We start from the raw sequence: 113,787 nt of genomic DNA, 5'->3' as shown, positions 1-113,787 counted from the left end.
AGGTGCCGGTCATGTACGACATCTCCGGTTGGAGCCATCGCCTGCTGTGGGGCGCGTCGGTCGACATCGTCAAACACGGCAGGCTCGACGTCCGGGCGCACGACGTCACCGCCGCGTCGCCCACCGGCGGCATCGACGCCGCGCCCGGCCGGGATCTCGCGCTGAAGCTCGTCGACGGCAAGGACGTCAGTGCCGTCAACGACCTGCTGAACCGCGGCCTCGCGCTGGGACGTACGCAAGACGGCACGATCGTCGTCCCGGCATCGGCGCGACCGGCCGCCACCGAGGTGGCGGACCGCTACGGCGTCCGGTTCACCGAGGCTCGCGGCACGGCGACCCCGTTGAGCCGTAAGACGATCGCGGGTGCCGTCGGCCCGGACGAGCTGAAAGCGTTGCGGGACATGGGCTTCGATGTGCGGCCGGTGTCAGCGGCGGTACTCAACGCCGGTTTCGACTGGTCCAAGGTGGACCTGCTGTTCGTCTCGTCAGGACTGCGATACACCGACCTCACGCCGGCCGCGAAAGACGCACTCAAGGCCTTCTTGGCCCGCGGCGGCGTGGTCACCCGCGGCGCCACGGGCGCGCGTTTCAACACTGACGTGGGACTGCTCGAAGCGCGTCCGGTGGCGGGCTGGGAGGACGGCAACGGCGTCGTTTCGGTCGTCAACGGAACCGGCCCGGTGGGTGCCGGCGCGCTGCCGGACTCGTTCGTCTACGGGCCGTTCTGGTTCGCCGATCTCGGCTCCTCGGTCAGTGTCGAGCAGCGCTACGCGAGCGGAAGTCCGCTGGTCGCGGGGCACTGGCGGACCAGGGACGACGGGACGGGCGGACCACTGCAGGCAGCGGGCCAGGCCGCCGTCGTCTCCGGCACTTCGGGGCTCGGCGGACGGGTGGTGCTGTTCGGCACCGAGCCGCTGTTCCGCGATCACCCGAAGGGCTTGTACTCGCAGGTGGCCAAGGCGGTTTACTGGGCGGCAGGCTGACCAAGACGGTCTACGCTTTCTGGCCATGTCCCCCGTTTCCCGTGGCCGGAAGCCGAAGAAGGCCAAGAAGAACAAGAAGCAGGCGACAAAGCCGAAGGTGCCGTTGACCGCCGAACCGGAGCCCTTGCCGGACTGGTTCGAGGAAGCGATCGAGAACATTCTCGGCGGCGTCGACGGACTGATGGCCTGCCGCACCGCTCGCGACCTCGAGCAGACCACGGCCGAACTGCTCGGGGCCGAGCTGAAGCGCGCCATCGACGACGCCAACAGCGGCCTCTACTTCGACCTGTTCTTCGCCGCTCTGGTCGCCGAGGTGTCCGCCTCGGCGAAGGCCGGGCCGACGGAGGCGCTGTGGCGGCTGCTGCACGGCCTGCTCGCGATCGCGGCTCCCGGCGTGGTGCCGACGCTGCGGTCCACGATCGCCCGTATCGAGTCCGAGAGCGAGAGTCTGTCGGACTGGCCGCGGTCCCTCGCGAACATCAAGGCGACCGGCGAGGTCTGGGAGATGCGTGACGTCTACGGCACCCGCCTCGCGGTGATCGCGGCGTACACCTATCCCGGCGTATACCTGTTCGACGTCGACATGTCAGGGATCCCCGTCCTGACCGACGGGCGCGTCTACGACGACCTCGAGCAAGCCACCGAAGCGTGGCGGAAGAAGCTCGGCGACGAAGCGGGCGACGCGGAGCCGAAGGCGGTGACCGACACCGAACGGCTCACCGGCCTGGTCAGCTGCGACTTCGAAATCATCGGCTTCGAGTCACGCGACGCGCTCGACAACTGGCATCGCGCGCAACGCCGGTTCGAGGATCTCGAAACGGCACTGAAGAAGCGGAACCTGCCGCTCCCGCCGTACCAATCGCTCTTCGACGACCCCGACCCGGCCGAAATGGCCGGTCTGTTCATCGAGTGGCACAGCGAGCGCTACGGCGGCGAACCCGATCCCGAGGCCGTGGAAGACCTGGCGGGCGAATGGATGGAGGGTTTGGTGCCGGACACCCGGTTCGACGTTTCCCCCGGCCGGGTCGGCTACTACCTGGACGTGATCGGCGACTGGCGGGACCCGGTGGCGATGGCTCTGCTGCGGAAGTGGGCGTGCTGGCTGGCCGAGCGGGCCGGGTTGCCGTCTCCGCTGGTGGAACGGGTGGTCGCCAAGGCGACGAAGTAACGTGGGGGTATGCCGATCCAGGTGCTGCTCATCGACGACCACGAGGTGGTGAGGCGCGGCCTGCGTGACCTCCTCTCCGACGAGCCCGACATCGAGGTCGTCGCCGAGGCGAGCGGGGTCGACGAGGCCCTGGCCGTGGCGATGCACGTCGAGCCGGACGTCGCGGTGGTCGACGTGCGGCTCGGGGACGGCGACGGCATCGCGCTCTGCCGTGAACTGCGCTCGAAGGCGAATCCGCCGCAGTGCCTGATGCTGACCGCGTTCGACGACGAGGAGGCCATGGTCGGCGCGATCATGGCGGGCGCCGCCGGGTACCTGCTGAAACAGGTCCGCGGTCAGGACGTCGTCAACGCGGTCCGCGAGGTCGCGGCGGGCCGGTCGCTGCTCGATCCGCTGTCGACGGCGCGGGTGCTGGACAAGCTGCGGCATCCGCCCGAGGACGAACTCGGCTCCCTCACCGAACGCGAGCGCGAGGTGCTGGACCTGATCGGGCAGGGCATGTCCAACCGCGAGATCGCGGAACGCCTGTTCCTCGCCGAGAAGACGGTGAAGAACTACGTGACGTCCGTCCTCGCGAAGCTGGGCATGCAGCGGCGCACCCAGGCCGCGGCGTGGATCGCACGCCGCGACCGCTAGTGCCTCAAGGGTGCACGGTGTCGCGCTGGTCCGGGATGATCGTGCCGTCGTCGCGCAGCACCGGGCCGTGCGTGCCGTCGGCGTTCTCGTACGCCGTCGTCGAGCACGGGTAGGCGCGGTTCAGCGCGGGGAAGGGCTCGATGAACATCGGGTTCACCGCCCACTTCCCGTCCGCGTTGTCGTAAGCGCGGCACATCAGCTCGTCCTTGTTTCGGTTGAGCGTCACGCGGACTCCGGTGGCGTCGCGCAGCATCGTGACGTCGGTGGTCGCGTCACCGCCCGCGAGCGCCTGCCGCTTGGCCGCCGGTGCCGCTTCCATCGCCTTCGCGCCGCGGATCCCGAGGATCCGCTCGTTGATGTAGCAGCGCTTGCCGTCGATGTAGGTCATGATCTCGTCGGCGCCGTCGGCGTGCCCGCCGCAGCCTTCGAGGTGCCCGTTGATCCGGCCGTTCGTGGTCTGCGAGTAGATCCCCAGCGTGCGGCTCGGCGGGATGCCGATCGCCGAACCCCAGACGTCCGCGAACTCCTTCGGTGAGGCCGAAACGACCCACGTCGAGAAGCCGGCCTTGTTCAGCGTCGTGACCAGGTCCTTGATCTCCGGGTAGTACCGGATCCACGCGACCTGGGTGCTCGAACCGACCTTCTGGGTCGCTCCGACCGGCGCCAGCAGCGCCGCCGCCCTGGCCTGACGGGCGATCGCGCGGACCTCGTCGGGCCGGTAGCCCGCGTTGATCTGCGCGACCCAGGCGTAGGCCGCCTCCATGTAGCGCCGGTTGTTCCCGGCGAAGACCTCTTCGCCGGTGCTCGTCTTCGCGTTCTTCCGCACCGAAAGAAGCTCGTCGGCGCAGGCGACGTTCTTGCTGGTCGGCAGTGGTTTACCGGCCGGGGTCGCGGTGCCGCACGCCTTGCCGAGCGCGGCCGCCCCGGCGGCGGTCATGAACCGGCTGGTCGTGCGCCAGTCCTTGTTCCTCGGCTGCAGGACCTTGTCGTGCCGGATCATCCAGAAGACGGTCTGGTCGGAGATGTCGTTCTTGATGACCGTGTTGTCCCAGTCGAACACCGCCACCGGCCGCTCGCCGTGCGTCCCGCCGCAGCGGCCGCGTTCGTCGATGACCTTCTGGATCTTCGCCGCGTTGTCGCCGTACCAGTGGTCGGCGAGCCGCAGCTGCGGACAACGCGACTCGGTCGAGGCGGCGGCCGCGCCCGGCAAGGCCACCGGAACGACCGCCACGGCGGCGGCAAGGGCCACGGCTCGCAGGAACCTCGGCATGTCATCTCCCCACGTCTTCGTCGGCTTTCCGGGGAGATCCTGTCATTTCCCGGCGAGAGTCACGACCTGCCGGTTGTGAAAGTAGTCGTCCTCACGAAGCACCGTGACGCTGCCGGGCGCACCGCGGAAGTCGACGTACCCGGCCGACTCGAGCGGCATCCGGATCCACGCGGCGATGACGAAGGTGAGCGCGCCGCCGTGCGTCACGATGATCTGGTGCTCGCGGGGGCTCTCCAGGATCGAGTCCATCGCCGCGTAGACCCGCGCGGCCATCGCACCCTTGGTTTCCGCGCCGGGGATCCCCTCGTCGTGCCCCAGCCGTTCGCCGGTCGCCGGTGGCGGGACGAACCGGCGGTCCAGCCACTCTTGCGGTCTGCCCCCGGCCTCCCCGTACGACTTCTCGCGCAGCCGCCGGTCCAGGACCGGTGTCACGCCGAGCCGCTCGCCGATCAGTTCCGCCGTCCGCGCGGTGCGGCGCAGGTCGGAGGCGTAGATCTCCACGTCTTCCGGCACCTTCGCGCGCAGCGACTCCGCGATGGCGACGGCCGCGCGTTCGCCGCCGGGGGTGAGTTCGGCGTCGAACCAGCCGCCGACCAGGCGATCGACGTGGTGGGTGGATTCCGGATGGGTGACGACGTGAACCGTGCGCATCCCCCGAATCTAAGCGCGGGTCAGTTTCGCGTAGGCGACGACGTTGTCGAGGTAGTTGCCGGTCGAGGAGTCGAAGTCCCCGCCGCAGGTGATCAGGCGCAGTTCCGGTCCGGTCGTGTCGCCGTAGACCTTCTCCGTGGGGAAGGACGCCTTCGGGTGCCGCTCGACGGCGTACACGGTGAACACCGCGTCAACCCCGTCCTGGCGATGCACGACGGCTTCGTCGCCGATCTTCAGCTCCTTGAGCCGGACGAAGATTCCGGGGACCTTCTTGTAGTCGACGTGTCCGGCGAGCACGGCGGGCCCGAGCTCGCCGGGTGCCGGACCGCCGGTGAACCAGCCGGTGGTGATCGCGTCGGACGGCACCTGCAGGCTGCCGTCCCCGGTCAGGCCGAGGTCGACGATCTCGCCGGTGCGGACCCCGATCGCCGGGATCTCGAGCGTCACCGGTTTCGAGGGTCCGAGCGGAGGGGCCGCGGTCGCCGTAGGGGCCGTCACGGACACCGTGGACGGCGCCGCCGGAGACGTGATCTGGCCCGGCTGTGGAACGGCGCAAGCGGTCAGTACGGCCGCGAGCGCCACCCCGATGAGCGTGCCGATGACCAGTGGAAACGGCCATCGGCGCCAGGAAGCCTTCGTCATCGGTCGGCACGCCGCCGGAGAACGAGGGACGCGCCCGCCGCCGTCGCGGTCAGCAGGGCCGCTCCGGTCAGCGCGACCGCGCCGATCTCCAGGAGACCACCGTTGGGTTCGGCGGTCTCCCCGCCGCCGGTCGCGACACCGCCGACGGGCTTGACCTTCACCTGCCCGGATTTCTTGGGCTCGCCGAAGCGGGATTCGCAGGCGTACCCGTCGTGGTCGCCGTCGAGCTTGTGCGGGTCACGCGGGTTCTTCTTGAGCTCGGCCTGTGCCGCGGCCTGCGAGGGGAAATCGGCGCAGTCCTTGTCGTCGAATTGCGCGGGTTTCGTTTCCGTGACGACCGGTGGGAGACCGGGCTTGATCGTTTTGGTCGGCGCCGTTCCGCGCTTCGGCAGCGTTTCGCACGCGATTCCGTCGTCGTCGTCATCCAGATTGTGCGGATCAGACCGGTCTTGGTCGAGCACTGCCTGTGCGTCTTCCTGGTACTTGAAGTCACGCTTGCAATTCAGGTCGGCGACCGCGGGTGCCTCGGCCAGCGCGAACGCGACGGAAGCGGGGCCGAACAAGGAGAACCCGGCCAGGATCACAGCCGTGCCGAGGGCGCGACGAACCGAGGACATGAGGAGTCCTTTCACTGGGAATTCGCGCTCCGAGCGCGTTCGATGCCCTTACAATCGCGCACCGGCGCCGGTCGTTACGGATTAATCGGAATACGCGAATCGTCGCTCTATCGGGCGGCGAAGGCCGTTAATTTCACACGGTTTGATCGAGCGGAACGTCGAAAGCGACCAAAGTCCCCAAACTCGGCGAAGAATTGATCGAGAAGCGCCCACCGGACGTCGTCGCGCGTTCGTCGAGATGACGGAGACCGCGTTTGGCGACCCCCTGCGGAACCCCGGATCCGTTGTCCCGCACGCGAAGTTTGACGCCTTCCGCATCACGGCTGAGCGTCACGCGGGTCTCGCTCGCCCCGGAATGCCTGACCACATTGGACAGTGCTTCGCGAAGGGCGGCGCGGATGTGGTCCGCCTGTTCGGCGGGGATGTCGGCCAGTTCTCCCGACAGTTCGAGGGTCGGCGGGTATCCGAGGAGTTCGCCCGCGATGCGGACCTCGCCGCGCGCGGACTCGGCGAGGTCGGTGGCGGTGACCGTCTCGTTCGCGGGCTCCGGACTGCGCAGCGCGCGCACGGTGCCGCGGATCTCTTCGATGGTCTGATCGAGCTGGTCGATCGCTTCGGACAGCCGCACGCCGTCGGCCTGCGCGAACCGCTTCCGCATGTTCTTGCGGACGCGGTCGAGTTGCATACCCGCGCCGTAGAGACGCTGCACGATGACGTCGTGCAGTTCGCGCGCGATGCGTTCGCGCTCTTGGTAAAGCGTCACGCGGTGCCGGGCGTTGGCCCCTTCCGCCAGCGCGAGCACCACGCCCGCCTGCGCCGCGAAGGCGGTGAGCACCTCGACGGTGCTGGCGGAGAACGGGGCCCCACCATGGCGGCGGTACACGGTGAGCGCGCCGAGGACGCGTCCGCCCGCGCCGAACGCCGACGCCGCGAACGGGCCGAAGTCCTGCAGTTCCGGTGGCACGAACGGCGCCGTGCGGGGATCGACGGTGAAGTCCTCGCTGACGACCGGTTCACCGCCGCGGGCGACCTGTCCGGCGGCGGAATCGGCGGCGAACGCCAGCCCCCGAAGGCCTTTCGTACTGGCTCCGTGCACCGCCTCGACGACGACCTGGCCGTCGTCCGCGCGCACCATGACGAGACCGAGGTCGGCCTCGGCCAGTTCGACGGCGCGGGCGACCACGGTCTCCAGCACGTCACCCGGATCGTCGCCGGACAGGGCGGTGCCGGTGATCTCGGTGGCGGCGGACAAGGCGCGCGCGGCAAGCGTGGGATCCATGAGCGCTATCGACATTAGTCCGCTCCGGCCAGTACGCGCGTTGTGACGCGGCCCTCTCGTACCTCCAGGATCACGTCGGCGCCGTCCGCCTCGGCGGCGTTGTGCGTGACGTGGACGACGGTCTTCCCGGCGAGCGCCTCGCCGAGCCGTTCGCGGACGGTGCGGGCGGTCGGTTCGTCGAGGTGCGCGGTGGGCTCGTCGAGGAGGACGAGATCGGCTCGCGCGGCGCCGAGCATGGCGCGCGCGAGCGCGAGCCGCTGCGCCTGCCCGCCCGACAGCCCGGCGCCCGCGCTGTCCAGCATCGTGGTGAGCTCGACGTCTTCGAGAACGGCTTGGTACAAGGCTTTTCGCAGGTCGGCCTCGGACGCCGTCGGCTTGGCCAGGCGCAGGTTCTCGGCGACGGTGGTCGAGACGAGCATCGGTTCTTGCGGCGCCCAGGCGACGTTCTCGGGAGCGTCGACGTCACCCTTGCCCGGCTCGAGGAAACCGAGCAGGGCCGCCACGAGCGTCGACTTCCCGGCGCCGCTCGGGCCGATGACGGCGACGTGCGTACCGGGCTCGATGTCCAGGTCGACACCGGTGAGAACCGGGTGCGCCGTACCGGGCCAGCCGAGGTCCGCGTTCCGGATCCGCACCCCGCCGGTGCCGGAAGAGGGTTTCACGTCTCGAGATTCCCTCTCACCGCACGCGGCGAGGCGCAGACGGGCCTGGCGAAGGGTGTCCCAGTGCTGCGCGGCCTGCGGAAGAAGGGAGAGCACCTCCGCCAGCGCGAGCGGCACCAGGGCGACCACCGGGGCGAGAACCGGGTTCAGCGCGCCGGCGGCGACGGCGCTCACGGCGAACCCGGTGCTCACGACGGTGGCGGCACCCGTCGCCAGGATGATCAGGGCGTCGGCCGCGCCGGCGCCGAAAGCCTGTCGCCGCGCTTCGGCGGTCAGCTCGGCGTCGATCTTGGCGATTCGGCGACGTCGCTCTTTGTCGACCCCGTACGCGATCAGCTCGGCGGCGGCTTCGAACAGGCTCAGCACCTGCGCCGACACCGAACGCCGTCCAGCGGCCAGCGCGCTGGTCGCGCGCCGTTCCGCCCGGAGCGCGAGCAGCGGCGCGAACGCGCTCACCACGACGGCCGCGGCCAGCGCGAGCCCGGCTTCGGGCAGGACGGCGGCCTGGACCGCGACGGCGCCCGCGGCCACCAGCGCGACCACGACCAGCGGCGTGAGCACCCGGGGAAGCAGATCGCGCACGGTGTCGGTGTCGCCGACCAGCCGCCGCTGCTCCTCACCGGCCCGGAGCGCGCGTGCCGGTCCGAGCCGCACCAGCGACTCCCACAGCCGGACCCGCAGGCTCCCGGCGATCCGGAACGCGGCGTCGTGCGTGACCAGCCGCTCGAGATACCGCAGCCCGGCGCGGCCGAGACCGAACGTCCGCACTCCGACGATCATCACCGTCAAGGTCAGGATCGGCGGCTGTTGCGACGCCTTGGCGATGAGCCAGCCCGAGAGCGCGGTCAGCGCGACCCCGGCGAGCAAAGCGGCGGCGCCGAGCAGGGCTCCACCGAAGAACCTGGGTCGCAGCAGGGCGCGCCACGGCACCGGCCTTGTCGTTCGCGCTTCTTCGGTGGTCCCGATGTCGACCCTGGGCACTGTCGACATATCGATGGCCGCCGTGCGTTCGTGTGCGGCGATGATCGCGGCGGCGCCGTTGTCGACGGCCTTGGCGACGGCGGCCATGACGAGTCCGGCGTTGACCTCGTCGAGGTGGGCGGTGGGCTCGTCGAGCAGGAGCAGCCACGCGCCCGACCGGATCCGCACCAGCGCCCGCGCCACCGCGACCCGCTGGCGTTGTCCTTGCGACAGCTTCGAAACCGGCCGCTCGGCCAGGCCGTCGAGCCCGAGCTCGCCGAGGATGCCGTCGTCGCCGACCTCGTCGCGGACCGTGCCCCCGCCGAACACCGGCGACTGCGGCACCCAGGCGACGTTCTCGCGCCAGCGTGCGAGGTCGGCGTCGGCGAGGTCGGTGCCACCGACGGTGATCGACCCGTCGTGGGCCTGCACGAAGCCGAGCAGCACGGCCAGCGTCGTCGATTTACCGCCGCCGCTGGGCGCGCGCAACCAGGTCAGTTCGCCTGGACGGACGGAGAACGTCTCACCGTCGGGCGCGAAGCCGCCGCGCCTCGCGACGCGCAGTCCGCCGACCTGGATCTCGCCCTTGGCCGGTGTCTCGGATCCGCGGAGCGGCAAGGGTTCCGCGAGGACGTCCGCGACCCGGCGAACGGCCTCGACGCCGTCTTCGCTGGCGTGGAACGCGGCGCCGACCGCGCGCAACGGCTGGTAGCACTCCGGCACGAGGATCAGCACGCCGAGTCCGATGGCCAGCGGCAGTTCGCCGGAGACCAGCCGGACACCGATGACGACCGCGACCAGCGCGACCGACAGGGTCGCGATGAGTTCCAGCGCGAACGCCGACGCGAACGCGACTTTCAGGGTCTTGAGCGTCGTGCGGCGATGACGTTCGGAGATCTTCCGGACCGTCTCGGCCTGCGCCTCGGCGCGGCGGAACGCGCTGAGGATCGGCAGCGCGCGGACGAGTTCCAGCAGATGTCCCGACAACCGCTGTTCGGCGTCGGCGGCCTCGGCGACGCGCTCGGCGGTGTGCTTGCCGATCAGGATGGCGAACAGCGGCACCAGCGGCACGGTGATCACGACGAGCGCGGCCGAGGGCCAGTCGGCGACCAGGATCGCGGCGCCCGCGGCGAGTGGCACGATCGCGGCCGTCACCAGCGCCGGGAGGTACTGGGTGAAGTAGGCGTCGAGCGCGTCGAGCCCCTTGGTGGTCAACGATGTCAGCTCACCGTGACCGCGACGTGCGATCCATTCCGGGCCGAGTTTCAGCGCGTGGTCGAGGGCCTTGGCGCGCAATTCTTCCTTCGCGCGTGCCGCCGCGCGGGCGGAGACCGCCCGCACCGCCCAGCCGGTCAACGCGCGCCCTGCGACGAGCGCGAGCAGCACGGCCAGCTGGGCGGTGCGGTCCCCCGGTGTTCCGCGGACGACCGCGGAGAGGACGTCGGCCAGCAGGAACGCCTGTCCCACCAGCAATACCGCGTTGACGAAGGCGAGGATCCCGCTGAGGATCAACGCCCGGCGCGCCGCCTTCGAAAGCGGAGCGAGCGCGCCGAGCGGACCCTTCCCCGGTCGCGCTGGGTCCATTGTGGACTCCTTGGCGGAAAGGGTGTCGCGGCCGGGAAGTTCGGTCATGGTGCGTGCACCGGTGGGATGTGCCGGGTGCCGATGCGCTTGCGGAACACCCAGTACGTCCAGCCCTGGTAGATCAGGACGGCGGGGGCGCCGAACAGCGCGACCCACGTCATCACCGTCAGGGTGTACGGGCTCGATGCCTCACCGGCGATCGTCAACGTGTTCGCCGGGTCCACAGTGGACGGAAGAACGTTCGGGTAGAGCGCGACGAAGATCGCGACGGCGGAAGCCGCGATGACCCCGCCGAGCGCGGCGAACGCCTGCCCTTCCCGGCCCGCGCGGATGCGGAACCAGGCGAGGACCGCGGCGACGACGGCGATGCCGATCAGGAGCAGCGTCCACAGGTCACCCGAGCGCAGCTGCACGACGATGAGGAACGCGAGCAACGGCAGGAGAGCGACCGGGAGCAGGCGCGTGGCCAGGTTCCGCGCCCGGTGGCGAAGGTCGCCTTCGGTTTTGAGCGCGAGGAACGCGGCGCCGTGGACCAGCGAGAACCCGACGACCGCGACCGCGCCGAGCAGCGTTTCGAGGCCGATGGCGGCGAACGGTCCGCCGACCCGGTTGCCGTCGGCGTCGAGCGGGAGGCCGAGGACGGTGGTCGCGAGGAGCAGGCCGACGCCGAACGGCGGGATCCACGAGCCGATCCCGATGACGCGGTCCCAGTTGCGGCGCCAGCGGTCGGAGTCGACCTTGCCGCGATATTCGAACGCGACGCCGCGGCCGATGAGGGCGAGCAGGACGACCAGGAGCGGAAGGTACGCGGCCGAGAACAGCGACGCGTACCAACCGGGGAACGCGGCGAACATCGCGCCGCCCGCGACGATCAGCCAGACCTCGTTGCCGTCCCAGACCGGGCCGATCGTGTTGACCATGACGCGGCGCTCGGTGTTGTCCTTCGCGAGGACGGGCATGAGCATGCCGACGCCGAAGTCGAAGCCCTCGAGGAAGAGGTAGCCGAGCCAGAACAGGGCGATGACGCAGAACCAGATCGTTTCGAGGGTCATCGAGTGCTCCCTTTCCTGAGCTGGCTGAGCTTCCGGAGCTGAAGGACGCTTTGCCCGCGTGTGACGGAGTGAAGGGTTCCCTCAGCCGTCCCGGCCCGCTGCTGGGACGCCTGCTCGGGCACGTGCCCTGTCACGTGCCCCGGTGACGCCGCGCGGCATGTCGCGAAAGCCACTTTCGGGACATCCAACGTCGCGAAAGTGGCTTTCGCGACACCGTCTACCACGCCGGCCCGCCCGAACCGACCCCTCAGACCCCGGTCGCCCTGAGTTATCCACAACCGCTCAAGTTGTCCACAGATTGGCTGTGGGTAACCCGCCTGAGCGATACCCCCGATACGCTGGGTGCGGGGCCGTCCCCCGGGAAGGGCGGGGGGCTGGGCAGGTGAGGTTACGGGGCGATCAGTAGGCGAAGGCGAGGGCGTCGTCATCGCTGTCACCGCCTTTGGAGTTGTCGTTCTTGCTGGTCGGGGCCGGTTTCTTGGGTGGCATGACGGCGTCGACGCCGCCGCGTACGTACTTGCGCATCAGGAAGACCTCGACAACGCCGAGTACCGCGTAGACGGTCGTCAGGGCGATCAGGGACGTCCACACTTCGCCTGTGGACAACTTCGAGACCGCTTGCGCGGTGAACATCCACACTCCGTCGACACCGGTCGGATTCGGCACCACCACGAACGGCTGACGCCCCATCTCGGTGAAGATCCAGCCGGCGCTGTTGCCGATGAACGGGGTCGCGATCCCGCCGAGCACGAGCCACGGGAACCATCGCTGCCCGGGGATCCGCCCGCGCCGGGTCAGCCACAGCGCGAGCAACCCGATCCCGGCCGACATCGCGCCGAAACCGATCATCGCGCGGAAACCCCAGTAGGTCACGGGCAGGTTGGGCACGTAGTCGATCGGCTTGCCCGCGAGCGAACCGAGCTGCGGGTCGTCCGGGTAGTTCGTGCCGTACTTCGCCTGGTACTCGGTCACCAGGTTCTCCACGCCCTTGACCTCGGTCGAGAAGTCGTTGTGCGCCAAGAAGGAAAGTAGCGCCGGCACGTTGAACGTCTTGACGTCCTCACAGTTCGAGCCGCTCACGTCGCCGATCGCGATGATCGAGAAGCTCGCCGGTTTCTCCGTATGGCACAACGCTTCCGCCGACGCCATCTTCATCGGCTGCTGCTCGAACATCAGCTTGCCCTGCATGTCACCGGTGATCGCCAGCACCGCGAACGCCACCACACCGGTCCAGCCGCCGAGGCGCAACGACGAACGCCACACGGCGCGGTGCTCGTCGTCCCCCGAACGCTTGCGCCACAACTGCCAGCCCGCGACACCGACCAGGAACGCCGCGGCCACCGAGAAAGCGCCCGCGAGCGTGTGCGGGATCGCGGCCAGCGCGGTGTTGTTCGTCAGCACCGCCCAGATCGAGTTCATCGTCGGCTTCCCGTCGACGAATTCGACCCCGACCGGATGCTGCATCCACGAGTTCGCCGCCAGGATGAAGTAGGCGGACGCCACGGTCGCCAGCGAGTACGCCCAAGCGCACGCCAGGTGGACCTTCTTCGGCAGCTTGTCCCAGCCGAAGATCCACAGCCCGAGGAAGGTCGACTCGACGAAGAACGCGACGAGCCCTTCCATCGCCAGCGGCGCGCCGAACACGTCGCCGACGAACCGCGAGTACGCGCTCCAGTTCATCCCGAACTGGAACTCCTGCACGATCCCGGTGACCACACCCATCGCGAAGTTGACCAGCAGGAGTTTCCCCCAGAACTTGGTCATCTTCAGGTACCGCTGGTCACCCGTCCGTACCCAGGCCGTCTGCATCCCGGCGACCAGTACCGAAAGCCCGATGGTCAGCGGGACCATCAGGAAGTGATAGACGGTGGTTATGCCGAACTGCCACCTAGCGAGATCGAGAACCTCCACGCCTCAAGCCTGCTCAACGCGAAGGGGCCCCGCCAGTTCAAGTGGTCCTGATCTCGCCGGGACGTAGGTCCCGCGCGTGGCTCAGCCGAGGCCCGCGAGGGCGAGCCGCGCCTCGTCGGCGATCGGCCGCCGCACGCCCGAATCCCCCAGTGTCAGCACGTGGTCCAGCGCAAACGCGTACGCGGTGTCGAAAGCGTCCTCGACGGCGACGGCGACATCGGGCTGGACGCCGACGCCTTCCCAGTTGGTCCCCGTGACCGGGTTCACCGACCGTCCACCCGGGACGGTGATGTCCAGGTGGGTGTCCACTTTGTACTGCTGGCGCGGATTCGCCCCGCCACCGGTGACCGCGCCGACCGTTTTCGCCCGATCGAGTTGTTGGAGCGAGTAGCTCAGGTCCTCGGCACCCGAGAACGTCGTCGGGCCCGTCAGCACCCACACCGGCTTGTCCGCGCCGAACTTCCGCCCCGGCACGTACGGCAGCGTCCAGAACTGGTTGGTCACGTCGCCGTCGCGCAGATAAATACTGTTGAAATGCACGGGCTCGTCGACAAGGTAGCTGATCAGCAGCGCGACGGCTGCCGGACTTCCGCCCCGGTTCTCCCGGACGTCGATGAGCAGCGCGTCGGTGGTCGCGAGCAGCGTCATCGCCGCAGCCAGTGCCTCGCCCGCGATGTCCGGCCCGTAGAACAGCTTCGTCTCCAGGTAGCCGACGTTCCCCGCCAGCCGCCGCGCCGACGCGATGCCGTGACAGTTCAGTTCCGCCTCGCGCCGGAACTCCTCGGGATCGAAGGACTGGCCGTCCACCTCGGGCAGCGGGTCGATGTGATGCCGTAGCCGCAGGTGCTTGTCCCCGTTGACCGACTGCAGGTCCTCGGTGACAGCCACGGAGAACGCCTGATCGTCGAGCCCCGCGTACGCGCCGTCGCTCAGCCTCGCCCGCAGGAACACCGTCAGCTTCTCGGCGACGTCGGGGAACACGTAGTGGTCCCTCAGCCGCCTGCACACGTCGTCGATCCGCGCTCTCTCGTCCATGGTGCCGGACGCTACCAGCGCGCCGGAAAAAAGAATTCGGTTCACCGAAATCTCCTTTCCGCCCCGCCAAGAAATACAATTCGCCCGCGCAGGCCGCGCGATTCGGAAAAGCGATCAGCTTGCCCTTTCCCGAACCTCCCCTTTATCGTTGCAGTGAAAGGGGTGGAAATCATCATGTCTAGCTCGATGCTGGCGCTGATCAGCGCGTTCGGCCTGGTACTGGCCGTGGAGCTGCCGGACAAGACACTCGTCGCCACCTTGGTTCTCACCACTCGTTTTCGCGCGTGGCCGGTATTCGCCGGTGTCACCGCCGCATTCGCCGTGCAATGTGCGATCGCCGCCACATTCGGCAGTGTGCTCACTTTGCTGCCGGAGACGCTGGTGACCGCGATCGTCGCCGCGATGTTCGGTATCGGTGCGTACATGCTCCTTCGCGAAGGGTTCAAGCCCGGCAAGGACGGCGGCGAGGACGCGTCACGTTCCGGGCCGAGCCCCGCGACCTTCTTCCGCTCCGCGCTGACGTCGTTCGGCGTGCTGTTCGCGGCCGAGTGGGGCGACGCCTCCCAGCTCGCGACAGCCAGCCTCACGGCCCGCTTCGGCAACCCGTTCGCTGTCGCGCTCGGCTCCTTCGTCGCGCTGGTCGCCGTCGCCGGGCTCGCCGTCTTCATCGGCGCGAAGGTCCGGAGCCGCATCCGTCCCAAGCTCATCCAGCGTGTGGCGGGCTTCGTCTTCGCCGGGTTCTCGCTGTTCGCGCTGGCCCAGCTGGCCTTCTGAGGCCCACGGCTTTTTCACAGGTTCGCCGGGTAACCTTTCGGAAACGAAAAGGTGAACACCCGCCCCGACGTGCCTGGAGAAACCGGTCGTGACCTCGCCGAAGATCATCGCGGCCCGTGCCGTCTCCCCCGTGCACGGCAGGCTCGCGATCTTCGGCATGGCCGTCGCCGTGGCCATCTCGATCGATCTTCACCTGCGGCTGTCCAGTCAGGTCAGCCCGATCTGGCAGACGCTGTCGGAGTACGTCTACGGCTACCTCTCACCCGGTTCGACGGCGGCGCCGCTGTTCGGCGCGATGTGCCTGGCGCTGGGGTTCGGTTCGCTCGCCCTGCTCGGCGGTATCGCGAAGGCGCACCGCAGCGGCTACGAGTCCGTCCTGGTCCTGCTCGGCGTGTGGTGCGCCGGCCTGTTCGTCCTCGCGCTCGTCCCCGTCGACCCCGAGGGCCAGGCCCGTTCACTGGCCGGTCAGATTCACAACTACGCCGCGCTGACGGCCTTCCTCGCGCTCCCCGCCGCCGCCTGGGTGCTGACCCGCCCCGGCCGGGCGCGCTGCCCGTGGGAGCCGCGCCGCACGACGATCCGGCGGCTTTCGGTGGCCAGCTTCGCCGCCGTGGTGATCGTGCTCGGCGGATTCGTCTGGACGATGCTCACCGGGCCGTCGCATCAGGAGGTCACGCTCGGCTTGTTCGAGCGGCTGCTGTTCGCTGTCGACCTCACGCTGCTGGCGACCATGGTGCGCCCGCTGCTCAGCCACCGCTGACGAGCTACTCGGGCTGCTTCAGCACCTCGGCGAGGCGCTGAGCGGCCCCCACGACCGCGGGCCCCACCACGGAGGCGTCCAGCGGCTCGAGCGACACGACGCCGAGGCTGGCCTTCAAACCCGGCACCCCGCGCACGGGCGCGGCCACCCCGGACGCGCCGGCCTCCAGTTCACCGGACGACGTCACCCAGCCTTCGCCACCGGGGCGCAGCGTCATCGCCTTGCCCGCCGCGCCGGCGGACAGCGGATGACGCGTGCCGACGCGGTAGGCGACGTGGAAGCTCGTCCACGTCGGCTCGACAACCGCGACGGCCTGTGCCTGATCCCCCTGCGCGACCGACAGATGCGCCGTCGCGCCGACCTTCTCCGCCAGCTCGCGCAGGACCGGCCTGGCCGCCTCCCGCAGCTGCGGGAGGACCTGCCCGGCGAGCCGGAGCAGGCCGACACCCAGCCGCACCTTGTTGCCGTCGCGCCACACCAGGCCGCGTTCGGACAGCGGGACGAGCAGCCGGTAGACGGCGGCCCGGCTCGCGCCGATGGCGACGGCGAGCTCGGAGATCGTCGCCGCCTCGCCACCGGCGTCCGCTACCGCTTGCAGCAGCGCGAGCCCTCTGTCCAGGGTCAGCGACCCTTCGCGAGTCACAGCAACCCGAGTTCCCCGAGGTCGGCGACCGGCTCGTCGAACGAGGCCGCCGCGTACGAGGCGAAAAGTCCGCGAACGGCCTTCGCGGCCGGCTCCGACATCCCCTTGGCCTCGTCGGCCAGCGCGGCGCTGTCGGTCGACTCCAGCGCGGCGCGTACGTCGCCGCCCGAGAGGCACCGTGCCGAAGCGACGATGAGGTTCAGGAAACCGTGGTGGGTGAAGCCGCTCGTCTCGTCCGTGTGGCGGACGGCGCGGTGCAGGCTGTTCGTCGCCTTGAACGAGGCCCCTGTCGCGCCGCTGACCACCGCGAGGAAGTCGGCGACCTCGTCGACGCTGGGGAAGTTCTCGCCCGCCTTGCCGCCGCAGCGGATCTTCGGCCAGCTGCCGTGCTCGATCACCTTCCGCACGCCGTCCAGCCAGCCGACGCCGCGCCGCGGCTCGACCACGCGGATGACGTCCTCGGGCACGAACTCGGAGACGCGCTCCAGCCAGACCTCGTCGACGTCCGACGGCGCCGGCATCTCCACCATCCGCAGCGCGAGGATCTCGCTGCGCGATTCGACGATCGAGATCGCCTTCGGAACGCCGCCGAGGCCGGTGTCGATGATCAGCGACAGCGGCAGCGGTTCCTTGGGTTTGATCTTGATGAGTTCGGTGATGAGCTCGGGCAGCCTCGACGCCTGGCACAGGAACACACCGAGGACGCCGGAGTGCTCACCGGACCTCGACGCGAAGTGCGCACGCAGCGCTTCGGGCATGGACGCCTCACCGGGCGGGAACAACGCCGAGTCGTCGACGAGCCGCGCGAACAGGGGAGGGATTCCTCGGGGGCCGGGTGGCGTGAGTTCCACAGCGCTTGACACGACTGACACGCTAGTAGCGTACGACATCAGGACAAAATCGTTCGCACAACGGACACGTTCCGGGGAGATTCCGATGCCTTACTACCGGCAGGTAGGCGAGATCCCGCACAAGCGCCACACGGCGTTCCGCAAGCCCGACGGTGGCCTGTACGCCGAGGAACTGATGGGTGTCGAGGGCTTCTCGGCGGACTCCGCGTTGCTCTATCACCGCGGGCTGCCCACCGCGATCGTCGACGCCGTCGCGGTCGAGGACGAACGCGGCCCGATCACCCCGAACCACCCGCTCAAGCCTCGCGCCTTCAAGACCCAGGACCTCAAGTTCGGCGACGCCGACGCGGTCACCGACCGGCGGCGGCTGTTCGGCAACGCCGACGTCACCATCGGTTTCGTCCACGCGACGCGGCCTTCGCCGCTGTACCGCAACGCGGCGGGCGACGAGCTCTTCTACGTCCAGGGCGGCAGCGCGACCGTCGAGACGATCTACGGCTCCCTGGAGATCGGCGACGGCGACTACCTGGTCATCCCGACCTCGTGCACCTATCGCGTGCTCCCGCACGACGACGGAGTCAAGCTGCTGACCCTCGAGGCGCGCGGCCACATCGGTCCGCCGAAGCGGTACCTGTCGGCGAAGGGCCAGTTCCTGGAGCACTCGCCGTACTGCGAACGCGACATCCGCGGCCCGTCCGAGCCGCTGGTCGCCGACGGCACCGACGTCGAGGTCCTCGTGCGGCACCGCGCCGGCCTGACGCGCTACACCTACGCGACCCACCCGTTCGACGTCGTCGGCTGGGACGGCTGCCTGTACCCGTGGGTGTTCAACATCGACGACTTCGAGCCGATCACCGGCCGCGTGCACCAGCCGCCGCCCGTGCACCAGACGTTCGAGGGCCCGAACTTCGTGGTCTGCTCGTTCTGCCCGCGCAAGGTCGACTACCACCCCGAGTCGATCCCGGTGCCGTACAACCACGCGAACGTCGACTCCGACGAGCTGATGTTCTACGTCCGAGGGAACTACGAGGCGCGCAAGGGCTCCGGGATCGAGGTCGGCTCGCTCTCGCTGCACCCGTCCGGCTTCACGCACGGGCCGCAGCCCGGGGCGGCGGAGGCGTCGATCGGCGCGCAGTTCTTCGACGAGACCGCGGTCATGGTGGACACCTTCGCGCCGCTGGATCTCGGCGAGGCGGCCGACGCGTCGGAAGACGACCGTTACGCGTGGACCTGGTCGGGCCGGGGGCCCGGCGCCTGATTCCCACCCCTCGCGGCCGTGGCGGGATAAGTACCGCCACGGCCGCAACGGTTCGGCAACACCAGACCTGCCAAGGCGAAACCTCCGGATAATCGGTGTTCCCACCGCTGGAGGTCTTCATGGTCGTGAATCCCCGGCAGTCCCGTGGCGGCCGCAAGGTCCTGGCGTTCGCGGCCGCGGCGGTGGTCGCCATCGGGTTGATCATCGGGCTGCGCGCGATCACGAGCGACTCCGGCGAAGAGGCCGTGGAAGCGAAGTGCACGACAGGTGACGCGGTCAAGTTGCAGGTGTCCTCGTCGCCGGAGAAGGCGGGCGTGGTCACCGAGATCGCCAAGGGCTACAGCGGCCGTACGGTCGCCGGGCGCTGTGTCGACGTGATGGTGCAGTCGAAGTCCTCCGGTACCGCGATGCAGGCGCTCGCGCGCGGCTGGAACGAGGCGGTGGACGGGCCGCGGCCGGACGTCTGGACGCCCGCCGCGTCCGGCTGGGTGAACCTGCTGCGCCAGAACCTCACGGGCACCGATCACCCCGCGCTGGTGCCCGAGGGCGACCCGGAATCGGTCGCGAACGCGCCGCTGGTCCTCGCCATGCCGAAGCCGATGGCCGAAGCGCTCGGCTGGCCCGGCAAGGGCATCGGCTGGAAGGACCTCGCCGCGCTCGCCACGGATCCGCAGGGCTGGGCGAAGTACGGCCATCCGGAATGGGGGAAGTTCCGGCTCGGCAAGACGAATCCGAACATCTCGACGTCGGGCCTCAACGCCACGATCGGCGCCTACTACGCGGCGACGGGCACGTCTTCGGACCTCACCGCGAACGCGCTCGCGAAACCGGAGGCGCGGACGTTCGTGCAGAACGTCGAGCAGGCCATCGTCCACTACGGCGACAACACCCTGACGTTCCTGACGAACCTGCAGAAGGCCGACGACCGCGGTGCCGCGTTGTCGTACATCTCGGCGGTGACGGTCGAGGAGAACTCGCTCGTCGGCTACAACCAGGGCAATCCGACCAACGACCCGGCGAAACGCGGCCAGCACGCGCCGCCGAAGGTGCCGCTCGTCGGGATCTACCCGAGCGACGGCACGCTCAACTCCGATCACCCGTTCACCGTGCTGAACTGGACCGACGACATCCACAAGCAGGTCGCGGCGGACTTCCTCACGCATCTGCGGGGTGCCGAGGCGCAGCAGAAGTTCAGCGACATCGGCTTCCGCACGTTCGACGGGAAGCCCGGTTCGCAGACCACGTCGGAGAACGGCGCCCAGCCCGACGCGAAGCTCAACCTGATCCGCCCGCCGAGCCCGCCGGTGCTGACCGAGGTGCTCAAGTCGTGGAAGGACCTGCGGAAGAAGGCGAACGTGCTGCTGGTCGTCGACGTCTCCGGTTCGATGGGCGACGGTGTCAGCGGGACCGGGAAGAACAAGATGGATCTCGCGAAACAGGCGGCCGTGGCGTCGTTGCCGCAGTTCAGCGACGCGGACCAGGTCGGGCTGTGGATGTTCTCGACGAAACTCGACGGCGACAAGGACTTCCGGGAACTCCGGCCGGTGTCGCCGATCGGCGGTGAGCCGGGCAGGCAGGAGCTGGCGTCGCGGCTGAACGGGCTGACGCCGCAGAACGGAACCGGGCTCTACGACTCGTCGCTCGCGGCCTACGAGTTCATGAAGCAGCGGCTGGATCCGAACGCGATCAACGCCGTCGTCGTGCTCACCGACGGCCGGAACGAGGATCCGGGCGGGATCGACCTGCCCAACCTCGTCGGACAGCTGCGGACCGAGGGCGGCGGCGAGGCGGTGCGGATGTTCACCATCGCCTACGGCTCCGACGCGGACCTGAACGTGCTCAAGGAGATCGCCGAGACCACACAGGGCGTGGGGTACGACTCGTCCAAACCGGACTCGATCGACCAGGTCTTCACCGCCGTGATCTCGAATTTCTGAGATCCTCGGATATGCGCTTCGTCCGTGAGCTAGCCGAACCGTGGGGACTGCTCCTCGCGGCGACGTCGGCGGGGGCGGCCTGGGCGGTGCAGCTGCCAGTGGTCGCCGCGATCGGTGTCGGCGTGACCGTGCTCGCCGCCCGCGCCGGGGTCGCCGCCGCCACCCGGGCGAAACCCGCGCCCGAGCCCGAGGAGCGGGCGCTTCCCGACGTCGAGCCGGGTTCGCCCGAAGCGGATTGGCTGCGGCGCGCGGAGGCCGCGGCCGACGGATTCGAGTCGATTTCCGGCTCGCTCGACACCGGCCCGCTCGCCGAGCGGGTGGCCGACATGGAACCGGTCGTGCGGGAAACCGTCGACACCCTCCGTCGGCTGGCAGGCCGTGCCTCCGCCACCGGAAAGGCACTGGCGCGGGTCGATCTGGGCGCGGTGTCCGCGGAGAAGGCCCGGCTGCGGAAAGATCTGAAGACCGCCGACGACGACATCCGCGGCGACCTGCTGCAGTCGATCGAGGCCTTGCAGGCACAGGAGGACGTGCACGCGCGGCTTTCGAGCGCGCAGCGGAAACTGCTGGCACAGCTGCGATCCGGTGCGCTCGGCCTCGACGGGCTGGTCGCCAGGGCGGCCGAGTTGTCGGCCGCCACCGGCGACGCGCTGGTCGACACCACCACGATCGGCGAGCTGAGCGAACAGTTGGAAGGGATCCGGCGCGGCGTCGTGGAGACCGAGGAAGCGACGCGGCGCTCGCTCAGTTGAACTTGACGCGGCCGAGGACGGCGTGCCCGGGGACACCGGCGAACGTTGCCGTTCCGCGGAAGGGTTCACCGATGATCCACAACCGTTGCGTGGCCAAGATGTTCGCCACCAGCGACGGGTCCACTTTGGACAGGTGGACGTCGCTCCACCAGCCGTTCGACCACTGCACCCGGCAAGCGAGCGTCGCCAGACCCGAGGCTCCGATGAGCGGTGGACCGTGGGGGACGGCGACCATCTCGGTCCACTTCCCTCGCGACAACGGCTTCACGATGTCCTTGGCCGCTTCGATCCCCAAGACGAAAAAGACCATCGCGAAGATCGACAGGACGATGACTCCCGCCATTTCGTCGATGATTCCTTCGGCGATCGCGTAGATCTGGATCGCCACGAGCAGGACGAGAGTGATCTCGACAGCCGCGAACAGGGAGCAGATCCCGCGGACCACCCGCCGCCGGTGCGCGATCAGGACCACGTCCTCCTCGGGCGGAACCCTCCGCTGTTCGACAGCGTCCAGCCTCGCCGCGCCGTCGGGCGGAGCCGTCACCGTCCTCACCCGGCGCGGCCAGAGCACCCCGGGCTGTTGGAGGAATCGGCGGCCCTTCTCGTCGGGACCGAGGAGCCAGACCCGTCGCTGCGCCCTGAGCTGAAGGAGGGCGGGCTTCGGCAGCCGTGCCTCGGCCCACGCGACTTCGGTGCCGGGCAGTTTGAAGTACGCCTTCGCCCCGACGGCGAACAAACCTTCCGGTGGCAAGGACAGCTCGCGGAAAGACTCTTTTCGCGCCAGTTCGGCGAGGGCTTTCCAGGGGATCGACCACGGTAGGCGCCAAGCCAGCACGCCCGTCACGAGGAGCAGGAGGCCACGAACCCCACGCATGGTTCCCAGCAGCCTGCCGAAGACCGGCATCTCGACCGCCGGCCGATCGCGAAGCGGTTCGAGAACGCGAACACGCGAAATTTCCGAATCGTGCATGACTCCCCCAAGTCCTGGTTGCCGGTTGATCGCCAGGGCGCGAGGGTTCGTTACCGGCCGAACTTGACCGGACCGAAAACCGCGTGACCGGGCACTCCGGCCTTCGCGGTCTTCCCGGCCACCGGCACACCGAGCACCCACAGCCGTCCGGTCGCGGCGATGCCGGCGGCCAGCGACGGGTCCGACCCTCCGGCCCGGACGGTGACCTGACGGCCGTCGGGCAGCACCGTCCGCCCCTGCACGGTGACCATGCCGAAGAGGTTGACCGACGCCGGTCCGGACACGACGGCCAGTTCGGTCCACCGCGGTTCGGGTTCCGGACGGGCCACCACGAGCGCCGTGATGGCGAGCCCGATCGTCGAGAGGAAGCCGAGGGCAGCCAAGACCTGCGCGTTCGGCACGAGGATGCTGCCGCGGTCCGGGAGGTCGAGGGCGACCCAGACCGAAAGGGCGGCCACCACCAGGGTGATCCCGGCACTGAGCAGGTAGTACGACGCGAGCAGCCGTCGTTGCAGGGTGAGCATCCGGCGCGGCGTGACCGGCTCGGCGCGCAGCGGCAGCGAACCTTTCACGGGAGCGTCCCGGATCGCACCGCTTCGGATGCCGAGCAGGCCGGGAAGCAGGAAGAACGGGCCGAGCACCCACAACCGTCGCTGTGCCGCGAGTTGCGCTCGGAGCGGGGCGGGCAGCCGGACGACGAGCCATCGGTCGTCGAGCGGGACGCTCACCCGGGATCCGGCGACCACAGCGCCGTCCAAGCCGCTCACCAGGCGGAACGGCTTGTGGGTGAGCTTCCGCATCCGCAAGGATCCGGCGAACACGAGGTAGCCGCAGTAGAACGAGACCGGTGCCATGAGGACGAGCAGGAAGACGGGGACGGCGACGCCGTACCGCCCTGACACCGCCAGGACGACGCCCAGTACGACGAGGGCCCCGGCAGCGAAGAACGCCGTCCCGAGTGTCGCGGTGAGGCGGTCGAGCAGGGGGATCAGGGCCGGCATGTTCATCGCCGGAATCCCTTCGGGTGGTTCGAGTGCGCGGATTCTGCGGTCTTCCACCTGGTCAACGTATACGGGTGGGCGGAGACGTGATCGAACCTACTTCCGCTCGACGCGTAAATCAGGTTAGGCTCACCTAACTTAGGAGGTGAGCCGTGACCACACCGACGTCCATTCGCCGCCCGCCGGCGCCGAACCCCGCGGAACGCGCGAAGACGATCGCCACCCGCAACGGGCCGGCGACGCTGATGCCGACCGCCGAGCAGCGTGACCAGCCAGGACAGTACGGCCGCGTCATCCCCGAGCTGCACCACGTGCACACGAGCGGCAGCGTCAGCATCCTGCTGCCGGACGAGCACCACCTGGTGAAACGCTCGCACGAAGCGCAGCGCGGCGAACTCGCGGTGATGGTCGAGCTGACCGATCAGGCGCCCGTCGACCTGCGCGAACCCATCCGCGGGTTGCTGTGGATCACGGGCTGGCTCCGCCCGCTCTCCGAGGTCTCGGCCCGCGCCCGCGCGGTCTCCATCGCCGAAACCCGGCCGGACGAGCGGCTGCTGGACGTCGGGCACGGCCTGACCCTGCTGAGGCTGACCCCGGCGTCGCTGGTGCTCGCGGACGCCGAGGGCACGCACTCGCTGCGGCCGCACATGTTCAGCGCCGCGCCGCCGGACCCGTTCCACGACTACGAAGCCGCGTGGCTGCGGCATCTGGAGACCGACCACGCCGACGTCGTCCAGCAGCTCGCCAAACACGTGCCCGCCGAACTGCGCGGCGGCTGGATCCGGCCGCTCGGGCTGGACCGGTACGGCCTGCGGCTGCGGGTCGAGGCCGACTCCGGCGACCACGACGTCCGGCTCGCGTTCTCACGTCCGGTCGAAGGGCCGCCGCAGCTCGCCGGTGAGATCCGCAGGCTGGTCGGCTGCCCGTTCTTTTCGCAGGGCTAGGGCGTGTTTCATGAGCCTGTTCGATGGGCTTCGTGATCCAGGTGGTTCCTGGCGGTGCGGCGGGATCGCCCTTGTACCGGGTTGTACTCGGGCGCATCCCGCCGTGCCGCCAGGGACCACCTGGGCGCGAAGACCGCGAACTTGGCTTATGAAACGCGCCCTAGGCGAGTTCCGCCGGGAAACCGCCCTTGGCGATCGGGCCCCACGAGTCGATGGTGACGCGGATGATGCTCTTGCCCTGCTTCACCATCGCTTCGCGGTACTCGTCCCAGTCGGGGTGCTCACCCGAGATCGCCCGGAAGTAGTCGACCAGCGGCTCGACCGAGTCGGGGAGGTCGAGCACCTCGGCGGTGCCGTTCAGCTGCACCCACTGGCCGTTCCACTCGTCGGAAAGGACACAGGCGGACACCTTCGGCTCGCGCCGGACGTTGACGACCTTCGCGCGCTTCGGATACGTGGAGATGACCAGACGGCCTTCGCCGTCGACGCCGCAGGTCACGGGCGAGAGCTGCGGGCCGCCGTCGGCCTTGGCGGTCATCAGGATGGCCCGATGGCGGGTGGACAGGAAGTCGACGAGCGCGGCACGGTCGACGGTTTCGTTGGTCGCGATGCTCCTTGGCATGATCCGACGGTAGCTCGCCGACGATCACCCCGGCAGGGGCTGAAGGGAACCATGCCCGCGTGCGACGTGGTGAAAGCTCCCTTCACCGCGTGACATGAGGTGAAAGCGTCCTTCAGCCACAAGGTAGCGTGCGGCCGATGAGCTGGCTGCGTCCCGAACGCCCGGCGCTGCCGGAATTCGTGGAAGACCCGGCGCGCCGCCGCGCGATCGTCATCGAACTGGTCGTCGTCTTCGGAATCACCCTTGGCCTGTCCGGGCTGCGGAGCCTGCTGTCCCTTGTGGACTCGCTGTTGCAGCCCGTCCCGCTGGCGCAGCAACAGGCCCAGCTCAACGTCCCCCAGGCGACGCTGAGCCTGGTCGATCTGCTCAAGCAGGTCCTCAGCGCGGGCCAGCTGGTCGGCTGGGGCGCGCTCGGGCTGTACCTGCTGTGGCGTGGCGGGATGAAGCTCGCGCAGATCGGGCTGGACCGCCGTCGCCCCGGCCGCGACGTCCTCCACGGTCTCCTGCTCGCCGCGGTGATCGGGATTCCGGGGCTGGGACTGTATTTCCTCTCCTACAGCCTCGGGTTCAGCCTGTCGGTGCAACCGTCCACTTTGGGCGAAACGTGGTGGCGCCCGATCACGCTGACGTTGTCGGCGTTCGGGAACGCGTTCGCCGAAGAGGTGCTCGTCGTCGCGTATCTGCTGACCCGGTTGCGGCAACTCGGACTGCGCGAGAACACGTCGCTCGTCGCCTCGTCGGTGCTTCGCGGTTCCTATCACCTGTATCAGGGATTCGGCGGTTTCGTCGGCAACGTGGTGATGGGCCTGGTGTTCGGCAGGCTGTGGCAGAAGACGAACCGGCTGTGGCCGCTGATCGCCGCGCACACCGCGCTCGACTTCGTCTCTTTCGTCGGATACGCGCTGCTCAAGGGGCGAGTTTCCTGGCTCCCCTAGCTAGTGTGAACCTGTGATTGACGAGACGACTCCACCCCGAGTTGACAGCGAAGTCGGCCCCCTGCGCGCGGTACTGCTGCACCGGCCCGGCAACGAGCTCAAAAGGCTCACGCCTCGCAACAACGACCAGCTCCTGTTCGATTCCATCCCCTGGGTGGACCGCGCGCAGGAGGAGCACGACGCGTTCGCCGAGGTGCTGCGCGGCCGCGGTGTCGAGGTGCTGCTGCTGGCCGACGCGCTGCGCACGGCGCTGTCCGACACCCGCGCCCACGCGGCGGGCGTGCACGCGGCCGTCGACGAGCGGCGACTCGGGCTCGACCTGGCCGATTCGCTCCGCTCCCACCTGTCGAGCGTCTCCCCCGAGGTGCTGGCCGAGGTCCTGATGGCCGGGATGACGTTCGAGGAACTGCCCGCCGCCGAAGGTGTGTCGCTGGTCCGGCTGATGAACCACCCGAACGACTTCGCCGTCGATCCGCTGCCGAACCTGCTGTTCACGCGTGACTCGTCGGCGTGGATCGGGAACCGGGTCGCGGTCTCCTCGCTCACCATGCCCGCCCGTGTCCGCGAGACGGCGGTGCTGGACCTGATCTACGCCTACCACCCGTGGTTCCGTCACGCGGCCCGCGCGTACGGCGCGCATTCGGCGCCGATCGAAGGCGGCGACGTCATGCTGCTTTCGCCGGGCGTGTTGGCGATCGGCGTCGGCGAGCGGACCACCGCGGCGGGCGCGGAGTCACTGGCGCGGTCGGTGTTCGCCGACGGGATCGCGCACACCGTGCTCGCCGTCCCGATCCAGCAGACCCGCGCGACCATGCATCTGGACACCGTCTGCACGATGGTCGCCGCCGACGCCGTCGTCATGTACCCGCTTTCGGCCGATTCACTGACCGCGTTCACCATGCGGCCCACCGACGACGGTTCCGTGAAGGTGGAAGGTCCGGCCCCATTCCTCACCGCGGCCGCCGAGGCAATGGGAATCGACCGGCTCCGCGTCATCGACACCGGACTCGACCCGGTCACCGCGGAACGCGAGCAATGGGACGACGGGAACAACACACTCGCGCTCGCCCCGGGCGTCGTCGTCGGGTATGAACGCAATGTGGAAACCAACGCCCGCTTGGAAGAGGCCGGTATCGAGGTGCTGGCCATCACCGGCTCCGAGCTGGGCTCCGGCCGCGGCGGGCCGCGCTGCATGTCGTGCCCGATCCACCGCGAAAGCATCTGAAAAGAAATTAAGTAAGCCTTCCCTAATCGATTGCAATTGATTAGGGAAGGCTTACTTAATTGAGGTGGGCCTAGTATTGGGAATGGTAACCTAATAGGGGGTAGATCACCAGGTAAAAGTGGAAATCGAATAGGTGTATGACGTATTGTCGAACACATGGCCCTCATCAAGAAGCAACCGCGCTCGAAGTTCTACGAACTGCTGCAGGCGCAGATCCACAACGAGTTCAACGCCTCCCAGCAGTACATCGCGCTGGCGGTCTGGTTCGACGCCGAGGACCTGCCGCAGCTCGCGAAGCACTTCTACAAGCAGTCCGTCGAAGAGCGGAACCACGCGATGGCGCTGGTCCAGTACATGCTGGACACCGACCACCACGTGGAGATCCCCGGCACCGGCGACGTGCGCAACACCTTCTCCGACGTCACCGAGCTCATCGAGCTCGCGCTGCAGCAGGAAAAGGACGTCGCGACCGACATCCAGCAGCTGGCCAAGGCCGCCCGCGCCGAAGAGGACTACATCGGCGAGCAGTTCACGCAGTGGTTCCTCAAGGAGCAGGTCGAAGAGATCTCCCAGATGTCCACGCTGCTCAACATCGTCAAACGCGCCAACGGCAACCTGTTCGAGGTGGAGAACCACCTGCACCGCGAGTCCGTCGGGGACGGCGGCGCCGACTCGGGGATGCCCCCGGTCGCGGGCGGCGCGCTCTGACGCACTGACTGCTCTCCCACCACAGGGAAAACCCGGGCTCTCCCCCTTGGAGCAGCCCGGGTTTTCTTCTGCGCGCGAACGGCCTCAGCTGAACTGGCAGTCCTGGTTGAGGCTGGTCAGCAGGATGCTGACGGCCGACCCGTCGTTGGCGACGAAGATCCGGTACGCGCTCACCGCGCCGGCGGGCGCGATATAGGCGCTGCCGTCCTTCGTGCTGCCCGGATACGCGGCGAGGATGTCCGCCTCGGTCGAGCCGACCCCGATCCCCTCCGGCGTGTGCACCGTGCCCGCCGGGTTGATGACGGTGATCCCCTGGGCCTCGGTCAGCGAAACCGACGTCGGCCCCGGGACGGCGGAGCCCTCCGCGTAGCCGTAGGTGCAACCGCCCCGGACCTCTTTCGCCCGCAGCGGCCCGGCGGTGGCCTCGGCTTCGGACTCGCTCATCCCGAGCCGGAGCTTGCCGAAGCCGGCGGAGGTCAGCAGCGCGCCGGTGGTCACCTTGCCCTGGGCGGGCGGCTTCGTGGCCGCGGTGCTCTTCGGCGGCTTGACGGTCCCGTCAGCGGCCGAAGACGGCGGCGGCACGGACGCCTGGCTCGACGGTGCGACCGGCGGGGACACCGGCGGCGCCGAGGTCCCCGGCCCCGGCGGCACCGGGCTGGTCGCCGTCTGGCCCATGCTGAGCTGATCGGCGGAGATGACCGCGCCGTTGTCCTTGGTGTGGATCGAGAAGACCGCGAGCCCGCTGCCGACCATGACGATCGCGGCGGCCATCCCGCTCGTCGTCTGGATCAGCTGGCGTCGGCGACGGCGGCGACGGGCGCCCGCGACGATCGTGTCGGGATTCAGCGTGGACTGAACGCCGAGCCGATCGTCTGAGAACAGGTCACGCAGCTTCTGCTGCACGTCTTCTTCGGACATGGTCATCCCGCTTCCCTCCCTTCGACCTTGGGCTCGAACAACGCGAGCTTCGTGCGCAGCGACGTGATCGCCTTGCTCGCCTGGCTCTTGACGGTGCCCTGGCTGATGCCGAGCGAATCCGCGATCTCCGCTTCGGACAGCCCCTCGTAGTAACGCAGGACCATCACCGCGCGTTGCCTCGGCGGCAGCGCTCGTAACGCTTGCCACAGTGGCTCGTGCTCGAACGGGTCGGCCGGACTGTACGGCTGCGTGTCCGGCAGGTCGGCGACCAGGCTCTCCCGTTTGGTCCGGCGCCAGCGGCTGACGTGCGCGTTGGCCATCGAACGGCGGATGTAGGCCATCGGGTCGCCGGTCTTGTGCTGGACGTAGGACCAGCGGGCGCCGATCTTCTCCAGCACGGTCTGGACGAGGTCGGCGGCGTCGTGCGGGTTCCCGGTGAGCGCGTGACCGTACCTGAGCAGACCCGGCAGGCTGGCTTGCACGAAGTCGCCGAAGTCGGTGAGCTCGGCAGGCACGTCTCTCCCTCGGCTCTCGCCGGACCCCCAGACATCCGTCCCCGAGATGACCGTCGCGGCAGCGGTCACCGTATCGCCTCCTCCCGGGGTCACTCGGCCAGGTATCTCTGGCTCACCTCTCCCGAAACGCATGACCGCCCCCACAGGTTGTCTTCAACCGCGAACCAATTCGAGAGACGCCCGTCCGGGTGAGGCGTTGCGCTCGTCAACGTCTCGACAAGGACTCGGGAATTCTGAACGAACCGTCCCCTCGAACAGGGAATTCGTGAACGGCCACCACGGCGTTACGGGGTATCGGACCGTACACATGGGGGAACTGGACACCGGCCGGATGCGGCGGGTCGCCGTCCTCCCAGACGACGGGCGCGCCGACGAGCGCCGGGTCGATCTCCAGCAGCACCAGATCGGTGCGGCCGGGGAACACGGCGTTGGCCGGGATATGCGCCGTTCCCGGGTCCGAGCAGTGGATGAAGCCGTCGGAATCGAGCGACGCCGCGGTGTAGACGCCGCCTTCGGGCACCGCCGCCCACTCGTCCTCGGTGCAGATATGAAGGATCACGCGACCATCCTCGCGCATTCAGTCCTCTGGATGCGGTGGTCGCACGCGCGACCACCGCATCCGGAGGACGAAACGCGAGGAGGTCAGCGGATGGTGAGCTGGCGGCCGATCAGGCCGTCGCGCGAGCGGCGCTCGGTGGCGTTGAGCGGCTCGGTGTCGAGGGACTTCAGCGCGGCGTCGAGCCGGACGCCGAGCTGGTCCTTCGCGTCGGCCCACTCGCGGGCGTGGGCCTCGGGGTCGAGGTCCCACACCGGGACGAGCAACCCGTGCGCGCGGAACGAACCGGCGTAGCGGGAGCCCTCGCCGAGGCCGAGCTCACCGGCCGCGGACAGTCGCGCAAGCGCTTGCAGCAGCAGGTTCTCCGGCTCCGGGCGGACCCAGCGCAGGTGCGCCTTCTCACCGGCGAGCACCCAGTACGCACCCGCTCCGAGGCGTTCGGTCGGCATGATCGCCGCGTTCGCGCGCTCGAGGGACAGCGCGACGTCGCCGCTCGCGTCGGCGTCCTCGGGCAGCCACCAGGCGAAGTCGTTGTAGAGCGTGGCGTCGAGTTCGACGCTCGTTTCGAGCAGGTCCTGCAGGCGGGCCTTCTCGTCGGCGGTGGGCGGCGTCGTGGTGTCCGGTACGGACAGGACGTCACCCTCCTTGGCTTCCAGCACCCACTGGAGCGCCCGGCCGAGGTCGCGGCTGATGTCCGAGGACCGGGTCTGCACCTGCATCCCGACATAGCGCTCGCCGTCGGACCGGACGAACGCGGCCGCCGCCATCGGCAGCACCGTGCCGAGGGTGACCTTCTCGCCGGAGCCCGCCAGCGTGAGCGCCGCCGTCGCCGAGGGGACGAACTCGCGCAGCGCGATCAGTTCGGTCTCCGCCGCGAGTCCCTCGAAGGGCTGGCCGACGAAGACGTCGCGCACCTTCGGCTTACGGTCCGAAGTCGTCTTGGGACCCTTCTTGCGCGAACCCTTGCCCACGTCAGCCTCCTCAAGCTCGGTTCGGAACGCTATCGCGGGAAGGGCGAGGGGCTCGTAAGCCCCCCGCCCTTCCCGCGCGCGATCAGGACCGCGAGGCCGGGCGACGGCGCATCAGGACCACGCCACCGGCGCCGGCCGCACCCGCTCCGGCCAGCCCCGCGATCAGCCAACCGGCCGACGCGGGCTCGTCGACGGGGCCACCGCCGGTCTGCGGCGCGCCTGCGGGAACCTTCGAGACCTGCTTCGGCGCCTCCTTCTTGACGGGCTCCTTCTTCGCCGCCGGGACGACCTTCACCGTCGCCGAAGGCTCGACGGTGTCGCACAGCAGCTCGAAGAGGTAGTCACCGGGCTTGATGCCGGGCAGCGCCTTGTAAGTCACCTTCACGTCGGTGCCGCCGTCACGCTTGACCGACTTGTCCGAGAGCTTCTTGAACCCCTCGGGAGCGATGAGGGAGAAGGCGTGCGGCGTGACGCAGCGGCCCTGCGCGGTGACGGTGCCCCCGGCCTCGACGGTCTTCGGCGAGACCCAGAACTTGGTGCCCTTCGGCTTCTCTACCGGCGCTTCGGCGGCGAAAGCGGTCGCGGGCAGCAACGCGAGAGCGGCGGCGGTGAGCCCGGCGAAAAAGGCATGACGAATACGCATGGAAATACCCCAGTTCCGATGAATCGATCGATTTCCGGGCCAGACGGCCACGGATTCCCCTTGCCGTCCCGCACTCGCGCGTTCCGACACCCCTAGAGACGCCGGGCCACGACCGAGGTTCAGCGGGGTTGGTAACGAAAGCGTCGCGAGGAAGAACCCCGCCGTCACCGAGATCAACCGGATCGGCCGGTTTCAGCGGCCATTCGGGTATCACGCAAACAGGACTGAAAACGGTTGTCATCATCCGGACGATCGAATCGCGGGTGATCAGCCTGCCGTTTCCCCTGCACCGCACCGAATACTCGATGACGGCGCCATCCGGCGTCGAAGTGCGGAGAAGGGATCCACAGATGAGCACCTCCAAGCGCCGGGCCGCGCTGGCCGCGTTGCCCGTGGCACTCGGGCTGATGCTGGCCGGGCCCGCCGTGGGCACGGCCTCGGCCGCGCCACAGACCGCCTCGGCCGACCAGGCCCGCCACTGCCTGCTGCTGTGCGTCGGCCATCACCACCACCATCACCATCACCACGGGCTGGGCCTGCACCTGGGGCTCTGGCTGCATCTGTGACCCCGGCGCCGCGCCGGGACGGCTCCCCGGCGCGGCGCGGCTACAGTCGGGACGTGTTCGACCTCGCCGATCCGGCTTTCCTCGCGAATCCGTATCCGTACTTCGCCGACCTCCGCGAGCGCGGCGAAGTCCACCGGCACGACGGCCTCGGCATCGCCGTGACGGTGTCGCACGCGGCGTCGGCCGCCGTCCTGCGGCATCGCGGGCTCGGCCGGATCTGGCAGGACGCGCTGCCGGTGGAGCGGTTCGCGTCGTTCAACCTGCTGCACCGCAACTCGCTGCTGGAGAACGAGCCGCCCGCCCACACCCGGCTCCGGCGGGTGATCGCGGGCGCTTTCGGCCGCGGGCACGTCCAGCGGCTGCGGCCGATGGTCGGCGAACTCGCGGACCGCATGGTCGGCGACCTCGCCGCCGAGATCGCCGAAACCGGCTCGGCCGATCTGCTGGCGCATCTCGCGCAGCCGCTGCCGGTCGCGGTCATCGCGGAACTCCTGGGCGTCCCGGTCGAGGACGGGCCGCGCATGGTGACCCTCTCGAACCACATCGTGAAGATGTACGAGTACGGGTTAGCCGAAGAGAAGCGCGACGCCGCCGAAACCGCGGCCGCGGAGTTCGTCGAGTACCTGCGTGGCGTCGCGAAGCAGCGCGCGGCCTCCCCTGGCGATGACATCGTCAGCGATCTCCTGCGCAGCGAACTCACCGAGGACGAATTGGTCGCGACAGCGGTCCTGCTCCTGATGGCCGGGCACGAGGCGACGGTGAACGTCATCGGGAACGGCGTCAACGCGCTGTTGACCCATCGCGACCAGTGGGAGCGGCTGGTGGCCTCCCCTGATCTCCTGGACCCGTGCGTCGAGGAGCTGATCCGCTTCGACTCGCCGCTCCAGCTCTTCGAACGGACGGCGACCGCCGACGTCGAGATCGCCGGGTTCCGGGTGGCCGAGGGCGAGAAGATCGGCGCGCTCCTCGGCGCCGCCGCACGGGATCCGAAGGTGTTCGACCGGCCCGACACCCTCGACATCGGCCGCACGCCGAACGCGCACCTCGGCTTCGGCATGGGGATCCACTACTGCGTCGGCGCCCCGCTCGCGCGGGTGGAGATCGCGGCCGCGCTGACCGCGCTGACCACAAAGCTGCCGGGACTGAAGCTCGCGGAGACTCCGGAGCAGCGGCCGGAGTTCGTGATCCGCGGCCTGCGGTCGCTCTCGGTCACCACGGGCTAGTCACCGGTGACCCAGTTCACCTGCCGCAGATCAGTGGGCTGTCTCGGGATACAGCGTGAAATGGGAAACGTGCACCGGCTTGATGTGCTCGAAATGCCGACGGTCCACCGTCGCGACCTCGACCGTTTTCAGCCTTTCCGCCGTGGCCACGACGGACGCGTCCGCCAAGCCGAGCGGCCAATCCGAGTACTGCCGCATCAGGACGGCCATCCGCCGGAAATCATCGTCCATCGGGTGATAGATGGCGAACTGCGGTGAACGCATGAGCCCTTCGATGAACGCCGCTTCGGCTTCACCGCCGCGATACTTCTCGATGTAGTGGCATACCTCGGTCAACACGAGCGACGGCACCAGCAGATCACGCGTGGCCGCGGTCTCGAGCCACGCGACCACCGTCTGATGATGATCGTCTTTCCGGCTGACGATGGCTATGAGTGGGCCAGCGTCTACCACTATCGGACGCGCCATCGGCTTTCGCTCGACTCAGGCGACATCCTGGCCGCGCACGACGGCCTTCACGCGCTCGGACGCGTCAGCGGGAAGATCGAACATCCCCAAGAACGACGGCGGCGAGTACGGCTTCGATGCCTCGTCCTCGACCGGCTCAGGCCTGCGGATTCCATGACCGGCGAGCCTCGGTTTCGTCCCAGGTGTGAAACGCCCTGTGACAGGCTTCCTGGCGGACGGCTTGTCCAGACCGAGCACGGCAGACCTGGCCCTGCCGGTCTCCTCGGCGGGCGGGTCACACTCCCGCTGCTCGCTGTTCATACCGCCATGTTACAGATCGATCCGCTTTCGACGGAGTGCGCGCGTCCATATTCAACAGTTGGTGGAAAGGTGCGTCAGCGCACGGAAGAGGCGGGGCGTTCCCGGCGTTCCGGGTCCGGAGCGCCGTCCACCTTCAGCACGCGAAGCAGGCGAAGCCGCTTCTCCTCCACAGGAGCGAGCAGGCCGGACATGCGCTTCACGAGCAGCGCCGTCACGATCGCGAGCCCGGCGGCGGCCAGGTCGGTCAGCGCGACCAGCACGACCCCGTCTGCCAGTGCCTGGACGCCGTCACGGAACCGCCAGACGATGACGAGCACGAGCAGCAGCCAGTTGAGGATCCAGACGCCCCACCAGGTCAGCACGAGCCGCGACGGCTTGGGCCGCGTTTCGCGCGTCCGGCGCAGGACGGCGTGTTCGAGTTCGGCGACGATCGGCAGCGCGAGGATCAGGTTCGCCACCGGCGCCAGCACGAACGCCAGCACCTGCCACTGCCGCCTCGGCGGCACCTCGCCGGAGGCGTCCGCGGCGGCGTGCCTGGCCACGAGCAGCCACCAGACGGTGAGCCCCGACGGCAGCAGCGAGAGGATCGTCGTGAGCAGGCCGGCGGTGATCACGAAGGAGTCGGAGACCGAGACGACGGACGTCGACAACGCCGAATCGCGGCTCTGCACGAGCAGGACGTAGCGCCAGATCTCCGCGGCCGAGGCGGTGAGCGCGAGGGCGGCGAAGGTCCACAGCACCGGCAGGACGCTGCGCGTGATCACCCGCAGCCGCTCCCCGGCGGTGACCTCGCCGGACGCCGTCCCGGGAACCGCTGTCGGACGGCGCCAGACCAGATTCGGGAAGCCCCACCGCGGCGGGACCGGGTAGGACGGCGGACCGGAGTAGCGCTCGGCCACGGGTTTGCGCCGTTGCGGCCAGGCGCCGGGAGGCGGCGAGGCGACCCAGCGGACGCGATGGTGACGCGCCGGCTGAGGCCGCGGCTGCTGCATCGGCGCGGGACGCACCGGCGGCACCGGTGTCCTCGGCGGGTAGTGGCCAGGCTGCACGGTTACAGCACTTCGGGTTCGACGCCGGGATGGTCGCCGACCATCGGGCGCCCTTCCTGCTTCCAGGAACCCATCCCACCGGCGACGTTCACCGCGTCCCAGCCGCTCGCGTTGAGCCACGCGGCGGCGCGGGCGGACCGGCCGCCGCTGCGGCAGATCACGTAGACCGGCTGATCGTCGGGCAGATCGTCGAGTTCGCCGACCCGCGCGGGCAGTTCGCCCATCGGGATGTGCTTGGCGCCCGGGGCGTGCCCGGCGGCCCACTCGTCGTCCTCGCGGACGTCGAGCAGCGCGACACCGTCCTTGGGCAGATCACGGACGGCGACGGTCGGGATGTCAGCAGGGCTCACCACCCTGCCATCCTCGCATCCCGTCCCGTTGCGCGCGCGTGAAGAACGCCTCAGTGCTGGGTCGCCTTCTCGGCACCGGCGCCGGTGAGCGAGCGGACCTCCATTTCGGCGTACTTCTTCCGGTTGTGTTCCTTGGACAGCACGGTGCCGAGCCAGCCGAGGAAGAACGCGACCGGGATCGAGACGATGCCGGGGTTGTCGAGCGGGAACCAGTGGAAGTCGACGCCTTGGATCATCGAGGCGCTCTTCCCGGTCTTGGCGTCGACGGGCTTACCCGAGACCGCCGGTGAGAAGACGATCAAGATGACGCACACGATCAGCCCGCCGTAGATGCTCCACAACGCGCCCTGGGTGTTGAACCGCTTCCAGAACAGCGAGTACAGGATCGTCGGCAGATTCGCCGACGCCGCCACCGCGAACGCCAGCGCCACCAGGAACGCCACGTTCTGGTTCTTCGCGAGGATCCCGCCGACGATCGCGACGGCCCCGATCACCAGCGCGGTGATCCGCGCGACGCGGACCTCGCTGTCGGGATCGGTCTTCCCCTTCTTGAGCACGTTGGCGTAGACGTCGTGCGCGAACGACGCCGAGGCCGTGATCGTCAGCCCCGCGACCACCGCGAGGATCGTCGCGAACGCCACCGCCGCGATGAACCCGAGCAGCACGGGGCCGCCCAGTTGGAGCGCCAGCAGCGGTGCCGCCGAGTTCGTCGTCCCCGGCGCCTTCGCGATCACGTCCGGGCCGACCAGCGCGCCCGCGCCGTAGCCGAGCACCAGCGTGAACAGGTAGAAGACGCCGATCAGCGCGATCGCCCAGACCACCGAACGGCGCGCGTCCTTGGCCGTCGGCACCGTGTAGAAGCGCATCAGCACGTGCGGCAGGCCCGCGGTACCGAGGACCAGCGCGATGCCGAGCGACAGGAAGTCCAGTTTGGTCGTGCCGGTCTTGCCGTACTGCTTGCCGGGCCCGAGCAGCGCTTCCCCGGTCTGGCCGCCCCTGTCGACGGCGGCCTGGAACAGGTTGGAGAGGTTGAAGCCGTACTTCCCGAGCACCCACACCGTCATCGCGAACGCACCGGCGATCAGCAGGACGGCCTTGATGATCTGGACCCAGGTGGTGCCCTTCATCCCGCCGATCAGCACGTACAGGATCATGATCACGCCGACGACGGCGATCACCAGGTCCTGCCCGACGTTCCCCTCGATGCCGAGCAGCAGGTTCACCAGGCCGCCCGCCCCGGCCATCTGCGCGAGCAGGTAGAAGAACGAGACGGCGAGCGTGGAGATCGCGGCCGCCGCGCGGACCGGGCGCTGCTTCATCCGGAAAGCGAGCACGTCGCCCATGGTGAACTTGCCGGTGTTGCGCAGCAGTTCCGCGACCAGCAGCAACGCCACCAGCCACGCGACGAGGAACCCGATCGAGTAGAGGAAGCCGTCGTAACCGTTGATCGCGATGGCACCGGCGATACCCAGGAACGACGCCGCGGAAAGATAGTCACCCGAGATCGCGATGCCGTTCTGAGGACCGGTGAACGCGCGTCCGGCGGCGTAGTAGTCGGACGCGGTCTTCGTATTCCGGCTCGCCCGGAAAACGATCACCAGTGTGATCGCCACGAAAACCGCGAAAATGGTGATGTTGAGCGTCGGACTGCTGCCCTGTACGCCCGCTGCCAGCGTTTTCACCGTTCGGTCCCCTCGACCTCGTGCCGGATCTTGTCGGCGAGCGGATCGAGTTTCCGGTTGGCGTATCGGACATAAAGGCCGGTGATCACGAAGGTGGACACGAACTGCAGCAGGCCGAAGACCAGGCCGACGGTGATGTTGCCGAAGAGCTTGGTGCCCATGAACCCGGTCGCGTAGTCGGCGAGGAGCACGTAGAGCAGATACCAGAGAAGGAACAGGGCCGAGACCGGGAAAACGAATACCCGGAGCCGTCGCCGCAGCTCGGTGAATTCCGGACTCGCCTGCACCTTTTCCCAGTCGGATTCCGGATCGGACCCGAGGTCTTGATCGGTATCACTCACTTCGGACCTCCCACCTGCCGCAACCATGAGGTGATTTCGATGTCACGAAAGATCATGCCCCTCATAGGGCAAGAGAGGGGCAATCCATTTGAGTGAACGGTACGACTCTGTGTAGAGCGTTGCGACTCGAAAGAGTGACTTTACTTCCGGTGACGGCCCTTGCCGGTGGTCCGCGTCTTCTCTTCGGCCTGCCCGAACCGGGCGACCGCGCGATCGCGCATGAACCCGAGCGGATCGGGTGCGTGCAGTCGCAGCATCACGCCGTGGACGTCGTCCGGCCGCCCGTACCCGGTCGCACGGCTCACCACGTAGGTGGTCAGGAACGCCGCGGGCACGGTGATCAGCGCGGGCTGGTTCGAGAACCAGGGCGCCCAGCCGCCGGTGTACTTGCTGACGATGTTGACCACCAGCGCCGTCAGCACCAGACCGCCGCCGACGAGCATCCCGGCCAGCGCGCCGGGCCAGCTGAGCTTCCGCCACCAGACCCCGAGCAGCAGCAGCGGACTGAACGTGGACGCGGCCAGCGCGAACGACATCCCGACCGAAAGCGAGAGGTCCTCCGACGGCAGCAGGACCGCCAACGCGAACGGGATCAGCGCCACGATCCCCGTCGCCACCCGGAAATCGCGGACACGGCCGGGCAGGACGTCGGTGGACACCACCCCGGCGACACTCACCAGCAGCCCCGACGAACTCGACAGGAACGCCGCGAAGGCACCGGCCGCGGTCACCGCGCCCAGGATCTGCCCCCAGAGCCCGGGGAGGACCGCGGACGGCAGCAGCAGGACGGCGGCGTCGGTCTTCCCGGTCACCAGCAGTTCCGGGACGTACATCCGCGAAAGCGCGCCCAGCAGCGTCGGGAACAGGTAGAACAGCCCGAGCAGCAGCAGGACGTGCACCGTCGTGCGGCGCGCGGCCTTGCCGTCGGGGTTGGTGTAGAAGCGGACCAGGACGTGCGGGAGGCCCATGGTGCCGAGGAAGGTCGCGAGGATCAGCGAATAGACCTGCAGCAGATCGGTGAGACTGCCCGAACCCGGCCGGAGCCAGTCGCCGTTGGACGTGGGCGCGTCGCTGACCACCGGGACCGGCGTGCCCGCGGTGAACTTGAGCGTCGTGCCCTTGGCGACCTTGTGCCCGGCCTCCGGCGTCCACACCGCGAAACCGTTGGCGCGCGCGCCTTCCACCTGGCCGTACGCCTCGAGCACGGTCACCGAGGCGACCTTGAGCGTGACGTCGGCCTGCACCGAGACCGTGGTGTTCGCGGTGAACGTCGGCGGGGCGGGCTGCCCCAGCGGTCGCGCGCTGCCCGGTCCGCCGGAGCCGAGGAACACGATGCACAGGATGAACGTCGGCACCGCGATGGCGAACAGTTTCAGCCAGTACTGGAAGGCCTGGACGACGGTGATCGCACGCATCCCGCCCGCGATCACGTTGAACCCGACGACGAAGGTCACCAGGATCGCGCCCGCCCAGGCGGGTACGGGCAGGATCGTCGCCAGCGTCAAGCCCGCGCCCTGCAGCTGCGGGACCATGTAAAGGATCCCGATGAACACCACGAACGCCGTCGAAACCCGGCGCAGCATCGTCGAACCCAGCCGCATCTCGACGAAGTCCGGCAGCGTGTACGCGCCGGACCGCCGCAGCGGCGCGGCGACGAACAGCATCAGCGCGAGATAGCCCGCGGTGAAGCCGATCGGGAACCACAGCGCGTCGGCGCCGTCCTTGAGCACGATGCCCGCCACGCCCATGAACGAGGCGGCGGAGAGGTACTCACCGGAGATCGCGGCGGCGTTGCGGCGGGAGCGGACGGTGCGCCGGGCGACGAGGAAGTCGTGCGTGCTGACGGCCGACCTCGAGGAGCGGTGCCCCAAGTAGAAGGTCAGGACCGCGACCAGCACTATGCCGGCCATGGCCCACGGATTCAGCAGCTGCACAGCAGGGATCCTCGCATGTGCAGCTCCGCAATCAGTTCTCGATCATGTCAACGAAGTCGCGTTCATGACGTTCGGCGAGCCGGTTGTACCAGAGCCCGATGCCGAACAGGAACGGAAAAGGGGCGACGCCCAGGATCAGCCAGGGCAAGGGGATACCCAAGACGATCACCCGTCCGAATGACGGGATCAGGTAGAAGAGCACCGGAAGTGAACACAGAGTGACCATCACCAGCAGCGCCAGCAGGGAGGCCGTCCGCAGCTGGATCTTCACCAGATCCCGGACCAGGAGTTTTCCCCAGCTGGTCTGTTCTTCGAGTTCGACCCTGGCCCGCAGGGTGCTGGTGGCCTGCCGCGGATCGGCGAGGATCACCCGCTGCCGCTTGGGTTTCGCGTGGTGTTCGGGCTTCGCCTGCTCGTGCTTCGGGCCCGATGGCGCGCCCGGCACGGGCTCGACGGCGGCACCCTCGGGCGCCGGTTTCTTGGGCCTGCCCTTGCCGAGCGTCGGGTCCGGTTCGCGAACACCGTTGACCCGGCGATAGAAATCGTCGGTCACGTCGACCGGTTGGCGCCGACCAGCCGGTCCTTGAGCGCGCGCGTGTGGCGGCGGCTCACCGGCAGCACCTTCTCCTCGTTGCCGATGACGACCTGGTAGCCGCCCTGGCCCATGCGCAGCTCGGTGATCAGCGGCAAGGAGACCAGGAACGACCGGTGGATGCGGACGAAGCCCGCCTTCTCCCAGCGTTCTTCGAGCTGCGCGAGCGGGATGCGCACCAGGTGGCTGCCGTCGTTGGTGAACAACCGGGCGTAGTCACCCTGCGCCTCGACCCAGCGCACCGAAGACCGCGGGATCAGTTTCGTGGTGCCCGCGAGCTCGACGGGGATGACCTCGTCGTCGTTCTGGACGAGCCCCGAACCCTCGGGTCCGCCTCGCGGAGGCGCGGCGTTCGCGGCGAGTTTTTCGATCACGCGGACGATCGCGCGGTCGAGACGATCCTGTTGGTACGGCTTGAGCACGTAGTCGAGCGCGCCGAGGTCGAAGGCGTTGACAGCCTCTTCGGCGTGCCCCGTCACGAACACCAGCGCGGGTGACGGGCGCAGCGCGGCGAACACGCGGGACATCTCCATCCCGGACAGACCGGGCATGTCGATGTCGGCGAACACCGCGTCGACGATCGGCAGGCCTCGCGCCTTGCGATCGCCGAGCCTCGGGTCGTCGGTGGACAGCAGGCGCAGCGCCTCCGAAGCGTCGATCGCCGGGAAGACCAGGGCGACGTGCGGGCTGTTCCGGAGACAGTGAACGAGTTCGTCTAGCCCTTTGGGCTCATCGTCCACCGCCAGGACAATGAGCTTCCGGGTGTCATCGTGAGCACTCACAGTGAGACGCATCCTGCCCATTGCAGGGTTCCTTGTCCAGCCCGCTTCACGAAAGTCGAACGAAAGGACGGCACCGGCACCCCCGCGCCCGGGGTGGCCGGTGCCGTCATCTTTTCCGGTGACACGAACCGCCTCGCCGTGTCACACCCTTCCCTTCACGGAGTGAAGGTGAACCAGTTGACGCTCACGAAATCAGCGGGCTGTCCGCTGGTGAAGGTCAGGTAGACGTCGTGCTTCCCGGTGATCCCGCTGAGGTTCGCCGGTACGGTCCGCCAGTTCTGCCAGCCGCCGGTGTTCGCGACGGCGAAGCTGCCCACCGGTGCGTTGGACCGGCTGTCGAGCCGCACTTCGACGAGACCGCTCACCCCGCCCGCCGCGCCGGACGCGACCCGCGCCTGGAACTGCCTGCCGGTCTGCGTCCCGAAGTCGATGCCCGGGTACAGCGCCCAGTCACCGTTGCCCGCGGGCCCGATGTTCTGGCCACCGCCCGAATCGGACGTCGCCTGTTTGGCGATCCCGGCGGCCTGGCCGTAGGACTCGGCCTGGATCGTGCCGTAGGCGCTGCCACCCCCGGGATTTCCCGTGGTCGTGGTCGGTGTGGTGGGCGTCGTGCCGCCACCGCGGGTCAAGACGGTGATGTAGTCGACGAGCATCGGATGCCCCGGCACGATCCCCGGCCCCGGTGTGGTGGTGCCGGAGTTGTTGTTCGGGAACGCGCCGCCGATCGCGACGTTCAGCAGCACGAAGTAGCCCGCGTGGTTCGTCATGTTGGCCCACGTGGTCGCGTCGACCTGGTTCTGGGCGACCGAATGGAACTGCTGGCCGTCCACCAGCCAGCGGAACGCGTGGGGGCTGACGCTTGTGTCCCACTCGAAGGTGTAGGTGTGGAACGCGCTCTGGCAGCTTGCGCCGGGGCACGCCCGGCTGCCGACGAGGCCGGTCGTCTCGTTGCACGGGCCGCCGGGGTTGACGCCGCAGTGCAGCACACCCCAGACCGAGTTGATCCCGTTGACGTTCTCCATGATGTCGAATTCGCCGACGGCGGGCCAGTTCCAGTAGTTGCCGCGATACGGCGAGCCGAGCGCCCAGAACGCGGGCCAGTAGCCGAGCGCGGCGGCGCCGGTGACGTTCGGCATCTGGATGCGGCCTTCGATCCGCAGAGCGCCGCCCGCCGGCGGTTTGAAGTTCGTGCGCTGCGTTTCGATCCGCGCGGAGGTCCAGTTGCCCGCGCCGTCGCGCAGCGGCGTGATCCGCAGGTTGCCGGAACCGTCCTGGGCGAGGTTGGCGGGGTTCGCCGTGTAGTTCTGGATCTCGCCGGTGCCCCAGTTGCCGGGACCGCCGGGATAGCCGTGGCCGGTGTCGACGATCCAGTTCGCGCTCGACGGGAGCGAACCCGCGGCGCCGGTGAAGTCGTCGGTGAAAACGGTGGTCCAGCCGGCCGGGGGCGGCGGGACGGCGGCGGAAGCGGGAAGCGTCAGGGGGACCGCGATCAAAGCCGCGCCGAGCGCCGCACCGAGCGCGATCTTCCAGCGGCTCCGGCGGCTCGAGTGGGGAGAAGTAACGGACATCGGACCTCCTCGTCACCATTGTCGAGGGTTTGTTGCCGTTCACAACAAAGCGGTATGTCCGATATGAGACCTGGTCTGAACCACTTACGCCTACCACCGTTCGGGTGAATCAGGTCCGAACGCGAAAACGGCCCGGTCCGCGAGGACCGGGCCGTTCGTCTCAACAGGTCAGAGGCCGAAGCGGCTCCAGGCCGCCTTGCTCTGGACGGCGTCCAGCAGTGCGCTCGCCGCGGCGGGGGCACCGATGCCGAGCCGCGCCAGCAGCGCCTTCTTCGGTTCGGCGACCGAGATCTCGGCGTCCGGGTACCGCTCGGTGATCACTTGGCGGAGGCTGCCGACGCCGTCGATGAGGCCGAGCTCGACCGCGCGGGCGCCCAGCCAGACGTCCCCGTTGAACAGGTCGTCGGAGCCGGACAGCCGGTCTCCCCGGCGCTCGGTCACCCAGTCGACGAACAGTTCGTGGAGCTGGCCGTGCATCTTCTTCAGCCACTCGACGTCTTCCGCCTTCTCCGGGCTGAACGGGTCGAGCCGGGACTTGTTCGTCCCCGCGGTGTGCAGCCGCCGCTCGATGCCGAACCGCTCCAGGAGGCCGGTGAACCCGAACCCGCCGCTGATCACGCCGATGGAGCCGACCATCGAGGTCCGGTGCGCGTAAATCTCGTCGGCCGCGCAGGCCAGCCAGTACCCGCCGGACGCGGCGACGTCCTCGGCGAAGGCCAGGACGGGCACGTTCTTCTCGTCCGCGAGCTGACGGATCCGCTCGGCGACCAGTCCCGACTGTGTCGGCGCGCCGCCCGGCGAGTTGATCTGCAGCGCGACGGCCTTGAGCCGCTCGTGCGCGAACGCGCGGGTCAGCGCCGATTCGACGGCGGCGAGGTTGATCGACCCCCTGGCCAGTGGCGACGGGGTCGGCGTGATCACCCCGTGCAGCTTGACCACGGCGACGACGTCCTTGCGCTCACCCCGGTCGCCGATCATCGGGAGACGGGAGGTCAGCTTGTCCGCAACGCTCATACCGCCAGGTTACCGACGTTCAGGAGGGCAGCACGCCGCTGCGCGAACCGCTCACCCCACTGGCCTCGTTCGGACCGCCTTGGGGCGGGACGGCGGCGCTGTCGGCGGAGAAGTCCGGCAGGTTCGGCCGCACCCCTGGCATGAACTTCGGCACCCGCAGGGTCACCTTCATGCCGGCGCCGGGCGCGGTCTCGACCATGAGCGCGTAGTCGCGGCCGAACACCTGCTGCATCCGCTGGTTGATGTTGCCGAGCCCGACGTGCGCGCCGGTGCGGTGCTGGCTGCGGAGGTCCGCGAGTTTGGCGGGCTCCATGCCGATGCCGTCGTCCTCGACGCTGATCAGCGCCTCGGCGCCGTAGTCCTCGGCGATCACCGTGACGCAACCGCCCGACGGCTTCGACGCGAGGCCGTGTTTGACGGCGTTCTCCACCAGCGGCTGGATGATCAGGAACGGGACGACCACCGAAAGCACCTCGGGCGCGATCTTCATCCGCACCTCGAGCCGTCCGCCGAAGCGGGCGTTCTCGATGGTCAGGTACCGGTCGATGTTCCGCAGTTCCTCGGCGAGCGAGGTGAACATGCCCGACGTCCGGAACGAGTAGCGCGTGAAGTCGGCGAAGTCCTGCAGCAGCTCTCGCGCTTCCTCCGGATCCGTCCGGATCAGCGACGAGATGGTGTTGAGGGCGTTGTAGACGAAGTGCGGCGAGATCTGCGCGCGCAGCGCCTTGATCTCCGCCTGCTGGAGCTGGTTCTTCGACTCGTCGAGGCGCGCCAGCTCGAACTGGGTGCAGACGAACTGCGCGACCGCGTCGGCCATCTGCACCAGCCGCCCGCGCGTACGCCCGACGACCAGCAGCGCCGCCTCGGTCTCGCCCTCGACGATCAGCGGGACGATCACCGCGGTCCGCATCCGGCAGGTGCCGCGGTGGTTGCACGGCATCTTGTCGTGCGCGACGACCTCGCGGCGGTGCTTGCGGATCGCGTTGCCGATGGCGTCGACGAGATCGACGTAGTGGTCGTTGGCCTCGCCGTCCCAGGACAGCAGCGTGCCCTCGCTGTCGGTGATGCCGACGGCGACACAGTCGAGCATCTCCAGCAGCTGGCTGGTGATCTTGTCGGCGACCTGCTCGTCGAGCCCCTCACGGAGGTCCGGCGTCGCCTTCGACATCCGGTGGACGGCCTGCAGCACCGCGTTCTCCACGATGCTCGCGGGACGCCTCAGCTTGATCAGCAGGACGACCACGAGGATCGCGAGCAGCAGCGCGACACCCCAAGGGATGATCTGCGCGATCTCGAGCCCGGACACGGCGTCCATGCTCTGCGCTCGACCAACCGGGTGCAAGGCCTGCTCCCCACTTTCCGTTGAGTTGTGACAACTGAGGGTGGGGCCGACCCTACCCAAGACCGGGGTGTTCTCCCCATGGTCACTCCCCGTGGCAGGGGGAAAGACTGAGCGCAGGCAATCGCTTCCGGGGGAGGAACACAATGCGCGGAACGGGGAAACTCGCGGCGGGCACGCTGGCCGGGGTCCTCCTGGCTAGCGCGGCGGCGGGGACGGCGGCCGCGACCGGGGATCCGGTGCGCGCGGCGGTCGGGAACCTGGTCGCGGAAGGGGGATTCCCGGGAGCGGTCGTCCAGGTCCGGAACGGTGAGACGGTCTCGCGGTTCGGTGCCGGGTACGCGAACCCGGCCACACGCGAACCCGCGGGACCGCATCACCGGTTCCGGATCGCCAGCAACACCAAGGCGTTCGTCGCGGCGGTGGTCCTGCGACTGGCGGGCGAAGGCGCGCTTTCACTCGACGATTCGATCGAGCGGCGGTTGCCCGGTGTCGTGCGCGGACCGGGCTACGAGCCGGAAAAGATCACTGTGCGCATGCTCCTGAACCACACGAGCGGCGTGCACGATCCCCTGGATCCGCACTTCTTCGACCCGTACCTCGTGTGGGGGAACCGCGCGTACGTCTATCCGCCGTCGGAAGTGATCCGGCGGTCGCTCGTCGATCCGCCCTCGTTCGCGCCCGGGGCGCAGACGGACTACTCGAACACGGGATATCTGTTGCTGGGCAAGGTGATCGAGAAGGTCACGCGCAACGACGTCCGCGAGGAGATCCAGCGACGGCTCCTCGGCCCGCTCGGTCTCGAGCGGACGTACTTCCCGCTCCGGTCGCCGTTCCCGCGCGGACCGCATCTGCGCGGATACGACCTGAGCGAACCGGTGAAGGACATGACCGTGTTCAGCCCGTCGTACGACTGGACCGCGGGCGCGATGGTCTCGACCGTCGACGACCTCGCGACGTTCCATCGCGCGCTGCTGTCAGGACGGCTCCTGGAACCCGCGCAGCAAGCCGAACTCGAAAGGCTGGTGCCGCACGGCGAGTTCGGCGCGTACGGCGCCGGTGTCGAGACGCTCGACCTGCCTTGTCCGGGCGGTCCGAAGACGGTGTGGGGCAACACCGGAGCGGGGCCGGGGTTCTACAGCGTCTCGATGAGCACCGAAGACGGCTCGAAGCAGATCGTGCTGGCGTTGAACGTGTACGACCTGGCGAAGGACGTGGCGCACGAGGATCCGCTGCCGAGCAGCCCGCTCCCGGCGGTCACGGCCGCGCTGTGCTGAGTCACTTGAGCAGCCGCGACATCCGCCGGTCGGCCAGCGGTTTCCCGCCGGTCTGGCAGGTCGGGCAGTACTGGAACGACTTGTCCGCGAACGAGATCTCGCGGATCGTGTCGCCGCAGACCGGACACGGCAGCCCCGTCCGCGCGTGCACCCGCAACCCGGAACGCTTCTCCCCCTTGAGCCGGGCCGCGGACTGGCCGACCGAGCGCGTCACGGCACTGGTCAGCACCTCGCGGATGGCCTCCGAGAGCCCGTCGAGCGCTCCTTCGGACAGCTTTCCGGTTGTGGCGTAAGGAGAAAGCTTCGCCATGTGCATGATCTCGTCGGAGTAGGCGTTGCCGATCCCGGCGATCAGCGACTGATCGGTCAGCGCCGTCTTCAGCCGCTCGGTGCGCCCGGCGAACAGCTTCTCGAGTTCCGTCCGGTCCAGCGACAGCGCGTCCGGCCCGAGCCGCGCGATACTGGCGACCTCCTTCTCCGGATCGCGCACGATCCAGACCGCGAGGCCCTTCTTCGTACCGGCCTCGGTGAGGTCGAACCCCGGCCCGGCGGCCGCGTCGAGGTGGACGCGCAGCGAGATCGGCCCCTTGCCGGGTTTGAGCGGCGTCGGCGACAACGCGTCGGACCAGCGCAGCCAGCCCGCCCTCGCGAGGTGGACGACCAGATGGAGATCCCCGGCGACGAGGTCGAGATGCTTGCCGAAGCGACCGGCCCCGGTGACCTCGCGGCCGTGCAGCTCGGTCCATGGCGGTGTCGCCGTCTTCAGCACGCTGAGGGACGACACGTCGACACGGAAGACCGTCTTGCCCACCGCGTGTTCACGCAGGTGGTGAGCGAGCGCTTCGACCTCGGGTAACTCGGGCATGGCCCCAGTCTCGCGCGTTCAGGCCGCCGCGACTACTCCACCGGGTGCAACGGACCGTCGAAATCGGGCAGCGAGTGCTTCTGGATGGTCTTGGTGATCTTCGAGACCTCGCCGCGCACGGTGAACATGCCGCGGATGGTGCCCACCCAGCGCTCGGACGGCCTGTCGCCCGCCAGATCGCCCTCGGTCTCGGCGACCACGGTCCACGGGCGGCGCAGGATCCACCGCAACGGGAAGAACAACGCGATCAGCAACAGCGCCAACGGCACCCAGGACGGGATCATCACATCCGTCGGCGTCCACATGATGAGCACGAGCGCGAGCACCGCCGTCACGACGATCATCGCGATACCCGGGCCGTAGCTACCCGCCACATCGTGCTCGAAATCGTCCGCAGTCGCGGGAGCACGCCATTCCATCTGGGCTCGGACCACCCAGTCACGGCCGTCCTCGCCGTGCACCAGCCGGTTCATTCAGTCGCCTCCCGCGCGGCCGCTCGCTCGTCGTGAGCGACCCCCACCGTACCGTGATCACGACCGGATTCGCGAGAGTTCGAAGGCGATACGTCCCTCTCGGGAGTTACGGGCACGTCGGGTAGTCGATGCCCGGTTCCGGATAGTGAGAAGTCGGTTTCACCGGGCTCGGCTCTTCCTCCGACGGCTCCCCGGACTGCGTCTCGGTCGTGCTTTCCGGGGTGCCCGTCACCGGTGAAGTGGACCCTTCCGGGTCAGTCGCGTCCGGCTCGGAAGGCGTCGTCGAGTCCCGTGGCGTCGTCGTCGGGCTCAGCGACTCCTCGGTGGGGTCGGTCGACCCGGACGGCGGGATGTCGTCCCGTTTCGAGGTGGTCTGGTTCGTGCCGGTGTCCGGCGGGACCTCGTTCCTGGGCGAGGTCTCCTCCTGCGAGGGCACCAGACCGGGCTGCGGCTGCGGCTGCGGCTTCTGGATGTCACCGCCGCCGAGTTCCTTCCGCGACGTGCCCGCGCCCGGCAGGTTCGGCAGATCGGCGACGCCGAGTTCGGCGCCCGGGCCCAGCCCGGTCTCGACCGGCCCGGAACCCTTGCCGTGCAGCCGGTCCTCGGCGATCCGCTGCGGCGGGATCTCCACCGGCCGGTCCTGCGCGGGCGGGGCGATCTGAGCGGGCAGCAACGCCAGCTCCGGCAGCCCGCCGCCGGACAAGCCGATCGTGTGCGTGACATCGGTGCCGAACACGGCCGGACCGGCGACGATCCCGACGGCGCCCGCGGCCGCCGTCGACGCCACCGCCATGCCGACCTTCACCTTCGACCCGAGCAGAAGCCCCTTGACCGACGCGGCGAATCCGGACAACGCCCCGCTCGCGTGGGCACCGACGGCCGCCGGCACCAGCAGGGCCACCACACCGGCGTGCGCCCGCAGCGAAGAACAGACGTCACGCAGCTCGTCGTGCGTCGCCCGGCAGGACTGGCACCCGATCAGGTGCGCCTTGATCCGGCGAGCCTCGGCGCCCGTGACACTGCCCGCGGTGAACCCGCCGAGCTTCTCCACCACCGCCCGGCACGAATCCGGCCCGCGGTTCACCGACAGATGCGCCTGCAGATACGCCGCCCGCAGCCCCTGCCGCGCCCGCCGCGCCAGCGCCGCCGTCGCGTTCGCGCTCAACCCGAAATGCGGCGCGACCATCGACGGCTGCTCGCCCTCGACCTCGGTCTGCCACAACACCGAACGCCAGCGCTCCGGCAAACTCGTGAAAGCGGTCGTGATCAGCGAATGCTCGGCCGTACGGGCATGCGTGTCCGCCCCCGCCCCGGCCCGGAACGTCAGCTCGTCGTCGCTCACCGGCACGTCACGACGCGCGCCGTGCCACTCCCACGAGACCCGACGAGCCACCGTCAGCAGATACGCGCGGACGTAATCCCGCGGACCGGCACCCCGGCGCAACGCCTGAAGAACCCGGAAGAAGGTTTCGGCCGTGATGTCCTCGGCCTCCGACCGATCGGAGGCCAGACTGCGGGCCAGCCGCCGCACGGCGGCGGCGTGAAGTTCGAAAAGCTCCCCGAAGGCGGCGTCCTCCCCCTCGCGGAGCCGCTGGAGCAATGCCTGCTCGTCGGATTCCGAGACCGCCTGAAGCGGCACCGTGCCCTGCTCGGTCATCCGGCCAGGCACCTCCTCCCCGAAGGACTCACCATTCGGTCGAATGGGGACACCATACGGAGGTATGCAGCCGTCGTCACCCCTTGTACGCCAGGTGTGACACCGAAGCACCTGCCGGGGTGGGTCAAAACCGCTACAGACGGTCGGTGTATGGTTGTTCCACTGCTTCAAACGAGTGTTGGAACAGTGAGTCACACGCGGATGTAGCGCAGCTGGTAGCGCATCACCTTGCCAAGGTGAGGGTCGCGGGTTCGAATCCCGTCATCCGCTCGCAAGTGGGCGCGGTGTGTCCAGGGAACGCCTGGACCATGGCTTGCTCGCCATAACACCCGGGGGGCCGAGCCCCCCGGACCCCCACGGGTCTGTATCTCACCTTCTCGGGTGGGTATCGGGCACGTGGGGTTTCTTGTTTTTCCCTTCTTTCGCTTCGATCTGGTGGTTACTAAGTGCTACAAGGTCGGTGAGCGGAGTCACACGACCGTAGTAATTCGGATTTGTGCATATGTGGGGCGCTCAGGAGGGCACGCAGGTGGGCTGCGGGCGCTTCCATAAGGTCACCAGCCGACCGTTCGGTAGGGGCCGCGTCGCGATCGGAGTGAACCCCGAAGCCGTCGCCGCGGACACCATGGACGGCGGATCCACCTTCGGCTCGAACTCGTTGATCGTGCCCGTCGCCGTGAACAGCAGGCACGTCTTGCTCGCGTCACCGCTGTTGCTGTTGCGGTACGAGGTCAGCCAGGCCCGGTAGTCCGGCTCGGTGTTCCCGTCCTCCGTCGGACTGACCTGCGGCAGAGCCACCCCGTAGCCGAACCTCCGCAGCATCTCCAACTGCAGGGTGTTGGTGTTGAAGAGCCGGTCACGGAACCCGAACGCCGTCGCCCCGCCCAGCGCGTGGTTCTCCTCGACCTGCCCGGCCGCCCACTCCGCGACGGCCTTCCACTCCCGCACCGTCTCCACACTCACCGGTTCGGTGATCCGGCCGCCCGGATCGACATAGATCTGCGGCGACCCACGCCCGTCGGTGATCTTCGACGAGCCCAGCACCGGGAGGTCCACCGACCAGGCCCGCGCTGTCGGCAGTCGCAGATCCAGCAGCGGGACCATCGCCACCAACCCGACCACCGCGACCGCGAACGGCAAAGCCCGCCGAAGCGACCGGTGCGCCCGATACAGCCCCCAAAGCGCCAGGATCGCCATGGACGGGATCAACGGGAGGAAGAAGGCCGTCCCCGCGTTCTTCGACGTCAGCACCGCCACGCCGCCTTCCGCGACGAGCAACGCCGACGGGAACAGCGGCGACGCCACCATCGAGCGGAGGGTGTCCTTGACCGGACCGGTCCGGATCTTCGCGATCGCCACGACGAACGCGGCGACCAGCCCGGCACACAGCAGCACCGTATGCGGCAGCCCGTGGTCGAAGATCAACAGCCGCAGCCGCTGGACCCAGGCACCGGGGTTGAAGACACCCGCCTCCTCGCCGAACTCCACGGATTGCTTCCCGTAGCCGAAACCCGTGAGGTACTCGAAGACCCGGACGCCGTTGGGCACCAACCAGAGCGCCGCGACACCGGCACCCACGACCGCCGCCAGCGCGAACCACTTCAGCCGCTTCGTCCGGTCTCGCGGCACCACCGCCTGGATCAGCGCGGCCAGCACCAGCCCTGGCACGAACGCGATCGCCATCGTCCTCGACAACGGCATCAGCCCGACGAAAATCGCGAAGGGCACGACGAACTTCGGTTTCGACAGTCCCTCGGAACGGACCAGGAAGTAGATCGCCGCCGTCGTCATGACCGCCGCGGGAAGCGCGAAGTGGTAAGCGCGGGCCTCGAAGACGACACCGGGGGCGGTGGCGATCAGCGCCGTGGCGAGCCAGGCGAACGGACGGCCGGCCACCCTGTTCGCCACGGCGTGCGTGAGCAGGATCAGCGCCACCCCGGCCACCAGCGGGACGACGAACGCGGCGACGGTGCCCGTGCCGGTCGCGAAGAAGTGCAGGGAGGTCAGCGCCGGCAACAGGGGCGCCTGGATACCCGGCGACTCGACGGCTTCGATCCAGCCGGCGACGCCGTCCCGGAGCGCGGCTCCGTGATTGTTCAAGGCCATGCCGAAGTAGCCGGCCTCGTCGATGTCGAACACCTGGCCGTCGCGGTAGAGGACGATCCACCGGAAGTTGACGACCAGCCAAGCGAGCGCCACCGCGAGCAGAACCCATGTGTTCACCTGTACGCGGCGGATCCCCCTGGTCAAGACCATGGTCGAGAATCTAGCCGCGCGTCCGGGGCGGCTGGAGCGCGGGCGCTCGGTTCAGATCTCGTAGCCGTCGATCACGGTGGGCGAGACCGGGGACAGGTGGTCGTCGCCGCGTTCGGTGACCAGGCCGCGTGCCATCCGGTACACCTTGAATTCGTTGTCGTGCGCGGGATCCTGGTCGTCCCAGACGTGCAGGAGACCGTACGAACCGGGCGCGAGGTCGCCGACGCGGGTGAACAGGTCCACCAGCTCGGGCGCGATCGCCGTGCCGTGTTTGTCCATCCCGCCCAGATGCAGCACCGGCACCCCGGCGGCCCAGCGCAGGTCCACCAGATCGCCGTCGTCGAAATCGCGGACGGCGCGGTGCACCCGCTCGACGATGCGCTCGAGCAGCGCCGCGTCATCGTCGCCGGAAGGGCTCGCTTGGATGGTCACCCACCCGTGATATTCGAACACCCGCCTGAGTTTAGGCAGGTCCGCCCGCCGGACGGCGGTCAGCCCGCCAACGCGGCAGGCGCGCCGTTGCGCCGGAGCGCGTTCTTGAAGACCCTCTCGCCGTGCTTCTCGAAGGCGGGCACGAGCTTCTCGCCGTAGACGCACAAGGTCCGTTCCCAGGGATGCCCGAGCGTGCCGAAGCGGAAGTCGTTCGCCAGGAACAGGTGATAGTCCGTACGCGGGAACACCGGGACCGGCCACGGGTCGAGCGCGGCGTGCCGATGCGGGTAGAAGCGGTACGACTGGTGCTGCCAGTGCAACACCCAGACCCACTCGTCCTCGGCGACACACTCCTTCAACGCCGAGAGCGCGACACGGGCGACGTCGTTCTGCTCGACGGCGTACGGGCCGTGCCTGAACTCGGCCGTCGACCTGTCCAGTCCCCCGGGCGCGAGATCCCACGCGACGGACGGAGCGGGCTCACGGAAGCCCGGCCACGCGTGCGCGTACGTACTCGGCCAGAACGCGAGCTTGTCGTAGACCCAGTACCAAGCCGGCTCATCTGCGACCCTGGAGACGGCTTCCCAAGCGTTGTTCACGAGCGACCCTCGGTGGTTCGGCCGATTAAGACTGGGAAAGCTTCGTGTTCGGGGCCCAAGTTGTCCAGCTCGTGGGCATACTCCGCGAAACTGTCACCTGATCAGGTGTCTTGCGCAGCCGCCGGAACCGTGAGAATGACGGTGCGTGAACGGCGAGCCCACCGAATGCGGGCTCGCCGTCGCTCGTTCACGCGGCCGCCTCCCAAAGGCTCATGAAGGCCGAGGCCTCACTCCGTACCCACGGCCGCACCTTGTCGCGATCTCGCGGCGACAACGCGAACTCCTTCGAACGCCGGACGTCGACCACCAACGGGCGCCCGCCGGGCCGCAGGTCGTCCATGGTCTGTTCGAGCAGCCACAGCACCAGCTGCGCCGCGTCCCGGCTCAACGGTTCCTCCTTGAAGTAGAGCCAGGTGACGTAGACGGGGCCGTCGCCCTTACGCAGGCCGAGGTGCGGGTTGATGCCCACCTCGAGCGTGCCGAGCCGCCATCGGGACCGGCCGACCTCGGCCAGCCGCAGGTCACGCCGCCCGACGTAGCGCAGCCAGCCGTTGGCGATGTCGGTGTAGTGCGGCCGCGTGCGCTCGTCCGCGTTCTCGACGAGGGCACGCAGCACCTCGCGATCCCGTCCGGAGATCCGCCCGGCACGGATCGCGTTGGCGGCGCGGAGGTAGAAGTTGAACCCGCCCCGGGCCGGATCCTCGTACTGACGGCGCCAGCGCCGGACGAACGAGGAACGAGAGGGACCCGAGCTCGTGCTGTACCCCACGAACGTGGGCAGGGTGATGTAGGCCATCCGTGTCTGCCTTTCGCCGCTGTTCCTCCTGTACAACGACTATTTTAGAACACATGTACGACAGAAACCGGCGCCTTACGGGTGACGCGGGCGAGGAGGCCAGGAACCTTCGAGCAGCTCTGCCGCTTCTTCGAGGATCGGCACTTCGCAGACATCTCTCGGGGTGAGATCGGTCGGGATCCAGCTGTCGAGCATCGCCGACCAGCGCGTGATCCCCCGCAGCGACGGCGGGGAGCCGAGCAGCTCGCCGACCTCGCTGACCAGCGCGCCGCCGGCGGCGGGTGAGAGGTCGCCCTCGACCATCGCGGTGAGCCAGCCGTGGACCAGCTGCCAGCGGGCGGCCGTCGGATCGGCGGGCAGTTCGAGCCCGAGTTCGTCGACGACCTGGCAGAACGCCTTGTCGACGGACTCTTCCGCGGAGGACTCGAGCCCGGCGAGCAGGGCAAGGGAAGGGGAGTCGAGTCCTGCGACGATCGCGTCCAGCCCGGCCTCGACCAGGTGGGACGTGCGGACGTCACGTCCGGCGAGCCTGCCGATGGCCAGCTCGCGCAGCGCGCCGCGACACGCGTCGATTTCCGTCACCCGGCACTTCCCACGTCAGCCACCGTACCGGCGCCTTGACCTACCAAAGCGGGCTGAAGGGAACTTTCCCCCTATCTCACGCGGCGAAGGGCGCTTTCCTCTCATGCCATGCGGGGAAAGCGCCCTTCACAGTCCCGCGGGACCGGTCCGCCGCCTCTGACCTGCCGAAAGAGCATCACACCGTGGACAGACGCGGGGTGATGCGGACATCGAGAACGGCTTCGAGAGCGTGAGCCAGCCTTTCCAGCACCGGGATGGTGGGGACGGTTCCCCCTGCCTCGAACCGCGCGACGGCGGACTGCGTCATCCCGGCCTCGGCGGCGAGCTTCGCCTGGGTCCAGCCACGTGCCTCGCGCAGTTCACGCACCGTCTTGCCCAGGTCGTAGGCCAGCCTCGCGGCCTCGTACGCGTCGACGGCGCCCGGCTCGGCCATCCGTTGCTCGCGAAGCCGCCGCCAGTCGGTCCGCTCGGCCATCGTCCTCACTCCCCACCACGCTCATCGGTCGTATGCCTTCGAGCAACGCATCGCCACATCGCCTTCCGCGCCCGTCGCACCTCGCGCTCTTCGCGCATCCGGGTCTTCCGAAACTCGGTCAGCAACACGATTCGCCTGCCGGACGCGATCCAGTAAGTGATCCGCACGGCTTCCCCGTCCAGATGAAACCGCAACTCCCGCAACTTGCCGTCGAGTTGTCGCGTGTACGGCTCTCCCAGCAACGGCCCCTGCTCCGCGAGGAGCTCCACATAGAAGGCGACTGTCGCGAAGTGCGCCGTGGACAAACTCTCCAGCCAGTCACGAACCTCCGGTTCCAGTTCCACGGTACCCCATGCCATAGCTTCGATGCTATATTCGCAGGTAGAGACACTTTTGAGCGATCCATTTGCGCCCTCGCAATCGTGCGCGAAGGAGGGCCTGGCGAGTGGACGCAAAGAGCATCACACCGTGGACAGACGCGTGGTGATGCCGGATCTGGAGGGGTGTGTGGAAATAGGGACACTCAACGTCCCTATTTCCACACACCCCTCACCCGAGCGGCGGGCTCCAAGATCGCGCACGATCCGTGCTGGACCAGGTCGTGAGTGGACGCAAGAATGTGGAAAGACCACATCAACCACCCATAAGGGTGCATGCAACACTGGCTGCCCACACCCGGCGGCAGGGGGCTAAATGAGCTGGCAGGACGAGCTTCGACAGCTGGACGTCGAGCTGGCCGCGGGTCGCATCGGGCACGCCGAACACCGCAGGAAGCGCGACGAACTGCTGGCGGAGGCCTCCGGCGGGACGATGCCGTCACCGGTCCCCTCACCGCTGCGACGCCCGGGCGGGGAATGGCACAGCGCCAATCCCGCCGCGCGGCCGGTCGAGTTGCCCACGGTCACGGTTCCGCAGCCCCCGCCGTATCAACAGCCTCAGCAGGCGTACGTGCCTCCGCCGCCGGAACAGCGCACCCAGCCCTTCATCGCCGAGAAGCCCAAGCAGCGGAAGCCCGTCGTCCCTCGCATCGCGGACCACAAGACCACCGCGCCTTCGCCCGCCGACATCAATCCGACGGTGTACCTGCGCGCCGAGCCGCCTCCGGTCAAGGACAAACCGTCGACCAGCAGGCTGAACCATCCGCTCCCGCCGCTGGCCCCCGAACCCGGGCCGCGGCACCAAGCTCCGGCCGACGACTACGCGGTCGTCGGCAAGCGCAAGCCGACTTGGCTGTTCATCGGCGCCGGAGTGCTGGTCGTGCTGGCGCTGATCATCGGCGGAACGTTGTGGCTGGGCTCGTCGCCGTCCTCGAACGTCGCCGACCGGCCTCCCACGCCGAGCATCGCCCAGCCGCCGGACGGGCTCACGCCGTCGGGCCAGCCCAACAGCACCCAGACGCCGTTGGAGGACAGGCTGCCCGCGCTGCCCGGAACACCGTCGAAGGACAACTCGACGATGTCGGTCGCGAAGGGCGTGGAGCTCAACCTCTACTCGCGGGCCGCGGGCGACTACCTCGCCTCGAAGAATGTCGCGTCGATCACCCACAAGGGTTCGAGCGAGGGTACGAACGGCTATCTCGTTCTGGTGATCCCGGCGAACGACGTCAAGGACGCCACCGCGATCGTCAAGTACTTCCGCGAGAACTCGCTCAACGCCGGACTGCGCGAGCAGCGCGTCGGCGACCGGCTCGCCCTCGTCGGCGCGAACAAGAACGGCCAGCTCAGCGGCTTCGGCTATGTCTCCGGGACGATGGCCGTGACGACCTGGGTGTCGCAGCCGCTCGGCGGCGATCCGAAGGCGCTCGACACTCGTCTGGAGCAGACTCTGACCTCCTTGGACACTGTTCTCCCGACCGGTTGAGAAGCGCAGGTCGCGAGGAGATCACGATTAGACCCGCGAGGGCGGACCGAGTCCGGGCAGTGCAGAATGTGCGAGGTCACCGCAGTGGTGGTATCGCGAAGGCCGGGAGCGGGGCTCCCGCCGGAATCGGATAAGGGGGCCGGTGGTGTCCTGGCAGGAAGAGCTGCGCAATCTGGACGAGGAGCTCGCATCGGGACGGCTCTCCGCGGACGATTACCGGCTTCGCCGTGACCAGGTGCTGTCCTCGGCGGTCGCGTACGGCGACCCGGCTCAGCAGCAGGTCCAGCAGCCCGGCCACCAGCCGCAGCAGCCTTTCCAGCAGCAGCAGCCTGTCGCGCCGCCGCCGCAACAGCAGGCGCCGCAGCAGCAGTCCGGCCAGCCCAACAGCGCCGATTCGACCCAGATCATCGCGCCGGTGAGCCAGCCCCCGCAGAGCGGTGAGGGCGAGCGCACCCAGGTCGTCTCGAACTGGCAGCAGCAGCAGGCCGATCCGAACCGCACCCAGGTCGTGCCGCCGATGGCGTCGCCGGCAGGCGGTTTCCCGCAGCAGGGCCAGGCGTCCCCGGCCGGCGGCTTCCCCCAGCAGGGCCAGGCCTCGCCCGCGGGCGGTTTCCCCCAGCAGCAGCACCAGCAGCACGGTTACCAGCAGCCGCAGCAACAGGGCTGGACCGACAACGACGCCAGCCCGCCGTGGGGTGGTTCGGACTTCCCGCCGATCTCGCCGGTCGGCAGCACCGAGTGGGTCAAGCAGGGCCCCGAGCTGTTCGAAGACAAGCCCAAGGGCAAGGGCGGCAAGATCGCGATCATCGCCGTCGTGGCCGTCCTGGTGCTCGCCGGGCTGGGTGTCGGCGGTTACTTCGCCTTCAAGGGCGGCGGTGACGATCCGGTGGACCCGACGGCCCAGCCGCAGCCGAGCCAGTCGCAGGCCGCGCCCCCGACGTCGTCGGCCAAGCCGAAGACGCCCGAAGAGCTGCTGTTCGAGAAGATCCCGGAGCAGTCCGGCGAAGAAGACTCGAAGAGCGGCGCGATCCCCGCGGCCCAGCTCACGCAGCTCGCCGGTCTGGAGAAGGGCGAGACCGACCTCGTCATCGCCGCCGGCGTGAAGCAGGTCGCGTACCGCGGCTCGCAGAAGCAGCCGGACGAGACGGGGCCGCAGCCTGCCAAGATCTCGGTCACCGTCATCCCGCTGAGCAACCCCGGTGCCGCCGCCGACCTGGTCAAGCAGTTGCGCCAGTACCAGACGAGCAACGGATTCGTGCAGATCACCGAGCCGCTGCCGGGGATGCCGCCGAAGCTGAACTTCCAGAAGAAGATCGACGGTGACAAGGGCGTTTACCGCGGCACCTGGATCAGCGGCAACAACATCGTGCGCGTCGACATCCTGCAGGATCCGCTGGGCGGGGAAGACGGCGAGAAGGCGTTGAGCGGCACGTACCAGCGTGCGGTGAAGAAGACGCTGGAAAACTACGCCGTCACCAGCTGAGTCGATGACCGCCGAGAAGGCACGGTTGCTCACGACTCTGCTCTCCCTCGCCGAGGACACCGGCTCGCTGTCCGACGAACTGCACTTCGCCGGATGGGACGCCACCGAGCGCGTCGCGCTCGACCACGGCGCCGCGAACGTCCTCCGGGCGCTCGTGCTGCCGAAAGCGGCGAGGGTTCTCGAAGTGGGTGCCGGTTTCGGCGCTTTGACGCGGTACCTGGGCGAGGTCTCGGCGACGGTGCACGCCGTCGAGGCCGACCCGGTCCGCGCCGCCGCGGTGCGGTTCCGCACCCGCGACCTCGGCACCGTGACGGTGCACGATCGGCTGGTCATCGAGACTTACGACTTCGTCGTCGTCCAGCAGCCGTACGCGACGCGGAATCTGCTGGACTGGGTTCGCGAGCGGCTGTCCCCGACGGGTGCCGTCGTGGTGCTGACGTCTTCGCGCGGTGTCGTCAGGACGCTCGCGGCGGCCGGTCTCGAAGTGCAGCGTGAGCTGCTCTGCTCCCCCGGTCACGAGGTCGCCCGCGCGGTTCGCGGCGCGCAGATCGACACCGAACTGCCCCGCCTTTCCGCCGCGATCAGCGGCGGTCCCGCGAACGGTCTCGCCCTGCTGTCCGGCCCCGGCGCCGCTTCGCTCTGGCCCGCGTACCGGCTCGCGACCTACTTCAACACCGCCGAGCGCGCCGCGTTCGCCTGCACCCGCGCGGACGTCGTGCGCACCGGGGAGGGTGCCGAGGTCCGCCGCGCGCCGCTTGTCCCGTCGCCGCCGGTCGCCGGGATCTCGGTCGGACCGTGCGCGGACAAGGTGTACGACGCTCCGACGATGGTCGAGGTCCTGCTCGACGAGCCGGAGCGAGTCGCGGAGCTGCTCACCGGCTGGCGGGACCTGGTCCGCTCGGAGGCCGCGAGCGGGGTCGAGGCGCTGTGGGATCTGGTGCCGCACAACGTCCTCGTCGACGGCGCGACGTTGCGCCCGATCGACCTCGAGTGGCGGAACGCGGGCGCCGGGGTGTCCGAAGTGGTCGAGCGCGGAGTGCTCGTGCTGGCCGACAAACTCGCCGACGCCTGCTGGTCCGCGGCGGCCGAAGGCGGCACGGTACGCGATCTGGCGGGCTGGCTCGGGGTGCTGATCGGCCTTCATCCCTCCTTTGTGGACAGTGCGATGGCACGCGAGGTCGCCTTCTCGGCGATCGGCTCGTGCGGCACCGCGCACGGCACGGACGAGGTGCGCGCGTCCATCGACGGGATTTGGCGAAAGCGCCTGGCGAGAACCGTCCACAGGTACCGTTCAACGAAGGTCGGCGCCGGTGTGGCGGCGAACGAAGACGAGGTAGCGAAGCGATGACGAGCCTGCATACCGCCGGAATCCTGACCCCGGACCGGCCGGTCGGGCACCTGTTCGAGCTCCGGGGCTGGACGACCGGCATCAGCCGGATCGACGAGATGTCCGTGACCATCGCGGACGTCGAAGCGAACCTGTTCCCCGAGCCGTGCCCGGGCGCGCCCGAAGGCACCTTCGGCTGGCGTGCCGTCCCGGCCACCTGGGTTCCCGCGGGTACCCAGGACGTCGTCGTCACCGGACCGGACGAGCGCGTGCTGAACCAGGCGACCGTCCACGTCGGAACGCTGCCGGGTGAAGAACCGCTGTGGCTGGGCGAACTCGAAGCGCCGAAACAGGGCAAAGTCACCGAAGGGCACGTCGTCTACGTGACGGGGTGGGCCATGTTGCAGGGTCGTGCGCCGAGCCTGATCGAGGTCATGGTCGAGGGTGGCGGCACGGTCAGCGCGCGCACCCGCCTGCCGCGTAAGGACGTGCCCAAGGAATTCCCCGGATTCGACGACGCCGCGGTGAGCGGCTTCGAGGCGTGGGTGCCCGTCGACCTCCCGTACGGCGAAGAGCGGACGCTGTCGCTTCGCGTCCGGTACCGCACCGAAGGCGTCGGCGAGGTCGTGTCGGCGAAGCGCACCTTCACGCTTCGCAACCCCGTCGCGGACCCGGACGACGCCGAACTCGCCGACGAGCTGGCCGGTGACACCGCCCGTGCGATGGCACGCGTGAACATCCCGACCGATCCGAAGCACGTGCTGGTGTTCACGCACAGCCTCGGCGTCGGCGGCGGGCAGCTGTGGCTGCAGGAACTGCTGAGCCGGATGGTGACCGACCACGGCTGGCAGGTCAGCCTGGTCAGCGAAACCGACGGCCCGCTGCGCGCGGACTGCCACGAACTCGGCATCCCCGTCCACGTCACGACGCACTACCGCAACCAGACGGTGCCCGCCTACGAAGGTCACGTCGCCGAGCTGGCGCGCTTCGCGAAGTGCTCCGGAGCGGGCGTCGCGCTCGTCAACACTCTCGGCGGCTTCGTCGGCGCGGACGCGGCGAAGCGCGCCGGGATGCCGACGGCGTGGGTCATCCACGAGAGCTTCTCGCTGCCCGCGTTCGCGTATCAGAACTGGGGCCCGGTGAAGCCGCCCGCCGCGGTTTGGCAGCGCTGGCAGAGCACGCTCGCCGAGGTCGACAGGCTGCTGTTCGTCGCGGACGCGACGCGCGAGATGTTCCTCCCGTACAGCAAGCCGGAACGCTGCCGGACGGTCCGCTACGGCACGCCGATGCACAAGTTCGGCGGCCGGACGCGATCGGAAACCCGGCAGCAGGCGCGGAACATGCTCGGCTACTCGCCGGACGACATCGTGCTGGTCAACATCGGCATCGCGGAATCCCGCAAGGGGCAGGCGCCGCTGATCTCGGCGATGGAGCGGATCCACAAGATCCACCCCGAGGCGAAGCTTTCCGTCGTCGGCCTGCACCCGTCGCCGTACGGGCTGGCGATGGAGGAGTCCGTCGAGCGCGCCGGGCTGGAGAAGTCGGTCAGCCTGGTGCCGATCCAGCCGGATCCGCTGCGCTGGCTGCAGGCCGCGGACATCTTCGTGAACAGCTCGGACATCGAGTCGCTGCCGCGGTCGATCCTCGAAGCCGTCTGCTGTGGCATCCCGGTCGCGGCGACCGACGTGTTCGGCGCGCGGGAGATGATCGTCGACGGCGAGACGGGCTGGCTGTTCGAGACCAACGACGTCGACGCGCTGACAGCGGCCTTGCTGCGGGCGCTGGGCACGTCGGCCACGCGCCGCCGTGAGATGGCGAAGGCCGCGCACGAGAAGCTGCTGCCGTGGCTCGACCCGGCGGGCTACGCGCGCGAGTACTCCGAAATCCTGACCGAACTGAGTGGGGGCGTTCATGTCTGACACCGACATTCCCGGCCGTGTCCAGGCCGAGCTGACCCGGCTCCGGGCCGAGCGGCAGGTTTTCACCGCCGAGCAGGACCGGCTGAAGGCGAAACTGGCCGACACCGAGCACGAGCTGCGCGAGGCCACCGCCGCCGCGCCGAACGAAGGCGAGTCCGCCGAGGTGAACCAGAAGCTCTCTTCGCAGCAGGAAGAACTCGACGTCGCCAAGGCGCGTCTGCGGGCGCTCGAGTCCGAGGTCCTGCTCGCCCACCAGCAGCGTGACTCGCTGCGCGCGGAGCTGAAGACCTGCCGCGAAGAGCGGGACAAGCTGCGGCTCGCGCTGCTCGACGCCGAACTGGTGGTTTCGGCGGGCGTCGTCGACGCGGACATCCTGCCCGGCGGCGAGCCGTCGGCCGACCGTCAGCGCCTGCTCAACGCCGAACGTCTCGCCGCCGAGATGGCCCGCGAACTCGACGCCACGCGCCGCACCGTCAGCTGGCGGGTCACCGCGCCGCTGCGGGTCGTGCGGAAGAAGATGGACCGGCCGTGACCGAACTCTGCTTCGTCTCCGCCGAGGGCGGTTCCGCCTTCATGGAGGAGCTCCTGGAGGTGGTCGCCGACGCCGTGCGCACCGCGGGCGGCAAGGCCAGGACAGCGATCGGCAAGTACCCCGAGGCCGGGGGCGACACGGTGTACGTCGTGGTCCCCCACGAATATTTCGTGACCGCCCCGGACGCCGACTTCCCCACCGCCGAACAGTGCCGTCGCACCATCGGGTTCTGCGTGGAGCATCCCGGGACGGCGACCTTCGAGCGCAACGCGGAACTGCTCTCCATCCTGGGCGGCGCCGTCGACATCAACCAGGATTCGACCGCCGAACTGCGGCGGCGCGGGATCGGCGTCGAGCATTTCCAGCTCGGCTACAGCCCGCTGTGGGACCTGTGGGGCGGCGATCTCGACCGTCCGCGCGACCTCGACGTCACCTACCTCGGCACGGCCGAACGGCGGCGTTCGGTCTTGCTCGGCTCGTACGCGCGGGATCTCGCCGGGCTGCGGACGCGGCTGCTGACCCCGCCGCACGAGCCGATGACCACCGCCCGCGTCGACTTCCTGCCGGGCAAGGCGAAGTTCGAGCATCTCGCACGGTCCCGGTTCCTGCTGAACCTGCACCGCGAGCAGAAGCAGACCCTGGAATGGGTGCGGACGCTCGAAGCGATGACCAACGGCTGCGTGGTGGTCAGCGAGACCTCCTCCGAAGTCGAGCCGCTGGTCCCCGGCGAGCATCTGGTGCTGGCCAGGCCGGAGGCGCTGGGTTCGGTCGTCGCCGCGCTGGCCGACGAACCCGAACGGGAACGGCACCTGCGTTCGGCCGCCTACGGTTTCGTGAAGTCGCTCGACATGACGTCGTCCGCGCGACGGCTGATCGACCTGGCGTCTTCGCTGGGTTCGGCGCCGGCCGCGGATCTCGCCCCGGCGCGAGCACTGGCGACGAGCCTGCGGAACCCGGAGAACGCGCTCGCCGTCGACACCCCGTCGTTCGACGCGCGGTTCGCGGGCGACCGGTCCACCGGTGGCCCGGCTTCGGCACGCGGGACGGCGTTGTCGGCACGGATCGCGCAGCGCGCGGCGGGTGCGCGACGGGTCGCCACCCGGCGCTGGGAGCCCGCGGCGGCCTCGTCGCCGGGCAACGCCGACGTCGACGTGCTGATCGTGCGCCGGACCGGCGAGGTCGACCCGGACGATCTGGCGAACGACCTGCTCACCGGCAGCGTGCGGCCGGGGAAGGTGCTCGTCGGCGAGGACGGCGTGCACCCGTGGCCGCGGCCGCGCCCGTACGACGTCCTGCTGCACGACACCCCGCTCGGCCGAGGGCTCACGCGGAACTCCCTGCTGGAGCGTTCGACGGCGTCGTGGCTGCTGGTGCTCGACGGCGGGATGCGCGCTTCGGAATTCCTGCTGGAGCGTTTGCTGGCCGCTTCGGAGGATGCCGACGTCGTGCACTGCCCGGTCGCGGATCCGGTGGACGGCCTGGTCGGCGCGCTGCCGCCGGAGGAGCGGCGGCTGAGGACGCTGCCGTACCTGGGCAGCGGGTATCTGGTGCGGCGGTCGCTGGTCGACGAGTTCGGCGGATGGAGCTCCGAGGTCCTGTTCGAGGGCCTGGAGGACCACCTGTTCTGGCGGCGGGTCGCCGCCGCCTCTCGGCCGACGACGCTGGTGCAGCAGGTTTTGCTGCGCCGGCTGCGGCCGGATCCGGACTCACGGCCGATGGACCTCGACCCGCACCGGGTCTGGGCGGCCATTGACGGTGCCGTTAGCCCGTAAGTGTGAGTTAGGCCGTGTCGGTGAACGTCCTCCCCCGTTGATGCGCCTTATGGGCAGAGCATCGGAAGCGTTCGGATGCCGGACGAGGAGGAGCCGCCATGGCCTGGGAAATCGCCCTGGTCGCCGCGCTGGCCGTCGTGTTCGTCATACGGCTCGCGCTGCAACTGAAGCGCGGCTGAGCTCGCCACCGTTTTGCGCACCCCGCGGCGCATCATGAGGTGAACGGGACTTTCATCGCGGATTCCCCGGTGAAAGTCCCGTTTCACCCCATCGCCACCCGCCGCCCGATTCGCATCTGCGGAATCCGCCGTGGCCGGGCGGGGCGTGCCGAAGAAAGCGGGGGGCCGTCCTCGCGCAAACGCTTCTTCACGTGGATCGTCTTGTATCCCGTGGTCAGATAGCCCTCGTTCTTCAATTTCGCCATCTCCGCGTTGACCGACGCGGGCGAAGCGCCGATCGCGGACGCGATGTCCGTGTGATTCAGGCCGACGTCGATGACGACGCCGCTTTCGCCGGGGACCCCGTAGAGCGACTGCAACCTGGTGAGGAACGCGGTCAACCGGCTCCGGACCTTGGCCGTCGCGAAACCCAGTGCCACGTTCCGCAACCGCAGCCGGACGGCGAGGTCCAGGGCGATCAAGGCCATCGCCTGCTTGTCTTCGTCGAGAAAGCCGTGGAAGGCGTTCTGCGGGATCTCCAGTACGCGGACCTGTTTCGTGGCGACGCACGAGAGGTGACTCGACCGTCTGGCCAGGCAGTCTTCGATGCCGAGGACGTCGCCCGCGCCGAGCAGGTCCACGATCATCGGCGACGTGTCGCCCTGGGCCGCGCGGATCGCTTTCACGAAGCCGGACCGCACGATCAGCACCGGCGGCGCCGGATCGCCTTGGTTGAGCAACGTCGTGCCCGGCGCGTAGTCGACGTGCTTGCCCAGTTCGAGCAGCCGCTGCCGCTGCCTTTCGGTGACCGCTGCCAGGAAGTCCCCGCCCATCAGCCCACCACCGCCGCGAACGCGTAGAGGATCGCCGGGAGCCCGGCCACGAGCGCCGCGACCGAGCCGATGACCTTCGCCGGTTGGGCGACCTTCCCGGCGAGCAAGAGCCGGGTGAGGATCGCGGTGAAAACGATGTAGGCGAGAACGACGACGCCCACGGTGACCACCAGAAGTGGATCAGGAGTATTTGCCGTCAATAGTGACTCCCAGTGAGAGAAGAAAAGTGAATCGGGTTCTTGCCCGGCCGGGTGAGAATCACTTCGGGTAGGTGACATCGCCGTTGCGCCGTTCAGCCGAAGACTAGTGCTCAGCGGCATTGCGAGAAAGCAACCGTCCCTCGGCGGAACCGGTCTGCCAAGTCTTTTCGCGACGGAAAGTGACCGCTATTCGGCGCGGCAACTCAAGAAAAAATCACGCACCGTGCACGAAGACAAGGGGAGCCCCGGCGCGATACCGCCGGACTCGTCAGGAAATCAGGACAAGCAGTACGTGCGTATGATTTCGAATCGCCCTTCGGAATCCGGCCGACGCTCGACCGGAACCCTGGTCGAGACCGAGATGAAGCGACAACGACGACTCGGCCGATCTCACGGGAGACCTCGCCCGGGACGTGCATCTGCACGTGCACTTGGTCAGATTAACGCAGTGTCAGCGTTGTGGCAGGCACAATGACTCCCGGTGACCGCGGGGACTTTTCGGCAATCTCAGCTTTTTGGGGGAACGCGGTGGGGAATCACGATCAGCCCCGGCGAGGGCTGACCAGGCCGGATTCGTAAGCGAGCACCACCAGCTGCGCCCGGTCGCGTGCCCCGATCTTGGTCATGATGCGGCTGACGTGCGTGCGCGCGGTGGCCGTCGAGATCACCAGATGCGCGGCGATCTCGTCGTTCGACATGCCGCCGGCGACCAGGCCGAGGACCTCGCGTTCCCGGTCGGTGATCTCGCGGACGGCGCTCACGTCGATCCGGCGGTTCTCCGGCCGTTCGACGAACTCCGCGATCAGCCGCCGGGTCACGGTCGGCGCCAGGAGCGCCTCACCCGCGGCGACGACCTTCAGCGCCCGCAGCAGCTCGACCGGGTCGGTGTCCTTCAGCAGGAACCCGCTCGCGCCGGCGCGCAACGCCTCGTAGACGTACTCGTCGACATCGAAGGTGGTCAGGACCAGGACCTTCACCCCGGTCAGCTCGGGATTCGCGGTGATCCGCCTCGTCGCTTCGAGACCGTCGACGCCGGGCATCCGGATGTCCATCACGACGATGTCCGGCTTGTGCTCGACGGCGGCCGCGACGGCCTGTTCGCCGTCGCCGGCCTCGGCACAGACCTCGAAGCCGTCTTCGGTCTCCAGCAGCACCCGGAAACCGGCGCGTACGAGCACCTGGTCGTCGGCGAGGACCACCCGGATCGTCATCGTTCCCCCTCGATCGGCAATTCCACGCGAACCTGGAACCCGCCGTCCACAACGGACGTCGTGAGCGCGCCGCCCAGCGCGGCCGCCCGTTCGGACATGCCGCGCAACCCGTGGCCGGGCGCGGGTTCGACGGCGCCACGGCCATCGTCGCGGACGAGCAGCGTCAGCGCACCGGTTTTCCGCTCGAACCTGACGTCGACGCCGCGTGCCTGGTTCGCGTGGCGGACCACGTTGGTCAGCGATTCCTGCAGGATCCGGTACGCGGCGCCGTCGACCGGCGCGGGCAGCTCGCCCGGCTCGCCCTCGACACGCACTTCCAGCCCGGCGGCCCGCGCGTGCTCGAACAGCTCGTCGGCCTGGGCGAGGCTCGGCGCGGGCGCCTTGTCCTCCCCGGAACGCAGCACGGCCAACGTCGCGCGAAGGTCCTTCAGCGCCGAAGCGCTCGCCGCCTTGATGTTCAGCAGCGCCTCTTTCGCCTGCTCAGGGCGCCTGTCGGCGACGTGAGCGGCGACCCCGGCCTGGACATTGATCATCGCGAGGCTGTGCGCGACGACGTCGTGCACCTCGCGGGCGATGGTGAGCCGCTCCTGCTCGGCCATCCGGTGCCGGTGCTCGTCGGCCTGCTCGCGGCGGGCCCGCGCGGCGGCCATCCCGTTGCGCACGGCCGTCCCGATCCCGACCACCGCGATCACCCAGACCAACCCCAGCCCGGCCCGCATGTCGAAGGCGCCGAACCCGTGCCGGACGAACAACACGACGCCGGCGACCGCGAGCAGCGATCCGCCGGTGACCCCGGCGACCAGCGGTCCGCGGATCTTGGTGAGCACGAACAGCGCGATCGTCGGCAGCACGATCGTCGGCCCGCCCGGGTTGCCGGACGCGTAGTAACCCAACGTCAGCGCGGAGGTGAGCAGGAAGATCGTCATCGGGAAGCGGTGGACGAGAAGCAGCGGTACCGCGGTGGCGACCAGCCAGAGCACGCCGGACGTGGTCAGCGGCGGCGCGTCCGGTTGCCAGCGGGAGGCACTGCTCGTGGCGCCGAGGACGAACCCCAGCGGGAGCACCACGCGGAGCACGCGGCCCACCCAGGGACTCCACGGAAACCGTTCTTTCAGCAGCACAGGACGAAAGCTACCCGGGGCGGAGGGGGACCGCGTCCGTTGGAAAGCGGCTTCCCGGCTACGCCGTGTGCGGTAGCCGACGCAGGAATGCGGCTTTCGTTTTTTTCGATTAGAGTGGCGGGAGGACCCCGGCTGCCCGAGGGAGGCAACGTGACATCGACGATCGAACAGCACACCGTGCTCCCGCCCTCCGTCGCCGAACCGGAGGCCCGCCGAGAACTCCGGCAGCTCGACGAGTTCATCACCCTGGCGGCGTCTCCGGCTCACCAGGCGAAACTGGTCGGACCGGACGGTAGCGAGGTGTCCCTTCCCGAGCAGGTCTACGACGTTCTGCGCGACGTCGTGAAGGCCATGTCCCAGGGCTTCGCCATCAACATCGCGCCGTTGAACGCGGTCCTGACCACCCAGCAGGCGGCCGACATGCTCAACATGTCCCGGCCGACGCTGGTCAAGCTGCTGGAGTCCGGCGAGATCCCGTTCGAGAAACCAGGACGTCACCGCCGAGTCCTCCTCAGCGACCTGCTCGCCTATCGGGCAAGCTCCCGTGCGGAACGGCAAGGAATACTCGATGAGCTGACAGCCACGGCGAACCGGGATGGCAGCGATGACATCGCCGACGGGTTCATCCAAACTCGCTAGCCGTGCCTTTCCCCGCCTTCCTCGACGCTTGTGTGCTGATTCCGATCCGGCTGACGGATCTCTTGCTGCGGCTGGCCGAGGCGGGCACCTACCGCGCCTTGTGGTCCGACGATGTACTCGACGAGGTCGAACGAAACCTCGTCGCGCATTTCGGCTTGGAACCCGCACAGGTGACGCGCCGGTTGACCGGTATGCGTTCAGCCTTCCCCGATGCCAGGGTCACCGGCTACGAGCCGCTGATTCCAGCCATGACCAATCATCCGAAGGACAGGCGCGTGCTGGCTGCAGCCGCTCGCGCGGATGCCGCCGTGATCGTGACGGCGAATCTCAAGGATTTCCCTGTCGCAGCCCTCGAGCCCTATCGGATCGACGCCGTACATCCGGATGACTTTCTGCTCGACCAGCTCGATCTATATCCAGCTGCGACACTTCGCTGCCTGCGTGAACAGGTCGACGCTCTCGAACGGCCACCGGAGAGCTTGGGCGAGTTCCTCGAAAGATTCGAGAGAACGGTTCCCGGCTTCAGCAAGGAATCACGCCGCTTGCTCGACCGCCGGTAGCCGACGCAGGACCGAAGTCATCATCAGCACCCCGCCGATCACCTGGACGGCCAAAACCGGCGCGTGCGCGGCGGATCCCATCGTGAACGCGCTGAACAAGCCCCACGCGCCCGAGCCCGCCATGGCCCCGGCGCCGGTCCACACCAGCACCAGCCGCGGCCAGAACCGTCCCCGCGACACGGTCGCCAAGGCGATCACGGCCAGCAGGCCGAGTACCGCGATCACCACGTCCTGGCCGCGGGCGGACAGTCCGCCGGGGCCGAACGCCCAGCTCACGTGGCCGATCGCGGAAACGAGCGCGGCGACGATGCCGAGTCCGCCTGCCCAGCCGATCGTCCCCGGCCGCACGGTGCCGGTGACGACGAACCACCAGCGGTCGCGGGCGTAGAGCACGAACGCGGTCAGCAGCAGGATCCCCTGCCAGGCGAAACCGCCGTAGACGACGGCCCAGACCCAGTTCTCCAGCGGCATCTCGGTCAGCTGCTGTTTCGCCAGGTCGGCGACGATCACCGGGAGGTTCAGCACGATCGGCGCGAGCAGCCCGGTGCCGATCCAGATCGGGAAGAGCACGAGCGGCGCGGGGATCCGGCGGCCCCAGGAGTAGGTGAACGCCAGCGCGAGCACCACCGCGACGACGTCCATCCCGCCGGTGAGCAGGTTGGCGAACAGCATCAGCTCCGAGTCCACAAAGGACGGATCACGGAGGCCGAGGTCGCCGCCCGTGACCCAGGAGGCCTTGAGGGTCAGGTACGGGAGCGTGCCGAGGATCGCCGCGTAGCAGACGATCAGGCGGGCACTGGAGATCTTGGGGGCGGCGACTGCTGCGGTCATGCTGTCAGCGTCGGCGTTCAGGCCGCGGAAAGACTCCCTCGCGAGCCTGGTCCGCCTCCCTCCTCAGAAGGACCTGGGCAGTTTCGCCGCGGTTTCCTCATCCGCCGGGGTCAGCGTCGCCAGGGAGATCTCGGAGCGCCGCCCGAGGTACAGGTACGAGAATTCGAACCGCAGCAGGCCGACGTCCGGGTGCAGGTACCGCTTGAGCACGATCCGCTCGGTGGAGACGTCGTGTTCCTTCCACATCCGCTCGAAGACGTCGGACTCCTGCCGCAGCCGCTTGACCAGGTTCTTCCACGCCGGTTCGGCGAGGTGCTCGGCCATCGCCGCCCGGAAGCCCGCGACCACGCGGGGCAGGTTGAGCTCCCAGTCCGGGAGCCTGCGCCGCCACTCGGGGTTGGTCAGGCACTGGATCAGGGTGTTGCGCTCCTCGAACGGGATGGCGTCGAGGCCGCCCATCAGCCAGTCGTAGGCCCGGTTGTAGGCGAGGATGTCGCACCGCGCGTTGCGCACGCAGACCGGATACGGCTCCAGTTTCTCCATCATCCGGAAGACGTTCTGGCTCAGGAGCTTGCAGTCCTTCTCCAGCGGCGGTTCGGCCGCGCCGGCGAGGGTGAAGAGGTGCTTGTGCTCGTACGGGTCGAGCCGGAGGGTGCGGGAGATCGCGTCCAGCACCTGCTCGGACGCGTTGATGTCGCGCCCCTGCTCGAGCCACGTGTACCAGGTGACCCCGACCCCGGCGAGCTGCGCGACCTCTTCACGGCGCAGCCCCGGCGTGCGGCGCCTGCCGCTGATCGGCAGGCCGACCTGGTCCGGGGTGATGCGCTCGCGACGGCTGCGCAGGAACGCGGCCAGTTCGTGCCGTCGCACGTCGGCCACTCGCGAATCGACGGTCAAGGTCACCTCATCAGGTTCGCAAAGCTCGAAGCCGATTACCAGGTAGTGGTGGTACCAGGATAAATACACTCCTGGTACCAGGGTGGGAACCGGTTGATCGTAGTACCCATGACTTCGACGCAAGTTCCGGCGACGCCCACCCGCGTCGCCGCCGGACCGGCCCTGACCTCGGCGGGCCTGGTCACCGTGCTGCTGGGGGCGGCACTTCCCCTCATCGACTTCTTCATCGTCAACATCGCCCTGCCCGCGATCGGTTCCGACCTTCGCACCTCATCGGCCACTTTGGAACTGGTGGTCGCGGCCTACGGGATCGCCTATGCCGTACTGCTCGTCGTCGGCGGACGGCTCGGCGACGCCTTCGGCCGTCGCAAGCTGTTCCTGATCGGGCTGGCCTCGTTCACCGTGACCTCGCTGCTCTGCGGGATCGCTCCGACGGCGTTGACGCTGGTACTGGCGCGGGCCGCGCAGGGAGCGGCGGCCGCGCTGATGCTGCCGCAGGTGCTGTCGATCATCCAGGCGACCACGACCGGCGAACGCAGGGCCAAGGCGCTGGGTCTCTACGGCGCGACAGCGGGCCTTTCGATGGTGCTCGGCCAGTTCCTCGGCGGGGCGCTGGTCGCCGCCGATCTGTGGGGCACCAGCTGGCGGCCGATCTTCGTGGTCAACGTCCCGGTCGGGATCGCCGGTCTGCTGGTCGCGCGGCGGCTCGTTCCGGAGAGCCGCTCGAGCAACCCTCTCGGCATCGACCGCAAGGGCACGGTTCTCCTGACGATCGCGCTGGTTTCGCTGTTGCTGCCGCTGGCGGAAGGGCCCGCCCTGGACTGGCCACTGTGGACGGTCGCGCTGCTCGTGGTCTTCCCGTTCGCCGCGGCAGGCTTCGTCCACGTCGAACGCCGGATGGAACGCCACGGCGGTGTTCCGCTGCTGCCGCCGTCGGTGATGCGGATGCCGAGTGTGCGGCAAGGGTTGATGGTCGGGTTGCCGTTCTTCGTCGGGTTCAGCGCGTTCATGTTCGTGTTCGCGGTGACGCTGCAGGACGGGCTGCACCTCGGCCCGCTGGATTCCGGACTGGTGACGGCGCCGCTTTCGCTCGCGTTCTTCGCGATGTGCCTGGTCAGCAGCCGCCTGGTGACGCGGTTCGGGCAGCGGGTGGTGGCCGCCGGTCTCTCGATCCAGTTGCTCGGGCTGCTGGTGCTGATCGGCACCGTGCTGCTGGACTGGCCGGATCTGGGGGTGCTCGATTTCGCGCCGGGGATGCTGCTGTGCGGTCTCGGTCAGGGGCTCGCGATGACGACGGTGTTCCGGATCGTGCTGTCGAAGGTGCCGCCGGAGATCGCCGGGGTCGGCAGCGGGATGCTGACGACGTCGCAGCAGGCCGCGATGGCGCTGGGCGTGGCGACGCTGGGGACGTTGTTCGCGTCCGTCGGGGCGGGCTCGCTCGGGATGAAGGGCGCATTTGTGCTGGTCATCGGGATCCAGGCGGTGCTGACGATCGGCGTCATCACGGTGGCGCGGCGGCTGCCGGACCCGCGCGGTTAGAAAGTTCGGTTTCACCCGTCGGAGTTGTGGCTCCCCGAGCGACGATGGGGATGTGACGGAACCACGGGTGCACCGGGACCCGGCCTTCGCGCTGCTGTCGCTGTACGAGACGGCGTTGCCGGAGGTCTACGGGTACCTGCTGTCCCGGTGCGGGGATCGCACTCTCGCCGAAGAGCTGACGTCTGAGACGTTCCTCGGCGCGGTGAGGGCCTGTCGCAAGGAATTCGCGCCCGCGGTGAGCACCGGGTGGCTGATCGGTGTCGCCCGGCACAAGCTCGCCGATCACTGGCGGCGCAAGGAACGTGAGGAACGCGGGCTGCGGCTCGTCCACGAAGAGGAGTACACCGATCCGTGGGACGAGCGGCTGGACGCGCTTCTGGCGCGCGAGGTGCTCGCGTCGCTCGGAGCGCATCATCAAGCCGCTTTGACGCTTCGCTACGTGGACGGTCTCCCGGTACCGGAGGTCGCCGCGCATCTCGAGCGCACGGTGCACGCCACGGAGGCGTTGCTCGTGCGGGCCCGTGCCGCTTTCCGGCGGGCTTACCAGCAGAAGGAGGGTCGCGATGTCTGATCCGTTCGACGCGCTTCGCGCGCCCTCGCAGCCTGCCGATCCTGATCCGCTCTTCGCCGCCGAACTGCGCGACAACCTGCGTCGCGCCGTCCTGAACGGAGCCTCCGCCATGCCATCCACTGCCGAAGTGCGCTCACTGACGCCGTACCTCGTGGTGACCGACGCCCGCGCCGCGCTCGACTTCTACGTCGAGGTGTTCGGGGCTCAGCGGCGGGCCGAGCCGATCGTGATGGAGGACGGCCGGGTCGGGCACGCGGAACTGGCCATCGGGGACAGTGTGCTGATGTTCGCGGAAGAGTTCCCCGAACTGGGCATCGTCGTGGCGCCCGCCGGTGGCCCGCTGATCCGGGTCGAGGTCGCGGACGTGCACGCCTCGGCCGCGCGGGCCGTGGAACTGGGCGGGGAACTGCGACGTCCCGTCACGGACGAAGGCCACGGGTTGAGCGGGGAGATCAAAGACCCGTACGGCCAGCGGTGGCTCCTCGCACAGGCGGCGCCTCGATCCGCTCCGGACGCTACGCCGATCCGGCACGGCGAAGCGGGCTATTTCACCTTCCAGGTTCCGGACGACACGCGCGCGAAGGCGTTCTACGGCGCCGTCCTGGGCTGGCAGTTCTCGCCCGGCCGGGTCGAAGGCGGTTGGGGCGTCGAAGGTTCCGGCCTGCAAGGCGGGCTGTGGGGCGGCCCGGGGCGGCAGGTGGGATGGAAGGTCATGTACGCCGTCGACGACCTCGCCGCCGCCCTCGACCGTGTGCGGGCCCAGGGCGGCCAGACCGGCGAAACCGAACAGCAGCCCTACGGCCTGAGCGCCGACTGCGTCGATGACCAGGGCATCGAGTTCTGGCTCTGGGAACAGCCGCGCTCTTGAGTCACTACCCCACCCCCACCCGTCCCAGGGGGGCGACCCCGAAGCCAGTCTATCGCTGATGGGAGGCGGTGAGGGGAGCTGACGTGAGTTGTCCACAGACGGGGGTCATTGTGGACAACTCGGGCTGGGGCGCATGCCGTGAAGGCCTCCTTGCCTACCCTGAAAGCAGGGAAGGCGGACCGGTATTTGCTTACGTACCTTGACTTGCGTGAGGACGGTGGTTGCGCGAGTCCATCCGTTCGCAGGCAACTCGAGTGGGGAAGATTTGGGACGTTCAACGTCCCAAATCTTCCCCGCTCGACCGCACCGGCATCCAGCACCAGGGATGCGGGGTCCCCGAGCGACGAGACCGAGCACACCAGCGGGCAAGCAAAGACGCGTCCCTCAAGGAGGCCTTCACAGCACGGGGGTCAGCGACCGGCGGCGTAGCCCTGCATTCCCCGCGCGTTGGCGGCGGCGCGAAGTACGCCACCGGACCGCGACACGGCCGAAAGCCGCCCGAGAGACCACGGTCCGGCGTCGACGACCTCGTGCCCGCGCGCGGCGAGAGCGTCCATTGTGGACTGACCGAGCCGCGACTCGACCACGAGTTCCCGCGGAGTCCACGAGCGCGGGTAGAACGAGCTCGGGAACGCCGTCGTGTGCCACGCGGGGGAATCGATCGACTCCTGGAGGTTCAGCCCGCCGAGCGTGTGCGCCAGCCAGAAACACAGCTGCCACTGGTCTTGCTGGTCTCCGCCCGGGGTCCCGAACGCCAGCACCGGCTCGCCGTCGCGCAGGCCCATCGACGGCGAAAGTGTGATCCGCGGCCGTTTCCGCGGCGCCAGTGAATTCGGCAAACCTTGTTCCAGCCAGAACATCTGCCCGCGGGAGTCGAGGCAGAACCCGAGCTCCGGGATCGTCGGGCTCGACTGCAGCCAGCCGCCCGACGGCGTCACCGAGATCATGTTCCCGGCCGCGTCGACGACGTCGATGTGCACGGTGTCGCCCCGCGTCTCGCCCAGCGGCCCGACCGTCGGCTCCCCCGTCGCGCCGGAACCGGCTTCGAGTCCGCGCAGCTTTTCGAGAATCGCGGGCAGCCGAGGCGAGGGACCACCGGGCCGCAGTTCGGCGGAAGCTTCGTCGGTGATCAAGGCCCGGCGGGTTTCCGCGTATTCGCGGGAGATCAGCAACTCGATCGGCACGTCGGGAGAATCCCCGTACCAAGCCTCACGGTCGGCGAACGCGAGCTTCGCCGCCTCGACGGCCAGGTGCACCGTGCGTTCCGTCGGAATTCCATCCACATAGGACAGTTCGTCGCGGAGGCCGTCCAGCAACCGCGCCTGCTGCAGCAACGCGGGCCCTTGCGTCCAGGCGCCCATCTTCACCAGGCCCCAGTCGCCGAAGTCGACCTGCAGCGCGTCTTCGTACGTCGCCTCCCAGCCCGCGATGTCCTCACCGGTCAGGAGACCGGCGTGATCGCGGCCGGAATCGTCACGGAAAGCCTTGCGACTGAACGCTTCGATGGCTTCGGCAACGAAGCCCTGCGACCACGCCCGACGTCCGGCGTCGATCTGGGCCTCGCGCCCGCTGACCGACTCGGCCTCGGCGAGCAGCCGCTCCCATGTGTCCGCGAGCGCCGGATTGCGGTGCAGTCCTTCGGCGGGCTCGCCGTCGGGCAGCCAGAGCGCCGCGGACGTCGGCCAATGCTCCGTGAAGAGATCCTGGACCGCGCGAATCGTGTCGCCCACCCGGCTGACCAGCGGAATCCCGCTACGGGCGTAGGAAATCGCGTAACCGAGCACGTCGCGCAGCGACTTCGTGCCGTGGTCTCGCAGGAGCAGCAGCCAGCCGTCCCACGCCCCCGGGACGGTCGCGGGGAGCAAACCGCTGCCGGGGATCAGGTCGAGCCCGAGATCCGCGAAGTACTCGGGTGTCGCCGCCGCCGGCGAGACTCCCTGACCTGCGAGGACTCGGGGAGTCCGCTCCGCGGCGGTGACGAAGATGCCGGGGACCTGCCCCGCCGGACCGCACAGATGCGGCTCGGCGATCTGCAGGACGAACCCGGCGGCCACCGCCGCGTCAAAGGCGTTGCCGCCGTCTTCGAGCACCGCCATCCCGGTGGCCGAGGCCAGCCAGTGCGTCGATGCCACCATGCCGTGGGTGCCGGCCAGTTCCGGCCTGGTCGTGAACACCAGCCGAATACTACGCCTTGCTAACTACTTTTTCAGTCCCAGTGGTTGAAGAGGGCCTGGCCGAGACTCTCCGGTTTCCAGTACTTCATGTCCCCCGGCTGGATCCAGGGCCACTCCGCCAGGTCGAGTTCACCCTGAAGCTGCGCGAAAGTGAGCGGCTGGACGCCGGGAAGAAGTTCACCCAGCACGGCCAGGAGCTCCGGCAGGTCGGCGAAGGCGATCGACCCGTAGGCGACGGGTGCTTCGGCGATGGCGAGTCCGTCCCACCGCTTCCCCGGGACATCCCATTTGGACTTGTGGTCGTACCACGCCCGCGTCCACAACACCGCGACCGTGCGCTCGCCGTGAATGAGGTGGCCCTGGTCGAAGTTCCCCTCCGTCGCCCACGGCACGAACCCGGCGACCCGGCCACCGGTCCGCCTGGCCGCCTCGTAGCAGGCTCCGCGGAATTCCTTCTCCTCCGTCACCCACCGAAACTAGCGTCGGGAGGCGACCGGGGTGTCATGGTTTTCGAGCGTCACCGCGTTGGCCGCGCGCGAGGTCAGCCAGGTGAACACCTTGGTCATCGGCCGCGAACCCAGCACCCGGTACAGGAAGTTCCGGTAGCCGATCATGAGCCGTGACTTCGGCACGAGGAACGTGCCGATTCCGGCCGCCTGCTTCTGCGAGACCTTCACCGGCCCGCGCAGTTTCTCTTCGTACCGCGCGAAAGCGGCCTCGTGGTCGCCACGCGCGGCGGCGAGTTCTCCCGCCAGGATGTACGCGCCCATCATCGCGAGCCCGGTGCCCGAACCGCCGGGACCGGCGCAGTACGCGGCATCCCCGAGCAGCACGATCCGGCCCCGCGACCACTTGTCCAGGTGGATCTGGCTGAGCGAATCGAAGTACAGGTCATCGGCGGCCTCGAGTCCTTCGAGCAGCACCGGGACTTCCCAGCCGAAGTCGGCGAACCGTTCCGCGACCAGGCGCTTCTGCCCTTCGACGTCGCGCCGGTGCACGTCCACCGTGCCGGACGCGAAGATGCAGCCGACATTGAGGACCGCGCTGTCGCGGCCGCTGCTGAGCATCACCGTCCGGCCCGGGACGCTGCAGATCAGGCCGAGGTGATCGAGGCCGAGGTGGTTGGGCACGGTGAAACCCGCGGTGTGGAAGCCGAGGTCGGTCCGGAACAGCTCTTCGTCGCCGAACGCCAGCCGCCGGACGCCCGAGTGCAGTCCGTCCGCGCCGACGACCAGGTCGAACCTGCGCGAATCACCCCGAGCGAAGGTGACGTCGACGCCATCCGAAACCTCGTCCAGCCCGGTGATCCAGTCGCCGAAGACGTATTCGACGTCGTCCTTCGTGTGCTCGTAGAGGATGCGGGTCAGGTCTCCGCGCTCGATCTCGACTTCGCCGCTGAAGAACACCGACGGCATCTCGGCGACCTTCTTGCCTCTCGAATCGACGATGACCTGCGCGCCCATCGCGGTTTCCTTCGCGCGGACGTCCTCGAGGATGCCCATGCGCTTCAGCAGGGCCATCTGCTCGCCGCGGAAATCGACAGCACTCCCGCCTTCGCGCAGGGCCGGGGCGCGCTCGACGACGGTCGGCACGAAGCCGCGCTCCCGCAGCCAGAAGGCGAGGGCCGGACCCGCGATGCCGGCGCCGGAGATCAGAACGGTGGTCGTCATGGCTGCTCCCAGTGGGTTCGTGGTGATGGGAACGACCGTACGGCAGATTTGCACGCTTGGTCAAGCCGCTTGGTTAAACCAAATGGATAAACCGGATGGCCTAGGATTCCGGGCATGGGCAATCGCGAGGACCTGATGGCGGGTGCCATCCAGTGCTTGAAGGAAAAAGGCTGGTCACGCACGACGGTGCGGGACATCGCGACGGCGGCCGGGGTCAGCCACGCGGCGATCGGCTACCACTTCGGATCGCGTGAAGCCCTGCTGCTGACCGCGTTCTCGCAGGCGATGGACAGCTGGGGCAAAGAGATCCAGCTGGAGATGATGAGCGCTGTCGACCCGCACGCCTCGGCCGACGAGCAGTATCGAGCCTCGTGGCGCGCGATGATCGACTCCTACGGGCGCAACCGGCAGCTGTGGATCGCCTCCATCGAGGCATTCGTACAGTCAGAACATCATCCTGAGCTGCGGAAACAGCTCGCCGCCGCGCAGCGCGAGGGCCGCCGCGGGATGGCGGCCGGCATCCTCGGCATCGACGAGGACACCCTCACCGAGGCGGACGAGCGCCGGGTCGGCGCGGTGGCCACGGCCCTGAATTCGGGCGTGATGCTCCAGCACATGCTGGACCCGGAAAACGGCCCCACGGCCGAGGAGGTCGTGGACGGGCTGATGACGCTCGTCTCGCTCGTGTCCTGAGCGGTCAGGAAACGGCGACCTTCCGCCGCTGCGCCGCCCGCGGCCGCCCGACGCCCTGCCACGACAGGCCCGCGTCGAGGATCCGTTGCGGCTCCAGGAGATTGCGCGTGTCGACGACCGAGTCGCCGTCCATCTGCTCGGCCATGTAGGTCCAGTCGAGCCGCTTGAACTCGTCCCATTCCGTCAGCACGACGACGGCGTCGGCCGCCTTCGCGACCTGATACGGATCGTCGACCACGGTCATCCCGGCGATCTGGCCGCCGACGGCCGGGTCGTAGGCGGTCAGTTCCGCGCCGAGCGCGCCCAGCACGGAAGCGACCGCGAGGGCGGGCGAGTCGCGCAGGTCGTTCGTCCCGGCTTTGAACGCCAGCCCGAGGAGGCCGATCCGCGAACCGGCCAGCGTGCCGCCGACGGCACCGGCGATCTTCGCCACGATCCGGTCCCGCTGCGCGATGTTCTCTTCGATCGCCGAGGTCAGCAGCGTGAAGTCGTACTGCACGGACTCGGCGACCCTGACCAGCGCGCTGGTGTCCTTCGGCAGGCACGAGCCGCCCCAGCCGGGGCCGGGCTTGAGAAACGAGCGGCCGATGCGCCGGTCGTAACCCATTCCTTCGGTGACCAGGTCGATGTCCGCGCCGAGGCGTTCGCACAGTTCGGCGATCGAGTTCACATAGGACAGTTTCATCGCGAGGAAGCAGTTCGCCGCGTACTTCACCAGTTCCGCGCTGGCCGCGTCGGCGACGACGACCGGGGCGGCGAGATCGGCGTAGAGCTCGCCGACCCAGCGGGCGGCCGCGACGTCGTCCGAGCCGACGACGATCCGGTCCGGGCCGAGGAAGTCCTCCACCGCGGTGCCCTCACGCAGGAACTCCGGATTCGACACGACCGGCACGTCCGTGCGGCCGAGCATCGCCTGAATGCGCTTGGACGTCCCCACCGGGACGGTCGATTTGGTGATCAGCGCGCAACCCGAAGGGATGACATCGCCGATCTCGGTGGTCACGGCTTCGACGGCCCGCAGATCCGCCGAACCGCCCGCGCCCATCGGCGTCGGCACACAGAGGAAAACGGCCTCCGCGTCGCGGACGGCGTCGCGCGCGCCGACCACGAAATTGAGTCTCCCGCTGGTCAGCCCCCTCGCCACCAGCTCGGACAATCCCGGCTCCAGGATGTCCACCCGTCCGGCGGAGAGCCTTGCGACCTTCGCCTGGTCGACATCGACGCAAGTGACTCGATGCCCCAGGCCGGCCAGGCAGGCCCCCGTGGTCAATCCGACGTAACCGGTCCCCACCACCACGATCCGAGCAGCGCTCATGCTGCTGAAGGTGACAGCCGGAGTTGACCTCCGAGCGAACGGAATGCTTCAGGACCGAATACTCCTCACGACATGCTGCGCACCGACGTGAGCCAGCACACCCACCCCACCGATGCGAACGAGCGTTAACCTAGGACCCGGTCACCGACGAAAGGGAGAACATGCAGATCACCGATACCGCGGCGCTCGTCACGGGTGGCGCGTCGGGGCTCGGCGGTGCGACCGCGAAGGCGCTCGCGGCGAAGGGCGCTCGGGTCTTCGCGCTGGACCTCGCCGGTGCCATCGCCAACGCCGAGCAGGTCGAAGGCGTCACCTACGTCGAAGCCGACGTGACGGACCCGGAGCAGGTGCGGACCGCCGTCGCGACCGCCGCCGAATCCGGGGTGCCGCTGCGGACCGTGGTGAACTGCGCCGGGATCGGGCCGTCCGCGCGGATCCTTTCGAAGAAGGGCCCGCACGATCTAGCCCTGTACGCGAAGGTCGTCCAGATCAACCTGATCGGCTCCTTCAACGTGCTGACGCTGGCCGCCGAGGCCATCGCGAAGACCGAACCGCTGGCCGACAACGCGCGCGGCGTCATCATCAACACCGCGTCGATCGCGGCCTTCGACGGCCAGATCGGGCAGGTGGCGTACTCGTCGTCCAAGGGCGGCATCGTCGGGATGACCCTGCCCGCCGCGCGCGACCTCGCGTCGCACGGGATCCGGGTGCTGACCATCGCGCCGGGCATCGTCGACACCCCGATGCTGGCGACGGTGAGCGACGAGTTCCGCGCTTCACTGGCCGAAGGCATCCCGTTCCCGAAGCGGCTCGCACGGCCGGACGAGTACGCGCAGCTCGCGCTGTCGCTGATCGACCACGACTACCTGAACGGCGAGGTCGTCCGGATGGACGGCTCGCTGCGCATGGCTCCTCGCTGAGGCGAAGGGGACTTTCCTCGCACGGGATGCGGGAAAGTCCCCTTCAGCTCTCTCAGGCGCGAATCAGCCGGACGTCCAGGCTGATCCCCTCGGTGGTGATCTCGCAGGTCCGGAACGCGGTTTCGGCCACCAGCCCGCTGAAGGCGACAGGCGTGTACGCGCGCCGCCGGAGCTGGGTGAGCGCCTGCCGGACGCCGAGCGCGGCCAGTTTCCCGAGCTTCATGCTCTCGACATCACGCACGATGTCGCCATCGGTCGCGTCCCGGTTCATGTCCTGCACCACGGCCGTACCGCCGGGACGCAGCACGCGGTACATCTCGTCGAGCGATTTCACCGGCCACACGAAGTTCTTGAACGCGGCCTGGCAGACGACGAAGTCGAAGGACTCGTCGTCGAACGGCATCCCCGCGACATCGCCCTCGCGGAAAGCGGCGTCGACGCCCTGAGCCCGCGCGTACTCACTCGCGATCTCGACGAACGTCGGCGCGACGTCCAGGCCGGTGACGGAGAACCCGAGCCTCGCCAGTTCGACGGCGAAGTAGCCGGGGCCGAAGGCGACTTCGAGGATCTTCGCGCCTTCCGGCAGGTCCGCGGTGAGCTCGCGCGCCTGCTTCCGCCAGTGTTCGAGCTGCGGTTCGGTGCCGCGCTGCCGGGCGTAGTTGCGCGCCAGCGCGCCGCCCATCTCCGGCATGAGCTTGAACCGCTTTCTGTCCTTGATGTTCGACATGATCACTCCAGGTTGATTTCCCGGAGCCCGGCTATTCTCAAGATGCCGTCTCGTGGCCGGGTTCCGGTTGCGGGATCGTCACCCCGGCGGGGTGCTGCAACACCTCGCCGGGGATCTTTCAACCGCCGTCGGACGGCGGCTCTCCGGTCTCGTGGAAGGTCCGCCATTCGGCGAGCCCCGGCATCGAGCCGGAAGTCAGTTCCCCGAGGATCGAGCGGACCCATTCGGCTTCCGCCGCCCGGATCGCCAGGTGGTACTCGACCTCGAGCAGCATCAGCCGCGGAACCTCCTCGAGGAACCGCGCCAGTTCGGCGCGCATCGAGGCGATCTCCTCCTCCAGCGCCGCCAGCCTGGTCCGGAACAGGGCGATCACCTCGTCCGGTCCGAGCCACGCCATGACCGACAGGCCGGCGACGAACTTCGGCTCCTCCGGGGCGAGCTCGGCGAGCAGTTCGCGCAGCCAGTCGAACAATTCGTCACGGCCGGCGTCGGTGATCCGGTACACCGTGCGCTCGGGGCGGGCGCCGTCGCGGCTGCTTTCGGCGGCCTCGATGAAGCCGTGTTTCCGCAGGTTGCCGACCACCGTGTAGAACGAGCCCCATTTGATCCCCATGTCGCGGTCCTTGCCGCGCGACTTCAGGATCGAAGCCATTTCGTACGGATGAGCAGGCCGTTCCCGCAGCGTGGACAGAATCGCCAACGCCAGCAGATTCCCGACCTTCCGCCGCTTCAACCACGCCTCCTCGTATGCGAGTACTCGTCAACGAGTATCCGCAGAGGCGGACGAGAGCGCAAGTCCCGGTCGACGGGAGATCAGAGGTCGTTCATGTACGGCACGGACGTCTGCGCGTGGTCGGTCATCCACTTCCGCAGCGCGTGCGTCGCCAGGACGTCGTCCTCGTTGTAGCGCAGCAGGCGCTCCCGCTGGAGGTCGTCCGGGACACCGCCGTCCATGCCGACGGCGTCGCGATACCAGCTCATCGACGCCTCGCCGCCCGCTTCCGGGTCGCGCCACGCGAAGCCCGCGACCGGGGCGATCACCTTGAGTCCCTTGCCGTGCGAGCAAAGGAACTGGTCGGTGACGCTGCGGAAGAGGTCGATCCACTCCTCGGAGTCCACAAAGGACGCGATCTCGGCCTTCGACGGTACGCCCGGGTACTCGCCGAACCTGGACACGGAACCGAAGAGCCAGCGGTTCTCGGCGAGCGCGTTGTAGCAGTAGGCGCGGAAGGTCAGGCCCGCCGCGAGGGTGCGCTCGCGGACGTCGGTGAACCAAGCCCAGAACTCCGCGAAAGACCGGGCCTCGTCCGCTGTCGGCAGCGGCTCCCAAGTCGCGAAGGCGCGGTAACCCTGCTCGACCCCGATGTCGGCGCCGGTCAGCAGCGATCCCCAGAGGTACGCGCCGGAATCACCGAAGCTCTCCATGTCGACGTCGACCTCGACGTCGCCGCGTGAGACCTCGATGCGGTCAACCTTGCGCACCATCGTGAGATCGGCGAGCCAGGCGCGCGCGAGGATGATCGCGTCGGCGAAGGTGCCGCCGGTCCAGTTCATCGGCGGGGGTTCGTCGGCCGGATCGAGTGCGGCCAGTTTGTCCACTGTGGACACCCCGGCGCGGCGGAGTTCCATCGCGTCCTCGCCGCGGACGACCAGGCTGACGTCTCGGGTCTCGGTGAGCACGACCTCGCACGTCGGCCACCAGGGGCAACGACGGCATTCGAGGACACGGGACGGTTCGGCGAGCGGCTCTTCGCCCTCGGCGGCCGCGCTCGCGATGGCGAGCCTGTCGGCGAAACGGCTCTGGTACTCCGTCAGGGCGCTCCGGCCTCCTGGCCAGGTGCCCGCGGACAGGTCGTGCCAGACGACGACGTCCGCGTCGAGTCCGATGACCCCGCCGATGGCGCGGTGTCCTTCGTGCTGCCCGAGCGCTTCGAGCATCCGGTAGAGATGCGCGAGCCGCATCTGGTCCCGCGGCTGCGAGCGGACCTTTCGCGCCGGATCGGGCAACCGGTTCGCCGGTTCGAGGTCGGTCATCACCGTGGTCGGCGCGCCCGCGCCGCGATCGGTGATGCGGTGCCGCACGACCAGCACCGGCACGTACCCGGCGCCGGTGCGGACCAGCAGTTCGGAGCCGCCACGCCGGTGACCCGCGCGATCCACCGGGAGCAACGCGCCCCAGATGTAGTGCGCTTCGGCGGCGAAGGCCTCTTCGGTGAGCTGCACGCGCTCGGCGGCGGGGAGGTCGCGAGGGATCTTGACCCAGCTCGCGTCCGGTCCGGTGGCGTCCATGAGCCGCTGCACGATGGCCTCGCGATGCGCCGACGCGTCGGCGATCCGCTGCTGCGCGGCGGGGTCCGGCGGGGCGAGCGGAACCTCGCGCATCGCCGGATCGTGTTCGAGGTGCACGCGACGCCGGCAGCGGCTCACCGCTCCCGCGTCCAGTAGCACCTCGTTACTCACGGACAACACTCTAGAAGGCGACCGGCAAGCCGACATGCCCGCCACTTCGGGGACCAGTAAGTTCGTCAGTGACACAGCGTGGGAGGTGCCATGGCGCGCAAGGCCAAAGCCGTCGAGGCCGAAGGCAGGATCACCCCGAAGAAGGCGAAGAACGCCGTCGCGGTGGCCAAAGTGCTCGGTCCGGCCGTACTGCCGGTGATCGCGCCGTACGCCGTTCGAGCGGCGGGTGCCGCACGAGAGCTATACGACCGTTATCAGGCGAAGAAGCTCGGCGTCGCCGTCGACCAGCTCGGGGAGTTCAGCGGACGCGGTGCCGCGCTGCACGCGCGGATCGCCGGGCTGACGCAGGGGCTCGCGGAGCTGAAGAAGTCCGCGAAGGCGACCGACGCCGACGTGTCCTTCGCGAAGGACACTCAGGGGACGCTGGAGCAGCTTTCGGCGACCGTCCGCGCTTCGGAGCGGATGCCCGCGGCGCGGCGGAAGGCGGCGCACCGCGCCGTCGCCGGGGAGCTGGACCAGCTCGAAGGCAAGCTTCTCCACCGCCTAGGGATCTAACTCAGGACACAACGGCGGCTGAAGGGAACCTTCCCCGCATGCCACGCGGTGAAGGGAGCTTTCCCCCATGACATGCGGGGAAAGCTCCCTTCAGCCCCGAGCGGGTCGGGACCGCGCCAACTCGGCCGAGAACGGTCTCCCCAAGGGCGCCCCGCGCCCGACGGAGACTTCACCCGTCGAGCGCCCTCTTTCGGGCCGAAGGCCCACGGAAACGTGATGAAGGGGCGCCCTCCGCACCCACCGCGAGGTGGACACGGAACGGCGCCCCTTCGGCACGTTTACGTCAGCGCTCGATCAAGAAATAAAGCCCTTCTTCTTCATCCACTCGTAGGCGACCTCGCCCTGGTCACGGCCGTCGACGTCGACCTGCTTGCACAGTTCGACCATCTGCTTGTTGTCGAGGGCGGCGCCGACGGCTTCCAGCGGTCCGCGGATTTCCGGATACTGCTTCAGGAATTCCGTCCGCAGCGTGGGTACGGCGTTGTACTGCGGGAACGCCTTCTTGTCGTCTTCGAGGACGCGCAGGTTCAGCCCGGCGATGCGGCCGTCGGTGGTGAAGATCTCGCCAATCGGGCAGGTCCCGCTCGCCACGGCCGAGTAGATCGTGCCGATGCCGAAGTTCTTGATCACCGGGTTCTGGAATCCGTACGCCCGCACGGCGGCGGGGAAGCCGTCCTGGCGGCTGGTGAATTCGGTCTCCAGGCAGAACACGCCCTGATCGGGTTTCTGCTTGAGGAACGTCGCCAGATCGGACGTCGTCTTCAGGTTGTTCGCCGCGCCGTAGGCCTCTGTGACCGCGAAGCCGTACTGGTCGTTCAGCGGCGAGTAGTTCAGCCAGGCGACGCCGAACTTCGCCTCGTCGGCCGCCTTCGTGGCTTCGTACTGCGCTTGTTCCCCGCCGGGGACGGGGAGTTCGTTGCCCTGGTAGTTGATCCAGCCGGTGCCGGTGTACTCCCAGGTGACGTCGGTCTGGCCGGCGAGCAGCGCCTGCCTCGACGAGTTCGAGCCCTTGATGTCGGTCAGGTCGATGACGTCCGCGCCCGCCGCGGAAAGCGCCATTTCGGCCATGTAGCCCAGGATGATGTTCTCGGTGAAGTCTTTGGACCCCACCGTCACCTCGACCCCCTTGAGCGAGTCGATGGGCTTGATCGAACCGGGTTCGATCTTGTACGGCAGCGCGGTGTTGACCTCGAGCCCGCACGCGGAAAGCGTGCCGCACAACAGGACCACGCCGAAGATCGCCTTCATTCGCATGTCAGCGCAGTCCCTTCGGTCCGAAGAACTGTTCCGCCACCGCGCCGAGCCAGTCCACCAGCAGCGCCAGTGCGACGGCGAGCACCGAGCCGGTGATCAGCACCTTCGTCAGGTTGAGCTTGTAGCCGGTGTCGATGAGCAGGCCGAAACCGCCGGCGTTGACGAACATGCCGAAGGTCGCCGTGCCGACGGCCAGCACCAGCGAGGTCCGCAGGCCCGCGAGGATCAGCGGGACGGCCAGCGGGAGCTCGACCCGCCACAGCACGCCGGAGGCCGACATGCCGATGCCGCGGCCCGCGTCGATCAGGGACGGGTCGACCTGCTGCAGGCCGACCATCGTGTTGCGCAGCACCGGAAGCAGTGAGTAGAACGCCAGCGGCAGCGCCGCGACCCACAGTCCGCCGGTCGCGCCGGTGACGATGAACCACAGCACCAGCACACCGAGCGCGGGCGCGGCCTGGCCGATGTTCGCGACAGCCAGGAACACCGGCGCCGCCCACTTCGCATACGGCCGCGTCACGATCACGCCGAGCGGCACCGCCACGACGACCACGATCGCGGTCACCACGACGGTCATCGCCAGGTGGTCGCGCAGCGCGGTGAACAGCCCGGCGGCGTTGAGGGTCGCCTTCTCCGTCGCGGTCAGCTCGCCGGCGAACACCCAGATCAGCACCCCGGCGACGATCAGCAGCACCACCGCGGGCTGGGCGAACAGCCGGACCCGCTCGGCGCTTCTCGACGAGGACTCGGTGGAGAACCCGGTATCGACGGCCGTCATGCGGTCACACCTTCCGCCGGGTTGTCGTCCGAGTGCTCCTCGCGCAGTTGCTGGATCGTCGAGATGACCGTGTCGAGCTCGATCGTCCCGGCGTACTCACCGCGAGCGCCGGTCACGGGGACGCTGCCGCCCTCGGCGAGCATGGCTTCGAGCGCGTCCTGCAGCGTCGACTGGAGGCTGACCGAGTCGCGCAGCGGCTTGCCCGCGGTGGCCAGCGACGTCGCCTTGGTCAGCTCGCGGACGTGCACCCACCGCATCGGACGACGGCGCTGGTCGAGCACCAGCACGAAATGCTTGCGCTGCTGGGTCAGCTTCTCGCGTACGTCCGACGGCGATTCGCTGACCGCCGCCGTCAGCGCGTCCTGCTTCAACTCGACGTCGCGGACCCGCAGCAGCGTCAGCTGCTTCAGCGAGGCACCGGCGCCGACGAAACCGGCGACCGTGTCGTCGGCCGGATTCGCGAGGATCGCGTCCGGGGTGTCGTACTGGAGGATCTTCGACTGGTTGCCGAGTACCGCGATCTTGTCGCCGAGCTTCACGGCCTCGTCGAAGTCGTGGGTGACGAAGACGATCGTCTTCTTCAGTTCGGTCTGCAGCCGCAGCAGCTCGTCCTGCAGGTTGCCGCGGGTGATCGGGTCGACCGCGCCGAACGGTTCGTCCATCAGCAGGACCGGCGGATCCGCCGCGAGCGCCCGCGCGACGCCGACGCGCTGCTGCTGTCCGCCGGAGAGCTGGCGCGGGAAGCGGTCGCGGAAATCGGACGGGTCCAGCCCGACCAGGTCCATCATCTCCTCGACCCGGTCGTTGACCTTCTTCTTGTCCCAGCCAAGCAGGCCGGGCACCACCGCGATGTTCTGCGAGACGGTGAAGTGCGGGAAGAGACCGGCCTGCTGGATCGCGTAACCGATACGACGGCGCAGCGTGTCGACGTCGAGCTTCAGCGCGTCGTCACCGCCGATGGTGATCCGGCCGGACGTCGGCTCGATCAGCCGGTTGATCATCCGCATGGTCGTGGTCTTGCCGCAGCCGGACGGGCCGACGAAGACCACGATCTTGCCCGCGGGCACCACCATCGAGAACTCGTCGACCGCGGGCTCCCGGGTGCCGGCGTAGCGCTTGCTGACGTTCTCCAGCTCGATTTCGACGCCGGATACGGTTTCAGGAGACTCAGCCACGGACACCCCTAGAGACGGTCAAACGGTTGATCAGGACGTAAACGGCGTCGAGGATCAGCGCCAGGACGACCACGCCGAGCGTCCCGGTCAAGGCCTGGTTGAGGGAGTTCGTGCTCCCCGCGTTGGTGAGGCCGGAGAAGACCTCCGAGCCGAGGCCCGGGCCCTTCGCGTAGGCCGCGATGACCGCGATGCCCATGAGCATCTGCGTCGCGACCCGCATCCCGGCGAGGATCGCGGGCCAGGCGAGCCGCAGCTCCACCCTGGTCAGCACGCCGGCACGGCTCATGCCGATGCCGCGTGCCGCGTCACTGACCGCTGGATCGACGCCGCCCAGCCCGACGATCGTGTTCCGCACGATCGGCAGCAGCGCGTACAGCACGAGGGCGATGACGGTGGTGTTCGCACCGAGGCCGAACACTGGGATGAGGAGGCCCAGGAGGGCGAAGGAGGGGACGGTGAGGATCGTGCTCGCCAGCGCCGTGGCCACGGCCGACCCGATCGGGCTGCGGTAGACGGCGACGCCGATCACCACGCCGAGCACGGCGGCGATGATCGTGCACTGCACGACCGCGCTGACATGGAGAAGCCCTTGGAGGGCGAGTCTGTCCCACCGATCCGAGATGTACTCGAAGAGGTTCATCGCGTGCTGGTTCTCCCGCCGCCTCTGGGTGAGACTCCTCACCCATTCGGAGTAGCTGTATCGGGAGCCTGACTACCCAGAACGCTCGCGGTCAAACCCCTGTTTACCGCTTCTTGTCTTGCAAACCTTCCCCATTCGGCCCAATTGGGCAAACGCACGCGCCGCCCCGGCGGTGTCTTTCTCACTGCTCAACAGCCGGGAGGACGTCGACCACTCGGCCGTACGTCGAATACCCTCACCCCGTGAGCAAGGGAAGCCATCACCGAAGCGCGTTACGCGCTGTACGTGGCGGTTTACTCGGCGTAAGCTCAGCGGCGCTTGCCGTGACCGCTCACGTGATCGGGGACGGCGAAGTACCCGATACGGCGATGACGTTGTTGCTCACCGTGCTGATCGGCTGGAACGCCGCCGCGCTCGCCGCGAAGGCGCGCGGACCGATGGCCACGATCGTCGACCTCGGCGCGGGCCAGGTCGTGATGCATCTCGTGCTCAGCTCGCTGAGCAGTCACGAACTGCGGCACGACGAAGCGGCGCCCGTCTCGGGCGGGCTCGCCATGACCGTGGCCCACGTCGCCGCGACGCTGGTCACCGCGCTGCTGCTGGCCAAGGCCGACGGACTGCTGCTCGGCGTCCTCGCCTGCCTCCGCGCGCTGGTCCCGTTCATCCTCAACGCGCTCCCGGTGCCCGCCGCGGTGCCGTCCCGGGTGCTCGCCCGTCCGGCGGGCCCCGGCCACCTCGTGCGGGTGGACCTCCGCCGCGTCCACGGCAGGCGCGGTCCGCCGCTGTTCTCCTGAACCCCAGCTCATTCCCCGTACCGCGGCGAGGTCCCCGAACCCGCCGTCTTCATCACGTTCAGGAGTTTTCGTGTCCAACAACGTCTACAAGCGCGCCGGATTCCTGGCCGCCACCATCGGCATCGCCGGTCTGCTCTCGGCGGGGGTCGCTTCGGCCCACGTCACCGCCAACGTCTACGGCCCCCAGCCGTCGAAGGGCGGCTACGGCTCGATCTTCTTCCGCGTTCCCAACGAGGAGAAGGACGCCGGCACCGTCAAGGTCGAGGTCGCCCTCAAGCCCGAGTACGCCCTCAGCTCGGTCCGCACCAAGCCGATCCCCGGCTGGAAGGCCGAGGTCGTCAAGTCGAAGCTGCCCGCTCCGGTGACCACCGCGTCCGGCACCCAGATCACCGAAGCCGTCACCAAGGTCTCCTGGACCGCGGAGCCGGGCACCAAGATCGCCGCCGGTTCGACCGAGTTCCAGGAGTTCCAGATCAGCGCGGGCCAGTTCCCGACCAACGTCGACGCGCTGGAGTTCCCGGCCACCCAGACGTACGAGAACGGCAAGGTCGTCGAGTGGAATCAGCCGACCCCGGCCTCCGGTGAGGAGCCGGAGCACCCCGCGCCGAGCGTGAAGCTCGCCGAGAAGAGCGCGGACGGTCACGGCGGCGGTGGCCACGGCACCGACGCGAAGGCCTCCGAGGAGTCCCACGCTTCCTCGTCTTCCGACAACACCGCCCGTTGGCTCGGCGGCGCGGGCCTGGTCGTCGGCGCGCTCGGCCTCGGCGTCGGCGCCGGTGCCACCCTGCGCGCGCGCCGCGCCACGGCCGTCTCCAGCAAGAGCAACACCGAGGGAACCGAGTAAATGCGTAAAGCGATCGTCGCGCTGGCGATCACCGGGGTGGCGTGGCTCGCCACCGCCACCCCGGCGCTGGCGCACAACGTCCTGATCTCCTCGGACCCGGCGAAGGGCGCTTCGATCGCCACCGGGCCCGCGAAGATCACTCTCACGTTCGACCAGTACGTCCAGAACGCGAACGTCAACCAGATCGCGGTCATCGGACCGGGCGGCGGCCAGTGGGCCGAGGGCCAGGTCGAGGTCCGCGACAGCGCCGTGACCGTGCCGCTGCGGCCGCTCGGCCCGGCGGGCGAGTACAAGATCGGCTACCGGATCCTGTCCGCGGACGGGCACGCCGTGACCGGTGAGGTGCCGTTCACCCTCACCGCCGCGGGCACCGGCACCCCGGCGGCCGCCGACGCCGCGCGCAGCAACGCGGGTCAGGCCGAGACGACGCCGGCGACCGGCGGCGAAGGCTCGTCCGGAGTCCCGATCTGGGTGTGGATCGCGGGCGCCGTCGTGCTGCTCGCGGTCGGGCTGACCGTCGCCCTGCGCACCGGCGCGGGTGACAAGGAGAAGAGCGGGTCATGACACAGACCGAGACCACCTCGCGCGCCCGCGTCGCCGTCCTGTTCTGCGTGGTGACGGCGGGCATCGTCGGTGCGCTGATCGGTGTCGCGCTGACGGCCACCGCCCCGGTCCCCGGGGTCGCGCAGGTCAGCGAGGTGGTCTCGGTCTCCATCCCGATCGTGCGGGTACTGCTGGACATCTCGGCGGTCGCCACGATCGGGCTCGCCCTGCTTTCGGTCTTGGTCGGCTACGACCGGCCGAAGCTCTCCGAGCCGATCATGCGGCTCGCGCGGCCCGCGAGTGTCGCGGCCGCGCTGGTCTGGGCGACCACCGCGCTCGTCGCGCTGATCCTGCAGACCGCCGAGTACCGGCCCGGCTCCAGCACGCTGTCGATGTCGGACGTCGGGAGCTACATCGCCGACGTCGGCGCGGGCAAGGCGCTGCTGATCGTCGCGGTGCTGGCGCTGCTGCACGCGGGACTCGGCATCCTCGCGCTGAAGCACGGCGAGAAGGTGCCCGCCGAGGTCCGCGTCGGGCTGGGCCTGTTCGCGCTGCTGCCGCTGCCGGTCACCGGGCACGCGTCGAACTGGAACTACCACGACTACACGATGATCTCGATGGAACTGCACGTGATGAGCGCCGTCGCCTGGACCGGCGGGCTCGGCGCGATGACGGTGCTGCTCATCGGGAACCGGACACTGCTGGCACACGCGCTCCCGCGGTTCTCCAAACTGGCGACGCTGTGCCTGATCCTCGGCGCGGCGACCGGCCTGTTCAACGGGCTCATCGAGATCTCGCTCAACCCGTCGCTCGGCTTCTGGGAAGGCGTGTTCACCACGCCGTACGGACAGCTGGTGCTGCTCAAACTGTTGTGCACCGGAGTGATCGCGGGCCTCGGCGCGTACACGCGCTGGAAGCTGATGCCGCGGATCATCCGGCACAACCGCACGGCGCTGGCCGCGTGGGCGACGCTCGAACTGACCGTGATGGGGCTGGCCTTCGGTTTCGCCGTCGTCCTCACGCGCGCGCCCGTCGTCCCGACGACCTAGTTCTCGACCGCGTACCGCAGCAAAACCACGCCGTTCTCGAACGCGGTCGCCTCGACCGGCTTCAGATCCCGCCGATCCTGGAAGACACGCGTGCCCTTGCCTCGCGACACCGGGCAGACCATCATCCGGACCTCGTCGACGACACCGGCGTCCAGCATCGACCACATGAGCGTCAGGCTCCCCCACAGCCAGAGGTCCCTGCCCTCCTGCTCCTTGAGGTCCCGGATGGTGGCGGCCGGGTCGCGGGTCACGGTCGCGGCGGAAAAGTCACCCCAGGGTGCGTCCTCCAGCTTCGACGAGGCGACGAACTTGGTGAGGTTGTTGACCTTCTCGCCGTACTCGCCCTGCTCTTCGGCGTTGGGCCAGTAGTCCTTGGACATGGCGTAGGTGTTCGCGCCCAGGATCATCGTGTCGACCGAGTCGATGAAGCCCATCACGCTCGCTTTGAACGCGGGCTCGGTCTTCTCCGAGAACGGCTCCCCGGACACGAAGCCGAGCCCGCCGTCCTCCTCCGCGGCGATGTTGTCGACGGTGACCCACTGCTGGACGATGAGCTTGCGCATGGCTTGTCCTCCCTGTTCCCGCGACCACTTCCGGCCGCGGCTGCCCCAGGGACGAAGCCGTCACGCGGATCTCTACATCCCGGCCGGAACTTTTTTGACCAGCGCGACGACCATCAACGTCTCGGTGGACTCGGGCTCGAAGCGAACGTCGGCGACCTCGGACAACTCCTCGTTGAGGTTCACCCGGCCGTCGTGATTCCAGACGACGAGGGCATCGCCTTCGCGGCAGAAGTTCCACTGGTGCAACCCGTAGTAGTTCTCGCGTTCGCCCTCGTTCACGTTGAGCATCAGCACGGCGGCGTGGCCCGGCTTGACGACCTCGAGCATCTGGCGGGCGCCGAGCACCGGGTCGTACACGTGGTCCAGCGCGTTCTGGCAGTACGCGAGGTCGAAGTGGTCCGCCGGGAACACCTCGGAGAGCTTCTCCACCTCGGCCTCCTCGGTGGCCACCAAAGGAGTCAGCTCCAGTTCGCCGAGGAGGGTGCGGTACTCATCGGCGAGCGGGTCGACCGGGGTGATCTCCACCGTGCGACCGGGCCATTCCTTGCCGACGCAGGTCAGCGGGCCCGCACCGACGTCGAGGATGCGCACGGTCGCCCCCTCCGGCGCGAAGGGCTCGAGGTTCCGCGTCAGATGGGGTTGATTCCGCAGGTCCGAGTCCGGCCTCGTCCGCCAGCCGTAGTCATCGAAGCCTTCGCCGGCGAAGGCTTCGGAACCACCCGACAGCCAGATCCTCCAGTGATTCAGCTCGTCCGACAGTCCTTCTTGCCAACGGGTCTTGCCACTCGTCTCCATGAAACTCCTTCTTACCCACGGTCGTCGTTACCCACCTTGCTCCAAACGGCCGCATTTGACCGATTTCACTGTCCTCTTCGGATCGCCACCGCGATGCTCTACGCGATCGCTGGGGTAACCCGAAGAGGGGATAGTGGATGGGCAGCCCGATTCCGGGTGAAAGCGAAGTCGGCACCGCGCGGGTTCCGCGTCAGCGATCGGCGGTCCGGCTCACCAGACAGGAGAGTTCGGGCCCGCGGCAGTTGCCGCCCGTGCCCGCGCATTTCACCAATCGCGCGGCCGAGCTCGAGGTGCTCGAAAAGCTGCTGGCCCAGGACGACGCCGACGGACCGGCGGTGCACCTGATCAGCGGTCAGGGCGGGATCGGGAAGACCGCGCTGGCCGCCGCGTGGGGCCGCCACCTCGGTGACCGGTTCCCGGACGGCCACCTCTGGGCGGATCTCGGCGGGTTCAGCACCAACGGCCCGCTCACCGCGAGCGAAGCGCTCGGCCGGTTCCTCCGGGCGCTGGGTGTCCCGCCGGAGGGGCTGCCCGCGGACGTCGAGGAACTCACCGCCCTCTACCGCACGACGACCGCCGAGCGGCCGCTGCTCGTACTGCTCGACAACGCGGGGTCGACCGAGCAGGTGCTGCCCCTGCTGCCCTCCTGTGGCGACAGCGTCGTGATCGTGACTTCGAGGCGCCGCCTCGGCAGGCTCCAGACCGAACACCGCGCGAAGCTGATCGAGCTGGCCCCCTTCGGCTCCGCGCACAGCGCCGAACTGCTGGGCCGGGCCGTCGGCACCCAGCGGATCGGCGCCGAAGCCGGCCAGGCGCAGGCCATCGCCGAGCTGTGCGGCGGTCTGCCGATCGCCCTCACCACGATCAGCGCCAAGCTGGCGGGGCGGCCGAAAATGTCGCTCGCGAAGATCGCCACCGAGCTGGGGAAGGAATATCGTCGACTGGCCACGCTCTCGACGAAAGAGGCGCAATCGGTGGAAGCCAGCTTCAACCTGTCCTATGACGAACTGCCCTCGGACGCGGCGGCGCTGTACGCGGCACTCGGACTGCACCCCGGCCCCGACTTCGGTGTCGGCGTCGCGGCCGCGTCGATCGCCGTCCGCGAGGAGGTCGCCGACGACCTGCTGGACCAGCTCGTCGACGTCGGGTTGCTGATCGACCGCGGCGACGACCGGTACACCTTCCACGACCTCGCGCGGCTGCACGCCAAGGAGAAGACGGCGGGCAACGAGTACGACCGCGACATCGCCGTGCGCCGCATGCTCGAGTGGTACCTGTTCGCGGCGTCCGCGACCGCCGACCTGACCACGCCCGACCAGGACGGCATCCCGTATCGCTACGAGTACCGGCCGTCGACGCCGACCTCGTTCGACACCCGCGAAGAGGCGCTCGCCTGGCTGGAGCTGGAACGCGAGAACCTCATCGCCGCCGTCGAAACGGCCCACGACTGGCAACTGCCGGAGCTCGGCTGGCAGCTTGCCGCCGCGATGTGGCCGCTTTTCCTGCTGCGCAAGCACTATCCGGACTTTCTGCGGGTGAGCGAGATCGGCGTCCGCTGCGCGGTGGCGTGGGGCAACGTCTCCGCGGAGGCGCTGATGCGCAACCGGGGTGGCGCCGCGTGCCGCGGCACCGGGCGGTACGACGACGCCGTCCGGCACTACCTGGCCGGACGCGACGCCGCGCGGACGGCGGGCAACCACGTCGTCGAGATCCGGTCGGTCGAAGGGCTCGGCCTGGTCGCCCTTCAGCAGGGCAGGCTCGACGAAGCGATCGAGTGGTTCACCGAGGACCATCTGCTCAGCGAGCGGCAGGACCGGCCGCACGACGTCGGGCTGGCGCTGATCAACCTCGGCGCGACCCGCGTCCGTGCCGGACAGGCCGAAGCCGCGATCGCCGACCTCACCCGCGCTCGCGACGTCCTCGCGGGCGACGACTACAACGTGGCCCGCGCCCGGATCGAACTCGGCCGCGCCCTCACGGTCACCGGTGACTTCCCGGCCGCGCGGGCCGAGCTCGAACCCGCACGCGCCACCATGAAGGCGAGCGGTTCGCGCTTCGAGGTGGCCAGGACGCTTCTCGCGTTCGGCGAGATCGCCGAGGCGGACGGTGACCGGGAGGAAGCCCGGCTCCTCTACGACCAGGCTTTGCCGATTTTCGTCGGCCTGGGCCGCCCGGAGGCTGACGCTCTGCGTACGCGTTTGGAACAGCTGTGACCCGACGGCACCGATCGATACGCAACGACAAGGTGAACTAAGCGCGCTAAATAACGGTGCGTAGCTGCAAGTTGCACATTTGGGGGAGCGCTGAGCCAATAGAAGTGATCAGCCCGGGCGAATTCGTGACCGTTTGACCGGCGAATTCAGGCAAGCGACGAACGGTCATTCGTCGTCGGCGAATGCACGTGCAGATCGCTTTCCCGGGTGACTCAGCGATACCGGTTCCAGCGGGCGCCGGTACGCCCGTTCCGGAGATCGTCCAACCGTTTTCGCAGCTCATCGCGCACGCTGGGATGACTGCGGAGAATCGGGAGAACACTCGTGGTGAGCTTCAGTTCACGGATTGCCCGCAGTACGGAGAACCCGGACCACGTCGTCACGTCGAATCCGTACCGCTCGGCGAACACGCGATAGCGGGCAGGTGGATCACCGAATCGTTCATGGCCGACGGCGAGCGGCGTCAGGTCCCATTCCGGCGGCCCGACACAGGACGAATCGAAATCGCACAGCACCGGCCCGCCCGGCCCCGGGATCACGTTCCCGGTGTGCGCGTCCCCGTGGACGAGGCCCCTCGGCAGGGGGAAGTCGAGTGTTTCGAGGGCGGCCTCGACCTCGAAACAGCGCTCGAGCAGGAACCGGCGGTCTCCGTCGTCCAGCTCCTCCGCGTCCGAAACCCGGGCGCGGATCGCGGCGAACGGCGCCCACTCGGCGAGCCCTTCGGGCGGCTCGAGCGCGTGGACCCGGCGCAGCAGCGCGGCGAGATCGGCGGACTTCGCCTTCCGGCCGCTCTCCGGCACTTTCCACCAGACCGTCACGAGATGCTCGCCGACCGGCAGCGGCTGGTCGAGGCCGGGAACCAGGCGGATGGCGGGCACCTCGTGCCGTTCGAAATGCCGCGCGACCCGCACGACCGTGCCGACGCGGTGCCGCAGCAGGGTGGAGCCGACGATCCGGACGACGAACGGCGCGCTCGCCAGCTCGTAGACGGCGTTGTTGGTGAATCTCAGCAGCCGGGCGCCTTCGGGGTCCACGCCCAGCTGTTCGCACGTCCGCCCCAGGGCTTCACGCAGTTTGCCGGGCGTGAACCGGCCCTGCTCAGGCGGCGTAGAAGGAGTTGAGGCGATCGGCGAGGTCACGGGCGTCGGCGTTGTTCCGGCGGCGTTCCGCCTCGACCTGCAGCGGCCTCATCCGGTCCTTCACCCGCTCGGACTTGATGCCCTCGGCGGTGTCGACGGCCTTCGAGCCCACCTTGGCGCCATGATCGAGATCGCCTTCGAGCAGGTGATTCGTGGCCAGCGCGCTGAGCATGAACGTCTTGCTGCGGGCCATGTCGTCGTCGTAGGACTCGACGGCCTTGGTCAGCGCCGGGATCGCGTACTTGGTGTGCTCGGCGTTCTTCGCGGCGAGCACGGTGTGCACGGTGCCGATCATGGCGTAGACGTCGGTCTCGGTGAAGAACTTGACCCAGGACTCGGCCTCGGCCAGGTTGGCGCGGGCGAATTCGTCCTTGCTCCGGCCGAGCAGCTTCACGGCCTGCTCCTCGTTGCCCATCATCGCGTAGGCCCACGCCTCGTTGGCGCAGAGCACGGCGACCGCCAGCTCGGAGCCCGATTCCTGGGCGGCGATCTGGCCGAGCTGGAACAGTTTCAGCGCGTCGTTCGGAGCGTCCTGGTGCAGGTAGACGCGGCCCATCCGGTAGAGGACGTTGGCCACCAGCGGATGGTTGTCGCCCTGTTTGGCCAGGTCCAGCGCGTTCGCGAAATGGCCGCGCGCGGAGTCCATGAGGCCGGTGTCGAAGGACGTCCAGCCCGCCAGGCTGTGCAGATCGGCGAGCGCGACGAACAGGCGGTTCTTGACCATCTCGGTGCCGTTGGACTCGAGCATCTGCTGTCCCCAGGACAGCTGCGCGACCACGGCGTCGCGGCAGAAACCGCCGCCGTACTGGTAGTCGAGGGACCGGAGCGCTCTGGTCGCGGCTTCCACCTGGCGGACGTCGGTCATGCCGATCCGCCCGGGGGCGGGCGTCTTCGCCGGCCCGGCCGACCACGTACCCGATTCCGGACCGAACACCGCCGCGCCCATCGTGACCTGGGCGGCGTGCGCGAGGAACCTCCGTCGCTTCACGGACTCGTCCTCCTCCGCCTGCTGGCCGTCGGCAGCGCCGACGACCTTGATCGCTGTCGCCTCGTCATAGGCGAGACCCATGTATCCCCGGGGGACACCAAGGCCGTCAGCGATGCGGGTGAGCACGTCGTACGCCATCACCTGGCGACCTTTGAGGATCTCGGACACCTCGGACTGCGACTGGCCGGTCATCGCGGCGATCTGGCGCTGCGAAACACCGTGCTTGCGCAACAGGCGGTACACGGACGAAATCTCCCGTGTGGCCAGTGCGGCTCGCATCTCCGGCTGCTCCCAGGCATCCGGCGGCACGGGGTGACTCTGGCGGCTCTTGGAGTCCGAGCCGGCGACAGCGCCGCCACCGATACTGGCGTCCATTGCGCCCCCTCACAGTTCCGTTGGGGTCTAGAAACAGCGTAGGCACACCTATTCAACCGTGCGAAACACCGGAATGCCCGTCGTGATCGGCCCGGCAGAAGTCGTTTGACCGCTTACCGTGAAACCTCGTCCGGTCACCGCTATGACGGCGGTTCGACCTTCTATCGCACTCGGTTTCACATCACTGTAGTTGTCAGATCTCCGTGACCGACCAGCCACCGGCCGCGATCACGGAGAGCTACCAAGTCTCCGAACCCCCTAGGTGCGGATACGCGGTCACGAAGACGACGTGGAACGAGAGAGCGGAGAAGAGCCAGTGGAGTTCGTGGACTCGATCGCAACAGGCTCCATCACCGCGGGACGGCCCGGTATGGCCACGCGCCACCTGCGTGCGGCCGGCCCGGCCGGTCAGCAGACGGTGGGTGTCACCCGTCCGGTCTCCCCTTCCGCCCCGGTCGACCCCCGTACCGCGAGTGTGCGCCGTTACGAAGGCGGACAACTGGTTTGGCGGGTGCAGTGCGGCGATCTCATCAGCCGCGAGCGCGCCGTCACCGTGTTCGTCGAAGACAACCAGGTGGTTCTCGTCTCGCCGCCCGGAGAGACGGCGCGCATGACGTCCGGCCAGCTCGGACAGCTCAGGGCCGCGCTCAACGAAGCCGCCAAGATGGCGGAAAGGTAACGGTGAGTTCTCCGTGGATCAGGTCCTAGGGCAAGTCCTCCGCAACGCGGTTTGGGAACGCCTCGACATGCTCTCCGATCTCGCGAACCGGGCCGACGCGCAGTCGCTCGTCTCGGTCGCCCGCTCGGAGCTCCCCCGGTTGACCGAAGGCTGGCGCGCGATGCTGCAGGCGCACGAGCCCGACGAGCGCGGGGATTGCCCCACCTGTTCGACCCGCTGGCACAAGTGCAAGGCCCCCTGCTCGGTTTGGCAGGTCGCGCACGAGCACCTGGTCGCCGGTGGCCTCGCCCCCCAGCAGACCGCGGCCACCCAGGACCACCGGCGGGAAGCCCGTCGTCGTGTCCCTGGTCAGACTCGCGGTGTGAGCGCCGGCGAAACCACTGGCAGGCACGCGCTGGTCAACCCGCGCAGGCCTGCCATCGGGGGCGTGCACGCTTGAAAGAGTGCGCGACCCGCAGACTCTCTTTGAAAGAGACTGCTTGAAAGCCAGGCGAGTGAACGGCGGTCCGAGCGCCCCCTCGGCAACCACGCCACGATCTCGCCTCCGCCGATAGCGGTTCGCCCGTACCCCCGAACGTGACGAGCCGCTCTCGGTAATCGCTCCGGTCCCCACCGCGATTAATCGAAAATTATCGGCAGAACACCTAGCGAAGGCAGTAATCGGTCGCTAGGTTGATGATCACAAACGCAGCGCGATACCTGCCAAGCAGCGCGCTGCCATCCCCCGAACTCCGCGGGCCGGTGCCGTTGCACTCCCCTCCCCCGACCGGCATCGGTCCGCGGTCTCCAACTTTCCTGTCAGCTGACCGATTTCACCCGCGTGACCAGCACCGCGGCGATGACGGTGGACAGCGCCGAAGCCGCGAAGAGGCTCGGATACCCGCCCAGGTACGCGAGGATCGGCGCGGTCAGCATCGGTGCCACCACCTGCGGCAGCGAGTTCGCGATGTTGATGACCCCGAGATCCTTCGCCCGGTCCTGCGCGGCGGGCAGCACCTGCGTGAGCATCGCCAGCGCGACAGCCATGTACGCGCCGAAACCGACGCCCAGCAACGGCGAAGCGGCGAGCGCCGCCGTCCAGTTCTGCCAGACGACCAGCAGCAGCGCGGCGACGGCCATCACGGCTGACGCCGCGAGGACGTAGGGCTTACGCCGTCCGGACCTGTCGGAGAAGTGCCCGGCGATGAGCGCGCCGACGATGAGGGCGGCGCCGTAAAGCCCCATCATGATCAGCAGACCGGTGTCCGGGTCTTCGTAGTGCACCGCGTCCTTGAGGAAGAACAGCAGGTACAGCGTTCCGAAGGCGTTGCCGAGGCCGATCATGAAGTGACAGCCCCACGCCCAGGCGAAGTCCGGATGTTCGCGCGGGGAGATCCACAGGTTCGACAGCACGTCGCGAGCCCGGCCGGACGGCCGGTACGCGACCGGCAGCCGCGCGTCCGGTGTGCGCAGGACGAAGGCGGCCGCACCGGCCAGCACGATGGCCGCGCACACCGCGTAGCCCAGCGGCAGTCCGGCGAGGTCGAGCATCACCACGACCACCACGGCGCCGAGCACGGTCCCGAGCATCTGGGCGATGCCGACCAGTCCGCCGACCTGCGCGCGCTGGGGAACGGGCACCCGGTCCGCGATCGCCGAGACCAGCATCGCGAGCATTCCGTTGAGACCGGCCTGGACGAGGCACCAGCCGAGCACCATGACCGCGACGTTCGGCGCGAACGCGAGGACGAGCAGTCCGGCCGCGGCGACCACCGCGCCGGCCGCCGTCCACGGATGACGGCGGCCGCGGGCGGAGCAGGTCCGGTCCGAGAGCAGGCCGACGACCGGGTTGGCGATCAGCGCGACGACCGCGCCGACACCGGTGACCAGACTGAACACGGCCTCCTTGTTGGCCGCGTCCAACAGTTCGGCCTGTTTCGGCAGCAGGACCTGGATGGGCGCGTAGACCCCGAGCCAGAGCGCGATGTTCGCGAAGAACAGCAGGCTCATCCAGCCCGCGCGGACCTTGGCGACCGGCTCGGCGAGCGCCTCGGGCAGGTCTGCGACCTCACTCATGGCTGATCAGTTTCCGGTACCAGCCGAAGGAATCCTTCGGTGTCCGCCGCTGTGTCTCGTAGTCGATGTGCACCAGGCCGAACCGCGGCTGGTAGCCCTTCGACCATTCGAAGTTGTCCATGAGCGACCAGACGAAGTACCCGCGGACGTCGACGCCGGCGTCCATCGCCTCGCGCACCGCGACCAGGTGACCGTCGAGGAAGTCGATGCGCTCCTGGTCGTGGACGTGCCCGTCTTCGGCGACGACGTCGTCGAAACTGCAGCCGTTTTCGGTGATGTAGACAGGTGGGAGATGCTCGCGGTAGCGCTCCTGGAAACCGACGAGCAGTTCGCGCAGGCCGTGCGGGACGATCGGGGAATCGTTGGTGGTCATGGGATATCCCTCGATCGCGCGAAGCTCGAAGGGAAGCGGGTTGCCTTCGCCGGGCGCGGCGACGCCCTGCGGCTCGTAGTAGTTCACCCCGTAGAAGTCGAGTGGCTGCGCGATGGTGGGCAGATCGTCGGCGAAGTCCTTCGGGAGATGTTCGACGACCTGTTCGGGATAACGGCCCAGCAGCACCGGATCGGAGTACGTCCGGTTGATGAGGGCGTCGATCCATTCGCCCGCGGCCTTGTCTTCCGGCGAATCGGAGGCGGGCCAGATCGGCGAATGATTGTTCGCCGTGCCGACACCGCGGGCACCGGCCGCGCGCAGGGCTTGGACGGCGAGGCCGTGGGCGAGATTCTGGTAGTGCGCGGTGGGCAGGGCGTCGAGCAGGAGCGTCTTGCCGGGGGCGTATTCGCCGATCGCGTACCCGAAGATCGACATGACCATGGGCTCGTTGAGCGGGATCCACATTTTCACCCGATCGGAGAATCGTTCGCCCATGATCGCGGCGTACTCCCCGAAGCGTTCGGCGGTGTCGCGCGCAAGCCAGCCGCCCTTGTCCTCGAGCGCCTGCGGGAGGTCCCAGTGGAAAAGCGTCCCCACCGGGTCGATCCCGGCGGCGCAGACCTCGTCGATGAGTTCGTCATAGAAGGCGAGGCCTTCCGCGTTGGGTTTGCCTTCGCCGTCGGGCTGGATCCTGGGCCAGGCGAAGGACATGCGGTAGGCGCCGACGCCGAGTCCCGCCATCAGCGCGATGTCTTCGGAGTAGCGGTGGAAGTGATCGGCGGCTACCTTGGCGTGCTCAGCCCGCGCGATCTTTCCCTCCGTTTCGGTGAACGTGTCCCAAATGGACTGTCCTCGGCCGCCTTCTCCGGTCGCCCCCTCGATCTGGAAGGCGGAGGTCGAGACACCCCACAGGAATTCGGACGGGAAGGTCGGATTTTCCACCGGCTAGGCACCTTTCCTCGAAGACACGGCCGAACATGAAAAGTTCTCAGATACTATGCCTTCACTCGACCGTGGGGAACCCCGTCGGCACGATAAAGTCGCAGATCAGCGAAGGAGGAGCCCGAGTGTCCGACATCCAGGCCGCGAAACCGCAAGCGGAGACGACTCCGCTCCGGCGGCAGCCCGTCCAGCAACGCAGCGCCAAGCGGGTGGAGCAGATGCTCGACGCCAGCGCGCAGCTGATCGACGAACTCGGCTACGAGGCATTGACGACCACGTTGATCGCGAAGCGAGCGGGGGTGGCCGTCGGTTCGCTGTACCAGTTCTTCCCCGACAAGCGGGCCGTGGTGCAGGCGCTGACGCAACGCAACCTCGAAAGGTTCGTCGCCTCGGTGTCCGAGACCTTGAACGAGCTCGCGCCCGAACACTGGTGGGACGTCGTGGATTCGATCCTCGACATCTACCTCGACATGCACCGCGAGGTCCCCGGCTTCTCGAAGGTCCACTTCGGTGACGTCGTGGACAGGCAGCTCCTGGACGAGACGCGCGACAACAACGCCGTCATCGTCGACGCGCTCACGGACATCCTCTCGGCACGGATCTCTTCGCCGCTGGACGACATCCGGTTCGCGCTGACGATCGCGAACGAAACGGCCGACGCGCTGCTGAAGCTGGCGTTCCGCCGTGACCCGCGCGGGGACGAGCGGATCGTGGCGGAGGCGAAGTCGGTGGTTAAGGGGTACTTGGCGAGCAAGTTCGGCGCCTGACGGTTCCGGTCCGGGGCTGGGGCTGTGGCTGGGGTCCGGGGCTGGGCTGGGGGTCCGGGGCGACTTCGGGTGTCGCGAAAGCCACTTTCGCGACTTCTGATGTCCCGAAAGTGGCTTTCGCGACATCGCACGGCTCGCGTTTGGCGGGGAGCAGCGCTTGGTCGGGAGCCCACGCTTGGTCGGGAGCCGTGTTGCGAAAGCCACTTTCGCAACGTTGAAGGTTGCGAAAGTGGCTTTCGCAACCTGCCAACCCTCCCCACCTAGCCGGCCGATTGCGGTCGTGATCGGGCGCCGGACTCCGGCTCCACGGTGGCCGAAGGGCGCTTTCCCCGCGTCCGATGCGGCGAAGGGCCCCTTCACCCCACCTCAGTCCACTATGGACCCTGGCGCCCTTGCCCGGACGTCGCGAAGGCCACCTTCAGGACGCTGAAAGTCCCGAAGATGGCCTCCCCGTCACCGACGGATCCCCCTACGCCATTCGTGCCCATCGGCGACCGGACTCGATGTCTCACCAGTCACACAACCCCCATCAGCCACGCCTCGACCCACCTTGAGCTGGCGTTATCCAGTTATCCACACAAGTTGTCCACACCCACCCACAGTTGTGGACAACCTCGCCCCTCACTCTTCCGAACCCCCACCCCCGACACCCCCTCCCGATACGCTGGAGCGGGGCGCGCCCCCCTGGGACGGGTGGGGGGTGGGGTCGCGCGGGTCAGCCGAAGTTTTGGGACTCGCCTCGGTAGGTGGGGACGGTTCGGTCGACGCGGTCGCCGATGATCACGTGGTAGTGCGTGAAGCGTTCGGCGAGTTCGCCGGCTTTCGCGTGGCGCAGCCAGACGCGGTCGCCGAGCCGCAGACGGCGGGCCGCTTCGCCGGAGACCGGGGTTTGGACTTCGCCGGCGCCTTCGAACCCGAGCAGCGAGAGGCCTTCGGGCAGGTAGGGCGTCGGCTGTCGCGAAGACTCCGTTGGGCCGGAAGCGATGTAGCCGCCGGAGAAGAGTGTCGCGACCTTGGGCGCCGGGCGCCGGACGACGGGCAGCGCGAACATCGCGGCCGGGCGAGGCGAGAAGTGCGCGTAGCCGTCGAAGAGGGTGGGCCCGATCAGGCCCGAGCCCGCCGCGATTTCGGTGACGGCCGCTTCGGCGCCGGTCGATTCGACGCTGCCGCTGCCGCCGCCGTTGACGAACTCCAGATCCGCCAACGCCCGGACGGCGCGAACAGCGGCACCGCGGCGCTTCGCGATTTCCACAATGGACTTCCGCTGCATCCAGCCGATGATCGAGTTCTTGACGCCGCTTCCGGCCGCGTCGCCGAGCCCGGCGATCTGACCTTCGTACGCCATCATTCCGACGAGCCGGAAACCCTTGCGGGACAAGATGGTTCGCGCCAGGTCCGCGGCCTGCCTCGGACTGAACACCGGCGAGCGCCTGGTGCCGACATGCACACCGGGCAGCGGCCGCCACGAAGCGTCGAGTTCGAGGCAGACGCGGATTTCGGGATGGTCCTGTCCCAACGCGGCATCGACGAGATCGAGGTGTTCCGGCGAATCGACCATGATCGAGATCGCCGCCCGCGCCCGGTCGTCCGCCGCCAACCGCCGCAGCGCGCCGTGGTCGGCGGTCGGGTACGCCACCACGATGTCGTCGGTCGTTCCCTGCTCGACGTGCCAGACGGCTTCGGCGAGCGAATAACACATGAGGCCTTCGAAGCCAGGCCGTGCGAGCACCCGCTCGAGCAGGTACCGGCAGCGGACGGACTTGCTGACCACACGGATCGGCTTGCCCGCCGCCCGCCGCAGCAGGTCGGCGCCGTTCGCGTCGAACGCATCCAAGTCGACAACCGCGAACGGAGGATCCAGGTCCTTCGTCGCCAAGTCGTACACCGTCGCACTGGTCACCCGAACTAAGGTACGACAGAAGGGCTTGAAACGCGAATACTATTCACTTACTGTTTCGGCACTCACGTCAACGGTTAGGTGGGCGCATGACACGGTGGAGCAATTGGGCCGGTACCGCGACGGCGTCGCCGCTGCGCGTGCACCGACCGCGCGACACGGAAGAGATCGCCGAGGCGATCGGCCGGACCGCCGCGGACGGACGGCGCCTGCGCCCGCTGGGCAGCGGCCACTCGTTCACCGCGATCGCCGCGGCCGATTCGGACGCCATGACTCTCACCGGCTGGACCGGCATCGTGACGGCCGACGTCGCGAAAGGCCTGGTCACGGTCCGATCGGGCACCACGCTCAAGCAGCTCAACGCCGAACTCGACGCGTTGGGGCTGGCGATGACCAACCTCGGCGACATCGACGCGCAGACCGTCGCGGGCGCGATCTCCACCGGCACGCACGGCACTGGCGCCCGGCTCGGCGGAATCGCCACCCAGATCGCCGCACTCGAACTCGTACTCGCCGACGGCACCGTGGTCACCTGTTCGGCGGACGAGCGCACCGAACTCTTCGCGGCAGCGAGGGTGGGTCTCGGCGCGCTCGGCGTCATCAGCACTGTCACCCTGCAGTGTGAACCGTCGTTCCTGCTCTCGGCCCAGGAACGGCCGGAACCGCTCGAACAGGTCCTCGAAGGCTTCGACCAGTTCGCCGCCGAGAACGACCACTTCGAGTTCTACTGGTTCCCTTACGGCAAGAACGCCCTGGTCAAGCGCAACAACCGGCTCCCGGCGGGCAGTGAACACAAGCCGCTGAGCAGGCTGAAGGAATTCATCGACTACGAGGTCACGGAGAACGTCGCGTTCGGCGGCCTGTGCCGTCTCGGCCGCGCGGTGCCGAAACTCGTGCAGCCCCTCGGCAAGTTCGCCTCGAACATCCTCTCCGCCCGCGAGTACAGCGACACGTCGCATCGCGTCTTCGTGACCCATCGCGGCGTGCGGTTCGTCGAGTCGGAGTTCGCGATCCCCCGCGAATCGCTGCTCGACGTCTTTTCCGAACTCCGCGCGTTCGTCCCGAAGCTGGAGAACCCGGTCGCGTTCCCGGTCGAGGTGCGCGTCGCCGCCGCGGACGACATCTGGCTCTCGACCGCGAACGGCCGCGACTCCGCCTACATCGCGATCCACCAGTTCGTCGGCATGCCCTACCGCGAGTACTTCGCCGGATTCGCGTCGATCGTCGGCGAGGTCGGCGGCCGCCCGCATTGGGGCAAGATGCACGACCTCGACGCCGCGACCCTTCGCTCGCGGTACCCGCGCTTCGACGACTTCTCCCGGGTCCGCAAGGAGGTGGACCCGGCCGGGGTCTTCACGAACACGTACCTCGACCGGGTGCTCGGCACCCCTTAAGCGGGATCGAACAGCGCGCTGACCGACTCGCCGTTGTGGATCCTCCGCATCGCCTCCGCCAGCGCGGGCGCGATCGACAGGACCTTCAGCTTCGGGCCCTGCTCCTCCGGCGGGATCGGCACCGTATTCGTGCAGACGACCTCCAGCACGTCCGGCTGGCCGCCGATCCGCTTCAGCGCGCCGCTGGAGAACAACCCGTGCGTACAGGCGACGCGGATCGAGCGCGGCTTCAGCTCCCGCAGTTTGGAAAGCAGCTCGATCACCGTGCTGCCCTTGGCGATCTCGTCGTCGAGGACGATCACGTCGCGACCGGTGATCTCACCGATCACCGAGCTGATCTCGACCCTGTCGTCGGCGAAGCGCTGCTTCGCGCCCGCGGCGACCTGGACTCCGAGCAGCCGGGCGAAATGCGCGGCCTCCTTGGCGTTGCCGAGATCCGGCGAGACCACCGTCGTCGCGGAGAGGTCGTACTGGCGGAAGTGCGCGGCCAGCTCCTGCAGGGCGTGCAGATGATCGACCGGGACGCTGAAGAAGCCGTGCACCTGCGGCGAATGCAGTGTCATCGCGAGGACGCGATCGGCGCCGGCGGTCGCCATGAGGTCCGCGACGAGACGGCCGCCGATCGAGATCCGCGGCGCGTCCTTTTTGTCCGAACGGGCATACGAATAGTGCGGCATGACGACGGTGATCCGCTTCGCCGACGCGCCCCGCGCGGCGTCCAGCATCAGCAGCAGCTCGACGAGGTTTTCCTGCACCGGCCGCACCAGCGGCTGGATCAGGAAGACGTCGCGCTCGCGGCAGTTCGCCTCGAGCTGGACTTCGAGACAGTCGTTGGCGAACCGCTGCACCCGCACGGGATGCAGCGGGACACCGAGATGAGTACAGATCTCTTCGGCGAGCTCGGGATGTGCGCTACCGCTGAAGACCGCGATGTCCTCGCGCAAGGACTTACTCCGTTCACTTAACTGACGGATTACGTCCACACACTAGAACCTCAGAGCGCGGAAACAGCCTGAGAGATAGCAGTGTCACCCGAGATCGCTTCGAGGACGCGTCCCGCGGTCGACGGGTTGTCGAGCAACGCGATGAGGACAGCGGCGACGTCCTGACGGGGAATGGGTCCGCGTCCGGTGGATTCGGCGATCAGGATCTCGCCGGTGCCTTCGTCGTCGGTGAGCTGCCCCGGCCGCAGGATCGTCCACTCGAGATCGCGGGCGCGAAGATCGTCCTCGGCCGCTTTCTTGGCCTTGAGGTAGATCCGGAAATCGTCCGGGACGTCCGCGGTCTCCCATTTGTCGGCCCCCATGGAGCCGACCTGGATATGCCGCCGCGCGCCCGCTCGTTCGGAGGCCGCCGCGAAGAGTTCCGCGGCGGCTCTGTCCACAGTGTCCTTGCGAGCGGTGCCACTGCCGGGCCCGGCTCCCGCGGCGAAGATCGCCGCATCGGCACCGTCGAGCACCTTGGCCACGGCGTCCACATCGGACTTTTCCAGATCGAGGACGACGGCTTCGGCACCGATCGCCTCGAGGTCGGCGACGTGATCGGGATTGCGCACGATCCCGACCGCCTGATCACCGCGCTCGGCGAGGAGTTTCTCCAGTTTCAGCGCGATCTGTCCGTGTCCACCCGCAATGACGACTCGCATACGCCCGAGGGTAGTGCGTTCAGTCCACTTCGGCAGGGAGCTCGGTGCCGCGCAGCAGCTGGTCGTAGACGATCTCGTTGACCAGGCGCGAAACCGGGTCCTCGTCCAGGATCATGCGCTCGTTGTGGCCCTCGAGGTCGAGGTCGGTCACCGCGTTGGGGTCGGCGGCGACGATGGCGAGCCCGTAGGCGCGGGCACGCGGCAGACAGTTGCCGACGTAGTCTTCCGTCAGTACGGCTGGCGATGGGAGCACCATCGCGGCCTCGCCGTACCGTGCGAACGGGACCGCGGAGGCCATCGCGGTGCGCCAGTGCCGGGCGACCGCGAGGACGCCGATGATCTCGGCGGCCGGCGCGGGTGCGGTCGCGGCCAGCTCTGGCCAAGTCCAGGTGTCGACGGTGGCGCGATCGACGACGGGACCCATGCCCATCGCGATGCGCTCCGCGTGCACGTCGGTACGGAGCCGGGCGACCACGCAGATCTTGCGGCCGAGCACGGTGGTCTCCGGCAACACGATGCCGTTCCAGCCGAGCAGGGCGGCGGCCTTGCGCGAAAGCTCCTCGACGCTCGCGGGCAGTTCGATCGGCGGCACCACCCGGCTCGGCAGTGACCGGCTGCGCTTCGCGCCACCGGCGACCGTCGAGCTCTCCATATTCGGTGTAGCCGCCACGTTCCGCCTCCTTCGAACCTGGTTTCCCTAAGGTCCTTCATCCCCGTGCCACCTCGGTGGAAGCGGCACATGACCTGTCTAACAGGGCGGGGACGCCGGGGCGCCGGACAACGCGAGTGGCTGCGATCGACGGCACCTTGTCATCGGTGACCGGTCGGTAGGCGGTCGTCGGACTTCAGTCCGACCGTGCCGCCAACCGAGTGAGAACGGAGGTAAGTGGTGTTACCGGGCGTCTCCGAACGGTCACCGGTACGAACCGACCACCACCGAACAGTGGCGTGGCAACGGAAGCAAAATGCTAGGCCATTCGGCCCAGTGAATAGTCATTCCACTGTGGACCATCGCAGGTCGGGGTCATCCGACGGTCGCCGACCGGAGAAGCTCATCGACCCCGGGTGTGCGCCATTCGTCCATCACGACGATCTGCTTCTCCGCAAGGAACCAGATCCTCTGTGTCACCGAGATCTCGCCGGCTCCACCGCTCTGTCCACGAGGAACACACTGGACCGTCCACTCCTCATAGGTCGCCGTCGCCCCGCCCACCGGTGCGGTGGCGGAAGTCGTCCGCGCCGCGTCACCCTCTTGGCGGAGGTCCTTGCGGCCGGCGGCGTTGCAGGCCCGGCCGCCCGCGCTGCGCCGGTAGAAACCCCCGGGCCGGTATGTCGGCTGCTCCGCGGATTCCTTCGTGTTGTCCGTGACGAGGACGTACTTGCAGTTGAAGTATTTCTTCGGGTCCGGGCAGCCCGGGGCGACGAGCACCTTCTCCAGCCCCTGTGCCCGCACGGACCAGTCCGGCGGCAGGTGCAGTGTCAGCGCGCCGACCGGGACATCGATGAATCCCTGCGCGGGCGCGGTGCCTTTCAGCGGTTTCCCGCCTGTCACGCCCGCGACGAGGTCGGGGTTCAGGAGATCGGCCACCTTGTCGTAGGGCAGCGTGTAGTCCTGGACGCCGCAGGCGGTGGAGAAGCCGAGGTCGGTCAGACTGGCGGTGATCTCGACGGCCGCCGGGGTGAAGGCGAGCCACACCTTGCGGTCGTCGGTGAGGTCCGCCGCCTTGAGGGGCCGGTACGGGAACGGGGCGTTGACGGGTCCGCACTGCTCCTGATCGGGCCAGATCCGCTCGGCGAGCTTTCCCAGGCCGTCGTCCGAAAAGGCCCCGGGGGCGAACAGTTCGGCGGGGGTGAGCGCCCTGCCCTCCTTCAGGTCGATGGTCACCGTGGCGCGACCGTAACTCCAGGTCGGATGCGGTTTGTTCTCGAGATCGTGCGTGTAGCGCACCGAGAGGTACCGCTCGTTCTGCGAGCGCACTTCGGCCTTCGTGAGGAGGGCGTACGGGCCGCGTTCCGGCTCCAGTTTGGCGGCGCCGGGGCCGGTCTTGCGGTTCCACTCGTCGATCGGCGCCGTCAGCGCGTCGTTGACCCGCTTCAGCCAGATCTGATCGGGTGACCCGGTGACCTCCGGGAAGTCGCCGCGGTAGGGCAGGTTCGTGCCGGGCACCGTGCCCGTGCGGGTTTTCATGGCGACCTTGAGCGCGACGGCCTGCTGACTGGTCGGCGGCGAAGGCGGTGGCGTGCTCGCGTCGGAGAAGACGACCACCGAGCCGACCACCGCGGCCGTCGCCGCGACGACGCCGATGGCGACCTTCAGCCCGGCCGCGATCCCGCCGGTCGACGCGGCCACCGCGCCCGTTCCGGCGGCGGCGACCCCGGGCGCGGCCGCCGTCCCCGCCCCGAGCAGGGCCAGCGGCGTCACCGCGACGAGGAGGCCGGTCGCCTTCGCCAGCCGTGACCAGCCCTTGCGTTCCCAGTCTTCGCCGTAACCCGCACGGGCGACGCGTTCCAGCTCCGCGACGAACATGAGCGCGTCGACCGGCCGTTTCGACGGGTCCTTCGCCATCCCCAACGCGACGATCTCGTGCACCGGCTGGGGGACTTCGCCGAACGGGATCGGCGCGTGTTCGTGCAGCGTGCGGAGCACTTCGGTGTCGTCGGCCTGATACGGGCGGTGCCCGGCGACGCACTGGAAGAACACGCAGGTCGCGGCGTAGACGTCGGTCGCGGGAGTGGCCTGTCCGCCCGACCACTGCTCGGGCGCCATGTACGCCGGGGTGCCGACGGACGGGCCGCGTTCGCCGGCGAGGACGGCCGTGCCGAAGTCGACCAGTTTGCTCTCGCCGGTGTCGGCGACGAGGACGTTGCCCGGTTTGTAGTCCCGGTGCACGACGTTGACGGAGTGCGCCGCGGCCAGCCCGAGCAAGGAACCCTTGAGCACCGCGAGCGCGGCTTCGGGTTCGAGGGCGCCGTCGGCCTGGAGCACCGAACGCAGGGAGACGCCGTTGATCGCCTCCATCACGATCGCCGCGCCCTGCGGCGTCTCGAAGAACTCGTACAGCTTCACGACGTGCGGGCTCACGACGCGGTGCAGCGCCAGCGCCTCCTGACGGAACGCGTCGAGATAGGCGGGCTCGGCGGCGAAGCGGGAGAAGAGGTACTTGATCGCGACGACGTGGCCGGTGTTTTCCTGGCGCGCGAGCACCACACGGCCGAAGGTTCCCGTCCCCAGCTGCTCGATCTCGGTGAAGCCAGGCAGTCTCCACTCGTCATTCACGTCTTGAATGTTCACTGCCACCGCGCCTCTTCCAGGATCTTGTCGAGGCCTGGAGTGTTCCATTCGTCCACGATCACGAGCTGCGTTTTCGGCAGGAACCACACCCGCTGGGTGACTGTCCCGCCGCCGGAGCACGTGAGCCGCCATTCCTCGTAGGCGGCCTTCTTCGTCCCGATCGGCCGGAGCTCCTTCATCTGCAGGACGGGCGAGCCCTGCGTTTCGGCGGATGCCCCGAGGGAAGGACACGGGCGCGGCCCGGTCGAGCGGTTGTACGGCTTGCCCGGTTCATATGCCGGAGTGGCCGGGTCGACCCGCGAGTTGTCGCTGAAAAGGACGTTCGCGCATTGAGGCCCCGTGCACTGGTCCGCCGTCACCAGCTGACGCTCGGGCGTCGCACTGGACAGCAGCTTCCACGTTTCCGGCGTGGTGAGGGTGAAGGCACCGACGTCGGCCTCTTTGGTCCGTTGCGCCGATGTGCCGCCGAGCAGCTGCTTGACCTGGGGACTCAGCAAATCGACCAGGCGGTCGTAGGGCACGGTGACCGTCGTCGGACTGCAGGCCATCGCGTACCCGAGCACGTAAGCGCTGACGTAGAAGACCATCCCGCTCGTCGCGGGTGCCGCTTGCACGATCGAGCGGTCTTCGGCGTTCGGGCCCGACATCGACCGCGCGGGGAGATGCTCCGGCCGCGACGGCGGCTCGGCGAGGCACTCGCCCGGTTTGGCCGAGGCGTAGAACGTGTTTTCCAGTTTCAGCATCCGCTCGGCGTTGCCCTCGACGTCGTCGAACAGGTGCGCCGTCGAGATCACGTCGCCGCCCGACAGGTCGATCACGAGGGTGCGGACGTCGTAGGAGCCGTGATTCCCGAGCTGCACCGTATCGACCGAGCGTTCGTAGACGACCGAAAGCAGCTTGTCGTCCTGACGCAGTACTTCGGCCGTGGTGGACATGTGCGGGATGTCGCCGTCGGGTTCCTTCTCCGGCGGGTTGCCCGGCGCCCAGACGCTCGTGAGCCACTCGTCGATGGGCGCCATCAGCGCCTTGTTGACCCGCTCCTCGACGGCCTTGTCCTTCAGTCCGCTGATCCGGACGTACTTGCCGTTGTAGTCGAAGCCGTTGAGCTTCTCGGTGCGGGTGAGGAGGTCGACCTTCATCGCGGCGAGCGTCGTCGTGCTCGGTGGCGCCGGGTCGTCACCGGAGTTGACCACGACGACCGTGCCGACGGCGGCCGCGGTGACGGCGGCGATCGCGGCGGTCACCTTCAGGCCGAGCGCGATCCCGCCGCCGGTGGTCGCCGCGACACCGCCCGCCGCTCCGCCCGCGATGACCGGCGCGGCGGCCGTCCCGGCTCCGAGCAGGGCCAGCGGGGACAGGGCGACCAGCACACCGGCGCCCTTGGCGAGCCAATGCCAGCCGTTGCGCTCCCAGTCTTCGCCGTACGCCTTCCGCGCGGACGACTCCAGTTCGGCGACGAACTCGGCCGCTCCCGACGGCCGCTGGGCGACGTCCTTCGCCATTCCGCGCGCGATGAGGTCGCGGACCGGCTCGGGGACCTCGCCGAACGGGATCGGCGCGTATTCGTGCAGCGTGCGCAGCACTTCGGTCTGCTCGGCCTCGTACGGCTTGTGCCCGGCGACGCACTGGAAGAACACGCAGGTCGCGGCGTAGACGTCGGTCGCGGGGGTGGCGATCCCGCCCGCCCACTGCTCGGGCGCCATGTACGCGGGCGTGCCCGCGGCGACCCCGGCCTGCCCGGCGAGCACGGCGATGCCGAAGTCGACGAGCTTGCTTTGACCTTCGCGGGTGACCAGGACGTTGGCCGGTTTGTAGTCGCGGTGGACGGTGCCCGCGGCGTGGGCGCCGGCGAGGCCGAGCAGCGAGCCCTTGAGGATGGCCAGCGCGGCCTCGGGCTCGAGCTTCTCCTGGCGGCCGAGGATCTCTTTCAGGGAGATTCCGTGAACCGCTTCCATGATGATGGCGGCACCTTGTGGGGTCTCCACGAACTGGTGCAGACGGGCGATATGAGGCCCCGAAACGCGGCTCAGGACCTGCGCCTCGTGGCGGAATTCGGCCAGCCGCCGCGGGTCGGCCGCGAACCGCGTGTACAGGTATTTGATGGCCACGACCTGGGCGGATTCATCGTGGCGCGCCAGTACGACACGCCCGAATCCGCCTTCGCCCAGCGACCCCATCTCGGTGAAACCCGGCAAGGCCCAGTCGTCCACAGATTCCTCCGCGATTCCCGATCGTGTCCCCTTGGAGGTGAGCTGCGCCGCAGCGGTTCCCCGCCTTCCGGGTTTAGGGTTACTCGTCGGTCACTTAGCCCGTTGCGATGGAGGAACGATGCGTTCGCCGAAGGATTTCTTCGCCCCGCTCGCGGTGGGGGCGCCGGAACCGCTCCGCCAGATCCCCGTGCCTCCTTCGCGGATGATCCACTTCTTCGACCCCGGCAACGAAAAGATGGCGGCCAAGGTCCCGGACCTCGCCAAGAAGGTCGACGTCCTGCTCGGGAATCTCGAGGACGCCGTGCGCGCCGACCGCAAGGTGGCCGCGCGGAACGGGCTGGTCTCCATCGCGAAGGCGACCGACCTCGGCAAGACGCAGCTGTGGACCCGCGTCAACAGCCTCGACTCGCCGTGGGTGCTCGACGACCTGATCACGCTGGTCACCGAGATCGGCGACAAACTCGACGTGATCATGGTGCCGAAGGTCGAAGGCGCGCAGGACATCCACTACGTCGACAGGCTCCTCGCGCAGCTCGAAGCGCGGGCGGGACTGACGAAACCGCTGCTGGTGCACGCGATCCTGGAAACCGCCAGCGGCGTCGCGAACGTCGAGGAGATCGCCGGCGCGAGCCCCCGGATGCAGGGCATCTCGCTCGGCCCGGCCGACCTCGCCGCGAGCCGCCGGATGAAGACCACCCGGGTGGGTGGCGGGCACCCCGGTTACCTGGTGCGCACCGATCCGGTCGGTGAAGACCTGAACGAGGGACGCACGACGTATCAGCAGGACCTGTGGCACTACACCGTCGCGCGGATGGTCGACGCCTGCGCGGCGAACGGGATCCTGCCGTATTACGGGCCGTTCGGCGACATCCGCGACGTCGTGGCCTGCGAAGACCAGTTCCGCAACGCGTTCCTGCTCGGCTGCGTGGGTGCCTGGAGCCTGCACCCGGTGCAGATCGACATCGCCAAGAAGGTGTTCTCGCCTTCCCCTGAAGACGTGGCTTGGGCGCGGCGCGTGATCGCCGCGATGGGTGACGGCACCGGTGCCGTGATGATCGACGGGAAGATGCAGGACGACGCCTCGGTGAAGCAGTGCCGGGTGGTCGCCGAACTCGCCGACGCCCTGGCCGCCGACGACCCCGAACTCGCCGCCGCCTACGACGCGGCCGGTAAGGAGACTTCCGCATGAATCCCCGACGTTCCGTCCTCTACATGCCCGGCGCCAACGAAAGAGCGCTGGAAAAGGCGAAGACGCTCGACGCGGACGCGCTCATCCTCGACCTCGAAGACGCCGTCGCGCCCGACGCGAAAGAAGCCGCCCGTGAGCGGGTCTGCGCCGCCGCTTCGTCGAAGGAGTACGGCAAACGCGAGGTGACCATCCGCGTGAACGGCCTCGACACCGAATGGCACGACGCCGACCTCCGCGCCGCCGCGCAGGCGGGTCCGGCCGCGATCGTGGTCCCGAAGGTGAACTCCGCCGCCGAGGTGCACAACATCGAGCGCGCGCTGGAACTCGGCGGCGCGCCGGAGCACACGAAAATCTGGGCGATGGTCGAAACCCCGGTCGCGATGCTGCACGCCGAGGAGATCGCGTCGGCGTCCGAACGGCTGACCGTGCTGGTCATGGGCACGAACGACCTCGCGAAGGAACTGCACGCCGAGTTCGTCCCCGGCCGCGCGCCGCTGCTGGGCGGGCTTTCGCTGGCGCTGTTGGCCGCGCGGGCGACCGGCAAGGCGATCCTCGACGGCGTCTACAACGACGTGAAGGACCTCGAAGGCTTCGAGGCGGAATGCCTGCAAGGGCGCCAGTTCGGCTTCGACGGCAAGACGTTGATCCACCCGACGCAACTGGAGCCGTGCAACCGGATCTTCGCGCCGTCCGAGAAGGAGATCGAGCGGTCGCGCAAGATCATCTCTGCGTTCGAGGAGGCCCAGGCGGCCGGGCAGGGCGTCGTGACCGTGGACGGGCGGATGATCGAAAACCTGCACGTGGACAACGCGCGGCGGATCCTGGCGCTCGCCGAGGCGATCGGCACCTGACGCATTTAGTCCTCTGGATGCGGTGACATGCACGAACCGGCGAATCGTCAACTTTCCCGGACGATTGCCTAAGCTGTGCGCATGACCCGACAGCGGTTGACGTCGATCGAGATCGAGGGCTTCACCTCGATCCGTTCGGCGCGCGTCGAACTGGGCGCGATGAACGTGCTGATCGGTGCGAACGGCGCGGGCAAGAGCAACTTCGTCCAGGCCTTCGAGTTGTTGGGAAGGATCAGCGAAGACCTGTTGAACCTGTTCGTGGGACGCAACGGTGGTGCGTCCGCGCTGCTCAACGACGCCGTCGACACCCTGCGGATCAGCCTCAAACTGGAGGCCCCGCCCAACAGCTATCAAGCCCATTTGGCGGCGGCGCCCGGCGAAGAACTGATCTTCGACGAAGAAGTGATTTCGTACCATGGCCCTGACCATGACCAGCCGTGGACGAAATCGATCGG

Annotated in this window: 111 protein-coding genes and 1 tRNA gene (2 of these 112 only partly in view); 42 read left to right on the top strand and 70 right to left on the bottom strand. The window is 68.6% G+C overall.

Features of this window, described 5'->3' with window-relative positions; all coding sequences use genetic code 11:
• The 3 genes in view from HDA45_RS21845 to HDA45_RS21835 are tightly spaced (at most 25 nt apart) and all read left to right on the top strand, a layout consistent with a single transcriptional unit that may run on beyond the window.
• Positions 1-983: the final stretch of a M14 family zinc carboxypeptidase gene (locus HDA45_RS21845; protein ID WP_246480751.1), read on the top strand. The gene continues 1,537 nt to the left of window position 1, outside the view; the window shows 983 of its 2,520 coding nt (coding positions 1,538-2,520); the start codon falls outside the window, past its left edge; it ends in the stop codon at positions 981-983.
• 25 nt (positions 984-1,008) lie between these two features.
• On the top strand, positions 1,009-2,151 hold the full coding sequence (locus HDA45_RS21840) for a hypothetical protein (RefSeq protein WP_184898171.1): 1,143 nt from the start codon (positions 1,009-1,011) through the stop codon (positions 2,149-2,151).
• A 9-nt stretch (positions 2,152-2,160) separates the two neighbouring features.
• Positions 2,161-2,787 (top strand): response regulator, encoded by a 627-nt coding sequence (locus HDA45_RS21835; RefSeq protein ID WP_076164005.1) that lies wholly within the window; start codon positions 2,161-2,163, stop codon positions 2,785-2,787.
• Positions 2,788-2,791: 4 nt separating this feature from the next.
• Here the strand turns inward: HDA45_RS21835 and HDA45_RS21830 are convergent, their stop codons facing one another.
• From HDA45_RS21830 to HDA45_RS21790, 9 genes are all read right to left on the bottom strand, one after another.
• The gene (locus HDA45_RS21830) at positions 2,792-4,057 is read right to left on the bottom strand and encodes an HAD family hydrolase (protein WP_184898169.1); all 1,266 of its coding nucleotides are present in this window, start codon (positions 4,055-4,057) and stop codon (positions 2,792-2,794) included.
• Between the two features lie 42 nt (positions 4,058-4,099).
• Complete coding sequence (locus HDA45_RS21825) at positions 4,100-4,708, bottom strand: histidine phosphatase family protein (protein WP_184898167.1); 609 nt, start codon at positions 4,706-4,708, stop codon at positions 4,100-4,102.
• Between the two features lie 9 nt (positions 4,709-4,717).
• A complete protein-coding gene (locus HDA45_RS21820) occupies positions 4,718-5,350 on the bottom strand; it encodes a class F sortase (RefSeq protein ID WP_184898165.1) in 633 nt (210 codons plus the stop codon).
• Positions 5,347-5,967: an excalibur calcium-binding domain-containing protein gene (locus HDA45_RS21815; protein ID WP_184898164.1), complete on the bottom strand. Its 621-nt coding sequence runs from the start codon at positions 5,965-5,967 to the stop codon at positions 5,347-5,349. The genes HDA45_RS21820 and HDA45_RS21815 overlap by 4 nt, the downstream gene beginning before the upstream one ends.
• 133 nt (positions 5,968-6,100) lie before the next feature.
• The gene (locus HDA45_RS21810; protein WP_184898162.1) at positions 6,101-7,246 is read right to left on the bottom strand and encodes a GAF domain-containing sensor histidine kinase; all 1,146 of its coding nucleotides are present in this window, start codon (positions 7,244-7,246) and stop codon (positions 6,101-6,103) included.
• Positions 7,247-7,260: 14 nt separating this feature from the next.
• Positions 7,261-10,500, bottom strand: a complete 3,240-nt coding sequence (gene cydC / locus HDA45_RS21805; RefSeq protein ID WP_184898160.1) for a thiol reductant ABC exporter subunit CydC — start codon at positions 10,498-10,500, stop codon at positions 7,261-7,263.
• Complete coding sequence (gene cydB, locus HDA45_RS21800; RefSeq protein WP_184898152.1) at positions 10,497-11,504, bottom strand: cytochrome d ubiquinol oxidase subunit II; 1,008 nt, start codon at positions 11,502-11,504, stop codon at positions 10,497-10,499. Before cydB ends, cydC begins: the two co-directional genes overlap by 4 nt.
• Before the next feature lie 399 nt (positions 11,505-11,903).
• Positions 11,904-13,415 carry a cytochrome ubiquinol oxidase subunit I gene (locus HDA45_RS21795; protein WP_184898150.1) on the bottom strand — a complete coding sequence of 504 codons (1,512 nt, stop codon included), beginning with the start codon at positions 13,413-13,415 and terminating at the stop codon, positions 11,904-11,906.
• An 81-nt stretch (positions 13,416-13,496) separates the two neighbouring features.
• Entirely contained in the window at positions 13,497-14,450 is a 954-nt protein-coding gene (locus HDA45_RS21790; protein ID WP_184905893.1) for a S41 family peptidase, read from the bottom strand.
• A 186-nt stretch (positions 14,451-14,636) separates the two neighbouring features.
• On the opposite strand from HDA45_RS21790, the gene HDA45_RS21785 reads away from it, so the two are divergent.
• Together HDA45_RS21785 and HDA45_RS21780 are read left to right on the top strand one after the other, a co-directional pair.
• Entirely contained in the window at positions 14,637-15,224 is a 588-nt protein-coding gene (locus HDA45_RS21785; RefSeq protein ID WP_184905891.1) for a TMEM165/GDT1 family protein, read from the top strand.
• An 88-nt stretch (positions 15,225-15,312) separates the two neighbouring features.
• Positions 15,313-15,984 (top strand): DUF998 domain-containing protein, encoded by a 672-nt coding sequence (locus HDA45_RS21780; RefSeq protein ID WP_184898147.1) that lies wholly within the window; start codon positions 15,313-15,315, stop codon positions 15,982-15,984.
• Between the two features lie 4 nt (positions 15,985-15,988).
• Here the strand turns inward: HDA45_RS21780 and HDA45_RS21775 are convergent, their stop codons facing one another.
• Positions 15,989-16,627, bottom strand: coding sequence for an IclR family transcriptional regulator domain-containing protein (locus tag HDA45_RS21775; RefSeq protein ID WP_184898145.1), 639 nt, complete (start codon positions 16,625-16,627; stop codon positions 15,989-15,991).
• Entirely contained in the window at positions 16,624-17,478 is an 855-nt protein-coding gene (locus tag HDA45_RS21770) for a hypothetical protein (RefSeq protein ID WP_343072298.1), read from the bottom strand. Before HDA45_RS21770 ends, HDA45_RS21775 begins: the two co-directional genes overlap by 4 nt.
• 85 nt (positions 17,479-17,563) lie before the next feature.
• On the opposite strand from HDA45_RS21770, the gene HDA45_RS21765 reads away from it, so the two are divergent.
• From HDA45_RS21765 to HDA45_RS21755, 3 genes are all read left to right on the top strand, one after another.
• Positions 17,564-18,736, top strand: coding sequence for a homogentisate 1,2-dioxygenase (locus tag HDA45_RS21765; RefSeq protein WP_184898143.1), 1,173 nt, complete (start codon positions 17,564-17,566; stop codon positions 18,734-18,736).
• A gap of 119 nt (positions 18,737-18,855) precedes the next feature.
• Entirely contained in the window at positions 18,856-20,673 is a 1,818-nt protein-coding gene (locus tag HDA45_RS21760) for a substrate-binding and VWA domain-containing protein (protein ID WP_184898141.1), read from the top strand.
• Positions 20,674-20,684: 11 nt separating this feature from the next.
• Positions 20,685-21,425, top strand: a complete 741-nt coding sequence (locus HDA45_RS21755) for a hypothetical protein (protein ID WP_184898139.1) — start codon at positions 20,685-20,687, stop codon at positions 21,423-21,425.
• Here the strand turns inward: HDA45_RS21755 and HDA45_RS21750 are convergent.
• Both HDA45_RS21750 and HDA45_RS21745 read right to left on the bottom strand, forming a co-directional pair.
• Positions 21,418-22,395 carry a hypothetical protein gene (locus HDA45_RS21750; protein ID WP_184898137.1) on the bottom strand — a complete coding sequence of 326 codons (978 nt, stop codon included), beginning with the start codon at positions 22,393-22,395 and terminating at the stop codon, positions 21,418-21,420. The two genes, HDA45_RS21755 and HDA45_RS21750, sit on opposite strands and share 8 nt — an antisense overlap.
• A 50-nt stretch (positions 22,396-22,445) precedes the next feature.
• A complete protein-coding gene (locus HDA45_RS21745; protein WP_221471205.1) occupies positions 22,446-23,402 on the bottom strand; it encodes a hypothetical protein in 957 nt (318 codons plus the stop codon).
• 146 nt (positions 23,403-23,548) lie between these two features.
• On the opposite strand from HDA45_RS21745, the gene HDA45_RS21740 reads away from it, so the two are divergent.
• The gene (locus HDA45_RS21740) at positions 23,549-24,340 is read left to right on the top strand and encodes a DUF2470 domain-containing protein (protein ID WP_184898133.1); all 792 of its coding nucleotides are present in this window, start codon (positions 23,549-23,551) and stop codon (positions 24,338-24,340) included.
• 160 nt (positions 24,341-24,500) lie between these two features.
• Here the strand turns inward: HDA45_RS21740 and HDA45_RS21735 are convergent, their stop codons facing one another.
• Positions 24,501-24,962, bottom strand: a complete 462-nt coding sequence (locus HDA45_RS21735; protein ID WP_184898131.1) for a PPOX class F420-dependent oxidoreductase — start codon at positions 24,960-24,962, stop codon at positions 24,501-24,503.
• A 137-nt stretch (positions 24,963-25,099) separates the two neighbouring features.
• On the opposite strand from HDA45_RS21735, the gene HDA45_RS21730 reads away from it, so the two are divergent.
• The 3 genes from HDA45_RS21730 (at position 25,100) to HDA45_RS21720 (ending at position 27,830) form a co-directional block, all read left to right on the top strand.
• Positions 25,100-25,897, top strand: a complete 798-nt coding sequence (locus tag HDA45_RS21730) for a CPBP family intramembrane glutamic endopeptidase (RefSeq protein WP_184898128.1) — start codon at positions 25,100-25,102, stop codon at positions 25,895-25,897.
• Between the two features lie 13 nt (positions 25,898-25,910).
• Entirely contained in the window at positions 25,911-27,122 is a 1,212-nt protein-coding gene (locus HDA45_RS21725) for an arginine deiminase (RefSeq protein WP_184898126.1), read from the top strand.
• A 156-nt stretch (positions 27,123-27,278) separates the two neighbouring features.
• Positions 27,279-27,830, top strand: a complete 552-nt coding sequence (locus HDA45_RS21720) for a ferritin (protein WP_125780443.1) — start codon at positions 27,279-27,281, stop codon at positions 27,828-27,830.
• A gap of 84 nt (positions 27,831-27,914) precedes the next feature.
• On the opposite strand, the gene HDA45_RS21715 is transcribed toward HDA45_RS21720, so the two are convergent.
• The 5 genes from HDA45_RS21715 to HDA45_RS21695 all read right to left on the bottom strand — a co-directional run bounded on the left by HDA45_RS21715 (position 27,915) and on the right by HDA45_RS21695 (position 31,433).
• Positions 27,915-28,754 (bottom strand): hypothetical protein, encoded by an 840-nt coding sequence (locus tag HDA45_RS21715; RefSeq protein ID WP_184898124.1) that lies wholly within the window; start codon positions 28,752-28,754, stop codon positions 27,915-27,917.
• Complete coding sequence (locus tag HDA45_RS21710; protein WP_184898122.1) at positions 28,751-29,263, bottom strand: SigE family RNA polymerase sigma factor; 513 nt, start codon at positions 29,261-29,263, stop codon at positions 28,751-28,753. The genes HDA45_RS21715 and HDA45_RS21710 overlap by 4 nt, the downstream gene beginning before the upstream one ends.
• 205 nt (positions 29,264-29,468) lie before the next feature.
• Positions 29,469-29,822, bottom strand: coding sequence for a DUF952 domain-containing protein (locus HDA45_RS21705; protein WP_184898120.1), 354 nt, complete (start codon positions 29,820-29,822; stop codon positions 29,469-29,471).
• 83 nt (positions 29,823-29,905) lie between these two features.
• On the bottom strand, positions 29,906-30,790 hold the full coding sequence (locus tag HDA45_RS21700; protein ID WP_184898118.1) for a DUF5926 family protein: 885 nt from the start codon (positions 30,788-30,790) through the stop codon (positions 29,906-29,908).
• An 82-nt stretch (positions 30,791-30,872) separates the two neighbouring features.
• Positions 30,873-31,433 carry a hypothetical protein gene (locus HDA45_RS21695; protein WP_184898116.1) on the bottom strand — a complete coding sequence of 187 codons (561 nt, stop codon included), beginning with the start codon at positions 31,431-31,433 and terminating at the stop codon, positions 30,873-30,875.
• Between the two features lie 350 nt (positions 31,434-31,783).
• Here HDA45_RS21695 and HDA45_RS21690 point away from each other — a divergent pair, with 350 nt between their 5' ends.
• Together HDA45_RS21690 and HDA45_RS21685 are read left to right on the top strand one after the other, a co-directional pair.
• Positions 31,784-31,999 carry a hypothetical protein gene (locus tag HDA45_RS21690; protein WP_184898114.1) on the top strand — a complete coding sequence of 72 codons (216 nt, stop codon included), beginning with the start codon at positions 31,784-31,786 and terminating at the stop codon, positions 31,997-31,999.
• Between the two features lie 53 nt (positions 32,000-32,052).
• Positions 32,053-33,222 (top strand): cytochrome P450, encoded by a 1,170-nt coding sequence (locus HDA45_RS21685; protein ID WP_184898112.1) that lies wholly within the window; start codon positions 32,053-32,055, stop codon positions 33,220-33,222.
• Positions 33,223-33,252: 30 nt separating this feature from the next.
• Here HDA45_RS21685 and HDA45_RS42420 read toward each other — a convergent pair whose 3' ends face one another.
• The 12 genes from HDA45_RS42420 to HDA45_RS21625 all read right to left on the bottom strand — a co-directional run bounded on the left by HDA45_RS42420 (position 33,253) and on the right by HDA45_RS21625 (position 44,617).
• Complete coding sequence (locus HDA45_RS42420) at positions 33,253-33,690, bottom strand: type II toxin-antitoxin system VapC family toxin (RefSeq protein WP_184898110.1); 438 nt, start codon at positions 33,688-33,690, stop codon at positions 33,253-33,255.
• A gap of 15 nt (positions 33,691-33,705) precedes the next feature.
• Positions 33,706-33,990 carry a hypothetical protein gene (locus tag HDA45_RS21675; protein WP_184898102.1) on the bottom strand — a complete coding sequence of 95 codons (285 nt, stop codon included), beginning with the start codon at positions 33,988-33,990 and terminating at the stop codon, positions 33,706-33,708.
• Positions 33,991-34,064: 74 nt separating this feature from the next.
• Complete coding sequence (locus HDA45_RS21670) at positions 34,065-34,982, bottom strand: DUF4328 domain-containing protein (protein ID WP_221472270.1); 918 nt, start codon at positions 34,980-34,982, stop codon at positions 34,065-34,067.
• Between the two features lie 59 nt (positions 34,983-35,041).
• Positions 35,042-35,392 (bottom strand): rhodanese-like domain-containing protein, encoded by a 351-nt coding sequence (locus HDA45_RS21665; RefSeq protein WP_007030524.1) that lies wholly within the window; start codon positions 35,390-35,392, stop codon positions 35,042-35,044.
• A 47-nt stretch (positions 35,393-35,439) separates the two neighbouring features.
• Positions 35,440-37,071: a sodium:solute symporter family transporter gene (locus HDA45_RS21660; RefSeq protein ID WP_184898100.1), complete on the bottom strand. Its 1,632-nt coding sequence runs from the start codon at positions 37,069-37,071 to the stop codon at positions 35,440-35,442.
• On the bottom strand, positions 37,068-37,412 hold the full coding sequence (locus tag HDA45_RS21655; RefSeq protein ID WP_184898098.1) for a DUF485 domain-containing protein: 345 nt from the start codon (positions 37,410-37,412) through the stop codon (positions 37,068-37,070). Before HDA45_RS21655 ends, HDA45_RS21660 begins: the two co-directional genes overlap by 4 nt.
• 140 nt (positions 37,413-37,552) lie before the next feature.
• Positions 37,553-39,322: a sodium/solute symporter gene (locus HDA45_RS21650; protein ID WP_184905885.1), complete on the bottom strand. Its 1,770-nt coding sequence runs from the start codon at positions 39,320-39,322 to the stop codon at positions 37,553-37,555.
• Between the two features lie 55 nt (positions 39,323-39,377).
• Entirely contained in the window at positions 39,378-39,899 is a 522-nt protein-coding gene (locus HDA45_RS21645) for a DUF485 domain-containing protein (RefSeq protein WP_184898096.1), read from the bottom strand.
• The gene (locus tag HDA45_RS21640) at positions 39,896-40,732 is read right to left on the bottom strand and encodes a LytR/AlgR family response regulator transcription factor (protein ID WP_184898094.1); all 837 of its coding nucleotides are present in this window, start codon (positions 40,730-40,732) and stop codon (positions 39,896-39,898) included. Before HDA45_RS21640 ends, HDA45_RS21645 begins: the two co-directional genes overlap by 4 nt.
• Positions 40,733-40,875: 143 nt before the next feature.
• Positions 40,876-42,288 carry a carbohydrate-binding protein gene (locus HDA45_RS21635; RefSeq protein WP_184898093.1) on the bottom strand — a complete coding sequence of 471 codons (1,413 nt, stop codon included), beginning with the start codon at positions 42,286-42,288 and terminating at the stop codon, positions 40,876-40,878.
• 168 nt (positions 42,289-42,456) lie between these two features.
• Positions 42,457-43,302 carry a S49 family peptidase gene (locus tag HDA45_RS21630; RefSeq protein ID WP_184898091.1) on the bottom strand — a complete coding sequence of 282 codons (846 nt, stop codon included), beginning with the start codon at positions 43,300-43,302 and terminating at the stop codon, positions 42,457-42,459.
• A gap of 19 nt (positions 43,303-43,321) precedes the next feature.
• On the bottom strand, positions 43,322-44,617 hold the full coding sequence (locus HDA45_RS21625) for a histidine kinase (RefSeq protein WP_184898089.1): 1,296 nt from the start codon (positions 44,615-44,617) through the stop codon (positions 43,322-43,324).
• Between the two features lie 170 nt (positions 44,618-44,787).
• On the opposite strand from HDA45_RS21625, the gene HDA45_RS21620 reads away from it, so the two are divergent.
• Complete coding sequence (locus HDA45_RS21620; protein WP_184898087.1) at positions 44,788-45,918, top strand: serine hydrolase domain-containing protein; 1,131 nt, start codon at positions 44,788-44,790, stop codon at positions 45,916-45,918.
• A gap of 1 nt (position 45,919) precedes the next feature.
• Here the strand turns inward: HDA45_RS21620 and HDA45_RS21615 are convergent, their stop codons facing one another.
• The 3 genes from HDA45_RS21615 to HDA45_RS21605 form a co-directional block, all read right to left on the bottom strand.
• Positions 45,920-46,783, bottom strand: a complete 864-nt coding sequence (locus HDA45_RS21615; protein ID WP_184898085.1) for an Fpg/Nei family DNA glycosylase — start codon at positions 46,781-46,783, stop codon at positions 45,920-45,922.
• Between the two features lie 32 nt (positions 46,784-46,815).
• A complete protein-coding gene (locus tag HDA45_RS21610; RefSeq protein ID WP_101611690.1) occupies positions 46,816-47,256 on the bottom strand; it encodes a DUF983 domain-containing protein in 441 nt (146 codons plus the stop codon).
• A 106-nt stretch (positions 47,257-47,362) separates the two neighbouring features.
• Positions 47,363-48,913 carry a sigma-70 family RNA polymerase sigma factor gene (locus tag HDA45_RS21605; RefSeq protein WP_184898084.1) on the bottom strand — a complete coding sequence of 517 codons (1,551 nt, stop codon included), beginning with the start codon at positions 48,911-48,913 and terminating at the stop codon, positions 47,363-47,365.
• 197 nt (positions 48,914-49,110) lie between these two features.
• On the opposite strand from HDA45_RS21605, the gene HDA45_RS21600 reads away from it, so the two are divergent.
• Positions 49,111-49,183: transfer RNA gene (locus HDA45_RS21600), tRNA-Gly, on the top strand.
• 243 nt (positions 49,184-49,426) lie between these two features.
• On the opposite strand, the gene HDA45_RS21595 is transcribed toward HDA45_RS21600, so the two are convergent.
• The 7 genes from HDA45_RS21595 to HDA45_RS21565 form a co-directional block, all read right to left on the bottom strand.
• The gene (locus HDA45_RS21595; RefSeq protein ID WP_221471201.1) at positions 49,427-51,169 is read right to left on the bottom strand and encodes an ArnT family glycosyltransferase; all 1,743 of its coding nucleotides are present in this window, start codon (positions 51,167-51,169) and stop codon (positions 49,427-49,429) included.
• A gap of 51 nt (positions 51,170-51,220) precedes the next feature.
• On the bottom strand, positions 51,221-51,622 hold the full coding sequence (locus HDA45_RS21590) for an Imm7 family immunity protein (RefSeq protein WP_184898083.1): 402 nt from the start codon (positions 51,620-51,622) through the stop codon (positions 51,221-51,223).
• A gap of 38 nt (positions 51,623-51,660) precedes the next feature.
• Entirely contained in the window at positions 51,661-52,200 is a 540-nt protein-coding gene (locus tag HDA45_RS21585) for a DUF2716 domain-containing protein (protein ID WP_184898082.1), read from the bottom strand.
• A 187-nt stretch (positions 52,201-52,387) separates the two neighbouring features.
• Positions 52,388-52,996 carry a hypothetical protein gene (locus HDA45_RS21580; protein ID WP_184898081.1) on the bottom strand — a complete coding sequence of 203 codons (609 nt, stop codon included), beginning with the start codon at positions 52,994-52,996 and terminating at the stop codon, positions 52,388-52,390.
• Between the two features lie 75 nt (positions 52,997-53,071).
• Entirely contained in the window at positions 53,072-53,578 is a 507-nt protein-coding gene (locus HDA45_RS21575; RefSeq protein ID WP_184898080.1) for a hypothetical protein, read from the bottom strand.
• A 175-nt stretch (positions 53,579-53,753) separates the two neighbouring features.
• Positions 53,754-54,053, bottom strand: a complete 300-nt coding sequence (locus HDA45_RS21570) for a helix-turn-helix domain-containing protein (protein ID WP_184898079.1) — start codon at positions 54,051-54,053, stop codon at positions 53,754-53,756.
• A gap of 5 nt (positions 54,054-54,058) precedes the next feature.
• Entirely contained in the window at positions 54,059-54,412 is a 354-nt protein-coding gene (locus HDA45_RS21565; RefSeq protein WP_184898078.1) for a type II toxin-antitoxin system RelE/ParE family toxin, read from the bottom strand.
• Positions 54,413-54,746: 334 nt separating this feature from the next.
• On the opposite strand from HDA45_RS21565, the gene HDA45_RS21560 reads away from it, so the two are divergent.
• The 6 genes from HDA45_RS21560 (at position 54,747) to HDA45_RS21535 (ending at position 62,946) form a co-directional block, all read left to right on the top strand.
• A complete protein-coding gene (locus tag HDA45_RS21560) occupies positions 54,747-55,913 on the top strand; it encodes a hypothetical protein (RefSeq protein WP_184898077.1) in 1,167 nt (388 codons plus the stop codon).
• A gap of 142 nt (positions 55,914-56,055) precedes the next feature.
• On the top strand, positions 56,056-57,396 hold the full coding sequence (locus HDA45_RS21555) for a flagellar basal body-associated protein FliL (protein ID WP_184898076.1): 1,341 nt from the start codon (positions 56,056-56,058) through the stop codon (positions 57,394-57,396).
• Positions 57,397-57,400: 4 nt separating this feature from the next.
• A complete protein-coding gene (locus HDA45_RS21550) occupies positions 57,401-58,744 on the top strand; it encodes a methyltransferase (protein WP_184898075.1) in 1,344 nt (447 codons plus the stop codon).
• Positions 58,741-60,642 carry a glycosyltransferase family 4 protein gene (locus tag HDA45_RS21545; RefSeq protein ID WP_184898074.1) on the top strand — a complete coding sequence of 634 codons (1,902 nt, stop codon included), beginning with the start codon at positions 58,741-58,743 and terminating at the stop codon, positions 60,640-60,642. The genes HDA45_RS21550 and HDA45_RS21545 overlap by 4 nt, the downstream gene beginning before the upstream one ends.
• Positions 60,635-61,174 (top strand): hypothetical protein, encoded by a 540-nt coding sequence (locus HDA45_RS21540; RefSeq protein WP_221471200.1) that lies wholly within the window; start codon positions 60,635-60,637, stop codon positions 61,172-61,174. Before HDA45_RS21545 ends, HDA45_RS21540 begins: the two co-directional genes overlap by 8 nt.
• Positions 61,171-62,946 carry a glycosyltransferase family protein gene (locus HDA45_RS21535; protein WP_184898072.1) on the top strand — a complete coding sequence of 592 codons (1,776 nt, stop codon included), beginning with the start codon at positions 61,171-61,173 and terminating at the stop codon, positions 62,944-62,946. The genes HDA45_RS21540 and HDA45_RS21535 overlap by 4 nt, the downstream gene beginning before the upstream one ends.
• A gap of 262 nt (positions 62,947-63,208) precedes the next feature.
• Here HDA45_RS21535 and HDA45_RS21530 read toward each other — a convergent pair whose 3' ends face one another.
• The 4 genes from HDA45_RS21530 to HDA45_RS21515 all read right to left on the bottom strand — a co-directional run bounded on the left by HDA45_RS21530 (position 63,209) and on the right by HDA45_RS21515 (position 66,433).
• Entirely contained in the window at positions 63,209-63,937 is a 729-nt protein-coding gene (locus HDA45_RS21530; RefSeq protein WP_184898071.1) for a Crp/Fnr family transcriptional regulator, read from the bottom strand.
• Positions 63,937-64,098, bottom strand: coding sequence for a hypothetical protein (locus tag HDA45_RS21525; RefSeq protein ID WP_184898070.1), 162 nt, complete (start codon positions 64,096-64,098; stop codon positions 63,937-63,939). The genes HDA45_RS21530 and HDA45_RS21525 overlap by 1 nt, the downstream gene beginning before the upstream one ends.
• Before the next feature lie 581 nt (positions 64,099-64,679).
• Positions 64,680-65,348, bottom strand: coding sequence for a response regulator (locus HDA45_RS21520; protein ID WP_184898068.1), 669 nt, complete (start codon positions 65,346-65,348; stop codon positions 64,680-64,682).
• Positions 65,345-66,433, bottom strand: coding sequence for a sensor histidine kinase (locus tag HDA45_RS21515; RefSeq protein WP_343072127.1), 1,089 nt, complete (start codon positions 66,431-66,433; stop codon positions 65,345-65,347). Before HDA45_RS21515 ends, HDA45_RS21520 begins: the two co-directional genes overlap by 4 nt.
• 186 nt (positions 66,434-66,619) lie before the next feature.
• On the opposite strand from HDA45_RS21515, the gene HDA45_RS43065 reads away from it, so the two are divergent.
• Together HDA45_RS43065 and HDA45_RS21505 are read left to right on the top strand one after the other, a co-directional pair.
• Positions 66,620-67,108 (top strand): helix-turn-helix domain-containing protein, encoded by a 489-nt coding sequence (locus HDA45_RS43065; RefSeq protein WP_184898064.1) that lies wholly within the window; start codon positions 66,620-66,622, stop codon positions 67,106-67,108.
• Positions 67,109-67,110: 2 nt separating this feature from the next.
• Positions 67,111-67,668, top strand: coding sequence for a VapC50 family PIN domain-containing toxin (locus HDA45_RS21505; RefSeq protein WP_184898062.1), 558 nt, complete (start codon positions 67,111-67,113; stop codon positions 67,666-67,668).
• Here the strand turns inward: HDA45_RS21505 and HDA45_RS21500 are convergent.
• Entirely contained in the window at positions 67,642-68,499 is an 858-nt protein-coding gene (locus HDA45_RS21500) for a hypothetical protein (protein WP_184898060.1), read from the bottom strand. The two genes, HDA45_RS21505 and HDA45_RS21500, sit on opposite strands and share 27 nt — an antisense overlap.
• A 63-nt stretch (positions 68,500-68,562) precedes the next feature.
• Positions 68,563-69,402 carry a helix-turn-helix transcriptional regulator gene (locus tag HDA45_RS21495; protein ID WP_378316205.1) on the bottom strand — a complete coding sequence of 280 codons (840 nt, stop codon included), beginning with the start codon at positions 69,400-69,402 and terminating at the stop codon, positions 68,563-68,565.
• A gap of 102 nt (positions 69,403-69,504) precedes the next feature.
• On the opposite strand from HDA45_RS21495, the gene HDA45_RS21490 reads away from it, so the two are divergent.
• Genes HDA45_RS21490 through HDA45_RS21480 form a run of 3 tightly spaced genes read left to right on the top strand, consistent with a single transcriptional unit; the run spans position 69,505 to position 72,374 of the window.
• The gene (locus HDA45_RS21490; protein WP_184898058.1) at positions 69,505-70,935 is read left to right on the top strand and encodes an MFS transporter; all 1,431 of its coding nucleotides are present in this window, start codon (positions 69,505-69,507) and stop codon (positions 70,933-70,935) included.
• Positions 70,936-70,987: 52 nt separating this feature from the next.
• Positions 70,988-71,506 (top strand): sigma-70 family RNA polymerase sigma factor, encoded by a 519-nt coding sequence (locus tag HDA45_RS21485; RefSeq protein WP_184898056.1) that lies wholly within the window; start codon positions 70,988-70,990, stop codon positions 71,504-71,506.
• Entirely contained in the window at positions 71,499-72,374 is an 876-nt protein-coding gene (locus tag HDA45_RS21480; RefSeq protein ID WP_184898054.1) for a VOC family protein, read from the top strand. Before HDA45_RS21485 ends, HDA45_RS21480 begins: the two co-directional genes overlap by 8 nt.
• 410 nt (positions 72,375-72,784) lie before the next feature.
• Here the strand turns inward: HDA45_RS21480 and HDA45_RS21475 are convergent, their stop codons facing one another.
• The 3 genes from HDA45_RS21475 to HDA45_RS21465 are packed head-to-tail and all read right to left on the bottom strand — an operon-like array spanning position 72,785 to position 76,218.
• Entirely contained in the window at positions 72,785-74,548 is a 1,764-nt protein-coding gene (locus HDA45_RS21475; RefSeq protein ID WP_184898052.1) for a gamma-glutamyltransferase, read from the bottom strand.
• A 32-nt stretch (positions 74,549-74,580) separates the two neighbouring features.
• A complete protein-coding gene (locus HDA45_RS21470) occupies positions 74,581-75,015 on the bottom strand; it encodes a hypothetical protein (RefSeq protein ID WP_184898050.1) in 435 nt (144 codons plus the stop codon).
• Between the two features lie 9 nt (positions 75,016-75,024).
• A complete protein-coding gene (locus HDA45_RS21465) occupies positions 75,025-76,218 on the bottom strand; it encodes an FAD-dependent monooxygenase (RefSeq protein WP_184898048.1) in 1,194 nt (397 codons plus the stop codon).
• A 114-nt stretch (positions 76,219-76,332) separates the two neighbouring features.
• Here HDA45_RS21465 and HDA45_RS21460 point away from each other — a divergent pair, with 114 nt between their 5' ends.
• Positions 76,333-76,911 carry a TetR/AcrR family transcriptional regulator gene (locus HDA45_RS21460; protein WP_184898046.1) on the top strand — a complete coding sequence of 193 codons (579 nt, stop codon included), beginning with the start codon at positions 76,333-76,335 and terminating at the stop codon, positions 76,909-76,911.
• A gap of 4 nt (positions 76,912-76,915) precedes the next feature.
• Here HDA45_RS21460 and HDA45_RS21455 read toward each other — a convergent pair whose 3' ends face one another.
• A complete protein-coding gene (locus tag HDA45_RS21455; protein WP_184898044.1) occupies positions 76,916-78,226 on the bottom strand; it encodes a UDP-glucose dehydrogenase family protein in 1,311 nt (436 codons plus the stop codon).
• A gap of 161 nt (positions 78,227-78,387) precedes the next feature.
• Between HDA45_RS21455 and HDA45_RS21450 the strand changes: the two genes are divergently transcribed.
• A complete protein-coding gene (locus HDA45_RS21450) occupies positions 78,388-79,146 on the top strand; it encodes an SDR family NAD(P)-dependent oxidoreductase (protein ID WP_184898042.1) in 759 nt (252 codons plus the stop codon).
• 52 nt (positions 79,147-79,198) lie between these two features.
• On the opposite strand, the gene HDA45_RS21445 is transcribed toward HDA45_RS21450, so the two are convergent.
• The 3 genes from HDA45_RS21445 to HDA45_RS21435 all read right to left on the bottom strand — a co-directional run bounded on the left by HDA45_RS21445 (position 79,199) and on the right by HDA45_RS21435 (position 82,369).
• Entirely contained in the window at positions 79,199-79,873 is a 675-nt protein-coding gene (locus HDA45_RS21445; protein ID WP_184898040.1) for a class I SAM-dependent methyltransferase, read from the bottom strand.
• A 118-nt stretch (positions 79,874-79,991) separates the two neighbouring features.
• Positions 79,992-80,606 (bottom strand): PadR family transcriptional regulator, encoded by a 615-nt coding sequence (locus HDA45_RS21440; RefSeq protein WP_184898037.1) that lies wholly within the window; start codon positions 80,604-80,606, stop codon positions 79,992-79,994.
• An 80-nt stretch (positions 80,607-80,686) separates the two neighbouring features.
• Positions 80,687-82,369, bottom strand: coding sequence for a TM0106 family RecB-like putative nuclease (locus tag HDA45_RS21435; protein WP_184905879.1), 1,683 nt, complete (start codon positions 82,367-82,369; stop codon positions 80,687-80,689).
• A gap of 54 nt (positions 82,370-82,423) precedes the next feature.
• Here HDA45_RS21435 and HDA45_RS21430 point away from each other — a divergent pair, with 54 nt between their 5' ends.
• Positions 82,424-82,888: a DUF6474 family protein gene (locus HDA45_RS21430; protein ID WP_184898035.1), complete on the top strand. Its 465-nt coding sequence runs from the start codon at positions 82,424-82,426 to the stop codon at positions 82,886-82,888.
• A 294-nt stretch (positions 82,889-83,182) separates the two neighbouring features.
• Here the strand turns inward: HDA45_RS21430 and HDA45_RS21425 are convergent, their stop codons facing one another.
• Genes HDA45_RS21425 through HDA45_RS21410 form a run of 4 tightly spaced genes read right to left on the bottom strand, consistent with a single transcriptional unit; the run spans position 83,183 to position 86,735 of the window.
• Positions 83,183-84,142, bottom strand: coding sequence for a glycine betaine ABC transporter substrate-binding protein (locus tag HDA45_RS21425; protein WP_184898033.1), 960 nt, complete (start codon positions 84,140-84,142; stop codon positions 83,183-83,185).
• 1 nt (position 84,143) lies between these two features.
• Positions 84,144-84,920 (bottom strand): ABC transporter permease, encoded by a 777-nt coding sequence (locus tag HDA45_RS21420; RefSeq protein WP_184898032.1) that lies wholly within the window; start codon positions 84,918-84,920, stop codon positions 84,144-84,146.
• Entirely contained in the window at positions 84,917-86,101 is a 1,185-nt protein-coding gene (locus tag HDA45_RS21415; RefSeq protein ID WP_378316198.1) for an ABC transporter ATP-binding protein, read from the bottom strand. Before HDA45_RS21415 ends, HDA45_RS21420 begins: the two co-directional genes overlap by 4 nt.
• Positions 86,088-86,735, bottom strand: a complete 648-nt coding sequence (locus tag HDA45_RS21410; protein WP_184905877.1) for an ABC transporter permease — start codon at positions 86,733-86,735, stop codon at positions 86,088-86,090. The genes HDA45_RS21415 and HDA45_RS21410 overlap by 14 nt, the downstream gene beginning before the upstream one ends.
• Before the next feature lie 323 nt (positions 86,736-87,058).
• Between HDA45_RS21410 and HDA45_RS21405 the strand changes: the two genes are divergently transcribed.
• From HDA45_RS21405 to HDA45_RS21390, 4 genes are all read left to right on the top strand, one after another.
• Positions 87,059-87,529: a hypothetical protein gene (locus HDA45_RS21405; RefSeq protein ID WP_343072125.1), complete on the top strand. Its 471-nt coding sequence runs from the start codon at positions 87,059-87,061 to the stop codon at positions 87,527-87,529.
• A 70-nt stretch (positions 87,530-87,599) separates the two neighbouring features.
• On the top strand, positions 87,600-88,373 hold the full coding sequence (locus HDA45_RS21400) for a DUF1775 domain-containing protein (protein ID WP_184898025.1): 774 nt from the start codon (positions 87,600-87,602) through the stop codon (positions 88,371-88,373).
• Positions 88,374-88,937, top strand: a complete 564-nt coding sequence (locus HDA45_RS21395) for a copper resistance CopC family protein (protein WP_184898023.1) — start codon at positions 88,374-88,376, stop codon at positions 88,935-88,937. It begins immediately after the preceding gene.
• Complete coding sequence (locus HDA45_RS21390) at positions 88,934-89,965, top strand: copper resistance D family protein (RefSeq protein WP_184898021.1); 1,032 nt, start codon at positions 88,934-88,936, stop codon at positions 89,963-89,965. The genes HDA45_RS21395 and HDA45_RS21390 overlap by 4 nt, the downstream gene beginning before the upstream one ends.
• Here HDA45_RS21390 and HDA45_RS21385 read toward each other — a convergent pair.
• A complete protein-coding gene (locus tag HDA45_RS21385) occupies positions 89,962-90,528 on the bottom strand; it encodes a dihydrofolate reductase family protein (RefSeq protein WP_184898019.1) in 567 nt (188 codons plus the stop codon). The genes HDA45_RS21390 and HDA45_RS21385 overlap by 4 nt on opposite strands.
• A 72-nt stretch (positions 90,529-90,600) precedes the next feature.
• Positions 90,601-91,323, bottom strand: a complete 723-nt coding sequence (locus HDA45_RS21380; protein WP_184898017.1) for a class I SAM-dependent methyltransferase — start codon at positions 91,321-91,323, stop codon at positions 90,601-90,603.
• A gap of 137 nt (positions 91,324-91,460) precedes the next feature.
• Here HDA45_RS21380 and HDA45_RS21375 point away from each other — a divergent pair, with 137 nt between their 5' ends.
• On the top strand, positions 91,461-93,536 hold the full coding sequence (locus HDA45_RS21375) for a tetratricopeptide repeat protein (protein ID WP_184898015.1): 2,076 nt from the start codon (positions 91,461-91,463) through the stop codon (positions 93,534-93,536).
• A 212-nt stretch (positions 93,537-93,748) separates the two neighbouring features.
• Here HDA45_RS21375 and HDA45_RS21370 read toward each other — a convergent pair whose 3' ends face one another.
• Entirely contained in the window at positions 93,749-94,675 is a 927-nt protein-coding gene (locus HDA45_RS21370; protein ID WP_343072124.1) for a phosphotransferase family protein, read from the bottom strand.
• Positions 94,635-96,038 carry a helix-turn-helix transcriptional regulator gene (locus tag HDA45_RS21365; RefSeq protein ID WP_184898013.1) on the bottom strand — a complete coding sequence of 468 codons (1,404 nt, stop codon included), beginning with the start codon at positions 96,036-96,038 and terminating at the stop codon, positions 94,635-94,637. The genes HDA45_RS21370 and HDA45_RS21365 overlap by 41 nt, the downstream gene beginning before the upstream one ends.
• A 316-nt stretch (positions 96,039-96,354) precedes the next feature.
• Between HDA45_RS21365 and HDA45_RS21360 the strand changes: the two genes are divergently transcribed.
• Positions 96,355-96,717: a hypothetical protein gene (locus HDA45_RS21360; protein WP_184898011.1), complete on the top strand. Its 363-nt coding sequence runs from the start codon at positions 96,355-96,357 to the stop codon at positions 96,715-96,717.
• Between the two features lie 13 nt (positions 96,718-96,730).
• Positions 96,731-97,156: a hypothetical protein gene (locus HDA45_RS21355; RefSeq protein WP_184898009.1), complete on the top strand. Its 426-nt coding sequence runs from the start codon at positions 96,731-96,733 to the stop codon at positions 97,154-97,156.
• A gap of 359 nt (positions 97,157-97,515) precedes the next feature.
• Here HDA45_RS21355 and HDA45_RS21350 read toward each other — a convergent pair whose 3' ends face one another.
• Positions 97,516-98,772 (bottom strand): MFS transporter, encoded by a 1,257-nt coding sequence (locus HDA45_RS21350; RefSeq protein WP_184898007.1) that lies wholly within the window; start codon positions 98,770-98,772, stop codon positions 97,516-97,518.
• Positions 98,765-100,087 carry a GH1 family beta-glucosidase gene (locus HDA45_RS21345; protein WP_184898005.1) on the bottom strand — a complete coding sequence of 441 codons (1,323 nt, stop codon included), beginning with the start codon at positions 100,085-100,087 and terminating at the stop codon, positions 98,765-98,767. Before HDA45_RS21345 ends, HDA45_RS21350 begins: the two co-directional genes overlap by 8 nt.
• Before the next feature lie 125 nt (positions 100,088-100,212).
• Between HDA45_RS21345 and HDA45_RS21340 the strand changes: the two genes are divergently transcribed.
• Positions 100,213-100,854 (top strand): TetR family transcriptional regulator, encoded by a 642-nt coding sequence (locus HDA45_RS21340; RefSeq protein WP_184898003.1) that lies wholly within the window; start codon positions 100,213-100,215, stop codon positions 100,852-100,854.
• A 715-nt stretch (positions 100,855-101,569) separates the two neighbouring features.
• Here the strand turns inward: HDA45_RS21340 and HDA45_RS21335 are convergent.
• Entirely contained in the window at positions 101,570-102,754 is a 1,185-nt protein-coding gene (locus HDA45_RS21335; RefSeq protein WP_184898000.1) for an alanine racemase, read from the bottom strand.
• 86 nt (positions 102,755-102,840) lie between these two features.
• Here HDA45_RS21335 and HDA45_RS21330 point away from each other — a divergent pair, with 86 nt between their 5' ends.
• Positions 102,841-104,145, top strand: coding sequence for a D-arabinono-1,4-lactone oxidase (locus HDA45_RS21330; RefSeq protein ID WP_184897998.1), 1,305 nt, complete (start codon positions 102,841-102,843; stop codon positions 104,143-104,145).
• On the opposite strand, the gene HDA45_RS21325 is transcribed toward HDA45_RS21330, so the two are convergent.
• From HDA45_RS21325 to HDA45_RS21305, 5 genes are all read right to left on the bottom strand, one after another.
• On the bottom strand, positions 104,142-105,089 hold the full coding sequence (locus HDA45_RS21325; protein WP_184897996.1) for a ribose-phosphate diphosphokinase: 948 nt from the start codon (positions 105,087-105,089) through the stop codon (positions 104,142-104,144). The two genes, HDA45_RS21330 and HDA45_RS21325, sit on opposite strands and share 4 nt — an antisense overlap.
• 50 nt (positions 105,090-105,139) lie before the next feature.
• A complete protein-coding gene (locus HDA45_RS21320; RefSeq protein WP_184897994.1) occupies positions 105,140-105,790 on the bottom strand; it encodes an NAD(P)H-binding protein in 651 nt (216 codons plus the stop codon).
• Positions 105,791-105,809: 19 nt separating this feature from the next.
• A complete protein-coding gene (locus HDA45_RS21315; RefSeq protein ID WP_184897992.1) occupies positions 105,810-106,460 on the bottom strand; it encodes a hypothetical protein in 651 nt (216 codons plus the stop codon).
• Between the two features lie 354 nt (positions 106,461-106,814).
• Positions 106,815-109,067, bottom strand: coding sequence for a serine/threonine-protein kinase (locus HDA45_RS21310; RefSeq protein ID WP_343072123.1), 2,253 nt, complete (start codon positions 109,065-109,067; stop codon positions 106,815-106,817).
• Positions 109,068-109,078: 11 nt separating this feature from the next.
• A complete protein-coding gene (locus HDA45_RS21305) occupies positions 109,079-111,292 on the bottom strand; it encodes a protein kinase domain-containing protein (protein ID WP_184897988.1) in 2,214 nt (737 codons plus the stop codon).
• A gap of 118 nt (positions 111,293-111,410) precedes the next feature.
• Between HDA45_RS21305 and HDA45_RS21300 the strand changes: the two genes are divergently transcribed.
• From HDA45_RS21300 to HDA45_RS21290, 3 genes are all read left to right on the top strand, one after another.
• Positions 111,411-112,481: an HpcH/HpaI aldolase/citrate lyase family protein gene (locus tag HDA45_RS21300; protein WP_184897986.1), complete on the top strand. Its 1,071-nt coding sequence runs from the start codon at positions 111,411-111,413 to the stop codon at positions 112,479-112,481.
• Positions 112,478-113,332, top strand: a complete 855-nt coding sequence (locus tag HDA45_RS21295) for an HpcH/HpaI aldolase/citrate lyase family protein (protein WP_184897984.1) — start codon at positions 112,478-112,480, stop codon at positions 113,330-113,332. The genes HDA45_RS21300 and HDA45_RS21295 overlap by 4 nt, the downstream gene beginning before the upstream one ends.
• 81 nt (positions 113,333-113,413) lie before the next feature.
• On the top strand, positions 113,414-113,787 hold the 5' portion of the coding sequence (locus HDA45_RS21290) for an AAA family ATPase (RefSeq protein ID WP_184897982.1). It continues 754 nt past the right edge of the window; the window shows 374 of its 1,128 coding nt (coding positions 1-374); its start codon is at positions 113,414-113,416; its stop codon lies beyond the right edge, outside the window.

This window comes from Amycolatopsis umgeniensis (genome assembly GCF_014205155.1).
In the GTDB taxonomy this organism is placed as follows: domain Bacteria; phylum Actinomycetota; class Actinomycetes; order Mycobacteriales; family Pseudonocardiaceae; genus Amycolatopsis; species Amycolatopsis umgeniensis.
Note: the sequence above shows the minus strand (reverse complement) of the source record. Positions and strands in the feature narration are given on the sequence as shown.

Coding starts and splice junctions, on each gene's coding strand:
- HDA45_RS21840 (WP_184898171.1), top strand. CDS start 1,009: ATGTCCCCCGTTTCCCGTGGCCGGAAGCCGAAGAAGGCCAAGAAGAAC.
- HDA45_RS21835 (WP_076164005.1), top strand. CDS start 2,161: ATGCCGATCCAGGTGCTGCTCATCGACGACCACGAGGTGGTGAGGCGC.
- HDA45_RS21830 (WP_184898169.1), bottom strand. CDS start 4,057: ATGCCGAGGTTCCTGCGAGCCGTGGCCCTTGCCGCCGCCGTGGCGGTC.
- HDA45_RS21825 (WP_184898167.1), bottom strand. CDS start 4,708: ATGCGCACGGTTCACGTCGTCACCCATCCGGAATCCACCCACCACGTC.
- HDA45_RS21820 (WP_184898165.1), bottom strand. CDS start 5,350: ATGACGAAGGCTTCCTGGCGCCGATGGCCGTTTCCACTGGTCATCGGC.
- HDA45_RS21815 (WP_184898164.1), bottom strand. CDS start 5,967: ATGTCCTCGGTTCGTCGCGCCCTCGGCACGGCTGTGATCCTGGCCGGG.
- HDA45_RS21810 (WP_184898162.1), bottom strand. CDS start 7,246: ATGGATCCCACGCTTGCCGCGCGCGCCTTGTCCGCCGCCACCGAGATC.
- cydC (WP_184898160.1), bottom strand. CDS start 10,500: ATGACCGAACTTCCCGGCCGCGACACCCTTTCCGCCAAGGAGTCCACA.
- cydB (WP_184898152.1), bottom strand. CDS start 11,504: ATGACCCTCGAAACGATCTGGTTCTGCGTCATCGCCCTGTTCTGGCTC.
- HDA45_RS21790 (WP_184905893.1), bottom strand. CDS start 14,450: ATGGACGAGAGAGCGCGGATCGACGACGTGTGCAGGCGGCTGAGGGAC.
- HDA45_RS21785 (WP_184905891.1), top strand. CDS start 14,637: ATGCTGGCGCTGATCAGCGCGTTCGGCCTGGTACTGGCCGTGGAGCTG.
- HDA45_RS21765 (WP_184898143.1), top strand. CDS start 17,564: ATGCCTTACTACCGGCAGGTAGGCGAGATCCCGCACAAGCGCCACACG.
- HDA45_RS21760 (WP_184898141.1), top strand. CDS start 18,856: ATGGTCGTGAATCCCCGGCAGTCCCGTGGCGGCCGCAAGGTCCTGGCG.
- HDA45_RS21755 (WP_184898139.1), top strand. CDS start 20,685: ATGCGCTTCGTCCGTGAGCTAGCCGAACCGTGGGGACTGCTCCTCGCG.
- HDA45_RS21750 (WP_184898137.1), bottom strand. CDS start 22,395: ATGCACGATTCGGAAATTTCGCGTGTTCGCGTTCTCGAACCGCTTCGC.
- HDA45_RS21745 (WP_221471205.1), bottom strand. CDS start 23,402: ATGAACATGCCGGCCCTGATCCCCCTGCTCGACCGCCTCACCGCGACA.
- HDA45_RS21735 (WP_184898131.1), bottom strand. CDS start 24,962: ATGCCAAGGAGCATCGCGACCAACGAAACCGTCGACCGTGCCGCGCTC.
- HDA45_RS21730 (WP_184898128.1), top strand. CDS start 25,100: ATGAGCTGGCTGCGTCCCGAACGCCCGGCGCTGCCGGAATTCGTGGAA.
- HDA45_RS21720 (WP_125780443.1), top strand. CDS start 27,279: ATGGCCCTCATCAAGAAGCAACCGCGCTCGAAGTTCTACGAACTGCTG.
- HDA45_RS21715 (WP_184898124.1), bottom strand. CDS start 28,754: ATGACCATGTCCGAAGAAGACGTGCAGCAGAAGCTGCGTGACCTGTTC.
- HDA45_RS21695 (WP_184898116.1), bottom strand. CDS start 31,433: ATGCGTATTCGTCATGCCTTTTTCGCCGGGCTCACCGCCGCCGCTCTC.
- HDA45_RS21690 (WP_184898114.1), top strand. CDS start 31,784: ATGAGCACCTCCAAGCGCCGGGCCGCGCTGGCCGCGTTGCCCGTGGCA.
- HDA45_RS42420 (WP_184898110.1), bottom strand. CDS start 33,690: ATGGCGCGTCCGATAGTGGTAGACGCTGGCCCACTCATAGCCATCGTC.
- HDA45_RS21675 (WP_184898102.1), bottom strand. CDS start 33,990: ATGAACAGCGAGCAGCGGGAGTGTGACCCGCCCGCCGAGGAGACCGGC.
- HDA45_RS21670 (WP_221472270.1), bottom strand. CDS start 34,982: ATGCAGCAGCCGCGGCCTCAGCCGGCGCGTCACCATCGCGTCCGCTGG.
- HDA45_RS21650 (WP_184905885.1), bottom strand. CDS start 39,322: ATGGCCGGCATAGTGCTGGTCGCGGTCCTGACCTTCTACTTGGGGCAC.
- HDA45_RS21640 (WP_184898094.1), bottom strand. CDS start 40,732: ATGCGTCTCACTGTGAGTGCTCACGATGACACCCGGAAGCTCATTGTC.
- HDA45_RS21635 (WP_184898093.1), bottom strand. CDS start 42,288: ATGTCCGTTACTTCTCCCCACTCGAGCCGCCGGAGCCGCTGGAAGATC.
- HDA45_RS21630 (WP_184898091.1), bottom strand. CDS start 43,302: ATGAGCGTTGCGGACAAGCTGACCTCCCGTCTCCCGATGATCGGCGAC.
- HDA45_RS21625 (WP_184898089.1), bottom strand. CDS start 44,617: ATGGACGCCGTGTCCGGGCTCGAGATCGCGCAGATCATCCCTTGGGGT.
- HDA45_RS21620 (WP_184898087.1), top strand. CDS start 44,788: ATGCGCGGAACGGGGAAACTCGCGGCGGGCACGCTGGCCGGGGTCCTC.
- HDA45_RS21615 (WP_184898085.1), bottom strand. CDS start 46,783: ATGCCCGAGTTACCCGAGGTCGAAGCGCTCGCTCACCACCTGCGTGAA.
- HDA45_RS21610 (WP_101611690.1), bottom strand. CDS start 47,256: ATGAACCGGCTGGTGCACGGCGAGGACGGCCGTGACTGGGTGGTCCGA.
- HDA45_RS21605 (WP_184898084.1), bottom strand. CDS start 48,913: ATGACCGAGCAGGGCACGGTGCCGCTTCAGGCGGTCTCGGAATCCGAC.
- HDA45_RS21595 (WP_221471201.1), bottom strand. CDS start 51,169: ATGGTCTTGACCAGGGGGATCCGCCGCGTACAGGTGAACACATGGGTT.
- HDA45_RS21580 (WP_184898081.1), bottom strand. CDS start 52,996: ATGGCCTACATCACCCTGCCCACGTTCGTGGGGTACAGCACGAGCTCG.
- HDA45_RS21570 (WP_184898079.1), bottom strand. CDS start 54,053: ATGGCCGAGCGGACCGACTGGCGGCGGCTTCGCGAGCAACGGATGGCC.
- HDA45_RS21565 (WP_184898078.1), bottom strand. CDS start 54,412: ATGGCATGGGGTACCGTGGAACTGGAACCGGAGGTTCGTGACTGGCTG.
- HDA45_RS21560 (WP_184898077.1), top strand. CDS start 54,747: ATGAGCTGGCAGGACGAGCTTCGACAGCTGGACGTCGAGCTGGCCGCG.
- HDA45_RS21550 (WP_184898075.1), top strand. CDS start 57,401: ATGACCGCCGAGAAGGCACGGTTGCTCACGACTCTGCTCTCCCTCGCC.
- HDA45_RS21545 (WP_184898074.1), top strand. CDS start 58,741: ATGACGAGCCTGCATACCGCCGGAATCCTGACCCCGGACCGGCCGGTC.
- HDA45_RS21540 (WP_221471200.1), top strand. CDS start 60,635: ATGTCTGACACCGACATTCCCGGCCGTGTCCAGGCCGAGCTGACCCGG.
- HDA45_RS21530 (WP_184898071.1), bottom strand. CDS start 63,937: ATGGGCGGGGACTTCCTGGCAGCGGTCACCGAAAGGCAGCGGCAGCGG.
- HDA45_RS21520 (WP_184898068.1), bottom strand. CDS start 65,348: ATGACGATCCGGGTGGTCCTCGCCGACGACCAGGTGCTCGTACGCGCC.
- HDA45_RS21500 (WP_184898060.1), bottom strand. CDS start 68,499: ATGACCGCAGCAGTCGCCGCCCCCAAGATCTCCAGTGCCCGCCTGATC.
- HDA45_RS21490 (WP_184898058.1), top strand. CDS start 69,505: ATGACTTCGACGCAAGTTCCGGCGACGCCCACCCGCGTCGCCGCCGGA.
- HDA45_RS21480 (WP_184898054.1), top strand. CDS start 71,499: ATGTCTGATCCGTTCGACGCGCTTCGCGCGCCCTCGCAGCCTGCCGAT.
- HDA45_RS21465 (WP_184898048.1), bottom strand. CDS start 76,218: ATGACGACCACCGTTCTGATCTCCGGCGCCGGCATCGCGGGTCCGGCC.
- HDA45_RS21460 (WP_184898046.1), top strand. CDS start 76,333: ATGGGCAATCGCGAGGACCTGATGGCGGGTGCCATCCAGTGCTTGAAG.
- HDA45_RS21455 (WP_184898044.1), bottom strand. CDS start 78,226: ATGAGCGCTGCTCGGATCGTGGTGGTGGGGACCGGTTACGTCGGATTG.
- HDA45_RS21450 (WP_184898042.1), top strand. CDS start 78,388: ATGCAGATCACCGATACCGCGGCGCTCGTCACGGGTGGCGCGTCGGGG.
- HDA45_RS21445 (WP_184898040.1), bottom strand. CDS start 79,873: ATGTCGAACATCAAGGACAGAAAGCGGTTCAAGCTCATGCCGGAGATG.
- HDA45_RS21435 (WP_184905879.1), bottom strand. CDS start 82,369: ATGTCGGCTTGCCGGTCGCCTTCTAGAGTGTTGTCCGTGAGTAACGAG.
- HDA45_RS21430 (WP_184898035.1), top strand. CDS start 82,424: ATGGCGCGCAAGGCCAAAGCCGTCGAGGCCGAAGGCAGGATCACCCCG.
- HDA45_RS21425 (WP_184898033.1), bottom strand. CDS start 84,142: ATGCGAATGAAGGCGATCTTCGGCGTGGTCCTGTTGTGCGGCACGCTT.
- HDA45_RS21420 (WP_184898032.1), bottom strand. CDS start 84,920: ATGACGGCCGTCGATACCGGGTTCTCCACCGAGTCCTCGTCGAGAAGC.
- HDA45_RS21410 (WP_184905877.1), bottom strand. CDS start 86,735: ATGAACCTCTTCGAGTACATCTCGGATCGGTGGGACAGACTCGCCCTC.
- HDA45_RS21395 (WP_184898023.1), top strand. CDS start 88,374: ATGCGTAAAGCGATCGTCGCGCTGGCGATCACCGGGGTGGCGTGGCTC.
- HDA45_RS21390 (WP_184898021.1), top strand. CDS start 88,934: ATGACACAGACCGAGACCACCTCGCGCGCCCGCGTCGCCGTCCTGTTC.
- HDA45_RS21385 (WP_184898019.1), bottom strand. CDS start 90,528: ATGCGCAAGCTCATCGTCCAGCAGTGGGTCACCGTCGACAACATCGCC.
- HDA45_RS21380 (WP_184898017.1), bottom strand. CDS start 91,323: ATGGAGACGAGTGGCAAGACCCGTTGGCAAGAAGGACTGTCGGACGAG.
- HDA45_RS21375 (WP_184898015.1), top strand. CDS start 91,461: ATGGGCAGCCCGATTCCGGGTGAAAGCGAAGTCGGCACCGCGCGGGTT.
- HDA45_RS21365 (WP_184898013.1), bottom strand. CDS start 96,038: ATGGACGCCAGTATCGGTGGCGGCGCTGTCGCCGGCTCGGACTCCAAG.
- HDA45_RS21350 (WP_184898007.1), bottom strand. CDS start 98,772: ATGAGTGAGGTCGCAGACCTGCCCGAGGCGCTCGCCGAGCCGGTCGCC.
- HDA45_RS21330 (WP_184897998.1), top strand. CDS start 102,841: ATGACACGGTGGAGCAATTGGGCCGGTACCGCGACGGCGTCGCCGCTG.
- HDA45_RS21320 (WP_184897994.1), bottom strand. CDS start 105,790: ATGCGAGTCGTCATTGCGGGTGGACACGGACAGATCGCGCTGAAACTG.
- HDA45_RS21300 (WP_184897986.1), top strand. CDS start 111,411: ATGCGTTCGCCGAAGGATTTCTTCGCCCCGCTCGCGGTGGGGGCGCCG.
- HDA45_RS21295 (WP_184897984.1), top strand. CDS start 112,478: ATGAATCCCCGACGTTCCGTCCTCTACATGCCCGGCGCCAACGAAAGA.